Source organism: Kribbella sp. NPDC050124, from assembly GCF_044460355.1.
GTDB lineage: Bacteria > Actinomycetota > Actinomycetes > Propionibacteriales > Kribbellaceae > Kribbella.
Map to the genome: position 1 here is coordinate 55,688 of NZ_JBITJU010000010.1, position 110,482 is coordinate 166,169.

The 110,482-nt window shown below is 68.4% G+C and carries 120 protein-coding genes (2 of these 120 cut by a window edge); 62 read left to right on the top strand and 58 right to left on the bottom strand.

Features of this window, described 5'->3' with window-relative positions; all coding sequences use genetic code 11:
- The 3 genes from ACIBL3_RS23180 to ACIBL3_RS23190 form a co-directional block, all read right to left on the bottom strand.
- Nucleotides 1-192, bottom strand: the start of a protein-coding gene (locus ACIBL3_RS23180) for a hypothetical protein (protein WP_396355602.1). 402 nt of this gene lie to the left of the window's left edge; the window shows 192 of its 594 coding nt (coding positions 1-192); the start codon lies at nt 190-192; its stop codon lies beyond the left edge, outside the window.
- Between the two features lie 157 nt (nt 193-349).
- Entirely contained in the window at nt 350-1,954 is a 1,605-nt protein-coding gene (locus tag ACIBL3_RS23185; protein ID WP_396355603.1) for a DHA2 family efflux MFS transporter permease subunit, read from the bottom strand.
- The gene (locus tag ACIBL3_RS23190; protein WP_396355604.1) at nt 1,951-2,559 is read right to left on the bottom strand and encodes a MarR family winged helix-turn-helix transcriptional regulator; all 609 of its coding nucleotides are present in this window, start codon (nt 2,557-2,559) and stop codon (nt 1,951-1,953) included. The genes ACIBL3_RS23185 and ACIBL3_RS23190 overlap by 4 nt, the downstream gene beginning before the upstream one ends.
- A 155-nt stretch (nt 2,560-2,714) precedes the next feature.
- Between ACIBL3_RS23190 and ACIBL3_RS23195 the strand changes: the two genes are divergently transcribed.
- The 8 genes from ACIBL3_RS23195 to ACIBL3_RS23230 all read left to right on the top strand — a co-directional run bounded on the left by ACIBL3_RS23195 (nt 2,715) and on the right by ACIBL3_RS23230 (nt 9,923).
- The gene (locus tag ACIBL3_RS23195) at nt 2,715-3,443 is read left to right on the top strand and encodes an SDR family oxidoreductase (RefSeq protein WP_396355605.1); all 729 of its coding nucleotides are present in this window, start codon (nt 2,715-2,717) and stop codon (nt 3,441-3,443) included.
- Nucleotides 3,444-3,495: 52 nt separating this feature from the next.
- Nucleotides 3,496-4,443 carry an ABC transporter ATP-binding protein gene (locus ACIBL3_RS23200; protein ID WP_396355606.1) on the top strand — a complete coding sequence of 316 codons (948 nt, stop codon included), beginning with the start codon at nt 3,496-3,498 and terminating at the stop codon, nt 4,441-4,443.
- On the top strand, nt 4,443-5,225 hold the full coding sequence (locus tag ACIBL3_RS23205) for an ABC transporter permease (RefSeq protein ID WP_396355607.1): 783 nt from the start codon (nt 4,443-4,445) through the stop codon (nt 5,223-5,225). Before ACIBL3_RS23200 ends, ACIBL3_RS23205 begins: the two co-directional genes overlap by 1 nt.
- Nucleotides 5,225-6,028: an ABC transporter permease gene (locus ACIBL3_RS23210; RefSeq protein ID WP_396355608.1), complete on the top strand. Its 804-nt coding sequence runs from the start codon at nt 5,225-5,227 to the stop codon at nt 6,026-6,028. Before ACIBL3_RS23205 ends, ACIBL3_RS23210 begins: the two co-directional genes overlap by 1 nt.
- 69 nt (nt 6,029-6,097) lie before the next feature.
- Nucleotides 6,098-6,838 carry a hypothetical protein gene (locus ACIBL3_RS23215; RefSeq protein WP_396355609.1) on the top strand — a complete coding sequence of 247 codons (741 nt, stop codon included), beginning with the start codon at nt 6,098-6,100 and terminating at the stop codon, nt 6,836-6,838.
- Between the two features lie 63 nt (nt 6,839-6,901).
- Nucleotides 6,902-8,245, top strand: coding sequence for an extracellular solute-binding protein (locus ACIBL3_RS23220; protein ID WP_396355610.1), 1,344 nt, complete (start codon nt 6,902-6,904; stop codon nt 8,243-8,245).
- Nucleotides 8,242-9,120 (top strand): carbohydrate ABC transporter permease, encoded by an 879-nt coding sequence (locus tag ACIBL3_RS23225; RefSeq protein WP_396355611.1) that lies wholly within the window; start codon nt 8,242-8,244, stop codon nt 9,118-9,120. Before ACIBL3_RS23220 ends, ACIBL3_RS23225 begins: the two co-directional genes overlap by 4 nt.
- Nucleotides 9,117-9,923 (top strand): carbohydrate ABC transporter permease, encoded by an 807-nt coding sequence (locus ACIBL3_RS23230; RefSeq protein ID WP_396355612.1) that lies wholly within the window; start codon nt 9,117-9,119, stop codon nt 9,921-9,923. Before ACIBL3_RS23225 ends, ACIBL3_RS23230 begins: the two co-directional genes overlap by 4 nt.
- On the opposite strand, the gene ACIBL3_RS23235 is transcribed toward ACIBL3_RS23230, so the two are convergent.
- Complete coding sequence (locus ACIBL3_RS23235) at nt 9,924-10,364, bottom strand: MarR family winged helix-turn-helix transcriptional regulator (protein WP_396355613.1); 441 nt, start codon at nt 10,362-10,364, stop codon at nt 9,924-9,926.
- 88 nt (nt 10,365-10,452) lie between these two features.
- Between ACIBL3_RS23235 and ACIBL3_RS23240 the strand changes: the two genes are divergently transcribed.
- Both ACIBL3_RS23240 and ACIBL3_RS23245 read left to right on the top strand, forming a co-directional pair.
- On the top strand, nt 10,453-11,952 hold the full coding sequence (locus ACIBL3_RS23240) for an MFS transporter (RefSeq protein ID WP_396355614.1): 1,500 nt from the start codon (nt 10,453-10,455) through the stop codon (nt 11,950-11,952).
- Nucleotides 11,953-12,077: 125 nt separating this feature from the next.
- Complete coding sequence (locus ACIBL3_RS23245) at nt 12,078-13,184, top strand: hypothetical protein (RefSeq protein ID WP_396355615.1); 1,107 nt, start codon at nt 12,078-12,080, stop codon at nt 13,182-13,184.
- Here ACIBL3_RS23245 and ACIBL3_RS23250 read toward each other — a convergent pair.
- Nucleotides 13,181-14,461, bottom strand: coding sequence for an MFS transporter (locus tag ACIBL3_RS23250; protein WP_396355616.1), 1,281 nt, complete (start codon nt 14,459-14,461; stop codon nt 13,181-13,183). The genes ACIBL3_RS23245 and ACIBL3_RS23250 overlap by 4 nt on opposite strands.
- A gap of 161 nt (nt 14,462-14,622) precedes the next feature.
- Between ACIBL3_RS23250 and ACIBL3_RS23255 the strand changes: the two genes are divergently transcribed.
- From ACIBL3_RS23255 to ACIBL3_RS23275, 5 genes are all read left to right on the top strand, one after another.
- Nucleotides 14,623-15,600 (top strand): ATP-binding cassette domain-containing protein, encoded by a 978-nt coding sequence (locus tag ACIBL3_RS23255; RefSeq protein WP_396355617.1) that lies wholly within the window; start codon nt 14,623-14,625, stop codon nt 15,598-15,600.
- Complete coding sequence (locus tag ACIBL3_RS23260; protein ID WP_396355618.1) at nt 15,597-16,436, top strand: ABC transporter permease; 840 nt, start codon at nt 15,597-15,599, stop codon at nt 16,434-16,436. The genes ACIBL3_RS23255 and ACIBL3_RS23260 overlap by 4 nt, the downstream gene beginning before the upstream one ends.
- 94 nt (nt 16,437-16,530) lie before the next feature.
- Nucleotides 16,531-17,145 carry a TetR/AcrR family transcriptional regulator gene (locus ACIBL3_RS23265; protein ID WP_396355619.1) on the top strand — a complete coding sequence of 205 codons (615 nt, stop codon included), beginning with the start codon at nt 16,531-16,533 and terminating at the stop codon, nt 17,143-17,145.
- Complete coding sequence (locus ACIBL3_RS23270; RefSeq protein WP_396355620.1) at nt 17,142-17,576, top strand: VOC family protein; 435 nt, start codon at nt 17,142-17,144, stop codon at nt 17,574-17,576. Before ACIBL3_RS23265 ends, ACIBL3_RS23270 begins: the two co-directional genes overlap by 4 nt.
- 215 nt (nt 17,577-17,791) lie before the next feature.
- Entirely contained in the window at nt 17,792-18,613 is an 822-nt protein-coding gene (locus tag ACIBL3_RS23275; protein WP_396355621.1) for a DUF6299 family protein, read from the top strand.
- Nucleotides 18,614-18,701: 88 nt separating this feature from the next.
- Here the strand turns inward: ACIBL3_RS23275 and greA are convergent, their stop codons facing one another.
- Nucleotides 18,702-19,214 carry a transcription elongation factor GreA gene (gene greA, locus ACIBL3_RS23280; protein ID WP_132324853.1) on the bottom strand — a complete coding sequence of 171 codons (513 nt, stop codon included), beginning with the start codon at nt 19,212-19,214 and terminating at the stop codon, nt 18,702-18,704.
- Between the two features lie 291 nt (nt 19,215-19,505).
- Between greA and ACIBL3_RS23285 the strand changes: the two genes are divergently transcribed.
- Entirely contained in the window at nt 19,506-20,852 is a 1,347-nt protein-coding gene (locus ACIBL3_RS23285) for a hypothetical protein (protein WP_396355622.1), read from the top strand.
- Between the two features lie 127 nt (nt 20,853-20,979).
- Here the strand turns inward: ACIBL3_RS23285 and ACIBL3_RS23290 are convergent, their stop codons facing one another.
- On the bottom strand, nt 20,980-21,402 hold the full coding sequence (locus ACIBL3_RS23290) for a DUF4307 domain-containing protein (protein ID WP_396355844.1): 423 nt from the start codon (nt 21,400-21,402) through the stop codon (nt 20,980-20,982).
- A 99-nt stretch (nt 21,403-21,501) separates the two neighbouring features.
- Between ACIBL3_RS23290 and mca the strand changes: the two genes are divergently transcribed.
- From mca to ACIBL3_RS23305, 3 genes are all read left to right on the top strand, one after another.
- On the top strand, nt 21,502-22,365 hold the full coding sequence (gene mca, locus ACIBL3_RS23295; RefSeq protein ID WP_396355623.1) for a mycothiol conjugate amidase Mca: 864 nt from the start codon (nt 21,502-21,504) through the stop codon (nt 22,363-22,365).
- Nucleotides 22,366-22,396: 31 nt separating this feature from the next.
- Entirely contained in the window at nt 22,397-22,726 is a 330-nt protein-coding gene (locus ACIBL3_RS23300) for a hypothetical protein (protein WP_396355624.1), read from the top strand.
- A gap of 126 nt (nt 22,727-22,852) precedes the next feature.
- Entirely contained in the window at nt 22,853-23,878 is a 1,026-nt protein-coding gene (locus ACIBL3_RS23305; RefSeq protein WP_396355625.1) for a copper resistance D family protein, read from the top strand.
- On the opposite strand, the gene ACIBL3_RS23310 is transcribed toward ACIBL3_RS23305, so the two are convergent.
- From ACIBL3_RS23310 to ACIBL3_RS23325, 4 genes are all read right to left on the bottom strand, one after another.
- Nucleotides 23,864-25,222 (bottom strand): dipeptidase, encoded by a 1,359-nt coding sequence (locus tag ACIBL3_RS23310; RefSeq protein ID WP_396355626.1) that lies wholly within the window; start codon nt 25,220-25,222, stop codon nt 23,864-23,866. The genes ACIBL3_RS23305 and ACIBL3_RS23310 overlap by 15 nt on opposite strands.
- A gap of 6 nt (nt 25,223-25,228) precedes the next feature.
- On the bottom strand, nt 25,229-25,672 hold the full coding sequence (locus ACIBL3_RS23315; protein WP_396355627.1) for a hypothetical protein: 444 nt from the start codon (nt 25,670-25,672) through the stop codon (nt 25,229-25,231).
- On the bottom strand, nt 25,669-27,132 hold the full coding sequence (locus ACIBL3_RS23320) for an APC family permease (protein ID WP_396355628.1): 1,464 nt from the start codon (nt 27,130-27,132) through the stop codon (nt 25,669-25,671). Before ACIBL3_RS23320 ends, ACIBL3_RS23315 begins: the two co-directional genes overlap by 4 nt.
- A 166-nt stretch (nt 27,133-27,298) precedes the next feature.
- Nucleotides 27,299-28,435 carry a M24 family metallopeptidase gene (locus tag ACIBL3_RS23325; RefSeq protein ID WP_396355629.1) on the bottom strand — a complete coding sequence of 379 codons (1,137 nt, stop codon included), beginning with the start codon at nt 28,433-28,435 and terminating at the stop codon, nt 27,299-27,301.
- A gap of 124 nt (nt 28,436-28,559) precedes the next feature.
- Here ACIBL3_RS23325 and ACIBL3_RS23330 point away from each other — a divergent pair, with 124 nt between their 5' ends.
- From ACIBL3_RS23330 to ACIBL3_RS23340, 3 genes are all read left to right on the top strand, one after another.
- The gene (locus ACIBL3_RS23330; protein ID WP_396355630.1) at nt 28,560-30,527 is read left to right on the top strand and encodes a thioredoxin domain-containing protein; all 1,968 of its coding nucleotides are present in this window, start codon (nt 28,560-28,562) and stop codon (nt 30,525-30,527) included.
- A gap of 222 nt (nt 30,528-30,749) precedes the next feature.
- The gene (locus tag ACIBL3_RS23335) at nt 30,750-32,825 is read left to right on the top strand and encodes a M4 family metallopeptidase (RefSeq protein ID WP_396355631.1); all 2,076 of its coding nucleotides are present in this window, start codon (nt 30,750-30,752) and stop codon (nt 32,823-32,825) included.
- Nucleotides 32,826-32,921: 96 nt separating this feature from the next.
- Nucleotides 32,922-34,337: a M20/M25/M40 family metallo-hydrolase gene (locus tag ACIBL3_RS23340; protein ID WP_396355632.1), complete on the top strand. Its 1,416-nt coding sequence runs from the start codon at nt 32,922-32,924 to the stop codon at nt 34,335-34,337.
- Here the strand turns inward: ACIBL3_RS23340 and ACIBL3_RS23345 are convergent, their stop codons facing one another.
- The 3 genes from ACIBL3_RS23345 to ACIBL3_RS23355 all read right to left on the bottom strand — a co-directional run bounded on the left by ACIBL3_RS23345 (nt 34,338) and on the right by ACIBL3_RS23355 (nt 36,889).
- On the bottom strand, nt 34,338-34,829 hold the full coding sequence (locus ACIBL3_RS23345) for a hypothetical protein (RefSeq protein ID WP_396355633.1): 492 nt from the start codon (nt 34,827-34,829) through the stop codon (nt 34,338-34,340).
- Between the two features lie 89 nt (nt 34,830-34,918).
- Nucleotides 34,919-36,106: a phosphotransferase gene (locus ACIBL3_RS23350; protein ID WP_396355634.1), complete on the bottom strand. Its 1,188-nt coding sequence runs from the start codon at nt 36,104-36,106 to the stop codon at nt 34,919-34,921.
- 87 nt (nt 36,107-36,193) lie between these two features.
- Nucleotides 36,194-36,889, bottom strand: coding sequence for a hemolysin III family protein (locus ACIBL3_RS23355; RefSeq protein WP_396355635.1), 696 nt, complete (start codon nt 36,887-36,889; stop codon nt 36,194-36,196).
- A gap of 259 nt (nt 36,890-37,148) precedes the next feature.
- Here ACIBL3_RS23355 and ACIBL3_RS23360 point away from each other — a divergent pair, with 259 nt between their 5' ends.
- The 9 genes from ACIBL3_RS23360 (at nt 37,149) to ACIBL3_RS23400 (ending at nt 45,771) form a co-directional block, all read left to right on the top strand.
- Entirely contained in the window at nt 37,149-37,928 is a 780-nt protein-coding gene (locus ACIBL3_RS23360; protein WP_396355636.1) for an isoprenyl transferase, read from the top strand.
- A 1,429-nt stretch (nt 37,929-39,357) separates the two neighbouring features.
- Entirely contained in the window at nt 39,358-40,692 is a 1,335-nt protein-coding gene (locus tag ACIBL3_RS23365) for a PhoH family protein (RefSeq protein ID WP_396355637.1), read from the top strand.
- A gap of 174 nt (nt 40,693-40,866) precedes the next feature.
- Nucleotides 40,867-41,565 (top strand): hypothetical protein, encoded by a 699-nt coding sequence (locus ACIBL3_RS23370; protein ID WP_396355638.1) that lies wholly within the window; start codon nt 40,867-40,869, stop codon nt 41,563-41,565.
- Between the two features lie 99 nt (nt 41,566-41,664).
- The gene (locus ACIBL3_RS23375; protein WP_396355639.1) at nt 41,665-42,246 is read left to right on the top strand and encodes a dihydrofolate reductase family protein; all 582 of its coding nucleotides are present in this window, start codon (nt 41,665-41,667) and stop codon (nt 42,244-42,246) included.
- 12 nt (nt 42,247-42,258) lie between these two features.
- A complete protein-coding gene (locus tag ACIBL3_RS23380; protein ID WP_396355640.1) occupies nt 42,259-42,909 on the top strand; it encodes a hypothetical protein in 651 nt (216 codons plus the stop codon).
- A 21-nt stretch (nt 42,910-42,930) separates the two neighbouring features.
- On the top strand, nt 42,931-44,334 hold the full coding sequence (locus tag ACIBL3_RS23385) for a class II fumarate hydratase (protein ID WP_396355641.1): 1,404 nt from the start codon (nt 42,931-42,933) through the stop codon (nt 44,332-44,334).
- A gap of 47 nt (nt 44,335-44,381) precedes the next feature.
- Nucleotides 44,382-45,020 (top strand): DUF402 domain-containing protein, encoded by a 639-nt coding sequence (locus tag ACIBL3_RS23390; protein WP_396355642.1) that lies wholly within the window; start codon nt 44,382-44,384, stop codon nt 45,018-45,020.
- A gap of 1 nt (nt 45,021) precedes the next feature.
- On the top strand, nt 45,022-45,555 hold the full coding sequence (locus ACIBL3_RS23395; protein ID WP_396355643.1) for a hypothetical protein: 534 nt from the start codon (nt 45,022-45,024) through the stop codon (nt 45,553-45,555).
- Between the two features lie 57 nt (nt 45,556-45,612).
- Nucleotides 45,613-45,771: a hypothetical protein gene (locus tag ACIBL3_RS23400; RefSeq protein WP_396355644.1), complete on the top strand. Its 159-nt coding sequence runs from the start codon at nt 45,613-45,615 to the stop codon at nt 45,769-45,771.
- Here the strand turns inward: ACIBL3_RS23400 and ACIBL3_RS23405 are convergent.
- From ACIBL3_RS23405 to ACIBL3_RS23415, 3 genes are all read right to left on the bottom strand, one after another.
- A complete protein-coding gene (locus ACIBL3_RS23405) occupies nt 45,768-46,196 on the bottom strand; it encodes a nitroreductase/quinone reductase family protein (protein WP_396355645.1) in 429 nt (142 codons plus the stop codon). The genes ACIBL3_RS23400 and ACIBL3_RS23405 overlap by 4 nt on opposite strands.
- 45 nt (nt 46,197-46,241) lie before the next feature.
- Nucleotides 46,242-47,912 carry a fumarate hydratase gene (locus tag ACIBL3_RS23410; protein ID WP_396355646.1) on the bottom strand — a complete coding sequence of 557 codons (1,671 nt, stop codon included), beginning with the start codon at nt 47,910-47,912 and terminating at the stop codon, nt 46,242-46,244.
- A 94-nt stretch (nt 47,913-48,006) separates the two neighbouring features.
- The gene (locus tag ACIBL3_RS23415) at nt 48,007-48,303 is read right to left on the bottom strand and encodes a hypothetical protein (RefSeq protein ID WP_396355647.1); all 297 of its coding nucleotides are present in this window, start codon (nt 48,301-48,303) and stop codon (nt 48,007-48,009) included.
- A gap of 105 nt (nt 48,304-48,408) precedes the next feature.
- On the opposite strand from ACIBL3_RS23415, the gene ACIBL3_RS23420 reads away from it, so the two are divergent.
- Both ACIBL3_RS23420 and ACIBL3_RS23425 read left to right on the top strand, forming a co-directional pair.
- Nucleotides 48,409-49,095: a DUF1707 domain-containing protein gene (locus ACIBL3_RS23420; protein WP_396355648.1), complete on the top strand. Its 687-nt coding sequence runs from the start codon at nt 48,409-48,411 to the stop codon at nt 49,093-49,095.
- A gap of 26 nt (nt 49,096-49,121) precedes the next feature.
- A complete protein-coding gene (locus ACIBL3_RS23425; RefSeq protein WP_396355649.1) occupies nt 49,122-49,373 on the top strand; it encodes a hypothetical protein in 252 nt (83 codons plus the stop codon).
- Nucleotides 49,374-49,533: 160 nt separating this feature from the next.
- Here the strand turns inward: ACIBL3_RS23425 and ACIBL3_RS23430 are convergent, their stop codons facing one another.
- Both ACIBL3_RS23430 and ACIBL3_RS23435 read right to left on the bottom strand, forming a co-directional pair.
- Complete coding sequence (locus ACIBL3_RS23430; RefSeq protein WP_396355650.1) at nt 49,534-50,058, bottom strand: hypothetical protein; 525 nt, start codon at nt 50,056-50,058, stop codon at nt 49,534-49,536.
- The gene (locus ACIBL3_RS23435; protein ID WP_396355651.1) at nt 50,049-50,519 is read right to left on the bottom strand and encodes a hypothetical protein; all 471 of its coding nucleotides are present in this window, start codon (nt 50,517-50,519) and stop codon (nt 50,049-50,051) included. Before ACIBL3_RS23435 ends, ACIBL3_RS23430 begins: the two co-directional genes overlap by 10 nt.
- Before the next feature lie 61 nt (nt 50,520-50,580).
- Here ACIBL3_RS23435 and ACIBL3_RS23440 point away from each other — a divergent pair, with 61 nt between their 5' ends.
- Nucleotides 50,581-50,862, top strand: a complete 282-nt coding sequence (locus ACIBL3_RS23440) for a hypothetical protein (protein WP_396355652.1) — start codon at nt 50,581-50,583, stop codon at nt 50,860-50,862.
- 46 nt (nt 50,863-50,908) lie between these two features.
- Here the strand turns inward: ACIBL3_RS23440 and ACIBL3_RS23445 are convergent, their stop codons facing one another.
- The gene (locus ACIBL3_RS23445) at nt 50,909-52,246 is read right to left on the bottom strand and encodes a 2-isopropylmalate synthase (RefSeq protein WP_396355653.1); all 1,338 of its coding nucleotides are present in this window, start codon (nt 52,244-52,246) and stop codon (nt 50,909-50,911) included.
- A 59-nt stretch (nt 52,247-52,305) separates the two neighbouring features.
- Here ACIBL3_RS23445 and ACIBL3_RS23450 point away from each other — a divergent pair, with 59 nt between their 5' ends.
- Entirely contained in the window at nt 52,306-52,974 is a 669-nt protein-coding gene (locus tag ACIBL3_RS23450) for a FadR/GntR family transcriptional regulator (RefSeq protein WP_396355654.1), read from the top strand.
- On the opposite strand, the gene ACIBL3_RS23455 is transcribed toward ACIBL3_RS23450, so the two are convergent.
- From ACIBL3_RS23455 to glpX, 3 genes are read right to left on the bottom strand one after another with little or no spacing between them, the layout of a single operon-like run.
- Nucleotides 52,971-53,441 carry a hypothetical protein gene (locus tag ACIBL3_RS23455; protein ID WP_396355655.1) on the bottom strand — a complete coding sequence of 157 codons (471 nt, stop codon included), beginning with the start codon at nt 53,439-53,441 and terminating at the stop codon, nt 52,971-52,973. The genes ACIBL3_RS23450 and ACIBL3_RS23455 overlap by 4 nt on opposite strands.
- The gene (locus tag ACIBL3_RS23460; RefSeq protein ID WP_396355656.1) at nt 53,441-54,385 is read right to left on the bottom strand and encodes a carbohydrate kinase; all 945 of its coding nucleotides are present in this window, start codon (nt 54,383-54,385) and stop codon (nt 53,441-53,443) included. The genes ACIBL3_RS23455 and ACIBL3_RS23460 overlap by 1 nt, the downstream gene beginning before the upstream one ends.
- Nucleotides 54,382-55,416: a class II fructose-bisphosphatase gene (gene glpX, locus ACIBL3_RS23465; RefSeq protein WP_396355657.1), complete on the bottom strand. Its 1,035-nt coding sequence runs from the start codon at nt 55,414-55,416 to the stop codon at nt 54,382-54,384. Before glpX ends, ACIBL3_RS23460 begins: the two co-directional genes overlap by 4 nt.
- 60 nt (nt 55,417-55,476) lie before the next feature.
- On the opposite strand from glpX, the gene ACIBL3_RS23470 reads away from it, so the two are divergent.
- The gene (locus tag ACIBL3_RS23470; RefSeq protein WP_396355658.1) at nt 55,477-56,088 is read left to right on the top strand and encodes a DUF4245 domain-containing protein; all 612 of its coding nucleotides are present in this window, start codon (nt 55,477-55,479) and stop codon (nt 56,086-56,088) included.
- A gap of 145 nt (nt 56,089-56,233) precedes the next feature.
- Nucleotides 56,234-56,914: an NTP transferase domain-containing protein gene (locus ACIBL3_RS23475; RefSeq protein WP_396355659.1), complete on the top strand. Its 681-nt coding sequence runs from the start codon at nt 56,234-56,236 to the stop codon at nt 56,912-56,914.
- Nucleotides 56,915-56,944: 30 nt separating this feature from the next.
- Here the strand turns inward: ACIBL3_RS23475 and ACIBL3_RS23480 are convergent, their stop codons facing one another.
- Nucleotides 56,945-57,265: a DMT family transporter gene (locus tag ACIBL3_RS23480; protein ID WP_396355660.1), complete on the bottom strand. Its 321-nt coding sequence runs from the start codon at nt 57,263-57,265 to the stop codon at nt 56,945-56,947.
- Nucleotides 57,265-57,864 carry a flavodoxin family protein gene (locus tag ACIBL3_RS23485; RefSeq protein WP_396355661.1) on the bottom strand — a complete coding sequence of 200 codons (600 nt, stop codon included), beginning with the start codon at nt 57,862-57,864 and terminating at the stop codon, nt 57,265-57,267. The genes ACIBL3_RS23480 and ACIBL3_RS23485 overlap by 1 nt, the downstream gene beginning before the upstream one ends.
- 38 nt (nt 57,865-57,902) lie before the next feature.
- Between ACIBL3_RS23485 and ACIBL3_RS23490 the strand changes: the two genes are divergently transcribed.
- Genes ACIBL3_RS23490 through ACIBL3_RS23510 form a run of 5 tightly spaced genes read left to right on the top strand, consistent with a single transcriptional unit; the run spans nt 57,903 to nt 62,887 of the window.
- Nucleotides 57,903-58,538 carry a TetR/AcrR family transcriptional regulator gene (locus ACIBL3_RS23490; RefSeq protein ID WP_396355662.1) on the top strand — a complete coding sequence of 212 codons (636 nt, stop codon included), beginning with the start codon at nt 57,903-57,905 and terminating at the stop codon, nt 58,536-58,538.
- Between the two features lie 57 nt (nt 58,539-58,595).
- The gene (locus tag ACIBL3_RS23495) at nt 58,596-59,996 is read left to right on the top strand and encodes an ABC transporter substrate-binding protein (RefSeq protein ID WP_396355663.1); all 1,401 of its coding nucleotides are present in this window, start codon (nt 58,596-58,598) and stop codon (nt 59,994-59,996) included.
- 10 nt (nt 59,997-60,006) lie between these two features.
- Complete coding sequence (locus ACIBL3_RS23500) at nt 60,007-61,077, top strand: ABC transporter ATP-binding protein (protein WP_396355664.1); 1,071 nt, start codon at nt 60,007-60,009, stop codon at nt 61,075-61,077.
- Nucleotides 61,074-62,012: a carbohydrate ABC transporter permease gene (locus ACIBL3_RS23505; RefSeq protein ID WP_396355665.1), complete on the top strand. Its 939-nt coding sequence runs from the start codon at nt 61,074-61,076 to the stop codon at nt 62,010-62,012. Before ACIBL3_RS23500 ends, ACIBL3_RS23505 begins: the two co-directional genes overlap by 4 nt.
- The gene (locus tag ACIBL3_RS23510; protein ID WP_396355666.1) at nt 62,009-62,887 is read left to right on the top strand and encodes a carbohydrate ABC transporter permease; all 879 of its coding nucleotides are present in this window, start codon (nt 62,009-62,011) and stop codon (nt 62,885-62,887) included. The genes ACIBL3_RS23505 and ACIBL3_RS23510 overlap by 4 nt, the downstream gene beginning before the upstream one ends.
- Nucleotides 62,888-62,902: 15 nt before the next feature.
- On the opposite strand, the gene ACIBL3_RS23515 is transcribed toward ACIBL3_RS23510, so the two are convergent.
- The 3 genes from ACIBL3_RS23515 to ACIBL3_RS23525 are packed head-to-tail and all read right to left on the bottom strand — an operon-like array spanning nt 62,903 to nt 64,911.
- Nucleotides 62,903-63,118, bottom strand: a complete 216-nt coding sequence (locus ACIBL3_RS23515; protein WP_396355667.1) for an exodeoxyribonuclease VII small subunit — start codon at nt 63,116-63,118, stop codon at nt 62,903-62,905.
- Entirely contained in the window at nt 63,115-64,335 is a 1,221-nt protein-coding gene (gene xseA, locus ACIBL3_RS23520; RefSeq protein WP_396355668.1) for an exodeoxyribonuclease VII large subunit, read from the bottom strand. The genes ACIBL3_RS23515 and xseA overlap by 4 nt, the downstream gene beginning before the upstream one ends.
- 33 nt (nt 64,336-64,368) lie before the next feature.
- Nucleotides 64,369-64,911: a TetR/AcrR family transcriptional regulator gene (locus ACIBL3_RS23525; protein ID WP_396355669.1), complete on the bottom strand. Its 543-nt coding sequence runs from the start codon at nt 64,909-64,911 to the stop codon at nt 64,369-64,371.
- 235 nt (nt 64,912-65,146) lie between these two features.
- Between ACIBL3_RS23525 and ACIBL3_RS23530 the strand changes: the two genes are divergently transcribed.
- The 3 genes from ACIBL3_RS23530 to ACIBL3_RS23540 all read left to right on the top strand — a co-directional run bounded on the left by ACIBL3_RS23530 (nt 65,147) and on the right by ACIBL3_RS23540 (nt 67,207).
- On the top strand, nt 65,147-65,626 hold the full coding sequence (locus tag ACIBL3_RS23530) for an HAD domain-containing protein (RefSeq protein ID WP_396355670.1): 480 nt from the start codon (nt 65,147-65,149) through the stop codon (nt 65,624-65,626).
- A 70-nt stretch (nt 65,627-65,696) separates the two neighbouring features.
- Complete coding sequence (locus ACIBL3_RS23535) at nt 65,697-66,152, top strand: hypothetical protein (RefSeq protein WP_396355671.1); 456 nt, start codon at nt 65,697-65,699, stop codon at nt 66,150-66,152.
- A 14-nt stretch (nt 66,153-66,166) separates the two neighbouring features.
- Entirely contained in the window at nt 66,167-67,207 is a 1,041-nt protein-coding gene (locus ACIBL3_RS23540; protein WP_396355672.1) for a 4-hydroxy-3-methylbut-2-enyl diphosphate reductase, read from the top strand.
- Here the strand turns inward: ACIBL3_RS23540 and ACIBL3_RS23545 are convergent.
- The 9 genes from ACIBL3_RS23545 to ACIBL3_RS23585 all read right to left on the bottom strand — a co-directional run bounded on the left by ACIBL3_RS23545 (nt 67,200) and on the right by ACIBL3_RS23585 (nt 74,631).
- Nucleotides 67,200-67,979, bottom strand: coding sequence for a hypothetical protein (locus ACIBL3_RS23545; protein WP_396355673.1), 780 nt, complete (start codon nt 67,977-67,979; stop codon nt 67,200-67,202). The genes ACIBL3_RS23540 and ACIBL3_RS23545 overlap by 8 nt on opposite strands.
- Before the next feature lie 2 nt (nt 67,980-67,981).
- Complete coding sequence (locus ACIBL3_RS23550; RefSeq protein WP_396355674.1) at nt 67,982-68,500, bottom strand: SigE family RNA polymerase sigma factor; 519 nt, start codon at nt 68,498-68,500, stop codon at nt 67,982-67,984.
- Between the two features lie 84 nt (nt 68,501-68,584).
- Nucleotides 68,585-69,703 (bottom strand): SRPBCC family protein, encoded by a 1,119-nt coding sequence (locus ACIBL3_RS23555; RefSeq protein WP_396355675.1) that lies wholly within the window; start codon nt 69,701-69,703, stop codon nt 68,585-68,587.
- A gap of 82 nt (nt 69,704-69,785) precedes the next feature.
- A complete protein-coding gene (locus ACIBL3_RS23560; RefSeq protein ID WP_396355676.1) occupies nt 69,786-70,235 on the bottom strand; it encodes an SRPBCC domain-containing protein in 450 nt (149 codons plus the stop codon).
- Complete coding sequence (locus tag ACIBL3_RS23565) at nt 70,232-70,573, bottom strand: ArsR/SmtB family transcription factor (protein ID WP_396355677.1); 342 nt, start codon at nt 70,571-70,573, stop codon at nt 70,232-70,234. Before ACIBL3_RS23565 ends, ACIBL3_RS23560 begins: the two co-directional genes overlap by 4 nt.
- 108 nt (nt 70,574-70,681) lie before the next feature.
- On the bottom strand, nt 70,682-71,872 hold the full coding sequence (locus ACIBL3_RS23570) for a glycoside hydrolase family 64 protein (protein ID WP_396355678.1): 1,191 nt from the start codon (nt 71,870-71,872) through the stop codon (nt 70,682-70,684).
- A 103-nt stretch (nt 71,873-71,975) separates the two neighbouring features.
- Nucleotides 71,976-73,145: a DNA recombination protein RmuC gene (locus tag ACIBL3_RS23575; protein ID WP_396355679.1), complete on the bottom strand. Its 1,170-nt coding sequence runs from the start codon at nt 73,143-73,145 to the stop codon at nt 71,976-71,978.
- A gap of 52 nt (nt 73,146-73,197) precedes the next feature.
- A complete protein-coding gene (locus ACIBL3_RS23580; RefSeq protein ID WP_396355680.1) occupies nt 73,198-73,977 on the bottom strand; it encodes a polysaccharide deacetylase family protein in 780 nt (259 codons plus the stop codon).
- Nucleotides 73,978-74,082: 105 nt separating this feature from the next.
- Nucleotides 74,083-74,631: a DUF817 family protein gene (locus ACIBL3_RS23585; RefSeq protein WP_396355681.1), complete on the bottom strand. Its 549-nt coding sequence runs from the start codon at nt 74,629-74,631 to the stop codon at nt 74,083-74,085.
- 123 nt (nt 74,632-74,754) lie between these two features.
- Between ACIBL3_RS23585 and ACIBL3_RS23590 the strand changes: the two genes are divergently transcribed.
- A complete protein-coding gene (locus tag ACIBL3_RS23590; RefSeq protein WP_396355682.1) occupies nt 74,755-75,285 on the top strand; it encodes a GNAT family N-acetyltransferase in 531 nt (176 codons plus the stop codon).
- A gap of 54 nt (nt 75,286-75,339) precedes the next feature.
- Nucleotides 75,340-76,416 (top strand): redox-regulated ATPase YchF, encoded by a 1,077-nt coding sequence (gene ychF, locus ACIBL3_RS23595; RefSeq protein WP_396355683.1) that lies wholly within the window; start codon nt 75,340-75,342, stop codon nt 76,414-76,416.
- Between the two features lie 490 nt (nt 76,417-76,906).
- Here the strand turns inward: ychF and ACIBL3_RS23600 are convergent, their stop codons facing one another.
- Complete coding sequence (locus ACIBL3_RS23600; protein ID WP_396355684.1) at nt 76,907-77,530, bottom strand: potassium channel family protein; 624 nt, start codon at nt 77,528-77,530, stop codon at nt 76,907-76,909.
- Between the two features lie 80 nt (nt 77,531-77,610).
- Nucleotides 77,611-78,234: a hypothetical protein gene (locus ACIBL3_RS23605; protein WP_396355685.1), complete on the bottom strand. Its 624-nt coding sequence runs from the start codon at nt 78,232-78,234 to the stop codon at nt 77,611-77,613.
- Between the two features lie 1,029 nt (nt 78,235-79,263).
- Here ACIBL3_RS23605 and ACIBL3_RS23610 point away from each other — a divergent pair.
- From ACIBL3_RS23610 to ACIBL3_RS23625, 4 genes are all read left to right on the top strand, one after another.
- On the top strand, nt 79,264-79,422 hold the full coding sequence (locus tag ACIBL3_RS23610) for a hypothetical protein (RefSeq protein WP_396355686.1): 159 nt from the start codon (nt 79,264-79,266) through the stop codon (nt 79,420-79,422).
- A gap of 106 nt (nt 79,423-79,528) precedes the next feature.
- Nucleotides 79,529-79,657 (top strand): hypothetical protein, encoded by a 129-nt coding sequence (locus ACIBL3_RS23615; RefSeq protein WP_396355687.1) that lies wholly within the window; start codon nt 79,529-79,531, stop codon nt 79,655-79,657.
- 143 nt (nt 79,658-79,800) lie between these two features.
- Nucleotides 79,801-80,961, top strand: coding sequence for a phosphotransferase (locus ACIBL3_RS23620; RefSeq protein WP_396355688.1), 1,161 nt, complete (start codon nt 79,801-79,803; stop codon nt 80,959-80,961).
- 51 nt (nt 80,962-81,012) lie between these two features.
- Complete coding sequence (locus ACIBL3_RS23625) at nt 81,013-81,738, top strand: class I SAM-dependent methyltransferase (protein WP_396355689.1); 726 nt, start codon at nt 81,013-81,015, stop codon at nt 81,736-81,738.
- Here the strand turns inward: ACIBL3_RS23625 and ACIBL3_RS23630 are convergent.
- From ACIBL3_RS23630 to ACIBL3_RS23665, 8 genes are all read right to left on the bottom strand, one after another.
- Nucleotides 81,722-82,612 (bottom strand): aminoglycoside phosphotransferase family protein, encoded by an 891-nt coding sequence (locus ACIBL3_RS23630; RefSeq protein WP_396355845.1) that lies wholly within the window; start codon nt 82,610-82,612, stop codon nt 81,722-81,724. The genes ACIBL3_RS23625 and ACIBL3_RS23630 overlap by 17 nt on opposite strands.
- Nucleotides 82,613-82,659: 47 nt before the next feature.
- Nucleotides 82,660-83,340 carry a hypothetical protein gene (locus tag ACIBL3_RS23635; protein ID WP_396355690.1) on the bottom strand — a complete coding sequence of 227 codons (681 nt, stop codon included), beginning with the start codon at nt 83,338-83,340 and terminating at the stop codon, nt 82,660-82,662.
- On the bottom strand, nt 83,337-83,966 hold the full coding sequence (locus tag ACIBL3_RS23640; RefSeq protein WP_396355691.1) for a LysE family translocator: 630 nt from the start codon (nt 83,964-83,966) through the stop codon (nt 83,337-83,339). Before ACIBL3_RS23640 ends, ACIBL3_RS23635 begins: the two co-directional genes overlap by 4 nt.
- Before the next feature lie 164 nt (nt 83,967-84,130).
- Nucleotides 84,131-84,307: a DUF5302 domain-containing protein gene (locus ACIBL3_RS23645; RefSeq protein WP_396355692.1), complete on the bottom strand. Its 177-nt coding sequence runs from the start codon at nt 84,305-84,307 to the stop codon at nt 84,131-84,133.
- 87 nt (nt 84,308-84,394) lie between these two features.
- Nucleotides 84,395-84,817, bottom strand: coding sequence for an SRPBCC domain-containing protein (locus ACIBL3_RS23650; RefSeq protein ID WP_396355693.1), 423 nt, complete (start codon nt 84,815-84,817; stop codon nt 84,395-84,397).
- Entirely contained in the window at nt 84,807-85,124 is a 318-nt protein-coding gene (locus ACIBL3_RS23655) for an ArsR/SmtB family transcription factor (RefSeq protein WP_396355694.1), read from the bottom strand. Before ACIBL3_RS23655 ends, ACIBL3_RS23650 begins: the two co-directional genes overlap by 11 nt.
- Nucleotides 85,125-85,163: 39 nt before the next feature.
- Entirely contained in the window at nt 85,164-87,257 is a 2,094-nt protein-coding gene (locus tag ACIBL3_RS23660; protein WP_396355695.1) for an alpha/beta fold hydrolase, read from the bottom strand.
- Between the two features lie 26 nt (nt 87,258-87,283).
- The gene (locus ACIBL3_RS23665) at nt 87,284-88,342 is read right to left on the bottom strand and encodes a class I SAM-dependent methyltransferase (RefSeq protein ID WP_396355696.1); all 1,059 of its coding nucleotides are present in this window, start codon (nt 88,340-88,342) and stop codon (nt 87,284-87,286) included.
- A 93-nt stretch (nt 88,343-88,435) separates the two neighbouring features.
- Between ACIBL3_RS23665 and ACIBL3_RS23670 the strand changes: the two genes are divergently transcribed.
- Together ACIBL3_RS23670 and ACIBL3_RS23675 are read left to right on the top strand one after the other, a co-directional pair.
- Nucleotides 88,436-91,126 carry a LuxR C-terminal-related transcriptional regulator gene (locus ACIBL3_RS23670; protein ID WP_396355697.1) on the top strand — a complete coding sequence of 897 codons (2,691 nt, stop codon included), beginning with the start codon at nt 88,436-88,438 and terminating at the stop codon, nt 91,124-91,126.
- A gap of 64 nt (nt 91,127-91,190) precedes the next feature.
- On the top strand, nt 91,191-91,820 hold the full coding sequence (locus ACIBL3_RS23675) for a DedA family protein (protein ID WP_396355698.1): 630 nt from the start codon (nt 91,191-91,193) through the stop codon (nt 91,818-91,820).
- Here ACIBL3_RS23675 and ACIBL3_RS23680 read toward each other — a convergent pair.
- On the bottom strand, nt 91,807-93,030 hold the full coding sequence (locus tag ACIBL3_RS23680; RefSeq protein WP_396355699.1) for an aminotransferase class V-fold PLP-dependent enzyme: 1,224 nt from the start codon (nt 93,028-93,030) through the stop codon (nt 91,807-91,809). The genes ACIBL3_RS23675 and ACIBL3_RS23680 overlap by 14 nt on opposite strands.
- Here ACIBL3_RS23680 and ACIBL3_RS23685 point away from each other — a divergent pair.
- A complete protein-coding gene (locus tag ACIBL3_RS23685; RefSeq protein ID WP_396355700.1) occupies nt 93,029-94,408 on the top strand; it encodes a PLP-dependent aminotransferase family protein in 1,380 nt (459 codons plus the stop codon). The two genes, ACIBL3_RS23680 and ACIBL3_RS23685, sit on opposite strands and share 2 nt — an antisense overlap.
- A gap of 117 nt (nt 94,409-94,525) precedes the next feature.
- Here ACIBL3_RS23685 and ACIBL3_RS23690 read toward each other — a convergent pair whose 3' ends face one another.
- Nucleotides 94,526-95,350 (bottom strand): acyltransferase domain-containing protein, encoded by an 825-nt coding sequence (locus ACIBL3_RS23690; protein WP_396355701.1) that lies wholly within the window; start codon nt 95,348-95,350, stop codon nt 94,526-94,528.
- Nucleotides 95,351-95,385: 35 nt separating this feature from the next.
- On the bottom strand, nt 95,386-95,550 hold the full coding sequence (locus ACIBL3_RS23695) for a hypothetical protein (protein WP_396355702.1): 165 nt from the start codon (nt 95,548-95,550) through the stop codon (nt 95,386-95,388).
- An 11-nt stretch (nt 95,551-95,561) separates the two neighbouring features.
- On the opposite strand from ACIBL3_RS23695, the gene ACIBL3_RS23700 reads away from it, so the two are divergent.
- Both ACIBL3_RS23700 and ACIBL3_RS23705 read left to right on the top strand, forming a co-directional pair.
- Complete coding sequence (locus ACIBL3_RS23700) at nt 95,562-96,404, top strand: helix-turn-helix domain-containing protein (protein WP_396355703.1); 843 nt, start codon at nt 95,562-95,564, stop codon at nt 96,402-96,404.
- A 33-nt stretch (nt 96,405-96,437) separates the two neighbouring features.
- Entirely contained in the window at nt 96,438-96,791 is a 354-nt protein-coding gene (locus tag ACIBL3_RS23705; RefSeq protein WP_396355704.1) for a VOC family protein, read from the top strand.
- A gap of 2 nt (nt 96,792-96,793) precedes the next feature.
- On the opposite strand, the gene ACIBL3_RS23710 is transcribed toward ACIBL3_RS23705, so the two are convergent.
- The 8 genes from ACIBL3_RS23710 to ACIBL3_RS23745 all read right to left on the bottom strand — a co-directional run bounded on the left by ACIBL3_RS23710 (nt 96,794) and on the right by ACIBL3_RS23745 (nt 105,160).
- Nucleotides 96,794-97,081 carry a 4a-hydroxytetrahydrobiopterin dehydratase gene (locus ACIBL3_RS23710; protein WP_396355705.1) on the bottom strand — a complete coding sequence of 96 codons (288 nt, stop codon included), beginning with the start codon at nt 97,079-97,081 and terminating at the stop codon, nt 96,794-96,796.
- 10 nt (nt 97,082-97,091) lie between these two features.
- Complete coding sequence (locus ACIBL3_RS23715) at nt 97,092-98,474, bottom strand: MFS transporter (protein ID WP_396355706.1); 1,383 nt, start codon at nt 98,472-98,474, stop codon at nt 97,092-97,094.
- 55 nt (nt 98,475-98,529) lie between these two features.
- Nucleotides 98,530-100,506 (bottom strand): ABC1 kinase family protein, encoded by a 1,977-nt coding sequence (locus ACIBL3_RS23720; RefSeq protein WP_396355707.1) that lies wholly within the window; start codon nt 100,504-100,506, stop codon nt 98,530-98,532.
- Between the two features lie 152 nt (nt 100,507-100,658).
- Entirely contained in the window at nt 100,659-101,411 is a 753-nt protein-coding gene (locus ACIBL3_RS23725) for a succinate dehydrogenase/fumarate reductase iron-sulfur subunit (RefSeq protein ID WP_396355708.1), read from the bottom strand.
- Nucleotides 101,408-103,300: a fumarate reductase/succinate dehydrogenase flavoprotein subunit gene (locus tag ACIBL3_RS23730; protein ID WP_396355709.1), complete on the bottom strand. Its 1,893-nt coding sequence runs from the start codon at nt 103,298-103,300 to the stop codon at nt 101,408-101,410. Before ACIBL3_RS23730 ends, ACIBL3_RS23725 begins: the two co-directional genes overlap by 4 nt.
- Nucleotides 103,301-103,317: 17 nt before the next feature.
- The gene (locus ACIBL3_RS23735; protein WP_396355710.1) at nt 103,318-104,118 is read right to left on the bottom strand and encodes a hypothetical protein; all 801 of its coding nucleotides are present in this window, start codon (nt 104,116-104,118) and stop codon (nt 103,318-103,320) included.
- Nucleotides 104,118-104,426, bottom strand: coding sequence for a hypothetical protein (locus ACIBL3_RS23740; RefSeq protein ID WP_396355711.1), 309 nt, complete (start codon nt 104,424-104,426; stop codon nt 104,118-104,120). The genes ACIBL3_RS23735 and ACIBL3_RS23740 overlap by 1 nt, the downstream gene beginning before the upstream one ends.
- 107 nt (nt 104,427-104,533) lie before the next feature.
- The gene (locus ACIBL3_RS23745; protein ID WP_396355712.1) at nt 104,534-105,160 is read right to left on the bottom strand and encodes a hypothetical protein; all 627 of its coding nucleotides are present in this window, start codon (nt 105,158-105,160) and stop codon (nt 104,534-104,536) included.
- A gap of 52 nt (nt 105,161-105,212) precedes the next feature.
- Between ACIBL3_RS23745 and ACIBL3_RS23750 the strand changes: the two genes are divergently transcribed.
- The 6 genes from ACIBL3_RS23750 to ACIBL3_RS23775 all read left to right on the top strand — a co-directional run.
- A complete protein-coding gene (locus ACIBL3_RS23750; protein ID WP_396355713.1) occupies nt 105,213-105,593 on the top strand; it encodes a (deoxy)nucleoside triphosphate pyrophosphohydrolase in 381 nt (126 codons plus the stop codon).
- 179 nt (nt 105,594-105,772) lie between these two features.
- Nucleotides 105,773-106,819 carry an ABC transporter permease gene (locus ACIBL3_RS23755; protein ID WP_396355714.1) on the top strand — a complete coding sequence of 349 codons (1,047 nt, stop codon included), beginning with the start codon at nt 105,773-105,775 and terminating at the stop codon, nt 106,817-106,819.
- 3 nt (nt 106,820-106,822) lie between these two features.
- Nucleotides 106,823-107,827 (top strand): ABC transporter permease, encoded by a 1,005-nt coding sequence (locus tag ACIBL3_RS23760; protein WP_396355715.1) that lies wholly within the window; start codon nt 106,823-106,825, stop codon nt 107,825-107,827.
- A 19-nt stretch (nt 107,828-107,846) separates the two neighbouring features.
- Nucleotides 107,847-108,917 (top strand): ABC transporter ATP-binding protein, encoded by a 1,071-nt coding sequence (locus ACIBL3_RS23765; protein WP_396355716.1) that lies wholly within the window; start codon nt 107,847-107,849, stop codon nt 108,915-108,917.
- 16 nt (nt 108,918-108,933) lie between these two features.
- Nucleotides 108,934-109,977: an ABC transporter ATP-binding protein gene (locus tag ACIBL3_RS23770; RefSeq protein ID WP_396355717.1), complete on the top strand. Its 1,044-nt coding sequence runs from the start codon at nt 108,934-108,936 to the stop codon at nt 109,975-109,977.
- 340 nt (nt 109,978-110,317) lie between these two features.
- Nucleotides 110,318-110,482 carry the 5' portion of an ABC transporter substrate-binding protein gene (locus tag ACIBL3_RS23775; RefSeq protein ID WP_396355718.1) on the top strand. 1,386 nt of this gene lie beyond the right edge of the window, so only the first 165 of its 1,551 coding nucleotides appear in the window; its start codon is at nt 110,318-110,320; its stop codon lies beyond the right edge, outside the window.

Here is a 110,482-nt window from a genome sequence, read left to right on the forward strand (position 1 = left end):
GATGACGGTCTTGCGGTCGATCGGCCACGGTTTCCAGCCGGTCGCGGACTTGACCCGGCGGATCAGCTTCCGCACCGGGACCCCGCCGGTCGCGCCCAGGTGCGGGCCGGCGACCCGCCGCCAGTCGCGGACCTCGGCCAGGTCGGCCATCGCGCGGTCGTCGTCGTCCAACGGCCGGTCGAGTGTTTTCATCCCCAGACGGTTCCTGTCTACGCGGCACTCTGCCAGGGCAACCTAGGGCTCTGCGGGGTCATGGACGGTGTTTGTCTCACACCGCAGAACGCGTCGGTTCAGAACGCGAAGTGCCCCACCGGTTTCCCGGTGGGGCACTTCGTTCATATGGCCGCCGTCAGTGCATCGCGGCGGCTGCGGAACTCTCCACGGACTCGTCCGGCTTGGCGCCGTCGGAGCGGCCGGCCAGCCGCTGCTCCGGGGTGATGACCGCGATGATCAGCGCGATCGCCAGGAACGGCAGGGAGACCAGGAAGACGTCGTCCATCGCCTGGACCAGACCCTGCAGGGCCCAGCCCTTCATCGGCGGCTGCAGGGCGTGCAGCGCGTCGACGCTGTTCGCCGCCTTGGCCAGCCCGTCGACCATGGACTGCGTCGCGTGCGGGACGATGTCGGTCAGGTGCTCCTTCAGGCGGCTGGTGAGCACCGCGCCGTACACCGCCGTGCCGATCGCGCCACCCATCGAGCGGAAGAACGTCATCGTCGAGGTCGCGCTGCCCATGTGCTGCCGGGGCACGCTGTTCTGCGCCGCGGTCACGGTGATCTGCATCGACAGGCCCAGACCGGCGCCCATCACGAACATGTAGATCGCGAGCTGCCAGTACGGCGTGGTCATGCTCAGCGTGGACAGCAGCACCATCGCGCCGCCGACCAGCACCGCGGAGATGATCGGGAAGGCCTTGTAGCGGCCGTTCTTGCTCATCAGCTGGCCGCTCGGGATCGACGCGGAGAAGATACCGACGATCATCGGCAGCAGCGCCAGGCCGGACCGGGTCGGTGACATGTCCTTGACCGCCTGCAGGTACAGCGGCAGGAAGATCAGCGCACCGAACATCGCGAACCCGAGCAGGAACGCGTACCCGGCGTACCCCGAGAAGATCCGGCCCTTGAACAGGTCCATCGGGATGATCGGCTCGGACACCTTCAGCTCGACGAAGACGAACGCGACGGCGAGGACGACGGCGGCGGCCAGCAGGGCGATCGTGGTGGTGTCGCCCCAGCCGTAGGTCGGACCGCTCCACGAGATCGCCAGCAGCAGCGTGGTGACCGCGCCGGTGATCACGGCGGCGCCGAGGTAGTCGATCTTGTGCGACCGCCTCACGTGCGGCAGCTTCAGCACGGCGGCGACGATGCCCAGGGCAACCAGGCCGATCGGCAGGTTGATCCAGAAGATCCAGCGCCAGCCCGGGCCGTCGGTGAGCAGGCCGCCGAGCAGCGGGCCGGCCACCGAGGACAGGCCGAAGACGGCGCCGAAGTAGCCCATGTACTTGCCGCGCTCGCGCGGCGGGATCACGTCGCCGATGGTGGCGAAGGCCAGCGACATCAGACCGCCGGCGCCCAGACCCTGGACGGCCCGGAAGCCGATCAGCATCTCGATGTTCTGCGCCAGCGCGGACAGCACCGAGCCGGCCAGGAAGGTGACGATCGCCGCGATGAACAGCGGGCGGCGGCCGTAGAGGTCGGAGATCTTGCCCCACAGCGGAGTGGAGGCGGTCGAGGTCAGCAGGTACGCCGTGACCACCCAGGACAGCTTGTCCAGGCTGTTGAACTCGCTGACGATCTGCGGCAGCGCGGTCCCGACGATGCTCTGGTCGAGCGCGGCCAGGAACATGCCTGCCATCAGGCCGCCGAGGACGACCAGGATCTGCTTGTGGGACAGGTACTGCGGGCTATCGGGAACAGGCGCGGCGCCGCCGGCGGTGGCGGGCTCGGTGGTGCTCATCTGGTGCTCTCCAGGTTCTTGTCGGTGTGCTCGCGGGCGGCGCCCGTGCTTTCGGTGCTCGGGCCGCCGGGCGCGACGTCTTCGGTACGGCGCTCGGGCCGCAGGCGTGGTGCGACCGCGGCCCAGCCCTTGTCGGCCCAGGTGCGGTTGTCGGCGCCGGTGTCGGCGACGCTCGCGACCCCGTCGGCGAACCGGGTCATCAGCCGCTCGAACGTCAGTACGTCGTCCTCGGACCAGCCCTCCATCGCAGCGCTGAGCAGCTCCATCCGGCGCCGGGCGCCGGCCTCCCACTGCTCGATGCCCTGCTCGGTCAGCTCGACCCGGAACGCGCGGCCGTCATCCGGGTCGGGGGAGCGGCGGACCAGCCCGAGCTGCTCCAGCGCCCGGACGTGCCGGCTCGTGGTGGAGGCGTCGAGCTCCATCCGGCTCGCCAGGTCGGACAAGCGCAGGGCGCCACTGCAGCGCAGCACGAACAGGACCACGTGGGCGCTGTGGTCGAGCGTGTCGCCGGGCTGCTTGCCCTTCAGCCGCCGGCCGATCCGGGTGAACGCGTGCAGCACACCCTCGATCGGGGTCTGCGGAGAGTACGCGTCGTTTACTTGCATGCTGCAAGCATATACATGCTTGCGTGATGCATGCAAATGAGTTTCCACGGTTCCTGACTGAGTCGCCACTCATTTGCTTTCCGTCGTCGACTGGTCGCAGATCGCAGTGGAGGAGAATCTGCGGACATGTACTCGACGGCGGAAAGGTGGATTTTGTGACGCAGGCGGCGGTGGTGACCGGTGGCGGTTCGGGGCTCGGCCGGGAAATGGCGCTCGCGCTCGCGGCTGCCGGGTTCGAGGTGATCATCACGGGGCGGACCGAGGCGAAGCTCGAGGAAACTGCCGCGATGGCAGCCGGGCGGGTGGTGCCTGCGGTTGTGGATGTTGCCAACGGTGCGGCTGTGCGGGGGTTCTTCGGTGAGCTCGAGCGCGTCGACGTACTGGTGAACAACGCGGGGACGGGAGCGCCGGCGGCGGCTGTGCAGGATGTCAGCGAGGAGGACTGGCGGCGGGTGGTGGACACCAACCTGACCGGGTCGTTCCTGTGTGCGCAGGCGGCGTTCGCCCTGATGCTGCGGCAGGACCCCAAAGGTGGCCGGATCATCAACAACGGGTCGATCTCGGCGCACGTGCCGCGGCCGCTCGGGATCGCCTACACCGCCAGCAAGCACGCGATCAGCGGTCTGACCAAGGGCCTCGAGCTGGAAGGTCGCGCGCACGGGATCACCGCCTGCCAGATCGACATCGGCAACGCCGCCACCCAGATGACCGCGCGGATGGAGCAGGGCGTGCTGCAGGCGGACGGGTCGGTCGCGGCCGAGCCGACGTTCGACCCGAAGGTGGTCGCGGACTTCGTGGTCCGGATCGCGCAGTTGCCGACGTCGGTCGCCGTGCCGACGCTCACCGTGATGGCCGCCGGGATGCCGTACGTCGGGCGCGGCTGATTGCGCCCAAAACAACAAGAAACTGTCGGGAAGCGGGTCTAGGGTCAAGGGCGTGAGTGAGCAGCAGGAGTCCCTGGTCCACGTCCGCGGGCTGCGGAAGTCGTACGGCGACTTCGAGGCGGTGCGCGGGATCGACCTGGACGTGTGGCACGGCGAGGCGTTCGGTTTCCTCGGGCCGAACGGCGCGGGCAAGTCGTCGACGATGCGGATGATCGGCGCGGTCTCGCCGACCAGCGGCGGCACGCTGCGGATCCTCGGCATGGACCCGGCGACCGAGGGCCCGTCGATCCGGGCCCGGCTGGGCGTCTGCCCGCAGGACGACACCCTCGACACCGAGCTGACGGTCCGGGAGAACCTGGTCATCTACGGGCGGTACTTCGGTCTCAGCCGGGCCGAGTGCCGCTTGCGGGCCGACGAGCTGCTCGAGTTCGTTGCGCTGACCGACAAGGCGAAGGTCAAGGTCGACGAGCTCTCCGGCGGGATGAAGCGGCGGCTGACGATCGCCCGGTCGCTGGTCAGCAAGCCGGACCTGCTGCTCCTCGACGAGCCGACCACCGGTCTCGACCCGCAGGCCCGGCACCTGCTCTGGGACAAGCTGTTCCGGCTGAAGCAGGCCGGCGTGACGCTGATCATCACCACGCACTACATGGACGAGGCCGAGCAGCTGTGCGACCGGCTGGTCGTGATGGACGGCGGCCTGATCGCGGCCGAGGGGTCGCCGGCGCAGCTGATCCGCGACTACTCGACCCGCGAGGTGACCGAGCTGCGCTTCGGCCCGGAGGTGATGCAGTCCGATCACGATGCGCTGGCCGAGAAGGTGGAGGACCTGGCCGAGCGCATCGAGGTGCTGCCGGACCGCCTGCTTCTCTACACCGACGACGGTGAGCGCGCGGTCGCCGCCGTACACGAGCGTGGCCTTGAGCCCGCGGCGGTGCTGGTACGGCGCTCCACCCTGGAGGACGTGTTCCTCCGGTTGACCGGCCGGACGCTGGTGGACTGATGGCGCTCGCCTTGGAGAACGGGCGACGCCAGTTCGACTACTGGCTGACCGTCTACAAACGCACGTGGAAGGGCACGCTGGTCAGCAGCTTCCTGCTGCCGCTGCTCTACCTGGCCGCGATGGGCATCGGGCTCGGGTCCTTCGTGGACAGCAACGGGACCGGCGCGCTCGGTGGCGTCACCTACCTGCAGTACATCGCGCCCGGGCTGCTGGCTGCGACCGGGCTGCAGATCGCGGTCGGCGAGGCGACGTACCCGGTGATGAGCGGGCTGAAGTGGCAGAAGTTCTACCACTCGATGATCGCGACGCCGTTGCGGCCGGCGGACGTCGTCTACGGGCAGCTCACGTTCATCGCGTTCCGGGTGACCAGCACCTGCCTGGTGTTCCTGCTGGTGATCGCCGCATTCGGTGGGCTGAAGTCGCCGCTGGGGTTGCTCGGTCTGCCGGTTGCGGTGCTCGTCGGGATGGCGGCTGCCGCTCCGGTGGCGGCGTACGCGACCAAGCTGGAGAACGACGCGGGCTTCGCGATGATCTTCCGGTTCGGCGTGGTCCCGGCGTTCCTGTTCTCCGGCGCGTTCTTCCCGGTGTCGCAGCTGCCCGACTGGATCGAGTGGCTCGCCTACGTCAGCCCGTTGTGGCACGGCGTCGAGCTGTGCCGCGACCTGAGTCTGGGCACGGTCGATCCGTGGATGGCGCTGCTCAACGTCGGCTACCTGCTGGCCTGGTTCGTGACCGGCACGTGGCTCGCCGTCCGCGGCTTCACCCGCAAGCTGGTCGGCTGATGGCGACGCTCACAGCCCGGGTCGTCCCGGTGCCGCTGCGGCTCGGTGGCGGGCGGCACATCGTGGAGCGCAACTTCGTGATGTACCGCCGGTCCTGGATCGTGTTCCTGTCCGGCTTCTTCGAGCCGGTGTTCTACCTGCTGTCGATCGGCATCGGGGTCGCGCAACTGGTAGGCGACTTCACCCTGTCGGACGGCACCACGATCGGGTACGCCGCCTTCGTCGCGCCGGCGATGCTGGCCAGTTCGGCGATGAACGGCGCGGTCTTCGACTCGACGTACAACATCTTCTTCCGGATGAAGTACGCCAAGCTCTACGACTCGATGCTGGCGACCCCGCTGCGGCCGTGGGACGTCGCGACCGGTGAGGTGACCTGGGCGCTGCTCCGGGGCGCCTGCTACTCGGCGATGTTCATCCTGGTCATGCTCGGGATGGGCCTGGTGTCGTCGTGGTGGGCGCTGCTCGCGCTGCCGGCGTCGGTGCTGATCGGGTTCGCGTTCGCCGGCGCCGGGATGGCGCTGACCACGTTCATGCGCAGCTGGCAGGACTTCGAGTTCGTCCAGCTGGCGATCATCCCGATGTTCCTGTTCTCGGCCACCTTCTACCCGGTCGAGACCTACCCGCCCGCCATCCGCTGGCTGGTCGAGATCACCCCGCTCTACCAGGGTGTGGTCCTCGAGCGAGCCTTCACCACCGGCACCGTCAGCTGGTCCCTGCTCCTCAACGCCCTCTACCTGACCGCCATGGGCACCCTCGGCATGTACATCGCCTCCCGCCGCCTGGGCAAACTGCTGCTCAAGTAGCGACTCACGCACGGTGACGATTCGGAACCGGTGTGTTTATGTCGGCGTCGGATTGGCATGATCCGGCGGGTGAGGAATCCGATGGGGGTGTTGCGACGGCGGGCCGAGTTGAAGGCGCCGCGGGAGCGGTTGCCGGGTGGGCGGCGGCGGTGGATCAGGTCGTCGATGGATTGGCTGGTCAGTGAATTCGGACGTGAGGTCCTGCTCCGGCCGATCGTGGTGCCGTCGGAGCTGATCCAAGCCGGGTACGACGGCGGGGTCGCTGCGGCAGAGGAGTTGTGCGCGCGAGTCGCCGAGCGGATGGATCTGCCGGCGGGACAGTGCGCGCTCAGCTTCGGGCTCGTCGCGGACGGCGTACGGCGACCGGCGTACCGGGGAGTGGTGAAGGAGCAGTCGGGCCGGTGGATCCGCGGTGCCGAGCGCAACGAGATCCAGCTCGCGCCCGGGCTGGCCGCCGACCCGGTTGCGCTGGTCGCGATCTTCGCCCACGAAGCCGGTCATGAATTGCTGCTCGGCGGCGGCCGGATCTCGTTCCTGCACCGCCCCGACCACGAGCCGCTGACCGACTTGCTCACCGTCTTCTACGGACTCGGGATCTTCACCGCCAATGCGGCGTACGAACGTCGTCCCAGGCCGAACGGTCGCGGCAAGCAACCGGTGGCCCGCGGCTACCTGCGCGAGCAGGCGCTGTCCGAGGCGCTCGCCTACTACGCCCGCCTTCGCGGCGAGCGTCACCCGACCTGGGACCGGCACCTGGACCCGCCCGTACGCCGGGTCATGCGCAACCACCTCGCGGTTCTCCACAAATGATCCGCGCGTAAGCGGTTGCCGCCGTAGGGTGAAGAGCATCACGCTGAACATGAGGAGCTCGAGGTGTTGAAGACGATCATCGCCGCCTCCGCGGCTTTGTTGCTCACGGCTACCGCCTGTACGCCGGGATCCGACAGCCCGAGCGGGAGCACCAGCGCGCCGAGCGCGGTGAAGACGGACGCCGCCGCGCTCGGCGAGGTCCAGCTGACGGTCTGGGACCAGGAGGTCCGCGGCGGTCAGGCGGCCCAGATGGCCGAGCTGGTCAAGCAGTTCCAGGCGAAGTACCCGAACATCAAGATCAACCGGGTCTCCCGCTCGTTCGACGACCTGAAGACGACGTTGCGGCTGGCGCTGTCCGGCAACAACGCGCCGGACGTCGTGCAGGCGAACAACGGCCGCTCGGACATGGGCGAGTTCGTCAAGGCCGGTCAGCTCCTGCCGCTGGACGAGTGGTCGAAGGCCTACAACTGGGGCAGCCGGTACCCGGACTCGGTGCTGCAGTACTCGCGCTACTCCGCCGACGGCAAGACGTTCGGCGAGGGCAACCTGTACGGGCTGCCGCAGGTCGGTGAGGTGGTCGGGCTCTACTACAACAAGGAGAAGCTGACCAAGCTCGGCGTCCAGCCGCCGAAGACGTGGGCCGAGTTCGAGGACGCGTTGGCCAAGGCGAAGGCGGCTGGTGAGGTGCCGATGCAGTTCGGCAACCTGGACAAGTGGCCGGCCATCCATGTGTTCGGCACCGTGCAGGACCACTTCACGCCGGCCGACCAGATCACCACGCTCGCGTTCGGCCGTCCGGGCGCGTCCTGGAACACGCCGGAGAACACCAAGGCCGCCGAGGGCCTGGTGTCGTGGGTGGACAAGGGCTACTTCAACCAGGGCTTCAACGGACAGGGGTACGACCCGGCCTGGCAGGACTTCGGCAAGGGCAACGGGGTGTTCCTGATCGCCGGCACCTGGCTGCAGGCCGACCTGCAGAAGGCGCTCGGCGACAAGGTCGGCTTCATGCTGCCGCCGGGTGAGTCGGCCGACGCCAAGCCGGTGGTGACCGGTGGCACCGGTCTGCCATTCGCGATCACCAACAAGGCGAAGAACGCCGACGCGGCCGCGGCGTACATCAACTTCATCACCAGCCCGGACGCGATGAAGGTGCTCACCAGCACCGGCAACCTGCCGATCGCCGACACCTCGGCCCAGCAGGCGCCGCCCGGTCTCGCGAGCGATATCTTCAGCAGCTTCGGTACGGCGGTCAGCAAAGAGGCCATGGTTCCGTACTTGGACTACGCGACGCCGACCATGTACGACACCATCGGCGCAGCGCTGCAGGACCTGCTGGCGAAGAAGGCGACCCCGCAGCAGTTCCTGACCACGCTGGAGACCGACTACAGCAAGTTCGCCGGGAAGTGAGTTCACCCCCTGGGGAGCCGCGCCGGATCGGGTACCTCTACCTGCTGCCGGCGCTGCTCGTGTACGGCGCGTTCCTGCTCTACCCGTTGGCCCGTTCGGTGCATTTGTCGCTGTTCGAGTGGGACGGGATCACGCTCGGGAAGTTCGTTGGCCTGAGCAACTACGCGGACGTGGTCCGGGACGCCGGGCTGCGGGCCGCGTTCGGGCACGCGCTGGTGCTGATCGTGTTCTACGCGCTGCTTCCGGTGCTGATCGGGCTGGCGCTGGCCTCGGTGCTGCAGCGGGCCAAGGTTCGCGGGCTGGGGTTCTTCCGCACCATCGTGTTCCTGCCGCAGGTGGTCGCGATGGTCGTGGTGGCCGTTGCGTGGCGGCACATCTACGCTCCTGACGGCCCGCTGAACGACGTACTGCGGGCCGTCGGGCTGGACGAGGTCGCGCGGGGCTGGCTGGGGGACTACACGTTCGCCCTGCCGGCGGTTGGCGTGATCGGGACGTGGTTCGAGACCGGGCTGGTGACAGTGTTGTTGCTCGCCGGGATGTCGCGGATTCCCCGGGAGCGGTACGAGGCCGCGCGGCTGGACGGCGCCGGTCCGGTGTCGGAGTTCTTCGCGGTGGTGCTGCCCGCGGTCCGCGGCGAGATCGCGGTCGCGACGACGCTGACGGTGATCGCCGCGCTGCGGACCTTCGACCTCGTCTACATCACCACGAGCGGCGGCCCCGGGAACTCGACCAGCGTCCCGTCGTACGAGGTCTACCACCGGGCGTTCGAGCTCGGTCAGGTCGGTTCGGCGGCGGCGATCGGGGTGTGCCTGACGATCCTGATCTTCGTGATCACGCTGGGGGTCAACCGGCTGGCGGATCGGAGTACGGCGTGAGGGCCTCGGCAGGCGAGCGGATCGGCAACTACGCCCTGCTGACCGTCTTCGGGTTGTTCGCGCTCGGCCCGATCGTGACCATCCTGGCGGCCGCGCTCGGACCGGACGACGCGGGCGGCGGGTCGAGTGGGTTCGCGAACTTCGGCAAGGCCTGGGAGATCGGGCACTTCGGCACCTACCTGCGGATGAGCGTCGCGGTGTCGGTGACGGTCGTGGTGACCAGTGTGCTGCTGTCGATCCTGAGCGGGTACGCGTTCGGCACGATGCGGTTCCGCGGGGCGGGCGTGCTGTTCTACCTGTTCCTGATCGGGATCATGATGCCGACCGAGGCGATCGTCGTACCGCTGTACTTCGACCTGCGCTCGCTCGGCCTGACCGACACCTTCTGGGCGGTCGCGTTACCGCAGGTCGCCCAGTCCGTTGCCTTCGGCACCTTCTGGATGCGGGCGTACTTCCGGTCCGCGTCCCGGTCGATGGTGGAGGCCGCGCGGCTGGACGGCGCCGGTCACTGGCGGACGCTGTGGCAGGTGCTGGTGCCGCCGGCCCGGCCCGCGCTGGTGACGCTGATCGTGCTGGTGTTCATGTGGACGTGGAACGAGTTCCTGATCCCGTTGGTGATGGTCACGAGCGAGTCGCTGCGTACGGCGCCCCTCGGCCTGGCCTTCTTCTCCGGCCAGTACACGTCCGGCTTCACCTTGCTGGCAGCCGGAGCCGTGATCGTCGGTACGCCGGTCGTCCTGGTCTACGCCTTCCTCCAGCGCCACTTCATCGCGGGCATGCTGGAAGGCGCCGTACGGGAATGATCAGAGCGGCTGGCAGCTCTTGACCAGCGGGGCGTGCAGGCGCTCGGCGAGCACCCGGCGCTGGGTCGGCTGCGCCTCGGTCTGACGGAGCAGGCCCTCGTCGGTGAGCCGGACGTTGACGGCCCGGCGGTCCTCGGGGCACATGTGCCGCTCGAGGAGCCCGGCCGTCTCCAGCCGGCCGATCACGCGGGACAGCGCGCTCTGGCTCAGGTGCACGGACTTGGCGATCGTGGCCACCTTGGCCGAGTGCTCCGGCAGCTCGGCGAGCCGCTCGAGCACCTCGTACTCACTCATGCCCAGCGAGTGGTCGGTCTGCAGCGCCCGGTCGAGGGCGCAGGTCAGGTCGGCGTGGCGGGCCAGCAGCTCGCGCCACTCCCTGACATCAGCGCTGACATCGGCGCGGGTCTCACCAGGACCTGCGCTGACCTTCGTGGCGGTCATGGAGGCGACGTTATCATGCATGCGCAATCTATGCAAGCGCATTTAATGCCTAGACATTAGATGCATGTGCATGGAATAGTCTCCCCTCGTGACACAGACAACGCACACCACATCGCCGGCTCGCATGACCTGGGACGCGCGCCTCTGGGGCGCCCTCCTGGTGGTCTGCGGCGTGATCTTCCTCGACGGCCTGGACGTGTCCATGGTCGGTATGTCCCTGCCGTCCATCGGCGCCGACCTGGGCGTCTCGCTCTCTTCCCTGCAATGGGTGGTCACCGGCTACGTGCTCGGGTACGGCGGCCTGCTGCTGCTCGGTGGCCGTACCGCCGACCTGCTCGGCCGCCGCCGGGTGTTCCTGATCGCGCTGGGCGTGTTCGCCGCGGTCTCGATGCTGAGCTCGCTCGCCACCAGCCCCGAACTGCTCATCGCCGCGCGGTTCGTGAAGGGTGTCGCCGCCGCGTTCACCGCCCCGGCCGCCCTGTCCATCATCACCACGACCTTCCACGAGGGCCCGGACCGCAACCGTGCCCTGAGCATCTTCACCACCTGCGCCGCCAGCGGCTTCTCGATGGGCCTGATCCTGGGCGGTGCGCTGACCGAGGTCGGCTGGCGCTGGACCTTCCTGATGCCCGGACCGATCGCCCTGATCGTGCTGCTGTTCGCGATCAAGCTGATCCCGAACAGCCCGCGCGACAACGCCGCCGGCGGGTACGACATCCCCGGCGCGATCACCGTCACGGCCGGCATGCTGTCGCTGGTCTATGCGGTCGTCGGTGCCGAGCACGCCGGCTGGGTCTCGGTGCAGACCATCGGGATGTTCGCGCTGGCCGTCGTGCTGCTGGCCGGGTTCGTCGCGATCGAGCTCCGGTCGAAGCACCCGCTGGTCCGGCTCGGCATCCTGCGCAACGCCTCGCTGCGGCGGGCGAACCTGGCCATCCTGACCGTGTTCGGCTCGTACGTCGCGTTCCAGTTGATCGGCACCCTCTACCTGCAGAACCTGCTCGGCTGGTCGTCGTTCGAGACCGCGCTGGCGTTCCTGCCCGCTGGTCTGCTGGTGGCCACACTGTCGCCGAACGCGGGCAAGCTGGCCGACCGGATCGGCACCGCTCCGATGATCATCGGCGCGATGGTGCTGTTCGTCGCCGGGTATGCGCTGTCGCTGCGGATCGGCCCGGAGTCGGCGTACTTCGCGACCGTGTTTCCCACCATCATGCTGATCGGCCTCGGGTTCGCGATCGGGTTCCCGGCGCTGAACATCCAGGCGGTGTCGGGTGTCCCCGATCACGAGCAGGGACTGGCGTCCGGGCTGTTCAACACAGCCAGCCAAGTCGGCGGCGCGGTGGTCCTCGCGATTGTGACCGCGGTGATCAGCAGCCAGTCGGTCGGCGTGACCACGCCGGCCGGGATGCTGTCGGCGTACAAGCCGGGTCTGGCCGTCGTGACCGGTATCTCCGCGCTCGGTCTGCTGATCGCGCTGACCGGTCTGCGCGGGCTGCGGGCTCGCCGGGGGGCTGAGGCTGCGGAGGCGGCTGAACTGGCCGCCGTACAGAACGAACTGGCCGAGGAGGAGATGACCCCGGCCGCGTGACAACAACCAGCCCGTGCGGGCTGTTTGGAGATATGGAGCAGTGCGGGTCACTCAGGTGGCCCGCACTGCTGTATTCGGGGCGATCCCCGATTGGTTTCGACCCGGCGGGGTGCTGGACTGTCTGTATGAGCAACGAGAGCGACTACGACCGGCGGGTCAAGGACATCCTCGACCGGGTCGCCAAGGGCCACCTGTCCACCGCGGAGGGCGCCACGCTGATCGCCGCCCTCAAGCCGACCTTGGGCGAGGCCGGCGACTCGAGCGCGCCTGCCGGGGGCCCGGTCGCGCAAGAGCCGGTTGTCGACGACACCGAGGAGGTCGCCGGGGACAAGACCGGCTGGCCGGCTGCGGACGACCTCGCGTCGCCGTCGGTCTGGGCGGACGCCGTGGACTCACCGGATGCCGCCGTACCCGAGGACGCTCCGACCGGCCGCCACACGGCCGAGCCTGCTGCCGAACCAGTTGCCGAGCCTGTTGCTGAGCCTGTTGCGCAGCAGAACGGTGCGCAGGAGAGCGTGGTCGACGAAGCCCCCGCCGAGGCTGTGTCCGAGGCTGAGTCCGGGGCTGAGGACGTCGAGGAGGAGCACAGCAACGTGCCGATGCCGGCCGGGGTGCAGCGGGTGACGGTGCGGGCGATCGGCCGCCGCGTGCGGCTGATCGGCGAGCCGGCGGTCACCGGGGTCGCGGTGGACGGGCCGCACGTGATCAAGCGGGACGGCGACACCCTCGCGATCAGCAGTGAGGGCGACATGGGCGTCTCGATCGACGGGTTCAGCATGCTGCGCAACCCGACCGACCTGAAGTCGCACGTGAACGGCCTGGCCAAGGAGCTGTCCATCCGGGTCAACCCCGCGCTGCAGGTCGAAGTCGAGGTCACCGGCGGCAGTGTCAACGCCGAGCGCCTGCCCGGCCTGACCCGAGTTCGCGTCACCGCCGGTACGGCGAAGGTCGCGGACGTCGACGGGCCGATCGATCTGCTGGTCCAGGCGGGCTCGGCCAACCTGGACGCCCAGATCACCAAGGGCCGGTCCCGGGTCCGGGTCGAGTCCGGCGCCGCGAACGTGAACCTACGCCGCGGATCGGACGTCCGCGTGCACACCGAGTCCCAGCTCGGCCGGGTCGCCTGGACGGGCGCCGTCACCGGCCAGTCCAAGGACGTCGAGATCGGCCGCGGCCGCGCCGCCCTGGACGTCGAGGTCCTGGTCGGCACAGCCCAAATCGCCTCCGACTAGTCGTTTCGAGCGCCAGGCAGATGCTGTGGGTCTGCCTGGCGTTGGTCTGTCGCTGGGACCGTGCGGAAGGTGCGGAACGGTGAGAAGACCAGGAATGCCGTGCCGGCGAGGGTTGCCAGGCCTGCGGTCCACAGGGTGGCTCGGAGTCCGAACGCCGTACCGAGTGCGCCGCCGAGCAGGCTGCCGAGTGGCATGGCGCCCCAGCTCACGAAGCTCATGGTGGCGCTGACGCGTCCCTGCAGCTCCGGCGGGCACACGCGCTGCCGGGTGCTGACCTGCAGGATGTAGCTGACGATGATGCAGAACCCGGCCAGCAGCATGGCCAGCACGTACCAGCTCACCTGCCAGCCCGTGCCTGTCAGTGCCTGCAGGGTGAAGGCGACGCCGATGCCGATCGACGACACGAGCAGTGTGCGCGCATCGCCGTACCGGTTGCTGATCTTCTCTGTCACTGCGGACGCGACGATGGCGCCGACCAGGCCGATCATGCTCAGTACGCCGATCGTGCTCGGCTGCAGGTGGAGCTCACGGACCAGGAACACGATCATCACCGCGCCGGCGGCAGCCTGGAACAGCATGGTGGTCGCCGTGTTCAGCGCGATCGGCCGCAGCAGGGGATGCCCGAACACATAGCGCATGCCCTCGGCGATCTCCCGGCGCAGGTTCGGCTTCTCCGGCTTGGCCGGCTGCTGCTCCGGCGTACGGATCGAGCGGAGCCAGATCGCTGACCACAGGAAGCTCAGCGCGTCCACGCCGATCGTCACGGCGGCACTGAGCCACTGGACGAGCACACCGCCGGCGCCTGCGCCCAGCACTGCGGCGACGGAGTGGTTGGCGGCCAGCTTGGCGTTGCCGGGCAGCAGCTGCTCTGGTTCCAGCAGTCGCGGCGGGTAGGAGCTGTGTGCCACGTCGAACAGCACTGTCAGGACGCCAGTGAGCACGAGTACGACGTACAGCTGAGTCAGAGTCAGTACGCCGAACAGCGCGGCGACTGGGATCGAGCCGAAGAGCACTGCGCGACCCAGGTCGGCGACCACGAGCACTGGGAGACAACGGACCCGGTCCACCCACGCGCCGGCGAACAGACCGAGCACCAGCCAGGCTGCGGTCTCGCAGGTCCGGAGCAGCGAGACCTGGAAGGTGGTCGCGTCCAGGGTGATCACGGCGAGCAGCGGGATCGCGATCATGCTCAGCCGGGTACCGAGCTGGCTGAGCAGGTCGGCGATCCAGAGGCGGCGGAAGTCGGGGTGGCTGAGGATGCTCCGGCTGGACGTCATACCCGGACGGTAAGGGCATAGTTGAGCGATGTCGACTCAACTATCAACAAAGTTGAGTCCTCTCGACTCAAGTTTCTGCTCAGGGATAAAGGTGTCGAAAACTGTCGGCGCCCTCGGCCAGGATGGTGGCCTGCGTCACATCCAGAAGGGGGACGTGCGGAATGGCAGCAATCGAGGCGACCGGCCTCGTGAAGACATTCAGGTCCAGGAAGAACACGGTGAAGGCACTCGACGGCATCGACCTCGACGTGCCGGAGGGGAGTGTGCTCGGCCTGCTCGGGCCCAACGGCGCGGGCAAGACCACCACGGTCCGGATCCTCACCACCTTGATGGCGCCGGACGAGGGATCGGCCCGGGTGCTCGGGCACGACGTGGTCAAGGACGCCGACACGGTCCGCTCACTGGTCGGCCTGTCCGGTCAGTACGCCGCCGTCGACGAGCTGCTCACCGGCCGGGAGAACCTGTGGATGTTCGGCCGGCTGTACCGGCTGAGCAGCCGGCAGGCGAAGCAGCGGGCCGAGGAGCTGCTCGAGATCTTCGACCTGACCGAGGCGGCGGACCGGATCCTGAAGACCTACTCCGGCGGCATGCGGCGCCGGCTGGACCTCGCCGGTTCGCTGATCGCGCATCCCAAGGTGCTGTTCCTCGACGAGCCGACCACCGGTCTCGACCCGCGATCGCGGCTCGACCTGTGGCAGATCATCCGGGACCGGGTCAGCGAAGGCGTCACGATCCTGCTCACCACGCAGTACCTGGAGGAGGCCGACGAGCTCGCGGACAGCATCGCCGTGGTCGACCATGGCTCGGTGATCGCCCGCGGTACGGCGGATGCGCTCAAGGCGAAGGTGGGCGGCGAGCGGATCGAGGTCGTGGTCCACGATCCGGAGGAGACCTACCGGGCGCTCGAGCTGCTCACCACCGCACTCGAGGTCACTGACCTGGACTCGACCTCGATGGACAAGCACAACCGGCGGATCACCGTGCCGGCGCCGGGCGGCTCCAGTTCGCTGGTCGACGTGATCCGCACCCTCGACGGAGCCGGCATCCGGATCGCCGACATCGGGCTGCGGCGGCCGACGCTGGACGATGTCTTCCTCACCCTGACCGGGCACGAGGCCGAAGAGAAGGAGAAGGTGTGAGTACGTCGGAGCGCCCGGAGAAGGTGAGTTCGGCCGGCCGGGCGTTGACGGATGCCGGGGTGCTGGCGTGGCGGAGCCTGAAGCGGATCCCGCGGACGCCGGACATGCTGATCTACGCGACCATCCAGCCGATCATGTTCGTGCTGCTGTTCGCCTACGTGTTCGGCAACGCGATCCCGATCCCGGGATTCCCGGGCGCGCAGGCGTACCGGGAGTTCCTGATGGCCGGGATCTTCGCCCAGACGATGGCGTTCGCGGTGGCCTCGGCGAGCGTCGGTCTGGCCGACGACATGTCGAAGGGATTGATCGACCGGTTCCGGTCGCTGCCGATGGCGCGCTCCGGGGTGATCTCCGGCCGAGTGATCGGCGACCTGGTGTTCAACGCGTTCGTGATGGTCGTGATGGTGATCTGCGGGTTCATCGTCGGGTGGCGCTGGCACAACGGCTTCGGCAACGCGCTGGCCGCGTTCGGGATCCTGCTGCTGTTCGCGTTCGCGATGCTGTGGGTCGGTGCGCTGATCGGTCTGTCGGTCGGCACGCCGGAGGTGGCGGCCTCGGCGGGCCTGATCTGGCTGTTCCCGCTGACCTTCCTGTCCAACGCCTTCGTCCCGACGCCGAACCTGCCCGGTGGCCTGCAACCGGTCGCGGAGTGGAACCCGATCTCCTCGATCGTCGCCGCCTGTCGGCACCTGTTCGGCAACCCGTCCCCGTTCGCCAGCCCGGACGGCTTCCCGGCGCAGCACCCGGTGTGGCTGTCGCTGATCTGGTGCGCGCTGATCATCGGGATCTTCGCACCCCTCGCCGTACGCAAGTACCGGAGCGCAACGAGTCACTGAGTTCCTTTGGCGGCGGCCGGACAGCCTTGTCCGGCCGCCGTCGCACGTCCTGAGCCGTTGACAAGATTTATACGGCGTACAAATACTTCGAACTGTGTTAAAGAAACCGGCGGCGAACTGGCGGGAGGCGCGGCGGGAGAACGCCCGGGCCGCGGTGCTCACCGCCGCCTGGGAGCTGGTCGGCGAGGATGGGCTGGCCGCGCTGTCGCTGCGGGAGCTGGCGAAGCGGGCCGGCATCACCACGCCGACGGTGTACGCGTACTTCGAGTCCAAGAACGCCATCCTGGACGCGATGTTCGCCCAGGCGGCCCAGGACTTCGTCGACCAGAAGGCCGCGCTACCGGTGACGGACGATCCGCAGCAGGATCTGCTGGCCGATGTCCGGATGTTCATTGCCTTCGGCGTCTCCGACGTACCGCGCTATCAGCTGTTGCTCCAGCACGCGGTGCCCGGGTTCACGCCGTCGGCGGAGTCCTATGGGTTGGCGGTCAGGGCGCTCGGCGCCACCCGCGAGCTCCTCGCACGCAACGGCGTGCACGATCCGCGACACCTCGACATCTGGACGGCGGTGACGACCGGTCTGGTCGACCAGCAGGTCGCCAACGACCCCGGCGGCGACCGGTGGACCCGTCTCGCCGAAGACGTCACCAGGATGTTCCTCGCCCAGTTCGCTCGCGGGGACGCCAGTGAAGCAAGGGGGAAACCATGACCAGCGTGACCCAGCCCAGACTGCACCACCTCGCCCTGACCGTGACTGACCTGGACGCCAGCGTCCAGTGGTACGGCGAAGTGTTCGGGGTACGACCGGTGCTCGACGTACCGCACGAAGGCGGGGTCGGCCGGATCCTGGCCGACGAGAGCCGTCAGCTGATGATCGCCCTGCACCACCACGACACCAACGACGGCGGACTGTGCCAGGAGACCGTCACCGGCCTCGACCACGCCGGTTTCGCCGTCCCGACCCGCGCCGACCTCGAGCAGTGGCAGGACCACCTCGAGGCCCACGGCGTCGTCCGCGCCGACACCGCCGACAAACCCCTCACCCAGTCACCAATCGCCGACGAACCCTACGCCTCCGTCCTCGTCTTCCGAGACCAGGACAACATCCAACTAGAGCTCTTCGCCCCCACCCAGCACTGAATGAAACCCCTGGCCCGGGCACTCGCTTACTGGGTTCGTCGATGCGTCAATACAAGTAGAGCGGTGCCCCAGCGGACGCAGGCCTGCTGGGTGGGGGATGCCGGCGCCGCTCCGGGCCGGGGAGGGATCGAGGTCTGCCGGGCGGCGGCCGCCGGGGACAGCGTCCAGTCGCGGGCGCGCGGCTTGCGTCCGCGAGCATCCTCAAGGGGGGAACCATGAGACACCTTCGCAGCGCGGCTCTGGCCGCGCTCGTGCTCGGCACCCTGATCACGTCAGCGGGCACAGCGCTCGCAGCTCCGCCGGGCAACGACACGTACAGCGGCCGCACCGTGGTCGGGGCTGCCATCCCGTTCACCGACAGCCTCGACACCACCGAGGCGACCGCCGACAGCGACGACCTCAGCACCGACTTCTGTGGAACACCCGCGCCCATCCCGACGAATAACAGCGTCTGGTACGAGATCACGCCGACCGCAGACGGCATGCTCGGGGCCGATATGTCTCAGTCGACTTACTCGGCCGCCGCGATCGTGGCGACCGGCAGCCCGGGGAACTGGAGCCTTGTGGTCTGCGGTTTCAATGGGCTGACGTGGACGGCAACCGCTGGAACGACGTACACGTTGCTGGTCTTCGACGCCCTGTTCGAGGGCGGGGGTGGGACGCTCAACCTCACGATCGACGTGGTTCCGCCGCCACCCACGGTGGACATCACCGTGAACCCGATCGCAACCTTCAACAGCCAGACCGGTTCGGCGACAGTGAGCGGGACCGCGACCTGCACCGGCGAGCCGGGCTCCGGGTTCGTGACGACCACCCTGACCCAGCAGGCCGGGCGGTTCATCGTGCGCGGCAGCGGCTTCTCTCCCGACTTTCAGTGCGACGGCACGACACGGTCATGGAGCTTGGAGGTCCCGCCGGACGGCAGCAAGTTCGCCGGGGGCAAGGCGGAAAGTGTCACGAACGCGTTCGTCTGCGGATCCTTCGGGTGTGGATTCGACTCCGAGGAGCGCACCATCCAGCTACGCGGTCGCGCGTAGGAACCTGCCTACCAGACCGCCCCCACCCGGCGGTGAGTGAGAAGCGCCCCGGTGGTTGTCCACCGGGGCGCTTCGGAGCTTGGTGGGGTTAGCCGGTGAAGGGTTCGGCGGCGACGATCTCGACGGTCACGTCCTTGCCGTTCGGGGCCTCGTAGGTGGCCTTGTCGCCCTTCTTCTTCCCCAGGATCGCGGATCCCAGCGGGGACTGCGGCGAGTAGACGTCGATGTCGACCGACGCGTCCAGGGCGAGCAGTTCGCGGGAGCCGAGCAGGAACGTCTCGACGTCGTCGTCACCGGCGAACTTGATCGAGACCTTCATCCCCGGCCCGATCTTGGCGCCGGCCTTCGGGGTCTCGCCGACCCGGGCCCGCCGCAGCATGTCCTCCAGCTGCCGGATCCGCGCCTCGATCTTGCCCTGCTCGTCCTTGGCGGCGTGGTAGCCGCCGTTCTCCTTGAGGTCGCCCTCGTCCCTGGCCTCGCTGATGCGCTGAGTGATCTCGGCACGGGCCGGGCCCTTGAGATGCTCGAGCTCGGACTTCAGCTGGTCGTAACCGTCCTGCGTCAGCCAGACAACGCTGTCCTCTTCGATCCGCTGCGTCACGGGCTGCTCCTTGTGTCGGTGGGATGGGCAGAAATGCTTCTGGCCGCCGTCGTCGACGGCGACCAATCCACTGAGCGTAGCAAGTTACGGCGCGGAACCCCACAGGTCTTTGCCGCCGCAAACGCCGGGAAATCGCTTGCCAATTGGTCTATCCCACATCGTGAACACTTCCGGCGGCAACCGATTGCCGTCAGCCCCGACTTTCGCCTCTGACCTGGGCGTTTTCCCCAGGTACGTCGTAGTCTTTGCCGGCCTGGCCGCATCCGGCGGACAGATTGGTGGGGGACGGAGATGGATGTGGAGCCGGTCGGCGTCGAGTCAGTGACCCGGAAGCGGGGGCGGGGGCCGCTGCTGTGGATCGCGGGCGTTGTCGTACTTGCGGTCGTGGCGGCTGCGGTGATCTGGGGTGTGATGGGCCGGCAGTCCGCCGGTGGCGAGGCCAGTGCGGTAGCTGGCACGCCGACCGTGACAACGTCCGAACCGTCGGACGAGGAACGGATGCTGGCCGGCATCGACGCGATCCTGAAAGCACGAGCGTCGGCGGTGCTCTCCGGCCGACTGCCGCAGTACCTCCAGGCTGTCGACCCGAAGAACCGCAAGCTGCGTCAGAGTCACCAGCAGGTGTTCGCCAACCTGCGGATAATCGGCCTTCGTCACCTCAGCTTCCAGCGGGACGCCAGATGGGCTCCGGAGCCGCGGGCGCAGCACGGCCCGAGCGCCCGGACAGTCCGTGTCCTCATGCTGGTGCAGATCGCCGGCATCGACTCGTCTCCGCGCGCGGTCTCGCTGGGCCACACCTTCGCCGAACGCGGCGGCCAGTGGCTGTTGGTGGCCGATGACGACCTTGGCATCGAGAGTGAACTCAGCGGCGGCTACCGCGAACCCTGGGACCTCGGCGCTATAGCGGTCGCCCGGAAGCCCGGCGTACTGGTCATCGTCCCGGCGGCCGAACGCCGAAACGGTGAACGGCTGGCGAGAGAGTCACAAGCGGCCATGCCGGGGGTGCGTTCCGTCACCCGGCGCGCACCGGCGGGGATTCTGGTGATTGCGCTGGCCGACCGTAAGTCGATGGATCCTGGGTGGCGGACCGGTGGCCATCCTGCTGCTGGCGTCGCCGCGCACAACTACGGCCCGGCGAATCCGGAGGCGACCGAGTTCAAGGTCACCGGGAGCCGCGTGGTGATCAACCCCGACGAACGCCGCGAGGCCGACCGGTTGCTGCTCGCCCACGAGTTCACGCACGCGGCGATGGCGTCGCTCGGGAACGGCGCGCCGACCTGGCTGGTGGAAGGCTACGCAGAGTACGGCGAGCTACGACTCGCCGAGCGGAGCGGCTACCGGCGAGGGGTCGACGCTCACCGTCGCGAGTTGCTGCGCGAGGAGATACCCCAGCTCGCGGTCCTCCCGATCGACGGCGTTTTCCACGGCGAGTACGACGAGAACAGCTACGGGGTGAGCTGGATCATCGTCGAGTACCTGGTGGAGAAGTACAGCCTGGCCACCGTCAACGCCTTGTATGCCGACCTCGCTCGCGGCGACGACGATCCCGCCGTACGCGAGCAGGTGATTCGGAAGCACCTGAAGGTCAGCGAGGCGGCGCTGGTTGCGGCGCTCAAGAAGTACGACGGTCCCGCCTGACGGGCTCGCCGTACGTCGGGGGATGTCTGAGGAACTGGTGGCCTTGAACAGGAAATAACGTGTTCACGGCCACGGGCTCGCCGACACGGCCCGGTTTGTGGCCCGTTCGGGGTGCGGCGACCGAGGGTCAGTGGGGGCGGGGGTTGCCGGGGGTGGTGCAGCCGATGAGGACGACCGAGGTGGCTGCGCGTTGGGTGGTCAGGGTGGCTGGGAGGGTCTGCTTGCGGGGGGAGTCGGCGGGGACCGTGACGGTGAGCTCGCCGACGATGGAGAAGTCGGCGGCCTTGGCTTGCAGGCGGCAGGTGGCTTCCGTCGACTCGGTGCGGTCCACCTGAATCGTCGCCTTCGCCGAGGTCGGCGAGATGATCTCGAACCCGAGCAGGCGCGACGTCACCGGCGGGGTGGACTGCACGAACGCCGCCCAAACCAGCCAGGTCAGCCCGGCGGCGGCGATCACTGCAGCCACACCGATAATCACCGGCTTCCGCGAGCGACCACTCCGTCCATACCTCGCGTTCAGATCTTCGGTGCCGTCTTGGTCTGAGTTCAGCGGCGGACCCGGCGTGGGCTTGCTGGGAGTTGCGTCGGTCACGGGTTATCCAGGGGTCGGTCGTGGGGGTGGGGTGGGGTTGGAGGACCATTGTGTCTTGTGAGTGGAGAGCTTCGGTTGCTGCATGTGCATGCCCACCCTGATGACGAGTCGAGCAAGGGGGCCGCTTCGACGGCTCGGTACGTGGCCGAGGGCGTGGAGGTCCTGGTCGCCACGTGTACCGGTGGCGAACGTGGATCGATCCTGAATCCGAAGATGGACCGCCCGGAGGTGCTCGAGAACATCACCGAGATCCGCCGGCAGGAGATGGACGCGGCCCGGGCGATCCTGGGCATCCGGCAGGAGTGGCTGGGCTGGGTCGACTCCGGCTTCCCGGAGGGTGACCCGCTGCCGCCGCTGCCGGAGGGCTGCTTCGCCGCGCGCAAGGTGGAGGACGCGGCCGCGCCGCTGGTGAAGCTGATCCGCGAGTTCCGCCCGCAGGTCGTCACGACGTACGACGAGAACGGCGGCTACCCACATCCCGACCACGTGATGTGCCACCAGATCAGCGTCGCCGCGTTCGAGGCGGCCGGCGACCAGGACGCCTACCCGGAGCTCGGCGAGCCGTGGCAGCCGCTGAAGCTGTACTACCACCACACGTTCCACTACGAGCGGATGAAGGCGCTGCACGACGGCATGCTCGCGCGCGGCCTGGAGTCGCCGTACGCCGAACGCCTGAAGGACTGGAAGCCGGACCCGGAGAACGAGCGCCGGATCACCACCCGGGTCGAGTGCGCGCAGTACTTCGCCGTCCGGGACCAGGCCCTGCTCGCGCACGCCACCCAGATCGACCCGGACGGCGCGTGGTTCGCCGTACCGCTGGAAGTCCACCAGGAGGCGTGGCCCACCGAGGACTACGAGCTGGCGCGGAGCCTGATCGACTCCGAACTGCCTGAGAATGACCTGTTCGCGGGGCTGCGCTGACGGCGGGCCAGGACAGTGAGAGACTGGTGGCGTGACAGCGATGACTTTCCTTCCGGCGGCCGAGATCGATCCGAACTCGGTGCGCCCCGGCTGGGTCGCGCTGCTGATCGTGCTCGCGCTCGGTGCCGCCACGGCGCTGCTGGTGCGCAACATGGGCAAGCAGTTGAAGAAGATCGACTTCGACGGCGATTTTGCGCGCGACCGAGCACCGTCCGACGTCCCAGCGAGTACGGACAGCTCAGCGGCCCCGGCTGGCGATGCCGAGCCGAAGGCGACGGACGCCCCGACGACGCCTGAGCCGGAGCCCAAGGCAACCAAGCCGCCGACGGAGCGTGACAGCAAGGCGCACTCCCAGCACTGAGCCTGGGTTGATTCTGCGCTGAGTTTGCACCGGACCATCACGAGATGGTGTCGGACTGGGCAGCCCACCTTCGGCTGACCCTATAGTGACTCGCGTGCTGAATCGTGCCGATGGCGTGGACGCCTGGTGACCGGGACCCGCGCCGCCCGGCACCGCATGCCCGGACGGCTGCTCCTGGGTGGCGCGAGCGCGGTGCTGGTTGCCTCGTTGGCAATGGTCGTGGCGCTCTTCGCGGCCGGCAGTGAACCGCGGGACATCGGCGGGATCGGCGGTCCTGGACAGCTCGTCAACTGGCTGCTTCCGTTGCTGCGAATGATCTCCACGCTCGCGACCGTCGGCTGCGCGGGTGCTCTGCTGGCGGCCGTCGTACTGCTCCGGGTCGATGGCGGCCCGCTGGGTGTGCAGGGCCGTCGGGCCGTGCGGGACGCCAGCAACTCGGCGATCATCTGGGCGGCCTGTGCGTTCGCCGGCGCGATCGTCACCGCCGCGATCCTGCTCGACACCCCGGTCGACCTGCTCCGGCTCCGGCTGGACGACGCGCTCGGCATCCCGGAGGTCAAATCACTGCTGATCACCGGCATTCTCGTGGTGGCGCTGGCGGTCGGCATCCGCCGCGTCCAGACCTCGTCGGCGGCCGGTCTCGGCGTGGTCGTCGCGATCACGGCGCTCATCCCGACGGCGGTCACGGCGTACCCACGCAACGAGTCGTACGTCGTCATCGCCGGAGCAGCCCTGGTCATCCACGTCATCGCCGCGACGAGTTGGATCGGCGGCCTCGCGGCTCTGGTTCGCTACGGGCGAGCCAGCCGCGGGGGACTCCCGCTTGTCCTCCAGCGGTTCAACCAAGTGGCGTTGATCTCGTCGATCGCCGTACTCCTGAGCGGCCTGCTCAGCGGCGCCGGCCGGCTCGCGGCGAAGGGCGGCGGCTGGGAGTCGGTGCCCGACGCCCTCACCGAGGACTCGTACGGCGCCCTGCTGCTCGCGAAGGTCGCCGCGTTCCTGATCCTGGTCGTCGCCGCCGGCCTGCAACGCAGCCGAGCCCGCGGCAACCTCCTTGAAGGCGGCCGCGGGTTCTGGCAGGTCGTCGGCTTCGAACTCGTGATCATGGCCCTCACCCTGGGCCTGTCGGTGGCCCTGTCACAGACCATCTGAGGCTGCAGCGCTCGCGTAGCGCTGTAGGAACAGGGCTTCGGTCAGTGCCATCGCCGCGATCTCATCTGGATGCACGCTTTCGTTCGGCGCATGGATGAGGGCCGCGGGTTCCTCCACACCCATGAGGATCAACTCGGCTCCGGGGAAGGTGTCCGCGAACACGTTGCACAGCGGAATGGAACCGCCTTGGCCCAGCGTGGTCATCGGCGTTCCGTACGCCTCCTGCATCGCCGAACCCATGGCCCGGTAGGCCGGCCCGTCGGTCTCGGCCTTGAAGGGGGCTCCTTCCGCCTCGATCCGGGTGCCGACGTGGACACCCAAGGGCGCGACCGCCTGCAGGTGGTCGATCAGGCTGGTCGCAGCCTGGTCCGGGTTTACGCCCGGCGGTATCCGCAGGTTCAGTCGCGCTGCCGTCTTCGGCACGATGGCTGCCGCCGACCCGACGACCGGTGGGCAGTCGATGCCCAGGATGGTCACCGCCGGACGTGCCCACAGCATGTCCGAGACGCTGCCGCTGCCCGCCAAGGAGACGCCGTCCATCACCATCGCGTCGCGGCGGAACTGGTCGGACGGATAGGGCTCGCCCGACCAGGTCTGGGTGGCGTCGAGCCCCTTGACCGTGGTGTTGCCTTGCTCGTCGCGCAGACTGGCCAGCATCGCGACCAAGGCCGCGAGCGCGTCCGGTGCGGCGCCACCGAACATGCCGGAGTGCAGTTCGGAGCCGAGCGCTTCGACCGTCACCACGATGTTCACCATTCCGCGCAGACTCACCGTGGCCGCGGGCCGGCCGACGGCCGCGTTGCCGGTGTCGCAGACCAGGATTGCGTCCGCGCGCAGCAGCTCGGGGTGCTCCGGCACGAAAGCTTCGAGACCGCCGGTCCCTTGCTCCTCCGACCCTTCGACCACGAGCTTCAGGTTCACCGGCACCTCGTCGCCGAGCGCGCGAAGCGCGGCGAGGTGCGCGACGATGTTGCCTTTGCAGTCGGCGGTCCCGCGGCCGTACCAGCGGCCGTTCTGCTCGGTCAGCTCGAACGGCGGCGTGCGCCAGGCAGCCTCGTCGAGTGGCGGCTGGACGTCGTAGTGGGCGTACAGCAGCACCGTCGGAGCGCTGGGATCCGGGCCCGGCCGGGACCCGACGACGGCGCGACTGCCGTCGGCTGTCTCGTGCAGGGCCGCGTCGGAGAATCCCAGCTCCTTGAACTTGTCCAGCACCCAGGTCGCGGCGCGCTCGCACTCCTCGGGCGGGAACTGGCGGGGATCAGCCACGGACTTGATCGCGACGAGGTCGGTGAGCTCGGCCCGAGCCTGCGGCATCAGCTCCGCGATCCGGGTGCGCAGGTCCATCTCCACTCACCCCGCGACGTCGTCGGTCTTGAGGTCGTTGACGAACTCCTGGAACTCCTGCAGCTCCTCCGGACAGTAGATCTCGATGATCAGCAGCTGGCCCTGGACGACCCGGCTGTCCGCGATCACGGGCCGCATCCCCGGCCCGGCCGCGCCGTTGGACAGCAGCGACAGCAGGATTCCCTTGCTGAGCGCGTCGTTCGGGTTGCTGCAGGTGGCGCCGCCGTGGGTGCCGAGCACGTGCACGACCTGGTCGCGCGTCGGAGTCCGAGCTCCCTTGGCCTCGAGTTCTGAGATGAGTTGGTCGGCCTTCTGCTCGGCCTCCCGGGTGTACTTCGACGAGCTGTAGGTGAACAGCCCGATGATCAGCAGAATCACGAGGACCACTGCGACGACGATGTAGATCGTCTTGCGTTCGCGGCCGGACTGGGTCTCCACCGGGGTGCTCATGACTCCGCCGCCTCGGTAGGCTCCGGCTGCTTCCAGCTCGGCTTCCGCAGCTTCAGGAACAGGTACGGCACCAGCAGGCCGAGACCGAGCGCACCGCCGCCGACGATCAGCAGGTAAACGAAGGTGTTACCGGACTCGAACTGCGACGGCGGGATGAAGCCGACCAGCAGTGCGGCGAGCGAGGCGGCGAAGCCCACGCCGCACATCCCGACGAGCATGGGCGCTCGGTAACCCCGCGGGTGGTCGGGCTGCTTGCGCCGCAACTGAATCGCGGCGAGGAACATCAGCAGGTACATGATCAGGTACACCTGGGTGGTGATCACCGAGAAGATCCAGTACGCGCTCGAGACATCGGGGATGAAGGCGTAGCCCAGCGCGATCACGGTGGTGATCAGGCCCTGGACGACCAGGATGTTCTGCTGCACGCCGTTCTTGTTGAGCTTCTGCAGGTACGGCGGCAGGTAGCCTTCCTGGCGCGAGATCAGCAGCAGGCCCTTGGACGGACCGGCCAGCCAGGTGAGCATGCCGCCCAGGGACGCGGTGACCAGCATGATGCCGACGATCGGCGTCAGCCACTGCCAGCCGAAGTTCGCGAAGACCGCGTCGAAGGCCTGCATCACACCGGCGGTCAGGGACAGCTCCTCGGCGGGGACGATCCAGCTGATCGCGAGCGCGGGCAGGATGAAGATCGCCAGCACGAGACCCATCGCGAGGAAGATCGCCTTGGGGAACTCCTTCGGCGGGTTCCGCAGCGACGACACGTGCACCGCGTTCATCTCCATGCCGGAGTAGGACAGGAAGTTGTTCACGATCAGCACGAGGCTCGCCAGCCCGGCCCAGGCCGGGAAGATGTTGTCGGCGGTCATCGGAGCAGCCGACGGGTTGCCCTGGCCGAGGAACACGATGCCGAGGGTGACCAGGACGGTGCCCGGGATCAGGGTTCCGATGATGAGGCCGCCACTGGCCAGGCCGGCCACGCCCTTCGTACCGCGAGAGGAGATCCAGACGCCGGTCCAGTAGGTGACCATGATCACCGCCGCGGTCCAGACACCGCTGCTGGCCAGCTCGGGGTTGAAGACGTACGCGAGGGTGCTCGCGACGAACCCGAGCAGGCTCGGGTAGTAGAAGATCGTCATCGCGAACTGGCACCAGACCGCCAGGAAGCCCAGCGGTTTCGACAGGCCCTCCGAGACCCAGCGGTAGACGCCGCCGGTCCACCCGGACGCCAGTTCGGCGGACACGAGCGAGGTCGGCAGCAGGAACACGAGTGCCGGGAGCAAGTACAGGAAGACGCAAGCCAGGCCGTAGACGGCCATGGTCGGGGCGGCTCGCAGGCTGGCGACGGAGCTTGTGGTCATCATCGCCAGAGCGACCCAGGAGATCCACGTGGTGGCGGGGACCTTGGCTTTGGCGGTTGCGGCCACCGCGGGCGGCTCGACGGGAACGTCCGCCGAACTCATCGCAACCACGCTCGAAGTGACAGAAGACCAACCATCATCGTCCCCCTTTGGTCACGATGCAGCGGTGGTAGTGGTGACAGGCTAGGAATCAGCGGTCACGGGCGGTTCATCCGCAGCGGATGAGAATGAGACGGGCTGTCTCACTCGCGACCAGTCCAACCGCCTGCTACTCGACGACGCGGAGGTGGTGGTCGGTGTTGTTGAACCGTTGTCCGGCGTTCTGGGTGACCGTGACGATGTCCTCGATCCGGACCCCGAAGCGGCCGGCCAAGTAGATCCCGGGCTCGATGGAGAAGCACATGCCGGGCTCGAGCGGCTGCTCCTCACCCTCGATCATGTACGGCGGCTCGTGCGTCGTCACGCCGATCCCGTGGCCGGTGCGGTGGATGAACTGGTCGCCGTACCCGGCATCGGTGATGACGGCCCGGGCCGCGCGGTCGATGTCCTGGCACGGCACACCCGGCTGGACGGCCTCGAATCCGGCCTGCTGTGCCGCCCTGACGATGTCGTGCACCTTCTGCACCTCGTCGCTCGGCTCGCCGACGCAGACCGTCCGCGTCGTGTCGGACCCGTACCCGTTCATCAGGCCGCCGAAGTCGAGCACGACCGCGTCACCGGGCTGGATCACGCGTTCGCCGGCCTCGTGGTGCGGGTTGGCGCCGTTGGGACCGGAACCGACCACGGTGAAGTCGACCTGTTCGTGGCCGAACTCGCGCAGCAGCCGGGCCAGGTCGGCCGCGACCTCGCTCTCGCGCCGGCCCGCGAAGCGGAGCTTGACGATCTCCTGGTACGTCGAGTCGGCCGCCTGGCCGGCCTGGGCCAGCCGGCCCAGTTCGTTGGCGTCCTTGACCGCACGCATCATCGGCATGGCCTGGCTCAACGCGTGGTACGTCGTCGCCGGTCGCGCCCGCTGCAGCCCGAGCAGGTGCATGGCCCAGGCAGAGTCCGAGATCCCGAAAGAGCCATCGACCTTCAGCAGGCTTCCGGTCAGTGGGTACGGATCGGATCCGTCGGTCCAGTCGATCATGGTGAGGGCGCCCGCGCCTTCGGCCGCCTCCGCGTCGGGCCGCTCGAGCGTCGGCACCACCAGCGTGGGTTCGCGGTCGGCGGACAGCACCAGCATCGTGAGCCGTTCGGTGATGGCCGTCGGCTGATAGCCGGTCAGCCACACCAGATCCGGTCCGGGTGCGACGATCACGCCACTGAGCCCCGCCCCGACGGCGTCGTCCACCACTCGAGTCATGCGTGCGGCGTAGTCGTCCCGGCTGAAGGGGATGGCTGTCCGCTCTGTGGCCGTCGTCATCTCGCCACCTCCGGACATCCACGCTAGGACCGCCGATCCGGGCCGGACTCATCCGGAAGGGGTGAAACCGCGGTCCACCCGGGGTGCGGGCGCCAGGCCGGGCCGGATGTGCTGTAGTTGGGAGATGAATCGCTTGGCGAACGCGACATCGCCGTATCTCCTGCAGCACAAGGACAATCCGGTCGCCTGGCGGGAGTGGTCGGCGGCCGCGTTCGCGGAGGCGCGGGAGCGGGACGTGCCGGTGTTCCTGTCGGTCGGGTACTCGGCTTGTCACTGGTGTCACGTGATGGCACACGAGTCGTTCGAGGACGACGCGACGGCGGCGTACCTGAACGAGCACTTCGTCAGCATCAAGGTGGATCGCGAGGAGCGTCCGGACGTGGACGCGATCTACATGTCCGCCACGGTGGCGATGACCGGGCACGGCGGGTGGCCGATGTCGGTGTTCCTGACCCCGGACGCCGAGCCGTTCTTCTGCGGCACCTACTTCCCGGGCGAGCCACGCAGCGGTATGGCGTCCTTCCGCCAGGTGCTCGAGTCACTCGTCGACGCGTGGCGGACCAAGCGCGACCAGATCGACGGGATCGGCCGGCGCGTGGTCGAGCAGCTCGGCGCCCAGCAGCACCAGCCGGGCGAGGCGATCGACCTCGACCGGGCCGCCGCGTTGCTGCAGGTCGACTTCGATCCGGTGGACGCCGGGTTCGGCTCCGCGCCCAAGTTCCCGCCGTCGATGGTGCTCGACTTCCTGCTGCGCCACCACCGCCGCACCGGCTCCGGGGATGCGCTCGCGATGGTGGCGCAGACGTGCGACCGGATGGCCCGCGGCGGCATGTACGACCAGCTCGCCGGTGGGTTCGCGCGGTACTCCGTCGACGGGCAGTGGGTCGTGCCGCACTTCGAGAAGATGCTGTACGACAACGCGCTGCTGCTCGACGTCTATACGCACTGGTGGACGATCAGCGCCGACCCGCTGGCCCGCCGGATCGTCGAGGAGACCGCCGACTTCCTGCTCGCCGAGCTCCGCACCGCCGAAGGCGGCTTCGCCTCGGCGCTGGACGCGGATACGGAGGGGGAGGAGGGCAAGTACTACGTCTGGGCGCCGGAGCAACTCCACGACGCCCTGACCGCCGACGACGCGAAGTGGGTCATCGACCTCTGCGACGTCACCGGCACCTTCGAGCACGGCTCCTCGGTCCTTCAACTCCGCCAGGACCCGGACGACTCGGACCGCTGGCAGCGCATCCGCGCAACCCTCCGCGAGGCACGCCGCACGCGCACATACCCGGGCCGCGACGACAAGGTGGTTGCCGCCTGGAACGGTCTCGCCATCACCGCGCTCGCCCGCGCCGGCGTCGTCTTCGACAAGCCCGAGTACGTCGAAGCGGCAACAAACGCGGCCAGATTGGTCCGGGACGTCCACCTCGACGAGAGCGGGCGACTGCACCGGACCTCGCGGGACGACGTCCGCGGCACCGCCCACGGTGTTCTCGAGGACTATGCGGCGTACGCCCAAGCCTGTCTCACTTTGTTGGGTGTCACCGGCGACGTGACGTGGTTCGACACTGCAAAGGGCCTGCTCGACCGGACCCTCGAGCAATTCGTTGCTGATGCCTCCTACTACGACACCGCGGCCGACGCCGAGGAACTGGTCTGGCGTCCGCAGGACCCGACCGACAACGCCAGTCCCTCCGGCGTGAGCCTCGCCGCCGAAGCCTTCACGACCCTCGCCAGCCTGACCGGATCAGTCCGGTACGAGACTGCCGCCGAGCAGGCTCTGAGCGCCTCCGCGACGATCGCCGACCGCGCACCCCGGTTCGCCGGCCGGGCCCTCGCGGTCGCCGAGACGATTGCCTCCGGCCCCCTCGAGATCGCGATCACCGGCCGGTCCGCCGACCTGCTCCGGACCGCGCTGATCACCGCGCCCTGGGGTACGGCGATCGTCCACGGCGACCCCGGTCTCGCCGTACCGCTGATGGACGGCCGTGGCCTGATCGACGGCAAGCCGGCCGCGTACGTGTGTCAGAAGTTCACCTGCCGGCTGCCGATCGTGTTGCCGGAAGACCTTCGCCGGGAGTTGACCCCCGCGCACTGACAACGAGGGCAGTGCGGGTTTTCCCTGCGGTTTCGGGGGAATCCCTTGACTCCTGCCGTTGTGGGGACGAGAGTCCTCCCTCAGTCGGATGTAACAGATCTCGCATGTCCTGACACGCAGTGTCACAGCTGAGTAGTGGCACTGTTGCGCCAGCATCCGGCGTCCCCAACTGAATTCGGTCGCTGCGCCCAAACAGCGACCACACCGTGAGGAGATGTTGTCTTGAAACGACTGACATCAGCAGGGGCGGTGGCCATCGTCGCGGCAGCAGGACTTGCCGGGGCGACGCTCGCCGGCTCACCCGCGGGAGCCGCTGATCGTGCGGCTCCGCTCCCCGCGTCCGGCTTCAACCAGCCGGCCGCAGTTCAGGCCGAACAAGCGCTGACCGCGCAGACGGCCGCAGCCCTCGGACTCGCGAGCGGTGAGGTGCTCAAGGTCCGTGACGTCGTGAAGGACCCGGACGGCACCGAGTACGTCCGCTACGACCGGACCTACAACGGCCTGCCGGTCGTCGGTGGAGACCTGATCGTCAAGCGCAAGGGCGAGACGATCGGCAAGGTGACCTACAACCGCGGCGCGAAGTCCGTCGGGGTCTCGACCAAGCCGACTCTGTCCAAGTCGGCCGCGTTGAGCACCGCCGCGAAGTCCGCCAAGTTCAAGGCCACCGGCAACAAGGGCTCGCTGGTCGTGTTCGTCACCGAGGCCAAGCCGGTCCTCGCCTACGACGTCGTCACCACCGGCGTGAAGGCCGACCAGACCCCGTCGGTGCTGCACTCCTACATCGACGCCAAGACCGGCGCCGTACTGGCGCAGTCCGACGAGATCAAGACCGGCACCGGCAACTCGATGTACTCCGGCACCGTCAGCATCGGCACCTCGGGCAGCTACTCGATGACCGACCCGAGCCGCGGTGGCAACTACACCACCGACCTGAACGGCGCCACCTCCGGCACCGGCACGACGTTCACCGACCCGGACGACACCTGGGGCAACGGCACCACCTCGAGCCGGCAGACCGCCGGCGTCGACGCGCACTACGGCTCGCAGCTGACCTGGGACTACTACAAGAACGTCCACGGCCGCAACGGCATCTTCAACAACGGCCAGGGCGCCCGGTCCCGGGTGCACTACGGCAACGCCTACGTGAACGCGTTCTGGGACGGCTCCCAGATGACGTACGGCGACGGCGCCAGCAACCAGCGTCCGCTGACCAGCATCGACGTCGCCGGTCACGAGATGAGCCACGGTGTCACCGAGGCGACCGCCAACCTGAACTACTTCGGCGACGCGGGCGGCCTGAACGAGTCCACCTCGGACATCTTCGGCACCGCGGTGGAGTTCTCGGCGAACAACTCGTCCGACCCGGGTGACTACCTGGTCGGCGAGAAGATCAACATCAACGGCAACGGCACCCCGCTGCGCTACATGGACAAGCCGTCGAAGGACGGGCGCAGCTACGACTGCTGGAGCAGCTCGGTCGGCGGCGCCGACCCGCACTACTCGTCCGGCCCGCTGAACCACTGGTTCTACCTGGCCTCCGAGGGCACCGGCAGCAAGGTGATCGGCGGCGTGACGCACAGCAGCACCGCCTGCAACGGCGCCACCATCGCCGGTGTCGGCCGCGACGTGGCCGCGAAGGTCTGGTACCGCACGCTGAGCACCAAGCTCAGCTCGGGCAGCACCTACAAGGACGCCCGCGAAGGCGCGATCAACTCGGCCAAGGAGCTGTACGGCGCCGACTCGGCCCAGTGCAAGGGCATCGAGGCCGCGTTCAACGGCATCTCCGTCCCGGCCGGCGCGGCCGCCTGCACCGGTGGCACCGAGCCGCCGCCCACCGGCAGCAACCTGCTGCTGAACCCGGGCTTCGAGTCCGGCGCGGTGAACTGGACCGGCACCTCCGGCCCGATCACCAACAACACCGGCCGTCCGGCGCGCACCGGCAGCTGGAAGCTGTGGCTGGGTGGCAACGGCTTCACCTCGACCGAGAACATCTCGCAGTCCGTCGCCATCCCGGCGTCGGCGACCAGCGCGACGCTCTCGTTCTGGATCCGGATCGACACCGCCGAGACCACCACCTCGACGGTGTACGACACCGCCAGGATCCAGATCGTCGACGGTTCGACCACGACGACGCTGGCGACGTACTCGAACCTGAACAAGAACACCACCTACACGCAGAAGACCTTCAACGTGACCGCGTACAAGGGCAAGACGGTCTCGGTGAAGTTCCTGATGAACGAGGACTCGTCGCTGCAGACCAGCTTCGTGGTCGACGACACTTCGCTCACCGCGGGCTGATCCGCCTTCGGTGACACCCGTCCGGGGCGCGCGGCCTCCGCCCAGGCTCGCGCGCCCCGGATTCTTCTTTGATTGAGGCCAAAGGAGATCGCCCCCATGCGAAAGTCCCTGTACTACGGCGCCGGCACCGCGGTGCTGGCCGCCGCGGTGCTTGCCCCCGGCAACGTCGCCGGCGCGGTCGAGTCCCCCGACATCTCGGTCACCAACACCAAGGCGCACCTCGACCAGTTCCAGTCGATCGCCACGAACAACGGCGGCAACCGCTACACCGGCCGCCCGGGTTACAAAGCTTCCGCCGACTGGGTGAAGGCCAAGCTCGACGCGGCCGGCTACAGCACCACCCTGCAGTCGTTCTCGACCTCGGCCGGCACGTCGTACAACGTGATCGCCGAGTGGCCGCACGGCGACGCGAACCACGTCGTGATGACCGGCTCGCACCTGGACTCGGTCAGCTCCGGTCCGGGCATCAACGACAACGGCACGGGCAGCGCCGGCGTACTCGAAACCGCCCTCGCTTACGCTGCCAGCGGCCAGACCCCCAGGAACCGGATCAGGTTCGGCTTCTGGGGCGCCGAGGAGCTCGGTCTGCTCGGCTCGAAGTACTACGTCAACAACCTGCCCGCCACCGAGCGGGACAAGATCGAGCTCTACCTGAACTTCGACATGATCGGCTCGCCGAACCCGGGCTACTTCGTGTACGACGACAACCCGGCCGGCGACGGCGCCCGCGACGACCTGGTCGCGTACTTCACCAGCAAGAGCGTGCAGACCGAGTTCATCGACGTCCAGGGCCGGTCCGACCACGCGGCGTTCCGGTCGCTCGGCATCCCGACCGCAGGCACGTTCTCCGGCGCCGAGGGGACGAAGACGTCCGCCCAGGCGGCGAAGTGGGGCGGTACGGCGGGGCAGGCGTTCGACCCGTGCTACCACCGGTCCTGCGACACCATCAACAATCTGAACCTGACCTCGCTGGACCGGCAGATCGACGCCATCGGCCACATGGTCTGGAACTACGCCCAGAAGGACTACAGCGGAGGCCCGCCACCGACCGGTGCCAACCTGCTGCAGAACCCGGGCTTCGAGTCCGGCGCGGTGAACTGGACCGGCACCACCGGCGTGATCACCAACAACACCGGGCGTCCGGCGCACACCGGCAGCTGGAAAGCATGGCTGCAGGGCAACGGCCGGACCACCACTGAGAACCTCGGCCAATCGGTGACGATCCCGGCGTCGGCGACGGCCGCGTCGCTGTCGCTGTGGATCCGGATCGACACCGCGGAGACGACCAGTTCCACCGTTTACGACACGGTCAAGGTGCAGGTGGTCGACGGATCCACGACCACCACGCTGGCGACGTACTCGAACCTGAACAAGAGCACGTCGTACGTCCAGAAGACCCTGAACGTCCTTGCCTACAAGGGAAAGACGGTCACGGTCCGGTTCCTCGGACAGGAGGACTCCTCCCTGCAGACCAGCTTCGTCATCGACGACGTGGCAGTCACCGTGAGCTGATCAGATCGGCTTGCAGAGCTTGCCCGGTGGGATGGCGGCTTCGGTGAGCAGCGTGCTCACCGGGGCCGCCAGCGGCTTCACCTTCGGCTCCTCGAGCCGGGCGGTCTTCCCGTTGGCGGTGACCGCGAGGATCATGTCGTCGGGGTAGCGGACGGTCGGCTTGACCACCGGGAGGCTCGCCCAGTCGACCTGCTCGGCGGCCGTGGTGATCTGCGTCAGCAGGGCCTTGTCCAGCTGACAACGGACTGTTTCCTTGCCGCGGGCGCTCACCGTCGCGACACCGTCCGTGTCGATCACCACCTTGTCGTCGAACCCGGCGAAGCCGCCGGTCCTGGTGACGACGAGGGGCAGAGCGGTACCGACTGGCGTCGACTGGGTCACAGTCGGCAGCGTCGGGGCGGGCGGGCTGGACGGGGTACCGCCCGCGCCGCCGTCGGACTCGTTCCCGCAGCCGGCCAGGACGAGTCCGGCGACGGCACCGACTGTGGCCACTCCTGCGTATCTGCTGAGGTTCCTCACGCACCATGGATACCCGTAGCCGGCGCGTTCGTTGCAGCTGTGACACGACTGAGATGTGGTCGTTAGACCACCGTGGAGACCAGGTCCACCAGTGACCTCGTCAGCATCACCCGCTCCTCGAACATCGCCTGCGTGACCTCGTCACCCGGTTTGGTGATCGCCTCCAGCGGGAGCGCGGTGAACGTCGCCCGGGCGAGCAGCGACCCCAGGTAGCCGTACAGCACCTGCTCCTCGGTCACCGCCATCCCGTCCTCGGCGAGACCCGCCATGAACGCCTTGAGGATCGTCTTGTGCACGATCGGCAGCGCGTCGGGCGCCAGTTCACCCGCGTGCGCGAGCCCGACCAGCAGTTGCCCGAGATCGAACCCGACCGCCTGCGGACAGTCGAACCCCCAGTCGATCACCACGAACTCGTCCGGTTTCCCCTGCGGGACCAGGAGATTCTGCGGGCTCGCGTCCCCGTGCTGGTAACACTGCGGCAGCGCGTCCAGAGCATCCAGTACGGCGGGCAGCCGCGCACCCAGGTCGAGCAGATCGTCACGCAGCCGGTGGTCACCGAGATGGCACACCGCCGCGGCGAGCAACGGATGACGCCAGGTCTCCGGGTCGGCCAGCGCCGGCAGCGCGCTCATCATCACCCGACCGTTGGTGTAGTAGCGCAGTGCATAGCCGGGCCGGTTGAAGTCGCCGCCGCGGGGGAGCAGCGGCTCGACGAGATGCGGCTGGCGACGGGCCGACAGCCGCCCGAGCAGGTACGCCGCGCGCTCGAACCGCTCCAGCGGCCAAGGACCGGGCTCCTGGATGACGTTCTCCATCCACAGGGTGCCGCGGTCGTCGTCGTACACGTCGATCCGGTAGGCCTTGGGCAGGCGCATTCCGGTGGGCAGCAGGTCGGCGACGCCGCCGCGGTGGACGGCGATCTCCAGCTGCCAGGGCAGGTTCTGGATGAAGATCTCCCGGAACTGCTCGGGTACGACCTCCAGGAACGGCCAGTGCCGGACCGACTGGAGCTTCTTCACGAAGCAGGACCAGCCGACGTCGTACGTCTGCGGTGCGCCGGTCGGCAGGGACGCCGTACCGAAGACGCGCAGCAGCGCCTCGGTGCTCGGCGTCCCGATCGGGTAGTCGACCGGCTCGACCCGGACGTCGCCGGGGTCGGCTTCCGGGTGTCCGGTGATGGTCCGGACCAGAGCGGTGAAATCGTCCCGGGCCAGCGCGTCGCGGCCGAGTGGTTCCAGTGCGGTGATCATTCGTGTCCCCCCAAACGATGGCTACTTGCCCATCGTGCGGGAGGATCTTCAGCCAGTCTTCAGGGCTGGCACGGAGAGGCCCTGAAATCAGCCCGCTTGGTACGTCGCGATGCTCACGGCGACGTAGTGGCAGACGAACGCGGCCACCGTGAAGGCGTGGAAGATCTCGTGGAAGCCGAACCACAGCGGCGACGGGTTCGGCCGCTTGGTGCCGTAGACGACCGCACCGATCGAGTACAGCCCGCCACCGACCGCGATCAGGGTGACCACCGCGGCGCCGCCGAAGTGGTAGAAGTCGCCCATCCAGAAGATCGCCACCCAGCCCAGCGCCAGGTAGATCGGAGTGTAGAGCCAGCGTGGTGCGTGCACCCAGAAGATCCGGAACAGGATGCCGAGCAGCGCGCCGGCCCAGACCATGCTGAGCAGCAGCACCCGGTCCTTGCCGTGCAGCAGCATCATGCCGAGCGGGGTGTAGGTGCCGGCGATCAGCAGGAAGATGTTGCTGTGGTCGAGCCGGCGCAGGATCGCCTCACCGGTCGGTCCCCAGTAGAACCGGTGGTACAGCGCGGAGATGCCGAACAGCAGCATCGCGCCCATCGTGTAGACCGCCGCCGCCCAGCGGGCGCCCGCGTCCGGGGCCAGGCAGATCAGCACGATGCCGGCGGCGGTGGCGAGCGGGAAGGTGCCGGCGTGCAGCCAGCCGCGGAGCTTGGGTTTGAGCGGTCCGAGCCGCCCGGAGAGCGTATGACCGAGTTCCCGGGGCTGGGTGCTGCTAGCGGTCATCGCCGTCCTTTCGAGGGGTGCCGGGCGGTTCTGTACCTACGCAACCGTAACCTACGCAACCGTAAGTTCACTGGTCCATAAGGATGAAATGTAGGCGAGATCACGGGCCCGCACACCTCCCCTCGCGTGTCCGACGCACGAACTCTCGCGAAAGTTCGGCGAGTCCGCGAGTTGGCTGTGAGCGCGCTGGAGCCCTCTCAGCGACGGCGATTCTGGGCTAGCGTTGTGACCGAGAGTCTTCGAGGAGAGCAACCTGCCCATGCGGACACCTGGCAAGCAGAAGCTGCGCGACGCCCTGTACACACTGTACGAGCGTCGGGTCCGCCGGTCCCTGTCGCCGGACCGGATCCCGCGGCACATCGGCGTCATCATCGACGGCAACCGGCGCTGGGCCCGGGCGGCCGGCGACCCGGTGTCGCGCGGTCACGAGGCCGGGGCGAACAAGATCACCGAGTTCCTGGACTGGTGTGACGACGTCGGCGTCAAGGTGGTCACGGTCTGGATGCTGTCCACCGACAACCTGAGCCGCCCGGCCGACGAGCTGGAGCCGCTGCTGCGGATCATCGAGCAGACGGTCGAGGAGCTCACCTCGATCGGCCGCTGGCGGATCCACCCGGTCGGCGCGCTCGACCTGTTGCCCGGCGCCACCGCCGAGGCGCTCAAGGCGGCCGAGGCGGACACCCAGGGCGTCGACGGCATGCTGGTCAACGTCGCGGTCGGGTACGGCGGCCGCCGCGAGCTCGCCGACGCGGTCCGCTCGCTGCTGCTCGAGGAGGCCGCGAAGGGCATCTCGATCGAGGAGCTCGCCGAGCGCGTCGACGTCGAGCACATCGCCCGGCACCTGTACACCAAGGGCCAGCCCGATCCGGACCTGGTCATCCGGACGTCGGGTGAGCAGCGGCTGGGTGGGTTCCTGCTGTGGCAGAGCGCGCTGAGCGAGTTCTACTTCTGCGAGGCGCTGTGGCCGGACTTCCGGCACGTCGACTTCCTGCGGGCGATCCGGAGCTACGCACAGCGGGAGCGTCGCTTCGGGACGTGACCCCGCGTCCACAGCGGCGGCACTCCGTACGGCGTCGCAGGTAGTAGGCGTAGGTCGCCGTACCCAGCCCTGCTCCCCAGAGCACCCACAGGACGCCGGGGAGGTTCACCGCCCAGGCATCCGCGTATGTCGGGAGCTGGGCGTTCATCAGGCCCGCCGGGATCAGTACGACGGCCACGAGCGACGCGGGGATGATCGCCAGCAGTGGTGGCACCCGCTTGCCCGCCTTGAACCAGATCCAGCGCGGGTAGATCTCGCCCCAGGGTCGGACCAGGCCGTGGGTGAGGATGCTGCCGGTGATGCCCATCAACGCCAGCCCGAGGCCCATCTCCAGCATCCCGGGAGTGTCGGCCATCATCTGGTGGAACTCGTCGGGGATGCCCAGCGGCCAGCCGAAGTACCAGGCCACTCGGGTGAACTCGTAGGGCAGGTTCGCCACCACCGAGACGGCGACCGCCCAGCGGCCCCAGCGAAGGGCGGACTCGGGTGTCGTCCAGGACTTGGCGGCGTGGTCGCTGCGTCCGCAGGAGACGCAGGCGTCCCGGCTGCGGCGGTGGTACGCGATCGCGGTCGCCGCCCAGAGCAGACCGCCGACGAACAGGATCACCAGGTTCAGCCGGTGCCAGTAGAGGACGTCGCCAAGATCCTGCGGACCCGGTACGCCGGTGAACGCGAACACCACGAGGGCAGGGGACAGCGCGAGGAGCGCGATCAGCGTGTAGTCGGGGATCACCAGGGCGAGGCCGACCGCGAGGACGCCCGCGATCGTCTGCAGCACCCGACCGCGGGCCCGCCGCCTGGTCATCACCAGCGCGAGTACGGCGCCGCCCAGCCCGATCACCGCCATGATCGGGGCCACGACGTCAGCCAATGACCCTTCCAGGATCGAGCCGGTCGCCCGGTTATCGGCCACCTTCGCGAACGGGTACGCCGCTCCGCCGAGTGACCAGTAGACACCCAGCACGCCGTACGCGAAGGACCACACCGCGGTCGCATATCCGGTCAGTTCCGGCCAGTGTTTACGCATGCCGTCAGCGTCGTCCGGACGGCGCCGGACCGGATCACTCCGGAGGGTGATCGGGCTCCCCCGTGTGGGTGGGCAAAGGTGTAACACGCCGTTAACCCCGCGGACGGGCGTGTCGGGCTGCGCCGTTTGGACGGCAGATCTACCCTCCTAAGTGACGGTCGGAGGGGAAGCCGGCTGTCCGGGAGGCCCGATCAGCTTGAGAGTCGTTCGCCAGCCGGTTGCCCCATGAGGGGCAGAACGGAGTGCCCGAGACCCCAGGTCTCGATCTCACTGGTTCCCGTTGTCGCTCGTGCGGCGCAGCGGACGGGGTCTGCACCAGACCCCGGGGCCAGCTCCCGGTCCATCACCTAACCACTGGTGGGCCGGGCGTGGTGCACGTCGCGGCCCGAGAGGACGTGCGACATGGCTGCCACCCACGCCAAGGCGTCAAGTACCTCATCCACACCGGCCCAGCGCACCTTCGTGCTGGACACCTCGGTGCTGCTGTCCGACCCGCACGCGATGATGCGGTTCGACGAGCACGAGGTGGTCGTCCCGGTGGTCGTCGTCACCGAATTGGAGGGCAAACGGCATCACCCGGAACTCGGCTACTTCGCGCGCACCGCGCTGCGGCTGCTGGACGAGCTCCGGATCCTGCACGGACGTCTGGACGCGCCCCTGCCAGTGGGGGAGAAGGGTGGAACCCTCCGGGTCGAGCTGAACCACACCGACCCCGAGAGCCTGCCGGCCGGCTTCCGGCTCGGCGACAACGACAGCCGGATCCTGGCCGTGGCCTGCAACTTCAAGGCCGAGGGCAAGGACGTCACGCTGGTCTCGAAGGACCTGCCGATGCGGGTCAAGGCGTCGGCCTGCGGCCTGATGGCCGAGGAGTACCGCGCCGAGCTGACGCTGGAGTCCGGCTGGACCGGGATGAGCGAGCTCGAGGTCGGCACCCAGGACGTGGACGACCTGTACGAGAACAGCGTGCTGGAGCTGCCGCAGGCCGGTGAGTTCCCGACGCACACCGGGCTGGTGCTGCTGTCCGAGCGGGGCAGCGCGCTCGGCCGGGTGATGCCGGACAAGCGGATCCGGCTGGTCCGCGGCGACCGGGAGGCGTTCGGGATCCGTGGGCGCTCGGCCGAGCAGCGGGTCGCGCTCGACCTACTGCTGGACCCGGACGTCGGGATCATCTCGCTCGGTGGCCGCGCCGGCACCGGCAAGTCGGCGCTTGCGCTCTGCGCCGGGCTGGAGTCGGTGATGGAACGCCGCCAGCACAAGAAGGTCGTGGTGTTCCGGCCGCTGTTCGCGGTCGGCGGCCAGGAGCTCGGCTACCTGCCCGGCACCGAGTCCGAGAAGATGCAGCCCTGGGCCCAGGCCGTGTACGACACGCTCGGCGCGCTGACCAGCGGTGATGTGATCGACGAGGTGATCGACCGCGGCATGCTCGAGGTGCTGCCGCTGACCCACATCCGCGGCCGCTCGCTGCACGACGCGTTCGTGATCGTGGACGAGGCGCAGTCGCTGGAGCGCAACGTGCTGCTGACCGTGCTGTCCCGGGTCGGCGCGAACTCGCGAGTGGTGCTCACTCACGACGTCGCCCAGCGGGACAACCTGCGGGTCGGCCGGCACGACGGCGTGGTCGCGGTGGTCGAGCAGTTGAAGGGCCACCCGCTGTTCGCGCACGTGACGCTGACCCGCTCCGAGCGGTCCCCGATCGCCGCCCTGGTCACGGAGATGCTGGACGACCTGCAGCTGTAAGGAGCATTTCTACTGTTTGGTAATAGGAATCTGTAAAGCGAAGGTAAGACTTCGGTGCGGTCGCCAGCAGGCGGCCGCACCGCTGTTTGTGACCTGCTTGTGATCACGGTCCGTTTAGTCCAGAGTATGTTCCTGTTGCCAGCCGACGGGGGTCGGGTTTTCTCGGAAGGACAGATGAAAGCGAAGCGCTCCGTCGCGGCTCTCTCAGTGACAGGGATCGCCGTCGTCTCCGTTGTCGCCGGTATCGACCTCTTCAGCTCCCCCGGGAGCAGCCAGGCCGCAGAGCAGGTGTCCGGACGCGCCGAGATGGCCGTCCTGAACAGCGAGCGGGCCCGCGCGGCCACGACGCCGTCCGCCAAGCCGCAGAGCGCCGAGGAGCAGGCGCAGGAAGTCTCCAAGCTGCGCAACCAGCTCGAGGCCGTCGAGCAGGCCCGGAAGCTGGCACAGGACCAGGCCGACGCCAAGCAGGCCGCCAAGAACGCGGCCATGAAGCGGTACGAGGCGCTGCAGAAGACCAGCCAGAACTCGCGCGAGGAGCGCGCCAGCCGGGACGCCGAGCGCAAGAAGTACGAGGGCACGCCCAAGGAGGTTGCGCGCAACCTGCTGTCCGACCACGGCTGGAGCGACAGCCAGTTCAGCTGTCTCGAGAAGCTGTGGAACAAGGAGTCGCGCTGGCAGGTCGACGCCGACAACCCGACGTCCAGCGCGTACGGCATTCCGCAGGCACTGCCCGGTAACCGGATGGCGGCGTACGGCTCCGACTGGCGGACCAACCCGATCACCCAGATCAAGTGGGGCCTCGACTACATCGACAACCGCTACGGCTCCCCCTGCTCCGCCTGGGCGCACTCCCAGTCCAAGGGCTGGTACTGACGGTTTTCCGTGCTGCTTCCGTGGTGAGCACGGAAGCGCCGACGGCGAGGTACACGGCAGGCTTCGAGGTAGGCAAACCACCTCTTCGAAGGAGTCATCATGGCACTCGTCATCTCGGGCATCTCGATGTCGCTGGACGGCTTCGTGACCGGCCCTGACGTCACCCGCGAACAGCAGCTCGGCGCCGGCGGCGACGTCCTGCACCGCTGGCTGTGGGAGCCGGCGCCTGAGGACACCGAGGTCCTCGACGGCATGGTCGCCAACGTCGGCGCGATCCTGATGGGCCGGCGCTCCTACGACCTGGCCGAGGGCGACGGCGGCTGGGGCGACGGCGGTCCCGCCGGGCAGATCCCGTGCTTCGTCGTCACTCATCAGGCCCCGGCTCCGGGGACGGTCCGGGCGCCGAAGGTGTTCACGTTCGTCACCGACGGGATCGAGTCGGCGGTCGAGCAGGCGAAGAAGGCGGCGGGCGACAAGGTCGTCGGCGTACACGGCGCGAGCACTGCCCAACAGTGCCTCGCCGCCGGGCTGCTCGATGAGATCCAGCTGCATCTGGTCCCTGTGCTGCTCGAGTCGGGGACCCGGCTGTTCGACAACATCGGCCGGCAGTTCCAGTTGGAGCGGACCGCCGTCGTACCCAGCGCGAACGTCACCCATCTGCGGTACAAGGTTCAGTACTGAGAAGATGACCGCGTGCCGGAGATCGCGCGGGGGAGCAGTGAACGGGGTGAGCTCGTCCTCCGTCGAAGGGACGACGACGGGGCGCTGGAGCTTCGCGTGAACGGCGTCTTCGTGATGGACGACGTGGAGACCTCCAGCGAGGAGCTCCTGGCGTCCGCGGCCTTGGCTTCGGTACGGCGTCCTGAGCGGGTGCTCGTGGGCGGTCTGGGGCTCGGCTACACCGTGCGTGCGCTGCTGGCCGACCCACGGCTCGGCCAGGTAGTGGTCGCCGAGATCGAGCCCGAGTTGGCCTCGTGGATGCGGTCCGGCCTGGTGCCGTCGGTGCTGGACGATCCACGGGTGGGCGTGGTGGTCGGCGACGTACGGGACGTGGTGGCCGAGGCGCAGGACGCTTCGCTGGACGCGATTCTGCTGGATGTGGACAACGGTCCGGACTTCCTTGTCTACAACGAGAACTCGGTCATCTACGCCTCGCCGTTCGTCACCACGTGCCGGTCGAAGCTCCGGGCGGGCGGAGTGCTGACCGTCTGGTCGTCGTCCGAGTCTGCTGCGTTGCAGGAAGTTGTCGCGTCAGTTTTCGGTGCGTGTGACGTGACCCCGGTCCCGGTGCGGCTGCAGGGCCGGGCCGAGGCCTACTACGTCTACCAGGGCTGCCGACAGTGACCGGCGACGTACGCTGCAGGTATGGGTGACAACGTGGAGTTCCGGATCGAGCACGACACGATGGGCGAGGTCAAGGTGCCTCGGGACGCGTTGTGGCGGGCGCAGACCCAGCGTGCGGTGGAGAACTTCCCGATCTCCGGCCGGCCGCTGGAGCCGGCCCTCGTGCACGCGCTCGCCCAGATCAAGGCCTCGGCCGCGGTCGTGAACGCCGAGCTCGGCGTCGTCGACCAGGCGCAGGCCGACGCGATCGTGGCCGCCGCGGACAAAGTGGCCGCGGGGGAGTACGACGCGGAGTTCCCGATCGACGTGTTCCAGACCGGATCCGGGACGTCGACGAACATGAACACCAACGAGGTGCTCGCCACCCTCGCCTCCCGCGCGCTCGGCGCCGAGGTGCACCCGAACGACCACGTCAACGCCTCCCAGTCCAGCAACGACACCTTCCCGTCCGCGATCCACGTCGCCGCGACCGCCGGTGTCGTCCAGGACCTGCTGCCGGCGCTCGAGCACCTGGTGGAATCGCTGTCCCGGAAGGGATCCGAGTTCGCCGAGGTGGTGAAGTCCGGCCGTACGCACCTGATGGACGCGACGCCGGTGACGCTCGGCCAGGAGTTCGACGGCTACGCCCAGCAGATCCGGCGCGGCGCGGACCGGGTCCGCGCGACCCTGCCGCGGGTGACCGAGCTGCCGCTCGGCGGTACGGCGGTCGGCACCGGGATCAACACGCCTCCGGGGTTCGCGGCGAAGGTGATCACCGAGCTGAACCGGCGGACCGGTCTGGAGTTGCGCGAAGCCGAGGACCACTTCGAGGCGCAGGGCGCGCGGGACGGGCTGGTCGAGCTGTCCGGGCAGCTGAAGACGATCGCGGTCAGCCTGACCAAGATCTGCAACGACCTGCGCTGGATGGGCTCCGGCCCGCGCGCCGGGCTCGGCGAGATCCAGCTGCCCGACCTGCAACCGGGGTCGAGCATCATGCCGGGCAAGGTGAACCCGGTGATCTGCGAGGCGACGCTGATGGTCGCCGCCCAGGTGATCGGCAACGACACCGCGATCACCGTGGCCGGTGCCGGCGGGAACTTCGAGCTGAACGTGATGCTCCCGGTGATCGCCCGCAACCTGCTCGAGTCGATCACCCTGCTGGCGAACTCCTCTCGCCTGCTCGCCGACCGCTGCGTCGACGGCATCACCGCGAACGTCGAGCACGCCCGCGCGCTGGCCGAGTCGTCCCCGTCGATCGTCACCCCGCTGAACCGCTACATCGGCTACGAGAACGCCGCCGCGGTCGCAAAGAAGGCACTGCACGACGGCAAGACGATCCGTGAGGTCGTGATCGAGAACGGTCATGTCGAGAAGGGTGACCTCACCGAGGAGCAGTTGGACGCGGCCCTCGACGTACTGTCGATGACCAGGCCGGCCCAACAGTGAGTACGGCGGCGGCGCCTGAGCCGGGGCGCTTCTGGGAGCCGGGCACGGTGATCGAGTGGGTCTACCAGGGGACCGGGCGGCACGAGGACAAGCCGAACGTCCGGCCGATGACCGTCGTACGCGACGACGCCGACGGGCTGGTCGCCTGGCTCGCGCCCGGGACACCGCTGATCAAGCCGGTGCTGATCGACGGCCGGGAGACCCGGTACGCCGGTCCGGTCGCGATGTTCACCGAGGAGCGGGTGCTGAAGCTCGACGTCTGGCGCGGCACCGGGATCCTCAAGGTGCTTCCGCCCGGCAAGCCGTGGTCGGTGTGGCACTTCTGGGCCGACGACGGCACGTTCCGCGGGTGGTACGTGAACCTCGAGGCGGCGCACGTGCGGGATGCCGCGGGTCGCCGTACCAGCACGGTCGACCATGTCCTCGACCTGTGGATCCAGCCGGACCGCACGATCGAGTGGAAGGACGAGGACGAGCTGGAAGGCGCGGTCACCGCGGGCCGCTTCACCGCCGCCGAGGCGGAAGCCATCATCGCCGATGCCCACGCCGCCGTCCGCGAAATCGAAGCCTGGGGCCTACCCTTCTCCGACGGCTGGCAGTCCTGGCACCCACCCACCAACTGGCGCCTCCCCACCGCCCCCACCAACCACCAACCAACCCTGATCGCCGAAGAACTCCACAGCTGACATGCCCCGAGCCCTCCTGCTCACCGGCGGCGGTGGAGTCGGCAAAACCACCATCGCCCAGGCGATCGGCGCCCTCCTCACCGCCCGCCGCCACCCCACCGCGGTGCTCGACCTCGACGCCGTGGCGCAATTCGGCCCTCCGGGTCAGCCAGTGCCGGCCATCGCCGGCCGCCCTCTCCACGGCCTCCGGTTCCACGACCAGCTGCGAGTTCGCAACCTTGCTGCGGTATGGACCACCTACCGCGATGCCGGTGCGCGGTTCATGGTCGTCAGCGGACCTGTGGACACCGCCGACCACCGAGCGGCGTACACCTCGGCGTTGCCTGACTGCGACGTACAGGTCGTGCGGTTGGACACACCGCCGGAGCTGATCGCGGAGCGGACTCGGAGCACCCGCGGGCCTGAGTGGGATCTGCAGACTGCGCTGGCTCAGGCAGCGACACATCAGCCGATTCAGGACTTCATCGTGGCGAACGATCGTTTGGCTGGGGAGGTTGCTGTGGAGGTTTTGGTGCGGGTCGGATGGGAGGTCTGAGACAACGGGTGGATCACGAGGGGTTGTCAGTGCCGGGTTGGGTCTTACCGTGGAAACATGTACACGATCGAGCTGCAACCTGAGGAGCTGCGACTACTGCGATCCGCGCTCGGGTCGTACCTGCAGGCCTTCGGCCACAACGAAGCCGATGTCGTCCAGGCCACGAAGACGCTCCTCCTCAAGCTCCCGGATCCGGTGGACGCCAAGGCGGGCTAGGTCTCGACAGGCTCCAGGACGGCGACCGGGATGGTGCGCCTGGCTTTGGTCGCGAACTTCCCGATGCGTGGATCCTCGGCCAGGATGACGTCGGTCCAGACGACCTGACGTTCCTGGCCGGTCAGCTCACGCGGATGCATCGTGTGGTGCTCCGCGCCGATCTGCACGTCCGTGGTCTCGACCGCGCGCAGGTTGCGGAACCAGTCCGGATCCTGGCGTGATCCCGAGCCCGTGCCCCAGACCAGGAGCCCGTCGGGCCGTTCCAGGTACCGCACGCAGGTCGACCGCGGTACGCCGGTCCGGCGGCCGGGCGTGGTCAGCATCAGGACATGCACGTCCTTGCTACCACTCGCCAGCCGCCCGTCCAGCGTCCGGTACATCCACACGCCGATCCGGTTCCCGATCCGCAGCATCCGCCGGCTCATGCCCACCACCCCCATCCCGAGGGTGCTGCGCTCACCACCTGGCGGTCAAGACCGCGGACGCACCGTGAGCGGTACCGGCTTCTTCGTGTCGGTGAAGAAGTCGTTGCCCTTGTCATCCACCACGACGAACGCGGGGAAGTCCTCGACCTCGATCTTCCACACCGCCTCCATGCCGAGCTCGGCGTACTCGATCACGTCGACGGACTTGATGCAGTCCTGCGCCAGCCGCGCCGCCGGCCCGCCGATCGAGCCCAGGTAGAACCCGCCGTGCGCCTTGCACGCGTCCGTCACCTTCTTCGACCGGTTGCCCTTCGCAAGCATCACGAACGATCCACCGGCCGCCTGGAACTGGTCGACGTACGCGTCCATCCGCCCCGCCGTGGTCGGCCCGAAGGACCCCGACGCATACCCCTCCGGCGTCTTCGCCGGGCCCGCGTAGTACACCGCGTGGTCGCGCAGGTACTGCGGCATCGGCTCGCCCGCGTCCAGCCGCTCCTTGATCTTCGCGTGCGCGATGTCGCGCGCGACGACCAGCGGGCCGTTCAGCGACAGCCGGGTCTTGACCGGCAGCTTCGACAGCTCGGCGCGGATCTCGCTCATCGGCCGGTTCAGGTCGATCCGGACGACGTCCGCCTCCTCGTCCAGGTGCTCGTCGGTGGTGTCCGGCAGGAACCGCGCCGGGTCCCGCTCGAGCTGTTCCAGGAACACGCCCTCCGGGGTGATCTTGGCCAGCGCCTGTCGGTCCGCCGAGCAGGACACCGCGATCGCGACCGGGCAGGACGCGCCGTGCCGCGGCAGCCGGATCACCCGGACGTCGTGGCAGAAGTACTTGCCGCCGAACTGCGCGCCGATCCCGAACTCCTGGGTGAGCTTGAAGACCTCCTCCTCGAGCTCCACGTCCCGGAACCCGTGCCCCAGTGGCGATCCGGTCGCCGGCAGCGTGTCGAGGTAGTGCGCGGACGCGTACTTCGCGGTCTTCAGCGCGTACTCCGCCGAGGTCCCGCCGACGACCACAGCCAAGTGGTACGGCGGGCACGCCGCAGTCCCCAGGGAGCGGATCTTCTCGTCCAGGAACTCCATCATCCGGGACGGGTTCAGCACCGCCTTGGTCTCCTGGAACAGGAACGACTTGTTCGCCGAACCGCCGCCCTTGGCCATGAAGAGGAACTTGTACGCCGGGTCCGCGGTCCCCGGCGTCGAGTACAGCTCGATCTGGGCGGGGAGGTTGGAGCCGGTGTTCTTCTCGTCCCACATGGTCAGGGGCGCCATCTGGGAGTAGCGCAGGTTCAGCTTGGTGTAGGCGTCGTACACGCCGCGGCTGATCCACTCCTCGTCGACCGCGCCGGTCAGCACACCCTCGGACTTCTTGCCCATCACGATCGCGGTGCCGGTGTCCTGGCACATCGGGAGCACGCCGCCGGCCGAGATGTTCGCGTTCTTCAGCAGGTCGAGGGCGACGAACCGGTCGTTGCCGGACGCCTCCGGGTCGTCGATGATCCGGCGCAGCTGCGCGAGGTGCGCCGTACGGAGGTAGTGCGAGATGTCGTGCATCGCCTCGGCGGTCAGCGCCTGCAGCACCTCCGGCTGCACCTGCAGGAAGGTCCGGCCGCCTGCCGTGAACGTGCTCACGCCCTCAGTCGTCAGCAGTCGATACTCCGTGTCGTCGGCACCGAGCGGCAACAAGTCGGAGTAACTGAAGTCGGCGGACACCGGCATACCTCCATCACACGTGGTCTGAGCCCTACCACCCTAATCCGCCCACCCCCACCCCCGCCCGCGACCTCCGTCTCACCGAGAGGTTAGGCAATACTCAGTCCCGCACCGCCCGCCAAGCTCCCGGCAGCTCGCGCCCGAGCGCCAGCCGCTGCCAGGCGCGCTGGTAGTTGTTCCGCTGCGCCGTCCCCGCCGGGACGCGGTTTCGGAGTACGTACGCCACACCGGTGACCCCCACCAGGCCCGCGACGAACAGCACACCCGCGACGACCACTTGCGATCCTCCGGCACCGGTTGCCAGCTGGTTGATCAGCGTCCAGACCACCCCGGCGAGCAGACTCACCCAACTACCCAAATACGCCCCGGCCAGAGGCCGTACCCCACTCCAGTCCATGCCGGACTGTAGCAGCGCGAACCCCCGGACTCAGGGGATGGATCAGGGTTGAATCGGGGAGGTGACCCGGCTGTGGAGGGACCGGTGCGCGCGTAAGGTTTTGTCGTGGCCCAGGATGAGATTCCGCAGCAGAACCGACCGCAGGACGCCGTCCCCGCGCCGGCGCCGATGACTGGTGACGAGCTGGCGATGCGGCGCCGGGTGTCGGACCTGGAGCGCGAGGAGGTCGCCGACGTCCTGCGCGACGCCGCGGGCGAGGGACGGCTGTCGTACGGCGAGCTCGAGGAGCGGCTCGAGACCCTGTACGCGTCCAAGACGTATGGCGAGCTCGTCGAGCTCACCGCCGACCTGCCGAACGGCCCGACCGCGCCGAGTGTGCCGGCGGTCGGCCAGCAGCAGGCGGGTACGACGGTGCACGCCGGGCCGGTGATCAACGCGTTCATGTCGGAGACCAAGCGCACCGGCAACTGGCTCGTCCCGCAGCACCAGGAGGTGAACGCCGTACTCGGCGACATCTCCCTGGACTACACCGAGGCGCAACTGCCGTACGACGACGTGTACATCGAGGTGAAGTCGATCCTCGCCGACGTGAAGATCCGCGTCCCGCAGAACGCGATCGTGCACCTGGACAGCAACCCGATCCTCGGCTCCGTCTCCGAACAACAGTCCGGCCCCGCCGACACCACCCCCGGCGGCCGCCCCACCACCTTCCACATCCGCGGCACCGCGATCCTCGCCGAGATCAAGATCAAACGCGGCCCCCGCCTCAGCAAACGCCTCGGCCTCGCCTGAGCTGTTCGGCGCCCGGGTCCGCGACCATGTTGGACCCGGCTCCCGTGAACGTGCGGGTCAAGCTCGCCGGCCTGTGGATCGCCAGAGTGGTGCTGCCGCCGCGGATCGGCCGGATCGCCAACCTCGTCCTCGCCGTCGGCTACGCGATCACGATCGTCGCCGGCGCGATCGGCGAGTGGACCTACTACCTCCTCGGCAGCGCCCTGGAGATCCTCCTCCTGGCCGCCCTCGCCTACTACGCCTGGACCTGGCCCAAGCCAGTGCCGCATCCAGGCTGAGGTTGTCTCCGCGGCGTTCCCGGCGCCGTCCACCTCGGACTGGGGAGTCCTGCTGGTCGTTTCAGGTGGGCAGGACTCCCCACCCACCCCCCGTACAGGCGGCGGGACAGCTGGATCTCGCCTTGTGCAGCGACGCCCACAATGCCGGCTCGACGCGGCACTAGTCGGCCGCTGGCTGCTCGTCGAACGTGCGCCCGTTCGCGCGGTACTGCTTCAGGACGGTGGTCAGCCAGGCCGCCAGGGCTGGGACGTCCTTGACGTTGTACTGGTTGAGGCGGAGGTCCTTGTCCCAGACGTTGGCCGGGAGTACAGGGACCGCCATGAAGAACTTCGGGCCGGTAGCGAGTCCGATGGTGCCGATGTCTGCCCACGGCATGAAGCGCTTCTTGCCGTAGCGGACGCCTTCGCGATCGACGATCACCATCGGGCGTTGGGTGATCAATTGCCAGGCGGCCATGCTGACGAGGCCGGCGACGCTCGCGAAGCCGATCAGATGGAAGATGAGATCGATGCCGCTCGCGCTGTCTATCTCCGTCAGTGAATTGATCTGAGAGCCGCTGATCAGCAACAGGAAGAGCGCGAACTGGATCAGCACCGGCCGCCGCCGTACCGGAAACACCACCCGCCCGGTCCGCTCGAACTCCTCGGTCCACTCCGCCGGCGACCGCTCACCCATCACTGCCATGGCGCTCCCTTCGCGAGCCGCTCGGCCTCGAGCCACCGGGCGAAGGCCGGAATGTCCCGCACCTGGTCCCGCCCGATGGTGAGCTTCCGGACGCCCGGGTTCGTCGGCAGCAGACTGACCTCGGCGAACCAGTCCTGACGCGGGACCTGGATCGGCGCGATCCCGTTCCACGGCAGGAACTTCCGCCGCCCGTGGCGCACACCTTCGTCGTCGACCGTCACCATCGGACGCTTGGTGACCAGGTGCCAGACACCCGATCCGACCAGAACCACCCAGAGGACAACCATGACTCCGGCCATGATGTCGGCGGGGAAGCTGGGTTCCGGGCGCGTGAAGATCCCGATCCCGATCGGCACCGCCGGCCCGAAGCACCGCAACGCCACGGTCGAGCGCCGGATCGGAAACACCACCTGCCCGGCGCGCCGCAACTCGTCGGACCAGACTTCTGCAGAAGCCCCCACAAGACCCCCAGCCTTAGAAACTCCCCCCGGAGCCTGCTCACTGTAAGGGATAGTACGGAGCATGTCGCGGATCCGCCGAGTGCTCAGTTGGGTGTTCGTCCGCAGCCCTGCGGCCTTCTACCGGTTGGCTGAGCGCGACTCCCTCTGGCTCCCCACCGGACTCCTTGCCGCCGGCGGGGCAGGTGCCGGTGTGGGAGCCCTGGTCGGCTTGCTCGCCGGGAGCCCGGTCTCGGACGCCGCGTTCGTCGGGGCGATGGCCGCCATTCTCGGTTCGATGGTCTGGGTCCTTCTCGCCGTGCTCGCGGTCGGCGTCCGCTGGCTGCTAGGCGCCATACGCCGTTAGGGCTGTCCAGCGGCCGGAAGGGTGGCGGTTGATCCGAGGAGGTCGATCAGCTCGAGCGAGAGAACTCCTCATACAGCGACTTCAACTCCACCGCCGTCGCCTCTCGCCTGGTTGCGTCGGTGTGCCGCTGCACGTGCCGCGCGAACTCGACCTCCTGCTCAGCCGACAACCGCACGCCGTACGACGCCTCCAGCACGTGTGCGATCCCGCCCTTCCCCGACTGGCTGTTCACCCGTACGACGGCCTCGTACCCGCGCCCCACATCGGCCGGATCGATCGGCAGATAAGGCACATCCCAGAACGGATCGTCGCCCGTCCGCCGCGCGAACCCCTTCCGGATCGCGTCCTGATGCGTCCCCGAGAACGCCGTGTAGACCAGCTGCCCGGCGTACGGATGCCGCGGATGGATCGGCATCCGCGTGCACTCCTCCACCACCCGGCGGATCCCGTCGATGTCGGAGAAGTCGATCATCGGGTCCACGCCCTGCGCGTGCAGGTTCAACGCCAACGTGGCGATGTCGACGTTCCCGGTGCGCTCGCCGTTTCCGAAGATGCATCCCTCGACCCGCTGCGCACCCGCAAGTACGGCGAGCTCCGCGCAGGCGATGCCCGTCCCCCGGTCGTTGTGCGGATGCACGGACAGGATGACGCCGTCGCGACGCGGCAGGTTCTTGTGCATGTACTCGATCTGGTCGGCGTACACGTTCGGCGTCGCCGCCTCGACGGTCGCCGGCAGGTTGAGGATCACCGGTCGCTCCGGCGTCGCGTCCCACAGCTTGGTCAGCTGATCGCCCAACTCCAGCACGAAGTCCGGCTCGGTCAGGTTGAACACCTCCGGCGAGAACTGGAACCGCACCGAGTCCCCGGCCAGCCGCAGGATCTGCTCCGCCCCGGCATAGATCAACGACGCCAGTTCGTCCCGAGAGCGACGCAGTACGACGTCCCGCCAGGTCGGAGCCGTGGCCGCGTACATGTGAATGACCACCGGTGACCGCATCCCGGCGACGGACTCGACGGTCCGCTCGATCAACTCCGGCCGGGCCGGCGTGAACACCACGATCGTGACGTCCGGCGGCACCAGGTCGGAGGTCGCGAGCAGCCGGACGAAGTCGAAGTCGGTCTGCGAGGCGGACGGGTAGCCGACCTCGATCTCTTTGTAGCCCATGGCAACCATCAGCTCGAAGAACCGGCGCTTGCGGTCCGGGTCCATCGGGTCGGCCAGGGCCTGGTTGCCGTCCCGCAGGTCGACCGGCACCCAGAGCGGGGCGGTCGTGATCCGGCGGTCCGGCCACTCGCGGTCGACCGGCGCGACCGGCACCTTGGCGAAGATGTCGCGGTAGCGGTGGCTGGGCATCGGGGAGGGTTGCTGGCGGTTCCAGTCCATGCGGCCAACGTACAACTCCTCAGACAAGCTGACAACCTGCGTACCTCTAGACTGGGCCCATGATTCGCCGTCACCCGCTCGCCGAGCAGGCCGCCGAGGAGCTGCTGCAGCGAATCGGCAGCGGCGAGTGGCCGCTCGGCCAGAAGCTGCCCGGAGAGACCACGCTCGCCGCGCAACTGGGGGTCGGCCGGTCGACGATCCGCGAGGCGATCCGGGAGTTGGCCGGCCGCCGGGTGCTGGAGAGCCGGCAGGGTGCGGGCGTGTTCGTGATCGCGCTGCAGGCCACCGAAGACTGGGACAAGGTCCTCCGCAAGGCCGACATCGCCGACCTGATGGAAGTGCGGCTCGCGATCGAGGCGGAGGCCGCGCTGCTGGCCGCGTCCCGTCGTACGCCGGCGGACCTCAAGATGTTCCGCTACACGTTGGCCGACCGGCAGAAGGCGTCGGTGAACGCACCGGACGACTGGTACGTCGAGGCCGACCTGGCCTTCCACCGCGCGGTGATCACCGCGGCGCACAACGCCGTCCTGGCCGAGCTGTTCGACACCCTCGTGCCACGGATCCGGCGGGCGATGATGGACATGCTGAAGCTCGACGAGACACACCGGCACCGCCACGACCAGGCCGCGCACGAGGCGATCGCGGACGCCATCCGCGACAAAGATCCCGAGCGCGCCGCCGACCGCACCAGACAGCACCTCAGCGCCGTCCGCAGCACGGTCAGCTAAGCGCGATGCTCCTCATGGAGTGACCGCAGCCAGGGAGTCAGCGCGCTGAGGTCGGACACGTTGTCCTGCGGGATCGCCAACGGCCGGGCGCGCCGATCGGCCGGGTGGATCTGCACGGTCCGGAGTCCGGGCGGTCCGGTCGGGTCGTCGATGCTGGTGATGCCGGACCAGCGCAGGCTGCGTCCACGCGTGATGCCCTCGGCATCGACCTTGACGACCGGGCGGTTCGTGACCAGCTGCCAGACCGTCAGTCCGGTGCCGTAGACGAACGCGGCCAGCGCGGTCAACCGCAGTACGCCGAGAGCCCCGGAGATGTCGTCGTTGCGCCAGTGGTCGAGGTTCGTCCACGCCGACATCACCATCAGCAGCGCGAACCCGGCCAGCCGGATCGCCAGCCGCCCGCGCCGCGGCGGGAAGACGACGCTGCCTTTGGTCTCGAGCTCAGCGGTCCAGGCATCAGCGGACATCAGGCACCCCAGGTCGCCGTGTGTTCGTCAGCCGTCGGCGGATCCGCGCCGTGCCGCGTGCACGTGATCGCGGCAGCCTTCACCGCGTAGTCCACGACGTCGCGCAGATCCGCGTCCGTCAGGCCGTCCAACCGCTTCGCACCGAGCAGCCCACGCGCGTGCAGACCCGCGATCAGCGCCGCCATGAACGAGTCGCCCGCGCCGACGGTGTCGATGACCTGAATCCGCGGCGCCGTCACCTCGACCCGCGCCTCCCGGGTGACCCCGATCGCGCCGTCCCCACCACGCGTGATCACCACGCACTGGGTCCGGTCGGCGCTCAGCAGCTCCGTCGCGATCTCGTCGACCGACAGCCCGGGCCGCAGGAACTCGCAGTCCTCGTCGCTCAGCTTCACCAGGTCGGACAATGCGGCCAGCTCACGTACGGCGGCCCACGTCGACACCGGGTCCGGAGTGATCGTCGGCCGCGCGTTCGGATCGAGCGTCACCGTGACCGGCTGGTCGGCCATCGACTTCAGGAACGCGTGGATCGCCGCCGCACCCGGCTCCAGCACGGTCGCGATCGACCCGGTGTGAATCGCCGGGCAACCCCGCGACAGCGACAGCGCCGGCGGCTCCCAGGTGATGTCGAACTGGTACGACGCGACCCCCGCCGCGTCGAGCGTCGCGGTCGCCGTACTGGTCCGGAAGCCGGGGTCGACCGAGCCAGGCGCCAGCTGGACGCCGTTCCCGAACAGGTGCGCGCCGAGCTGATCGCCGTACGCGTCGGTCCCGAACCGGGTGACGAGTTCAGTCGGTACGCCGAGGCGCGCGAGACCGACCGCGACGTTGGCAGGCGAGCCACCCGGGGTCGCCTTGGTCTTGCCGTTGCCGTTCCTGGTGCGTCCCGCGCTGCCGACGATGTCCACGAGAGCCTCGCCGACGACGAGGACAGGTGCGCTCATCTGGCGTGCTCGAAGTCGATGGCGGAGTACGCACGGAGCTTGGTCAGCTGGTGCACGCTTTCGATGCTGCGGATCGTGCCGCTGCGCGACCGCATCACCAGCGAGTGGGTGCGCGCGGTGGACCGCCCGTACCGGACGCCGCGCAGCAGTTCGCCGTCGGTGATCCCGGTGGCGACGAAGAAGCAGTCGTCACCGCTGACCAGGTCGTCGGTGCTGAGCACCCGGTCGAGGTCGTGGCCGGCGTCGAGTGCCTTCTGCCGCTCCGCGTCGTCCTTCGGCCACAGCCGGCCCTGGATCAGTCCGCCCAGGCACTTCATCGCACACGCCGCGATGATGCCCTCCGGCGTACCACCGATCCCGAGCAGCATGTCCAGGCCGGTGTCCGGCCGGGCCGCCTCGACCGCGCCGGCCACGTCGCCGTCGCTGATGAACTTGATCCGCGCGCCGGTGGCCCGGATCTGGGTCGCCAGTTCCTCGTGCCGCGGCCGGTCCAGCAGGACGACGGTGACGTCGTCGACCGTGGAGCCCTTCGCCTTGGCCACCCGGCGGATGTTCTCCGCGACCGGGAGCCGGATGTCGACCACCTCGGCCGCCTCCGGGCCGACCACGAGCTTCTCCATGTAGAACACCGCGGACGGGTCGTACATCGAGTTCCGCGCCGACACCGCCATCACCGCGATGCCGTTGGCCATGCCCTTGGCGACCAGCGTGGTCCCGTCGACCGGGTCCACCGCGACGTCACACTCCGGGCCGTCGCCGGAGCCGACCTGCTCGCCGTTGTAGAGCATCGGGGCGTTGTCCTTCTCGCCCTCGCCGATCACCACCGTGCCGTTCATCCCGACCGTGCCGATCAGGGTGCGCATCGCGTTCACCGCCGCACCGTCGGCGCCGTTCTTGTCGCCGCGGCCGACCCAGCGGCCCGCCGCCATCGCCGCGGCCTCGGTGACCCGGACCAGCTCCAGGGCCAGGTTCCGGTCAGGCGCGTCCGCCTCGACCTCGAGATGGGCAGGTGGCGTGGTCGGATCCGTCATGCCACCGGATCGTAGCCAACCGTCTTCGGACCCTCATCGGCGAGATGGGACACTCGTGTCATGAGTTCGACGGGTCAGGGCGCTGCCGGCGAGGCGGAAGCGCGCGAGAAAGCGCGGGCGCGAGCCGAGGAGATCGCTTACCGGGAGCAGAACCGCCGGGACCGGGCCAAGGCCCGCACGTTGAAGAACATGGTCTGGGCACTGCTCGCCTGTTCCGTCGTGGTCGCGTTCCTGATGGTCGTCACCTGGCGGCCCAAGGAGGAGAAGGTCCAGGCCGTCGAGTACACCGCGCAACTCGAGGACGCGAAGAAGGTCGCCCCCTGGGTCCGCGGCCCGGCGCCGATGCCGGACGGCTGGAACGCCACCAGTGTGCGGTTCCGCACTCCCGAGCAGAGCCCGATGACCTGGCACCTCGGCATTGTCACCAACGAGAAGAAATACGTCGGCCTGGAACAGTCCAACGTGACCGGCGGCAAATTCCAGAACGAGGAACTCGGCAAGACCACCGACGACGGTACGGCGACCATCGACGGCGTCACCTGGCAGCGCAAGGTGCTGCAGGAGCGCGAAGGCGAGAACGCCTTGGTGCTGGTCGAGTCCGGCGTCACCACGATCGTGGTCGGAAATGCCGGCTATCCCGCCCTTGAAGCGTTTGCATCGGTGCTGGGCTGAGCATTTCCTGACCACGTTCCGGACGGTCGTTGACACGTCGGGTAGCTGCGGGTTTCTATCGATTCTTCGGCTTGATGTGCTCGGGGAAATCAGCAGAGGGAGCCTGCGGTGATTTCGACAACCCAGGTCCGGGGTTGAGGCGAGCATGTTCGTCACCGGACTCCTGCTCGCCGCGGACGGGTCTGCGCAACTCGGCGTACCCAAGCAACTACTGGCCTACCACGGTGACACGCTGCTCGGGGCGACGCTCGGCACCGCCCGCGAGTGTGGGTTCGACCAGCTGATCGTGACGCTGGGTGCCGGGTCGGACCAGATCCACGACCGGATCGACCTCGACGGCGTCCGGGTGGTCGAGTCCCCGCACGCCGACACCGGCAGTTCCTCGATCGTGCCCGCGATGGAAGCGGTCGACCGCCGTACCGACGGCATCGTGGTGCTGCTCGGCGACCAGCCCGGCGTGACGTCGGCCACGGTGTGGTCGCTGGTCGCCGAGGTCGCCGGTCCGGCCACCCCGATCGGCGTCAGCCGGTACGACAACGGTCGGGGGCACCCGTGCTGGTTCGGGCGGGAGCTGTTCGGCGAGTTGCGCGGGCTGTGCAACGACGCCGAACTGTGGGAGGTGATCGAGCTCGGCCAGTTCCCGGTCACCCAGGTCGATGCCATCGGCAACGTTCCGCCCCGGGTCGACACCTGGGACGACTACCGCCGGCTGGTCTCCGGCGTCAACCCCGCCCACGGCGCCTTCACCCCAGGCGCCTTCGACGACACGCACCCCACGCCCCTCCCCGTCCGAGGCCCCCACCGCCGCCATCGCGCGGCCCCCTGAAGGTGGCCGGCTCAGTTGGCGATCCGCAGGTCAGTCCGCCCCCGCCAACCGCAGTCCGACTACGCCGACGACAATCAGCGCGATGCAGGCCAGGCGGGCCGGGGTGATCGGCTCGCCGAACAGCAGGATGCCGAGTGTGACGACGCCGATCGAGCCCAGGCCGGTCCAGATCGCGTACGCCGTCCCGACCGGAAGGTGATCGAGCGTCTTCGCCAGCAGTACGACGGACGTCACGCCGAAGACCAGCACCCCGACGGTCGGCCAGAGCCGGCTGAACCCTTCGCTCGGCTTCAGGCTGAGCGCGAACGCGATCTCGAACGCCGCCGCGGCGAGCAGAACCAACCACGCCATCAGGCCGCCAGTGCTCCTCTCAGATGCCGCAGCGTCACGGTCGCGACCCGGACGCCGAGCGCCTCCGCGGTCCGCAGGTCCGTGGCCGGCGGCGCCTTCTCGGCCGACAGGTCGGCGTCGGACTGCGCCATCGCGCCGAGCCAGCTGCCGAGCCGGTTGAGGTCCTCGATACTCGCGGTGCTCTCGGCCCAGCCGGGGTAGATGTCCAGGCCGACCCAGATCATCCCGTGCTGGGCGGCGAACACGGCCAGGTCGACCAGGCTGTTCAGCTTGTCGCCCGACATCGCCTTCGAGTTGGTGAATCCGGCGGCGATCTTGTCCCGCCAGGCCAGGTTGTCCGCCCAGGCCCGCACACTCTCCTCGGCGAACTTCTTGAACACCCAGCTCGGGCTGCCCATGTACGTCGGGGCGCCGAAGACGATCGCGTCCGCGGCGGCGAGCCGGGCCCACACGTCCTCGGTCAGCTCGTCGAGCGGGACCAGCTCGGCGACGGCGCCCGGCACCGACTCGGCGCCGGTGGCCACTGCCTCGGCCTGCTTGGCCGTGTGGCCGTACCCGGAGTGATAGGCGATCACGATCCGGGCGGGGGTGTTGGTCATGCTTCCTCCAGAGTCTTTAGCGGACTACAGTCCGTCTTATGAGCGACAGTACCGGACTGCAGTCCGCTTCACAACGAGATCTTCCGGTCGTCGGACAGGCACGCCCGGAACGCGCGGACGCCCGGCGGAACCGGCTGAAGGTGCTGGAGGCAGCGGACCGGCTGTTCACCGAGCACGGCGTGAAGAACGTGTCACTGGATGCGATCGCCGCGGCGGCAGGGGTCGGCAAGGGCACGGTGTTCCGCCGCTTCGGCGACCGGGCCGGCCTGGCGGTCGCCCTGCTCGACGAACGCGAGCACGAGCTCCAGGCCAAGATCCTCAGCGGCCCGCCGCCGTTGGGGCCCGGTGCGCCCGCGGTCGACCGGGTGACGGCGTTCCTGGACGCCTACCTCGAGTTGCTCGACCGGCACATCGAGTTGTTCGTGGACAGCGAGAACGCCTCCGAGGGCGCCCGCTACCGCATCGGCTCCTACCACCTCTGGCACCGCCACCTGGCGCTGCTGATCGAAGAGGCTCGCCCAACCCTCGACGCCGACTACACGGCGCATCTCCTTCTCGCGCCGCTTGCGGCCGATCTTCATCAGGCCTTGCGTACCGGGGGGTTCATCCTCGATCGGATGAAGTCAGGGCTCGCGCAGGCGGTCGAGACCCTCTTGCGACCCTCCAAAAGTTGACCGGACAGGAATTGCGAGAACAGGCTGGGGAGAAGAGTCTCGCGCTGGAGGTTCGCAATGGACGAGCCGACTCGTATCTCTCGCCGGAGCCTGTTGTGGCTGACCGCCGTCGCGGCCGGTGCCGCGGCCTGTGGTGATGCCGGGGACGACGCGGGGCCGCCGGAGGCGACTGTCCCCGCGCCGAGCCCGACCATGACGTCGCCGTCGGCGAAGCTTTCCGGTGACCTGAAGATCCTGCTCTGGAGCCACTTCGTGCCGAGCCACGACGCGTGGTTCGACCCGTTCGCGAAGAACTGGGGCAAGGAGGTCGGCGTCAACGTCACCGTCGACCACATCAACAACACCGAGATCGTGGCCCGGACCGCGGCCGAGATCCAGGCCAAGCAGGGGCACGACCTGATCCAGTACATCGCACCGTTGTCGCAGTTCGAGCCGAGTGTGGTCGACCTCAAGGACGTCGCCCAGGAAGCCCAGCGGCGGCACGGCGAGCAGTTGCCGCTGTGTGTGAAGTCGAGCCAGAACCCGGCCACCGGCAAGCACTACGCCTACTCGCCGGGCTGGGTGCCGGATCCCGGCGACTACCGCAAGAGCCTGTGGGAGTCGGTCGGCCTGGCCGACGGCCCGGCGTCGTGGGACGACCTGCTCCGCGGCGGGGCCGAGATCAAGAAGTCCAAGAGCATCCAGATGGGTGTGGGCATGTCCCAGGAGATCGACTCCAACATGGCCGGCCGGGCCTTGATGTGGTCGTACGGCTCCTCGATCCAGAACGAGGACGAGGAGGTGGTGATCAACTCGCCGGAGACGATCGCTGCCGTCGAGTTCATGCAGCGCCTGTTCAAGGACACGATGACGAACGAGGTCTTCTCCTGGAACCCCGCCTCCAACAACCAGGGACTGATCGCCGGCCAGATGTCCTACATCCTCAACTCGATCTCGGCGTGGCGCACCGCCCAGGAAGCGAATCCGGAAGTTGCCGACGACATCTACTTCACCCCGGCGCTGAAGGGGCCCAAGGTGGGCCTCGCCGCCCAGCACGTGATGTACAACTGGATCGTCCCGAGTCACGCGCGCAACGTCGACGCGGCGAAGGAGTTCCTGCTGCACTACACGGCCAACTGGCCGTCGGCGACGTACCACTCGAAGCTCTACGACCTGCCGGCCTTCCCGAAGCTGGTTCCGCAGCTGAACAGCTGGCTGGACAACGATCCGTTCGGTGCGAAGCCGGCGAACAAGCTGTCCGTGCTGAAGAACGCGATCGACTGGAGCACCAACATCGGTTATCCGGGTCCGGCGAACACCGCCGAGGGCGAGGTCTTCGCGACGTTCGTCATCCCGAACATGTTCGCCAAGGCCGCCCGCGGCGAGCTGAGCCCAGATCAGGCGGTGGCGGAGGCCGAGCGGCAGATCACGCCGATTTTCGACAAGTGGCGGCAGCGTGGTCTGGTCGGCGGAGTGTAGGTGAGATCGCGTGGCTGTCGTCGAGGTCCGTGGTCTGCGCAAGGTTTTCGAGGGTGGTCGGGTGCGTCGCGGCGCTCATCGGCGGGTGAACGCGGTCGACGGCGTGGATCTGGCCACCACCGAGGGCGAGTACCTCGTGCTGCTGGGACCGTCGGGCTGCGGCAAGACCACGCTGCTGCGGACGATCGCGGGCCTCGAGCAACCGACCGACGGCGAGGTCCGGATCGGTGGACACGTCGTGAACGAGCTGCCGCCGCGGGCTCGACGGGTCGCGATGGTGTTCCAGAGCTATGCGCTGTACCCGCACAAGACGGTGCGGGACAACATCGTCTTCCCACTCAAGGCGCAGGGCGCCGACAAGGCGGAGCGGGTCGAGAAGACCGACTGGGCGGCCGATCTGCTCGGCATCGGCCCGCTGCTCGACCGGCGCCCACGTCAGCTGTCCGGCGGTGAGCGGCAGCGGGTCGCGCTGGCCCGGGCCCTGGTCCGGGAGCCGAGTGTGTTCCTGCTCGACGAGCCGCTGTCCAACCTGGATGCGAAGCTGCGGGCGAGCGCGCGTGACGAGCTCAAGCGGTTCCAGCGCCGGGTCCGGACCACGACGATCTACGTCACCCACGACCAGGTCGAGGCGATGGGCCTGGGCGACCGGATCGCGGTCATGTATGCCGGCCGGATCCGGCAGCTCGGCCTGCCGGTCGAGGTTTACGACGACCCGGCCGACACCTTCGTCGCGACCTTCCTCGGGGCGCCGCCGATGAACCTCGTCCCGCGGGACGGTGTCCTGGTCGGCTTCCGGCCGGAACACCTGCTGCCGGAAACGCTCGTCCAAGGGGACGATCGGCTGGTGGTGCCGTTCAAGATCGATCGGGTCGAGCACCTGTCCGGTGATCGGCACCTGTACGGAACGGTCCGCGGCCTGGGCGCCGAGACCCGGGTGATCGCCAGGCTGCCGGCGACCGTGACGTCGGCGGTCGAGCCCGGTCAGGAACATCGGTTCGCAGTCCACGCGGAGCGGCTGCGGTTCTTCGACGCCGACAGCGGGGACCGGACCGACCCCATCTCGGTGCGCAGCGGATCATGACGAAAACGGCCGCCCCGCCCCAACTCGAGGAGCCCGTCGACCTCCGGGTACGGCGACGGCTCGCCGACCGGGACAACGTGCTCGCCTGGGTGTTCCTGCTGCCCTCGGTGGTGTACATCGTCGCGCTCGTCGCGATCCCGTTCTTCCTGGCGATCGCCTTCAGTTTCAGCGATGTGACGGCTGGGGATCCGAGCTTCGACTGGGCCGGACTGGGCAACTACCGGAACGTGTTCGACGATCCGGTCTTCTGGCGGTCGTTGCGGAACACGATCGTGTTCACAGTGGTCTCGATGGCGCTGATCGTCGTACTCGGCAAGGTGCTCGCGAACATCCTGATCGCCGACTTCCGGGGCAAGTGGCTCGTTCGTTTCCTGGTGTTGCTGCCGTGGACCACGCCGGTGGCGTTGTCCACGATCGCCTGGCTGTGGCTGCTCGACTCGGTGTTCTCGCCGATCGACTGGGTGCTGCGGGAGGTCGGGGTGATCGAGTCGAACATGTACTGGCTCGGGAAGCCGAACCTCGCGATCGGGTCGGTCATCCTGGTGCACGTCTGGCGGCTCGTCCCGCTGGCAGCGGTGATCATGATGGCTGGGCTGGTGGCCATCCCGAAGGACGTCCAGGAGGCCGCCTCGGTCGACGGGGCGCGCTTCTGGCGGCGGATGTTCGAGATCACCATCCCGCTGACGATGCCGGTCATCGCGGTGGCCGCGTTGTTCGGGGCGATCCTGACCTTCACCGACATGGCGGTCGTCTACGTGCTGACCCGGGGTGGCCCGACCAACTCGACCCAGGTGCTCGCCAGTTGGGCGTTCTTCCGTGGTATCGAGGGCGGGGACGTCGGCCAGGGCGCGGCGATCGCGTTGTTCCTGTTCCCGTTGCTGCTGGCCGGGGCGATCGCCATCCTCCGGGCCGTACGGCGGATGGACGTCTCATGAAGGCCGCCGAGATCGAGCAGTTGCGGCGGCACGCGCGGCGGCAGCACGTCGCGTCCCGGATCGCCGTGTACCTGCTGGCGATCCTCGCGGCGCTCGGTGCGGCCGGCCCGTTCATCTGGGCCGGGATCACCGCTTTCAAGGAGAATCGGGACCTCTACCGGCGCACCAACAACCCGTTCCTGTTCAACCTGCCTCCGACCACCGAGCACGCCGACTACCTGTTCAACAGCACCGAGTTCCCGACCTTCGTGTGGAACACCCTCTGGGTCGGTCTGCTGGTCACCGTGATCACGCTCGGACTCGGACTCCCCGCGGCGTACAGCCTGGCCCGGCTGGACCGGCCGTGGTCGGGTCCGATGGCGATCGCCATCTTCTTCGTCTACCTGGTGCCGCCGACCTTGCTGTTCCTGTCGCTGTCGCGGGTGGTCGTGGCCGCCGGCCTGCAGGATCGCACCTGGTCGCTGGTGCTCGTGTACCCGACCATCACGATTCCGGTCTCGGTGTGGCTGCTGATGGGCTTCCTGCGGTCGATCCCGAAGGACATCGAGGAACAGGCGATGGTCGACGGCTACAGCCGGCTCGGCGCCTTCGTCCGTACCGTCGTACCGCTGATGTTCCCCGGCGTCGTGGCGGTCGTGGTCTTCGCGTTCACGCTGACCGCCAGTGAGTTCATCTACGCGCTCGCGTTCGTCTCACCGTCCGCCGAGAAGCCGATCAGCACCGGCGTGCCGACCGCGCTGGTGCGCGGCGACGTCTTCTTCTGGCAATCCCTCCAGGCCGCCACCATCCTGGTCGCGGTCCCTATCGCCCTCGTCTTCAACCTCTTCCTGGAACGCTTCATCGCCGGCTTCACCCACGGCGCCGTCAAAGGCTGAGCCGGCGAGCGTGGTTCAGCTGGGTTTTTCCTCGTGGGCGGCTTGGGCTTTGGCCAGGCGTTCGCGGGCGCCGTCGAGCCAGTGCTGGCAGGTGGCGGCGAGTTCTTCGCCGCGTTCCCACAGGGCGAGGGACTCCTCGAGAGTGGTGCCGCCGGCTTCGAGTTTGCGGACCACCTCGACCAGCTCCTCCCGGGCCTGCTCGTAGGAAATCTCCGGTCGGTCGCCGCTCACGTGTTCTCCTCGGACTTGACTTCGACAGCGAATCGGCCGTCGCTGACGCGCGCCTGCAGCAGATCGCCGGGCGCCACCTGCGCCACTTCCCGTACGGCGGTCCCGTCCGCCAACTGCAGCACGGAGTACCCCCGCTCCAACGTCGCCTTCGGGCTGAGCGCCCGTACGCTGGCCAGCCGGTGGGTGATGTCGTCACTCGCCCGATCCAGCCGATGGGTCAACGTACGCCGGTTCCGCTCGAGCAGCGCCGTGATCTCGTCGGACCGCCGCTGCAGATCGGTCACCGGCGCCGCGAGCGCGGGCCGACTGCGAATCGCTGCCAGCGCATGCATCTCCCGCTGCAGCCATCCCGTCATCGCCCGCAGACCGCGCTCCCGCAGCATCCGCACGCCGTCCAGCTCCTCGCGCACATCCGGCACGATCCGCTTCGCCGCATCGGTCGGCGTCGACGCCCGCAGGTCCGCGACCAGGTCGAGCAAGGGCGAGTCGGGCTCGTGGCCGATCGCGCTGACCACCGGCGTCCGCGCCTGGGACACCGCGCGAATCAGCCCCTCGTCCGAGAACGGCAGCAGGTCCTCCAACGACCCACCGCCACGCGCGATCACGATCACCTCGACCGACTCGTCGGCATCGAGCTTCCGCAGCGCGGTCATCACCTCACCCGCCGCCGCAGGCCCCTGCACCGACGCGTACTCCACCCGGAACGCGACCGCCGGCCACCGCCGCTTCGCGTTCTCCAGGACGTCGCGCTCGGCCGCGGAGTCCCGCCCGCAGATCAAGCCGATCGTGTGCGGCAGGAACGGCAGGGCCTTCTTCCGGTACGACGCGAACAAACCTTCCGCGGCAAGGAGTTGCTTCAACCGCTCGATCCGGGCCAGCAGCTCACCGATCCCGACGTGCCGGATCTCGTTGACCGCGAGGGCGAGCGTGCCGCGGCGGGCGAAGAAGTTGGGTTTCGCGTTCACCACCACGCGGGAGCCGTCGGTGACCGGCGGGTCGACCGCCTCGAACACCCGGCGGTTGCAGGTGAACCGCAGCGAGATGTCCGCGTCGGTATCGCGCAGCGTGCCGAACACCGTGGTCGTGCCACGCCCGATCGACACGTCGGTCAGCTGCCCTTCGACCCACACCGCGCCGAGCTGGTTGATCCAGCTGGCAATGCCGTTCGCGATCGTGCGAACGGCTGCAGGCGCATCCGGCGAGGTCTCCAAAGCCACGTCCAGACCCTACGACCCCGCGCCGACAATCCCTCAGCTGGGCGCGGCCAGTTGCCCGATCACCTTCTCGAGCAGGCCGTCGGGGAGTACGCCGGGAAGCGTGAGCTGCTCCAGCATGTAGCCGCCGATGGTCAGGTAGAGCAGCAGCGGGTCGCCGGGGAGGCCGTGCTCGTGGTGCAGGCGGATGTTCTCGTCCAGGTTCTCCCGGACTCGCTTGGCCAGCGCCTCCTGGAGTGCGGGCCGGCGGGTGGCCTCGAGGCGGAGCTCGAGGAGCGCGAGGTAGCCGGCACGGTCCTTGGTCAGCCGCTCCTGCAGCAGCTGAAGCAGGGCGGTCAGGAATTCGGTCGACGGTGGCTGATCCAGATGCTCCGGATCCGCGCCCAGCCGGTCGTGGATCCGCAGCCCAGCCTGCAGCAGCAGGTCGTCGCGGTTGGCGAAGTAGTTCGACGTCGTCCCGTTCGGCACGCTCGCCGCGACGTCGACGGATCGGAAGGTGAGGCCACGGGCGCCGTCAGCCGCGAGCACCTCGATCGCCGCGTCCACCAGCGCGGTCCGCCGTTCCGGATTGGTCCGCATCAGCTTCTCCCCACTCCGAGCATAGTACTCTGCCTGAAGTGGTTTAACCAAGGGAGGCCTGCGCAACTACGTCTTCTCCAGAACCTGACCGAGAGTCCCGACCCGACGGTCGAGTTCGTCTCCACCGACCCGGTCGCCAAGGTCCGCGACCTCAAGCAGGAGGAAGGTCTCGGCATCTGGCTCTGCGGAGGCGGCGTCACCGTCCTCACCTACCGAAAGGCCTGACGTGCGCCCCTTGCTGCTCCTGGATTTCGACGGTCCGCTGAATCCGCATCGTGCACAGGGGATTCCGGCCGGCTACGAGCGGCACGAGATCGTCGAGGGGGACAGGTCGTGGGTGGTGCTGCTGAATCCGCAGCACGGCGCGGAACTCAACGAGCTCTTCGACCTGGTCTGGGCAACCTCGTGGGAACACGGCGCGAACCGCCTGCTGGCACCCCGCCTCGGGCTTCCGACGCTGCCGGTCATCCTGTGGCCGGACCGGCAGCCGGTACGACGGGGGTCGTGGAAGACGCCGTACGTCGCTGAGTGGGTGGGCGACCGCCCGTTCGTCTGGGTGGACGACGAGGTCGGCCCGGACGACCAGGCCAGCCTCGGCGACCGCGGGGTGGTCCATCGCGTCGATGCACGAACTGGGCTCACAGCTGCCGACTTCGTCGCACTTCGCGAGTACGGAAATTCCTTTGCGGAGAAGGGGAAACGCCCGCACCATTGAGTACTGGAAACACCTCCCGGGGGAGCCGTCCGGACAGGGCGGACGGCTCCTCGACGCGAGACAGTTTGCCGTGAGCAACTTCGACCCCGGTGGCTGGTACAAACGTGCGGTGAGCGAGCAGGACGAGTCGAAGCGGCAGGCGATCGCGACCGGCTACGCGCGGCTGTACGGGCCGCTGGCTGTGGTGTCGGTGGTGATCGCGTTTCAGCCGATCCTCAGCGACGACTACGGGACGCTGTGGGAGATGGCCGGGCGACCCGGCGGTGGTCCCGCGGTGATCGGTGTGTTGCTGATGGGTGGGCTGATCTGGCTTCTCGCCGCGGCTGCGCTGCGTCCGGTGGTGAGTACGGGTGTTCCGGCGCTGATCGCCGTACTCTCCGGACTGATTGTGGTGATGCTGCTCACAAAGCCGGGGACCGGGTCGCCGCGGCCGGAGTTGACTTCGTTCGGTGATGCCGCTGTGGCGGTGGCCGTCTGCACGTTCGCGCTGGCGGTTTCGCAGTTTGTCCGGCTCCGGAGGGGCTGACGGGGGCCCGTACCATGGGGGTTGTGACTGCCCAGCCTGAGAAGACGCCCACGACGACCGCGGTGAAGAGCAAGCGGGTGCTGCTTGCGGCGCCGCGCGGGTACTGCGCCGGCGTGGACCGGGCGGTGGTGGCGGTGGAGAAGGCGCTCGACCTGTACGGGCCGCCGGTCTACGTGCGCAAGGAGATCGTGCACAACAAGCACGTCGTGCAGACCCTGCAGGCGCGCGGCGCGATCTTCGTCGACGAGACCGACGAGGTGCCCGAGGGGCAGACGGTGATCTTCTCCGCGCACGGCGTCGCCCCGGTGGTCCACCAGGAGGCGGCCGCGCGGCAGCTGAAGACGATCGACGCGACCTGCCCGCTGGTGACCAAGGTCCACCACGAGGCCAAGCGGTTCGCCGCCACCGACTACGACATCCTGCTGATCGGCCACGAGGGCCACGAGGAGGTCATCGGCACCAGCGGCGAGGCGCCGGACCACGTGCACCTCGTCGACGGCCCCGGCGACGTTCCGAACGTGACGGTCCGCGACCCCGAGAAGGTGGTCTGGCTGTCCCAGACCACGCTGTCCGTCGACGAGACGATGGAGACCGTACGGCGGCTCCGCGAGCGGTTCCCGAAGCTGCAGGACCCGCCCAGTGACGACATCTGCTACGCGACCCAGAACCGCCAGGCCGCGGTCAAGAAGCTGGCCGCGGAAGCCGACCTGATGATCGTGGTCGGCTCCCGCAACTCCTCGAACTCGGTGCGCCTGGTCGAGGTCGCCCTCGAACACGGCGCGAAGGCCGGCTACCTGGTCGACTACGCCGCCGAGATCGACGAGACCTGGCTGGAGGGTGTCGACTCGGTCGGCGTCAGCAGCGGCGCGAGTGTGCCGGAGGTGCTGGTCCGCGACGTCCTGCGCTGGCTGGCCGAGCGCGGGTACGCCGAGGTCCAGGAGGTCACCACGGCCGAGGAGAGCCTGACGTTCGCCCTGCCTCGCGAGCTCCGCAGTGACCTCAAGGCGGCCGGCCTGCCGACCACCGGCACCTCGGATCACGCCTGGACTATTTGATCACCAGCTTGATCGTCTTGCTGGTGTCGAACGGTCCGTCGGCGCCGCAGTACCCCACCGTGTAGCGGAAGGTGTAGGTGCCCGGCTTCGTGTAGGTGTGGGTGTCGATCCGGTAGGTCTCGCGGCCGGTGGTCCGCTTCGTCGCGTTCTCACACGTCACCGCGCCGCCGTCCGAACCGCCCGGAAGCTCACCATCGCCCCACGTGTAGTTCGTGCCGCCGGACAGGTTGAGGAACGACGTGTCGGCGGGAAGTGCCTGTCCCTCCGCAGTGATCGGCCTGATCACCGTGCCCGAGACGGTGACGTCGATGGTGACGGTCCGGCCGCTGATCGTCGGCTTCAGCTTGACGTCGACGTTGATCGGCGGCTGAGCGGGCGGGGTCGTCGTGGTCCTGGTTGCGGTGGTGGTCGCGGTTGACCCCGGCGTGCGCCCGTCCGTGCCCTGCGCCGCGCCCGCAGTGTTCCGCGGTGTCACCGGCGAGGTCTTCGCGGTGGGCGGCGTCACCGTGGGGTCAGCCGTCGGCGGTCCGGTGACGACTGTCGTCGGTGCGCTCGGGGTGTTGCTCACTGGCGGGCTGCTGTTGATGTCGGTCAGGTTGCCGGCGGCAACCGTGACGGCCACTACCGCGGCTGCGGCCAGCGTCACCACGCCGGCGGTACGGCGACGCCGTACCGAACGGACCCGGGCGAACACAGTCTCGCTCGGCACCCCGCTCGGCGGTGGCGGATCGGCGACGAGCTGCTCGAACTTGTGCTTGAGATCGTCGGTCATGGTCAGCCCTCCTTCTGGACCGGGGTGGGAAGTGCGGTGATCAGTGCGTGTTCGCGGAGCTTGGCGAGCCCGCGGGAGACGTTGGACTTCACGGTGCCGACCGAGCAGCCCATGATCTGGGCGATCTCGGCTTCCGGCAGGTCCTCGAAGTACCGCAGCACCAGCGTCGCGCGGGCGCGGCGGGGGAGTGTCGCGAGTGCGCGCAACAGCAGGTCGCGGTCGTCGACTGCGCCGTACTCCTCTCGGCCCTGCGACTCCGGCAGTTGCTCGGTCGGCGTCTCGCCGCGCCACTTCCGCCGCCACCACTGGGTGCTGGTGTTCACCATCACCGTCCGGGTGTAGCTCTCCAACGCACTTCCGCTGCGCAACGTGTTCCGGTGGAACCACACCTTGGTCAGCGAGGTCTGTACCAGATCCTCGGCCAGATGCCACTCCCCGGTCAGCAAGTACCCGAACCGCTGCAGCGCTGTGAACCGCCCGTCCACGAACTCGGCGAACTCGCGGTCCCGTCCTGGATCCATCCCAACCCCTATCTAGTGCAACTCGGTCAGACCTGAGATGCCCCGACCGGGAGCAAAGGTTGAGCGGCTGCGCGAGAAAGAATGTCAGGTGCTGAGTGGCTTCCCCAGGTAGCCGCGGGCGATCATCGTCACCCACTGGTAGACCGCGTCCTCGGCGGGCGCGAGCGGGCCCGGCAGGAAGTGCGGCGACTCGGCTCCGCGCTGCACGGACTCGCACGCCGCCCAGTCCTCGCGATTGGTGACGTCCCAGAAGTCGACGGCGTACGACGGATCACTCACCTCGGCCGGGAAGTACCAGGAACACTCGATCGCCGTCACCCCCGGCGCGCGCGGCTCGAGCCGGTGCGTCATCACGTAGTCGGGATGCAGCGAGATCAACAGGTTCGGGAACAGCCCGAGGTAGTTCACCCGGCGCGGATCCACCCCGGGCAGCGGGACCCCGCCCGACTGCCCGTCGAGCGACATCGTCTCGGCATCCGGCCGCAGGTCCATCAGCCCGCCGACCCACGCGCCCGGCAGGTTCCAGTTGTCGCCCGAGGTCGGCGGCGACACCTTGCACAGCTCGGGGTGGATCAGGGGGCAGTGGTAGCACTCGTGATAGTTCTCGACGATCGTCTTCCAGTTCGACGCCACGTCGTACCGGTGCCGCGCCTTCAGCTCCAGGGCCTCGGGCCGGTACGGCGCCACCAGTTCGGTGATCCCGCCAAGGTGCTCGGCGAACGGTCCCGCCGTACCCGTCGCGTTCACGAACAGCCAGCCATGCCAGACCTCGGCCGGCAACTCGACCAGCTTGTACGGCGTCGCGTCGAACGTCTCGCCCATCCGCGGAGCAGCCTTCACCGAGCCGTCGAGCTCGTAAGACCACCCGTGGTACGGGCAGACCACCGACCGCCGATCGGTCGACTCGTCGCACTGTAGGAGTTCATGCCCCCGATGCCGGCAGGTGTTGGCGAACGCCCGCGGCCGATCGCCGAACGTCAGCACCACTCCGATGTCCCCCACGGTCAGCGCGCGCTGCGTCGTCGTACCAGCAGCCAGTTCGTCCACCCGGCCGAGACAGGTCCAGCTGCCGGCGAAGAAATGGCGCCGTTCCCACGCGAGTACGGCGGGATCCGTGTACGCCTCCTGCGGCAGCATCACCGACTCACCATGCGGCCGCAGTGCAGCCGCCAACCCGCGGGCATCAACCGGAGCATTCACCATCCGCCCACTATCGGCCGAAATCCCACCCCACGTCGACTCGCGGGCGATCCCGCCCACTCCGGTCGGCGGACTGATTCAGCAATCAGCGGGTGCCGGCGACGTACTTGCCGAGGACGTAGTCCCAGCCGGTGTCGTAGCCTGCGCGGGCGCGGACGCCGTCCGGGCGGCGTTCCCAGCCGGTGTGGGTCAGCACGACCTCGGTGCCGTCGGCAACCTCGGTGAACGTGACGGTCACGTGCCCAGCCTCCCGCGGGTCGCTCCCCGGGTGCCAGGTGAAGCTGACGGACTTGGGCGGATCCCAGTCCGACAGCGTGCCCCAGGATCCGACCTCGCCGTCGTCGCCGTACTCGACGATCCGCCCGCCGACGGCGCCCTCCATCCGGATGTCGCGGGCCATGTCCTGCGCGACCGAGTGCGTCACCAGCGGCCACCACTGCGACATCTCGGCCGTGAACACCTCGAACGCCCGCTCCGGCCCAACCGGCACCATGACCTTCTTCACCAACGGCGCGAGCTCTTGCTGGATGTTCATGTCTCCTCCTCGGTACGCCGCCCCTCGGTCCGGCGGATGTGATCGGCGTACGCCTCCAGGGCGTCGCCCCAGAACTGGTCGAGCCAGCCGCGCAGCTCGTCCAGGCCGGTCCGGTCGATGCGGTAGATGTTCCGCGTGCCCCGCGACTCGTGATTCACCAGGCCCACCGCCCCGAGCACCTTCAGATGCTGGGAGATCGCCGGCCGGCTGACCGGGACCCGGTCGGCCAACCCGCCGACCGAGCTCGGTCCACCCTGCCGCAGCGTCTCCAGGATCGCCCGCCGCGTCGGATCCCCCAGGGCATCCAGTACGGCGCCGACCGTTCCGTAAGTCCCCACGAACGGTAAGTTGCCACTAACCATCCGATCCGTCAAGACCTCACGACAGACCACCGCACCGCGACCGGGGCTGCCGGGTGCGGTGCGGTGGCCTGGGGCGGTCTGGGGTCAGTTGAAGGGGTCGAGGGTCAGGTAGGCCTGCTGCGGGTTGCCGTCGTGCACGAGGGACTCGTGGGCGCCGACGTCGTCGAAGGCGAACGCGTAGGCCTTGCCGTCGGCCATCTGGGCGTGGATGTGGCGGGCGTAGTGGTTGGTGACGCCGTCGAGGTAGAAGCCGGCGTTGTTCGGGTCGGGCTGGTTCGGGTTCGTCAGCAGGGTGGAGCGGTTGTAGCCGGCGCACAGGGTGCGGGAGATCGGGCCGCGGACCTGGTCGTTCGGTGCGTCGAGCAACTTGAAGCAGCCGAAGATGCTGGCCGAGTCAGGTTTCTGGAACGACGTGACGACCGCGCCCGAACTGTTGGTGAAGTTCATGACGTTGCCGGAGACGCGGCCGAAGTACTTGATGCTCGGCTGGTCGCCGAACGGCGTGACCGTCAGCGTCTCCGAGCTGTACTTGGACCAGACCCGGTTCACGTAGTCGTCCATCGCGTTCGCCGGGAGCGCGCCGGTCTCCACGCCGTACAGCGGTGACAGCGCACGAAGGACGCTGCCGTTCGGTGCTGTCTGGACCAGGTTGGCCCAGCCGCCGGACTGGCTGCGGAGCGCGTTGAAAACACCGTTGTAGCCGCCGGGCTTCAGGTGGCCGGTCGACTTGCTGGTCCCGTTGGCGAGTTGCACGCCGACGGCGTACGGCGCGGAGAACATGTCGACCTGCGTGCTGTTGATCCACAGACCGGCGTCGTTGAGCGTGTACTCGGACCAGTTGAACAGGATGTTGCGGTTCGGGTCGCTCGGGTTCTGTACGGCGGGCTGCAACAGGCCACCCGTCGTGAGTTTGAAGACGAGCTTCTGGCCGTAGGAGAAGTACACCCGGCCGGAGAACTTCGGCATCCGGATCGTGAGCGACTGCCCGTTCGCCGGACCGGCGATCGAGGCGTCCGGCGCCGGGGTCGGCGGGTTGCCGCCGGCCGGCCAGGCGTGGAAGTTGCCCGCGGCATCGGCCCAGCCTTGCTGCCCGGTGGCCAGGTTGGTGCCCAGGTTGTAGATGTAGACCGGATCCGCGCGGCCCGAGTTGTTGGTGATCTTCAGCGGGATGGTCGCGGGAACGGCCGCCGCCGGACTGTCGTTGGTGGCGGTCAGGACGCCGGCGATACTCGCCGCGGCCACGGCGATCGCCAGCAGGTGATATTTGATGCGCACTGGTCCTCCTCACAGGGGGCGTGTGAGAGCGCTCTCACCGTTTCGCGGGCTCACCACCTCTGTCAATCCCCAACCCGTGTCGGCTTTCCGACAGGCGTTGCGGTCAGCCGGCTTGGGTCGGGGGCCACTTGCGCATCGGGTCGGGGTCTTCCAGTGCCAGGAACTCCGGAGCGGTCAGCGGACGGACGGAGGCCTCGATCGACTCCATCGCGGTCAGCTCTGCCTCGGTGACGTGCAGGTCGCGGAGCTTCCGGGCGGTGATGAAGACCCGGCGCTCGAACGACCCGACCGTGCCGTTGTACGCCTCCACAGCTGACGTCAGCGACCGGCCGACGCGGCTCAGGTGGTCGCCCATCGTGCTGAGGCGCTCGTACAGCTCGCGCCCGAGCTCGAACACCTGTTGCGCGGACTCGGTCAGCGCCGACTGGTTCCACGCGTACGCCGCCGCGCGCAGGGTGGCGATGAGTGTCGTCGGCGTTGCCAGGATCACTCGGCGTTCAGCGCCGTACTCGAGCAGGCTCGGCTCGATGTCGAGCGCCGCGGACAGGAACGACTCGCCGGGCACGAACAGGATGACGAACTCCGGCGACGGCGACAGCCGGGTCCAGTACGCCTTCGACGCCAGTTGATCGACATGCGTGCGCAGGTGCCGGGCGTGAGCGCGCAGCCGGTCCTCCCGGAAGTCGACGTCGTCCGACTCGGCCGCCTCGAGGAATGCGGCCAGCGGAACCTTCGAGTCGACGACCAGGTTCTTGCCCTCGGCAAGCCTCACCACGAGGTCCGGCCGCAGCAGACCGTCCTCGCTGACAGTCGTCGTCTGCTCGGTGAAGTCGCAGTGCGCGACCATGCCGGCCAGCTCGACGGTGCGGCGGAGATGCAGCTCACCCCAGCGTCCTCGCACCTGCGGTTTCCGCAACGCCGTGGACAAGGACGCAGTCTCCCGGCGCAACGCCTCGCCGCTCATCCGCACCTCGTTGACCTGCTGATGAAGTTGGCTCTGCCAAGCCGCGCGACCCTGCTCCAACTGGTTCAGCTGCGCGTGCAGGCGATCCAGCGCCTCCTTGACCACGGCCTGACCGCCCATTTGCTGGCCGACGGTGGTCCGCTCCTGGGTCAGCTCGACGACGCGATCCTCGGCCGCGTCGCGCTCGGCCGTCACCCGCGCGAGTTGGGCGCCATCACGCCCACGGATCCAGAGCACGCCGAAGACAGCCCCGAGGAGCAGCCCCACCACGAGGAACAGCAGCATCAACAACACCGTCGTACCGGTCATGTGACAGATAGTGCCGAAGGCCGCCGACAGTTTCCGCCGATTCGCTCAAAAGTCAGCAGTCCATCGCGGGGAACGAGTAGCCCTGCGCCTTCAGGAGGGGGAGCACCTTGTCCAGAGCGGCGACCGTCTGCGAGCGATCCCCACCGCCGTCGTGCATCAGGACGATGCTGCCTCGGTGCGCGTGCGTCAGGACGTTGTGAACGATCGCCTGCGTGCCCGGCCGGGCCCAGTCGCGCGGATCGACGTCCCACAGCACCTGCGCCATCCCGGCCGCCTTGATGTCGGCACGGACCTTCGCGTTCGTGGCGCCGTACGGCGGGCGGAAGCAGGTCGACCGGGGCCCGTCGAAGATCTCGTGGTGCCGCTTGGCGGCGGACATCGCGGTCAGCTGGGGATGGGTGATCGAGTGGCTGCCGATCGTGTTGCCGGCGGCAAGCACTTGCTCACGCAGTCCCGGGTGGGCCGACTGCATGCTGCCGAGCTCGAAGAACGTCGCGTGGGCGCCGTGCTTGGCCAGCACCTGCAGGATCTTCGGCGTCCAGACCGGGTCCGGGCCGTCGTCGAAGGTGAGGAGCAGCACCTTCTTGTTGCCTGCGGCAATCGCGGCGGTCGGGTTCGGGACCGGCTTGTGCGGCGAGACGGGTGCGTTGACGCTGGGCGTGTTCGTCGGGGTCGCGGTCGGCGTCACGGACGGCGTTGCCGACGGCGACGTCGACGCGACGGCGGGCTTGGGCGGCTGGCCTTTGCCCAGCGCGACGGCGATCAGCGCGCCGACGACGAGCACGGCCAGCGCCGTTGCGGTGGCGACGAACGTGGAGAACCTGCGCGACATGACGCACCCCTTGCAGATCAGGCGGATGTACCCGGTCGCTCCCCCTCAGGAGCCCTCACAGCGCGGCCTCGAGCCGCTGTGCCGGACACTTGAGAAGACGCCCGATCACCTGGTCTGGTTGGCGTTCTCGTGTTGCGGTGAGATCTCAGCTGCGTTGACGTCGGTTGCCCGGGGCGTCGCGACGGTGGCCGGCGTGCCGCGGTGGTAGAGCCTGCCCTCCAACGACTTCACGCTCGCGACCAGGACGAAGCTCATGCTCACCAGCAGCGCCCACGCGCCGAACTTCGCCGGATGCACGAGTCGCCACACGTCGACCTGGTCGGGGTAGTTCCACGCGTCCAGGAAGGTGCCGAAATTCTCCGCCACCCACAGGAAGAACCCGATCAACCCGAACGAGACCGCGAGCGGCATCCGGTACCGCCGTTCGCCGACCGAGTAGAAGACCCACGTACGACGCAGCACCACGAGCAACCCGACCGCGATCGGGATCCGGAGGTCGACGATCCAGTGATGAGTGAAGAAGTTCGCGTAGATCAGCACCGCGAGGACGGTGGTCAGCACTGGCCGGTAGCCGCTCACGCGCAGGTCGAACCGCCGCCAGGCCTGGCAGATGTAGCTGCCTCGAGCCAGCCGAAGCGCAGAAACTGCACGCAAGCGGTCACGAAGCGTGGTCGAGAGGCAGCGCGATCTCCCCAACTGGTCACAGACTGGAGACGTCGCTTGCTCTCGGCTGGTTCGGACGGATACATGGACGGCAAGGGATGGGGAGGTGCCGCGATGGATCCGAAGGTGGTCTACGAGACGGAACGGCTCGTGGTGCGCGACTGGGTGGACACCGACGAAGACCGCGTGTTCGACATCTACCGGCGCTGGGAGGTCTCGCGCTGGCTCGGCGCCGAGCCCCGGGTGATGACAGCCCGCGACGCCGCCGCCCGGGCGATCGAGCGCTGGAACGACCGCAACCAGGACCAGGTGTACGGCGTCTGGGCGGTGGAGGAACGCTCGACGGCCACGGTCGCGGGGACCGTGCTGCTCGTGCCGCTGCCCGATCCGTCCGACGGGACCGAGCACAAGGGCGAGGTCGAGGTGGGCTGGCACCTGCACCCCGACGCCTGGGGCCGCGGCCTGGCGACCGAGGCGGCCCGAGGCGCGATCGCGCACGGGTTCATGGGCGGTCTGGACGAGATCTACGCGGTGGTCCGCCCGGACAACGGCGCGTCCCTGGCGGTCTGCCGGCGCCTCGGCATGCGCTCGCTGGGCCGGACGAGCCGCTGGTACGACGCGGACCTCGAGGCGTACCTGATCTGACCGGCGGGCCGCGGATTGGGGTGCGGCGGGGTTGGCCGCGTACCCTTGACGCCCGTGGCACTCACCATCGGAATCGTCGGGCTCCCCAACGCGGGCAAGTCCACCCTGTTCAACGCACTGACCAAGAACGACGTGCTCGCGGCGAACTACCCGTTCGCGACGATCGAGCCCAACGTCGGCGTGGTCGGCGTACCGGACGCGCGGCTGGGCAAGCTGGCCGAGCTGTTCAGCTCCGCGAAGGTGATCCCCGCCACGGTGCAGTTCGTCGACATCGCCGGGATCGTCCGCGGCGCGTCGGAGGGTGAGGGCCTGGGCAACAAGTTCCTCAGCCACATCCGCGAGTCGGACGCGATCTGCCAGGTCACCCGGGTGTTCCGCGACGACGACGTCACCCACGTCGACGGCAAGGTGTCACCGGCCGACGACATCTCCACCATCCAGACCGAGCTGATCCTGGCCGACCTGCAGACCGTCGAGAAGGCGATCCCGCGGCTGGAGAAGGAAGCCCGGCTGAAGAAGGAGAGCGCCGTCGTGCTCGAGGCGGTCCGGGCAGCGCAGAAGCACCTCGAGGCCGGCACGCCGATCATCGCCACCGACGTGGACCGCGACGCGATCCGCGAGCTGATGCTGATGACGGCCAAGCCGTACCTGTACGTCTTCAACTGTGACGCCGACGAGCTCGCCGACGAGCCGCTGAAGCAGCAGATGCGGGACCTGGTGGCGCCGGCCGAGGCGATCTTCCTGGACGCGAAGTTCGAGGCGGAGCTGGTCGAGCTCGGCGACGAGGACGAGGCCCGCGAGATGCTCGCCGAGATGGGCATCGACGAGCCCGGTCTCGACGTACTCGCCCGGGTCGGCTTCGACACCCTCGGCCTGCAGACGTACCTGACGGCCGGTCCGAAGGAATCCCGCGCCTGGACGATCAAGCGCGGGGCCACCGCCCCCGAGGCCGCCGGTGTCATCCACACCGACTTCCAGCGCGGCTTCATCAAGGCCGAGATCGTCTCCTACGACGACCTCATCGAAGCCGGCTCCATGACCGCCGCCCGTTCCGCCGGCAAGGTCCGCATGGAAGGCAAGGACTACACCATGCAAGACGGCGACGTAGTCGAATTCCGCTTCAACGTGTAATCCGGGCGCGTGTGCTCGGGTCAGAGCCCTGCTGGCCGCCGCCAGCCCGCACCGAGTCAGCCGGAATTGCCAGCGCAGCCGTCAGCTTGCCCTGAGCCGCCGCTCTGGTTCGGTCAGGCCGTTGACTCGGTTCCTCGTGCTGTGTTCGATGGGACGGAGTATGGCGGGACGTACGTGTAATCGTCGGGGCACGTCCCATGCTCGCTCCGGCGACGATCATTCGCAGCAAGAGTGACGACCCGACGTACAGCACCAGCGGCTCGACGACCCACGCGTAGACGCCGGGTCGTGTCGGAGCGGCGTGCTCCACCACCAGGCGGCAGAACGGTCCGGATCCGAACAGGTCATCGGGGTGTTGGATGTCGAGTATCCGTGTCGTCACCGCCCACGTCTTGAATCCCATCTGTCGCAGGTCAGCGTCGGCAGCCATCACGCCCCTCCGCCATGGCCATAGCATTGTTTCAGTCGACGGCTGCCGTCGGTCCCGGCGCTATTTCGGGATCTCTTTACTCTGTTGCTCGACAAACCAACTCGCCAGCGCGGCGGTCACCGTGCCAACCAGGGCGATGCCGCCGAGCATCAGAGCTGCGCCAACGATCCGGCCCTCGCCGGTGGTTGGGAAGTGGTCGCCGTAGCCGACTGTCGTCACGGTGGTGGCAGACCACCAGAGCGCATCTCCAAACGAGGTGATGTTGGCATCGGAGCTACCTCGCTCCGCATCCAGCACGGCCAGCGAGGCCACGAACCCGAGCAGGATCGCGCCAGCGACGACGTACGTCGTCGCCCGACCCCGCAGTGACATCCCGGCATGCTGCATCCTCGCCAGCACCGGGAGCAGCCGGACGAGACGCATCGGGCGCAGCAACGGCAGCACGATCACCGCCAGGTCGACCAGATTTCTCCGGATGAACCGCCGCCGATCCTCCGCAAGACTCACCCTGATGAAGTAGTCGACGCCGAATAGACCCCAGATGGCCCAGCTTGCGACCTCGCAGGCGCGGACCCAGCCAAGAGACAGGCCGGGGTGGAGGATCGGCACGGCGTACACGGCTAGAAACGCAACGGCCGCGCCGTCCAGGATCCAAGCTGTGCGCCGCTCGTAGCTGCTGATCATGTCCTGCGACCTTTCGTCCGCGATTTAATGGGGCGGCGGGTTTCTCCCTTGCGCGTCCGCCGCGCATTGGTAGACGGGGCTTAACTCGCATTCACGCAGACGGCGTAGACATTCACGGTCGAAGCAGACAGCGCGTACTCCATGACCCAGCCGGTCTCGTCAGTCGTGGGATACGAGCCAACGATTGCGAACTGCTCGATCGGGAACACGCCGAGCCCGTTCCAGTGCAGCCAACCGCCTATAGCCTTCTTTCCGGTCGGGCAGAAGGTGGTCGCGGTGAAGCCGGTCAGGCCGTCCTGACGGACTACCACGTAGCCGCTGACCCCGTTCATCCCGGCCGGACCGGTAGGTCCGGTCTGGTTCCAGTTCAGTGCCACGTAGCCGTTGGGGCAGGTCGCCGTGGAGTCAATGGCGATTAGATCGCCGTTGCTGGTCTTCCGGCAGCCGTTGATCGTCCCGTCCGGTGCCGGGATCGAGGCGATCGCAACGGTCCCGATCAGTGCCAATCCGAGGACGATCGCAAGGATCGCCGGGGTACGGCGTACGACTTGTCCGAGGCCCTTATTTGCTGCTGAGTCGCTGATGTCGTGCCCTGCTTCCTGCGGCCGTTGTGGACCACGACGGCCGCTGGGGTCAGCACTTCGATGCGGGATACGTCGCCATCTGCCAGGCGGATCGCCGCTGCGGCTGCTGCTGTCCTTCATCTCGGTCTCCTTCTCCGGTTGTCCTCATTTGTCGAGCATCGCTCGCCCACGTCCAGAGGGGCAATCGGGAAAACGCTCGTTCCCGGCCCGACGGCCTTTCCTGGGAGGTTCTCACCGGCCGTTTGGAGGGTCGCGGCCGAATACAGGTAGGCGGCATGATTTGGTTCATAATTGACGCGGACGCAGGCATCGAATCGGCGAAACGATCCGAGCGGTCACGGGCTGGCAAGGTCTCAGAAACTCACGGCTCGCGCTGCACAGGGTGCCCCTAGCCAATCGTCAATATCAAACGAGCCCGAGCAGGTGACCCGGCCGTCAGTGACGGTGCTCTCAGCGCCATTGGCGCGACCCTGGGGCTTCCTCGGGACTACCTACTTGCTCTCAGAAACAGACGACCGGCTCCTGGTTCTGACCGAAGAGGGACCGGGAGGTCGTCGAATCCGGTTTGACCTCCGAGCTGCCCTCCCCGGGGGGTGGGATTACCAGGACAGTCGGCGGCGGGCTCTACGCTTGATCGCATGAGGGTCGACGGGTCTCGGACAGTGCTGCTGGCCGGTGTGGCCACGCATCGCGCGCTGGTCGACGTCGGGCCTCTCCTCCAGCACATTCGCAGTCGTGTCGAAGAGGCCGGCGACGACTTCACGGTCGACAGGACGCTTCTCGCGACGTCCAGGCGGGTGTTCGCGAGGTTGTCCGCTTCGACGCTGGTGATGAGGCTTGGGCGTCGCGTCTTCGAGGCATACCTGAGAGTCCTCGAGGAGATTCCTGGCGGTCGTCGGGTCGCCGGCGCACTTCGGTGTCTGGTTCGGCCGGTGCTCTACCCGGACTCCCGGGGGGCGCAGGCGGGTGGCCGCGGCGATGGTCTTTGGGGCGCCGCCGTCACGGCTGACCTCCGCGCGTCGGTTGGTGGCTCGGTCTTGCCGGAGTCTTCGTGGGCCGAGTGCTGCTGTCGTTCCCCTTCAACCCCAGGGGGCGGCACTGGCGTAATGCGGAGCCGCCCCCGTCTCCCTGGATCAAGGAGCGAGAGCGGTGTTCGAGTTCGTCGGTGTGGTGTTGGCCGTCTGCCTTGCGCTGGCAGTCGGGTGTGCGTTGTTCGGTGACGAGGAGCACTCCAAGCGGGGGCGGGCGGTTCTTCGCGAGTTGCTGAGAGTGCGCAGGAGCGGTAGCGGTGACGAGGGTGAGAGATGAGCGGCCCGCGGCGGTCTGGGCGGCCGCCTCAGTGTCCGGATGAGGTGCGTGACGTCGTCGTACGGCTGAGCGAGGACGGCTGTCGCTGCGGAAGATCGCGGACTTCATGAACGGAGCCGGCCACCCGACCCCGGCGGGCAAGACCTTCTGGACGCACCAGATGGTTGATGGTCTCCTGGCGACCCGCCACGTCCGCGAGTTGGGCGAGGCCGGGGTGCGTGGTTCCGGCGGCTGAGCGTTGCTTGGGTTGGTGGGGGTCGGGTAGCGTTTGGCGGGCGTGGTTGGGGCTGCGTCGAGACTCGCCGGAAGGCTGGAAGCCACCCTTGGATGGTGGTTTCTCTTGGGGCCTGTGCGAGTCCGGGTCCGGGAGGATCTGTCGTGAGACATTTGCCGGATAACCCGAGTCTGGGGTTCCTGCGGAAGCAGGCGAAAGATCTGCTGGTTGCGCTTCGGGAGTCGGATCCGGGGGCGTCGCTGGCTGAGGCGCAGCGGACGTTGGCGGTCGAGTACGGGCTGCGTGACTGGGCCGCGTTGAAGGTTGAAGCCGAACGGCGGGCCGCTCAGGCGCCCGTCGTATCGGAAGGGCTGGCCGAGGCGTTGGCGGCCGCGTTCGGGTTGGGCCAAGTCACCAACCAAGCAGCGGCGGTTTCGTTCAGTTTGATGGGCCGGTGCTGGTCGATCAGCACCGACCGGGGGCGGTGGCTCGCCATCACCGTGTACCCATGGATCACTGCGGATCAGGCCGAGTTGGGGTCGAAGCTTCGCGATGCGGCGGTGGCCGCCGGGATCGCTGCGCCGACTCCGGTCCGCAGTCCCGAGGGCCGGCTGATCGAGACCGTGCAAGGCGAGAACTGGCGGGTTCATGAGTGGATCGAGGTCGGCCCGTCGCCGGTGAGCCCGACGCCGGCTGCCGTGGCGCGTGGGGTGGGCGAGATCTTCGGCACCCTGCACTCACTGGCCATCCCGAGCGATACACCCCCGCACCCGTACGTCACCTGGCGCCGGCCGGACGCCGAGTGGAAGGAGTTGCTCGACCGAGCCCGTGCCGCCGACAAGCCATGGGCAGGGCGGCTCGCCGACCTGCTCCCGACGTTCCGGGAGTTGCAGACGATCCCGGCCGACGTCACCGGGGAACTCATCCTCTGCAACCAGGTACTGAACCCCGAACACGTCCGCCTGAGCCACAAGAACGAGCTCGTCGTCACCGAGTGGGACTTCGCCGGCTCACTCACGCCGGAGCTCGAAGTCGCCTGGGCGCTCACCCACTGGACCTTCCGTCCGTCGCTCAACCCAACGGCGATCGCGGCGTTCCGCGACGGCTACCTCCACACCGCCGGCCGCTGGCCGGATCTCACCATGGCGTCGTTCGCCACCGCGGTGACCAGTTGGCTGAACTGGACCTACAACACCATCTGCGAAGCCATCGATCCGGGCGATCCCGACCGAGCCCACTTCGCCGAACGCGAGTCCGCCGACCTCCTCGCCCGCCCGATGACCTGCCAGTCGCTGCAGCAGCTGCTGGCGGTTGCCGCTCCATAAGGCTCGCTAAAATGCGTCGCCCGACCCTGGGCTCCGGCCTAGGGTCGGGGGATGGTTGATGCGTTGTTCGGAGTGCCCCGGCTGGCCCGGATCTACGACGCGCTGGATCCGGATCGCGGAGATCTGGAGCACTACGTCGCGATGGTCGGCGAGTTCGGCGCACGACAGGTGCTGGACGTCGGCTGCGGGACGGGCGAACTGGCCTGCTGGCTGGCCGGCCTCGGGATCGACGTCGTGGGAGTCGACCCCGCCGAGGCCTCGCTGGAGGTTGCCAAGGGCAAAGAGTTCGCCGGCCGGGTGCGGTGGATCCACGGCGATGCGACCACGCTGCCGCCGCTCCAGGCCGACCTGGCAGTGATGACGGGGAACGTCGCGCAGGTCTTTCTCACCGACGAGGATTGGGCCTCGACGCTGCGCGGGGTCAACCAAGCGCTAAAGCCGGGCGGGCGATTCGTGTTCGAGACGCGGGATCCTGCAAAGCGGGCCTGGGAGGAGTGGACCCGCGAGCAAACGCACATCGTGAAGGACATTCCCGGGGTCGGCGAGGTCGAACACTGGGGCGACCTCGTCGAGGTGAAGCCGCCGTTCGTGTCGTTCCGCGGCACCTACGTGTTCGCGGCGGACGGCGCGGTGCTGACGTCGAACTCGACCTTGCGCTTCCGGGAGCGGTCGGAGGTGGAGGAGTCGCTGAAGACCGCCGGGTTTGCGGTCGACGACGTACGGGAGGCGCCGGATCGGCCCGGGAAGGAGTTCGTGTTCGTCAGTTCGCGGCGATGAGCAGGGCGCTCAGGGTGTGATGGGCGGTGCGCGACATCACCGGGTTGGTCTCGACGTAGTACCAGAGGCATCCGATGGCCTGCGCGAACGACCAGCCCATGCCGCGGCGCCATTCGTCCTCGTCGCTGCCGAGCCCCGAGCGGAACGCCGCCCGGGCGTCGGCATTCAGGAGGTTCCAGGCCGGCGCGAGGTCCATGGCCGGATCCGCGACGGTGAACGTGCCGACGTCGATGACCCCGGCCAGCCGGCCGTTGGAGGCGAGCAGGTTGCCAGGCATCAGGTCGCGATGTGCCCACACGTCCGGCTCGGTGCGCGGCGTCGTACGCAGGTCCGCCCAGAGCAGAGCGAGCGCGTCGACGTCGATCATCCCGCGGCTGCGCTCCAGACCCTCGGCGACATCTTCGTCGTGAGTTGTGAGTACTCCGCCCCGCCACGAGCCGTTGAACATACGCCCCTCGGTCGGTACGGCGCGCAGCGCACGCACGAACGTGGCCAGATCCTCGGCGAACCCGATCGACCCGGCGACGTCGGCGTCGTACGCGATCGTCCCCGGGAGCCAGGTGTAGACCGCCCAGGGCAGTGGGTACCCCTCGCCGGGCTCGCCGAGCTCGACCGGTTCTGGTGTCGGGTACGGCGAGATCGCGTGCAGCCGACGCGCCGCCTCGGCCTCATCCTCGAGGTCCTTCCGGGTCGCGGCGGGGTCGCCGGGCTGGATCGGGAGCCGCGCGACCAGCCCGTCGCCGATCCGGAACAACGCGTTCACCGTCCCATGCGAGCGCACCGGGCTGACCGGCAGCTCGCTCCACGCCGGGAACTGGGACCGGACAAGCCGCGCCACCAGATCGGTCGTCACGTCAAGCTGTCCAGGATGCATCGGCACGCCCAGCAGTATCGGGGAGTCGCTCACTCGTTGCACATCAATTAGATCAGCAGGGCAGGAGCGACCCGCGCCGAACCGATGCCGCGATCGGGCCTGCCGAGGCGGAAGCGGACCTTGCCCTTCAGCACCGTTCCGGACTCGGCCTGGCCGTCGATCAGCTCTTCACTGGGGAACAGCGTGAAGGTCCAGCGCTCGTTGTGCTCACAGTCAGGCGGCGTCGCGCCACACTGCAACACCCGCGCTCCCCACAGCTGCCGAGTCATCCACTGCCTGGTGTCCTGACCCAGTACGGCGAAGTCCTCAGCGGCCACGACGTCGTTGTAGCTACCCACAGCCGGCCCGTAGCTGCCGACCACGCTCACCACGAGACTCCACGGACGCCTACCGGGCAGCGCGACTCCCGCTGGCAGCCGCTCGTCGAACACGTCCGTCGTCGGCGCACCGACCTGAGCAGCCCGTACGGCTGGATCCACGGGACGCCGCGTGTCGAGCAACTGAGGGTCCGGCACCAGCAGTACGCCGTACTGGACCTCGTCGGCGAAGCGCGCGGAGCGGAAGTGGTCGGTCATTGCCTTGGTTGCTTCCTCCGCCTGTTGCCACTCGGCAGCCGAGAACGTGTCAAGCAGGTACTCGCGGGTGATCGCAGGCAGGCCGCGGTCCGCGACGAGCCTGGTGATCGGTTTGCAGGTGGTCCAGCCGGACGTGAGCAGTTGGTCGATCATTGAGTCGCGAGGGGGCGGGCGCGGTCGGTGGCGAGGCGGATGGCGAAGACGGCCAGGGCGGTGCCGGTGAGGTAGCGGTGGATGCGCATCCAGGTCGGGCGGCGGGACAGGAAGACGGCGACCGAGCCGGCGGTGATCACGAAGACCGCGTTCACGGCGACGCCGACGGCGGTCTGGACCAGGCCGAGGATCATGCTCTGGGTGCCGAGGTGGCCGCGGGACGGGTCGACGAACTGCGGCAGCAGCGAGATGTAGAGGATCGCGATCTTCGGGTTCAGCAGGCAGGTGAGCAGGCCCACGCCGAACAGCTTCCCCGGCCCGTCGGGCTCCAGCTCCTGGGTCGCGAAGGCCGAGCTGCCACCGGGGCGGAAGGCGTTCCAGGCGAGCCAGAGCAGGTACGCCGCCCCCGCGAGCTTCAGCGTCAGGTAGATCTCGGGGACGAGCGCGAACAGCGTCGCCAGCCCCGCGCTCGCGGCCAGCAGATAGACCGTGAAGCCGACGCCGACGCCGGCGAGCGAGATCAGCCCGGCGCGGCGGCCCTGGGCGACCGATCGCGACACCAGGTAGATCATGTTCGGCCCGGGAGTGAGCACCAGGCCGAGCTCGACCAGTGCGATTCCGAGCATTGCCTCACCGCTGACCACCACGAAGTTCCCCTTTCGTCGGCTCGAACCTAACAACCCTCCGCAGCAGTCGGCTGGTATTTTTCCCGTGCTGAGACGGCCCCGGAATGAGTCGAGCCCCGGGCGGCAACCCGGGGCTCAGGCGGATGGATGGACAGTTGGCGGAATCAGCTGCCGGACTTGCGCCGGAATTGGCGCCTCTGCTTGTCGTTGTGCGCCTCGCCGACACCCTCACGGCGCGTCCCGGACCCCGGGTGCGCGCTGTGGTGAGCGTTCTTCTTCTCGAGCGCTTCACGGAACTTCTTCTGCAGATCGTCCGCCGGCTCGCTGGACTTGTCGCTCATACCGTCTCCTTCAAACCGTCAGGCGTACGCACCCACGCTAACCAACTGTGACCCGCACGCGCGACCCGATTAGCGCCGGTGTCCACGTCATCGCACCTGCTGAGCGCTCAATATCCCAGCCAGCCGGTCGAGTTCGGGCTCCCAGCCGAGGCGGTGGTTCGCCGAGTCCTCGTCGGTGGCGAAACCACTGTGCGTGAGCAGCATCCGGGTGCCCTCGGGGACCTCGGACAGCTCGACCTGGACCCGGGTCGCCTCGTCGCTGTCGCCGTCCCACTTCCAGCTGAAGACGAGCCGGTACGGCGGTTCCACCTCGAGGTACGTGCCACGGACGATGTGCGGCCCCATCTCGACCAGGTACTCCCCGCCGACCCGGACGTCGGCCTGAACCTTCAGCACCAGGTCCGGATTCGGGCAGTACCACTGCATCAGCAGCTCCGCCCGGGTCCATGCGTCGTACACCCGCCCAATGGTTGCCGGAAGCACCCGTTCGATCCGGACGTCAGATCCCATCCCCGCCTCCTCGCAACAGCTCTTCCAACCGGTCGACCGTGCTGTTCCAGTACGTCGTGAGGTCGCCGAGCCACTCCTGGACCTCGCCGAACGCCTCCGGACGGATCGTGCACACCACCGTCCGGCCAACTTTCCGCCGAGTCACCAGCCCTGCGTCGACGAGGACGCCGACGTGCTTCGTCATCGCCGGCAGCGTGATCCGGTGCGGCGCGGCGAGCTCGCCCATGGTGGCGTCGCCCCGGCTCAGCCGGGTCACGATCGCCAGCCGGGTCGGGTCCGCGAGCGCCCCGAAGGTCGTCGTCAGCACGCAGACACTTCACCAGATGGTGAAATGTCTGTCAAGCAATCACAGCAGGTCGGCGAGTAGGTGGGCCGCGCGGGCGGCGCCGTTTGAGTCCACTGGGCGGTAGTTGGGGTCGGTGTGGAGGGCTTTGGCGATGGTTTCGGCCAGGTGGGTTGGGTCGGCGGCTTCGGCGTACGTCAGGCGGTGGCCGGCGTTGTAGCGGTCCAGGCGGGCGGCGACGTGGAAGTTCTGCTCGAAGTGGTGCTGCAGCGGGATGTAGATGAACGGCACGCGGGCAGCGGTGAGTTCCATGCAGGTGGTGAGACCGCCCTGGGTGATGGCGAGGTCAGCGGCGGCCAGGTCCCGGTGCAGGTCCGGTAGGTAGCCACGCAGTGTCACGCCAGGCATCGACGGGAACCTGCTGGGGTCGATCCGCGGGCCGGTGACGACCACGAAGTTCAGCTCGGGCACCAAGCGCCGCGCCGCAGGCACCGCGTCGAGGACCCGTCGCAGCAGCGACGATCCGACCCCGGATCCGCCGACGGTCACCACGCAGAGCAGACCGTCGGCGGGATAGCCCAGCGTCGTACGGTCGACTCGTTCGGGCACGAACCCGGTGACGTAGCCGGCGAAGTCGAAGTTGCGCTCGGTCCACTCGCGGATCCCGGGCAGCCCGGGACCGAAGGTGGCGTCGACGATGTCGTCCGGGTCGCCGACGAAGACCGACCGGTCCCGCAGCCGCCCGAACCGGGCGCGGTGATCGATCATCTCGGCGTTGTAGTCCGCGGTCAGCCGGGCTTCCCGGGCTCCGCCGTCCGGCATCGGCAGCCAGCCGACGAAGTCGGTCATCCACGCGTACGCGAACCGCTTGAGCTCCGGGTTCTCGTGCAGGAAGTAGTCCACCTCCCACGCCTCGTCCCCGATCACCAGGTCGTACGGGCGCTCGGCCACGACGTCGGCGAAGGTCATGAAGTTCGCGACCAGGACCTCGTCCATCCGCCGGATCGTCTGGAACGCGTGCAGGTCGTGCTCGCCGGCGTCGTACTCGATGTGCGTGGACTCGTTGCACAGGTACGACGACGCCGGATGGACGGACTCGCCTGCGTCTTCGAGCACGCGCGTCACCGGGTGCTGCGCCAGCCAGTCGATCTGCAGGTCCGGGTGGTGCGTCCGCAGCTCGCGTGCGATCGCCAGGTCCCTGCGGGCGTGGCCGAGTCCGATCGGTGACGACAGGTACAGCGCTCGCTTCGGCCGACTCATCGCACGGACCCACGTACGCCGTACCAGCCGCGGAGCGACCCGATCGACGAAGTCACGCAGCAGCCGGTTGACCATGACCGGGTCGCGGGCATGTGGTGCGTGGCCACCACCCTTGACCGTCACCAGCGAGCCACCGGTCGCCTCGGCGAGCATCACGCCCTCGAGGTGCGGCCGGATGGCGTCCTGCTCGCCATGGATCACCAGCACCGGGCAGGTCACGTTGGTGAGCAGCTCCGGCGGCTGGTGAACCTCCCGGGCAAGCTCGGTGTCCACCAGCCGCTCGGGGCCGATCTCCCCTCCCCAACCCACGCAGTCCTCGATCTGCTTGGTGGAGTGCGGCTCGTTGAACAGCTGCGCGAAGAAGTAGTCGAGGAAGTCGTCGTACCCGCCCTCGACCCAGTGGTACCGGTTGTACTTCGCCCAGCCCTCAGTGGTCTCGTGGCGCTGGTGGAACGTCCACTGCGTCCGCTCCTCCAGCTTCGGCGCCAGCCTGGTCGCCGGACCGATGCACACGATCCCCAGCACGCGGTCCGGCTGCTCCAGCGCCAGCTGCAGCGCCCACGGGCATCCCCGAGAGAACCCGACCAGCACGCAGGACGTGGTCTCGGTCGCATCCAGTACGGCGAGTGCGTCCGCGACGAACTCGGAGTCGCTGTAAGCGTCCGGGCCCACCGGCCGGTCGGAGCGCCCGGAGCCTCGGCCGTCGAAGGTGATCACCCGGTAGCGCCGGGACAGGTAAGGGACCTGCGCCTTCCACATACGGGACGGCACGATCGACCACGTCGGCAACAGCAGCACTGCCGGTCCCTCCGTACCGTGCACGGCGTAGCCGATCGTCACCCCGTCACGCTCCACCGTCCCCTGCAGATCAGGTGTCAGCGCAGGTCTCTGAGTCATCGCTCTGCCCCCTTGCCCTCAATGTCTCAGGGCCGTACCTCGTACACCAGGTTGAACGGCGTCTGCGCGACCGTGCGGAACCTGGTGAAGCCGGCAGCCGTCGTGACGTCCCGGATGCGTGCCGGACCAGCCTGCGTGCCCAGTGCGAGTCCGACTGGCTGGGACAGCGACCCAGGAGTGCACAGCAGGGTCGAGAAGCCGTAGTACGCGCGGCCGACCGGGTTGAGGTTGTCCTCGACCTTGTCGCCGGCCATCGGCTCCACCACCATCCAGGTGCCGTCCGCTGCGAGCGACTCCCGCACGTGGCGGGCAGCGCCGACCGGGTCACCCATGTCGTGCAGTGCGTCGAACGTCGTCACCAGGTCGTACCCGGACCCGCTGAAGCCGTCCGCCGGCGCAGCCTCGAAGCTGATCCGCAGCCCGGCCTCCGCCGCCCGCAGCCGGGCCGTCTCGATGGACTCCTGGTGGTAGTCCGACCCGACGAACTCGGACCGCGGGAAGGCCTCGGCCATCAGGATCGTCGAGGACCCGTGGCCGCAGCCGATGTCCGCCACCTTCGCGCCACGCTCCAGCTTGGCCACCACGCCGTCGAGCGCGGGCAGCCAACTGGTCAGCAGGTTCGCGTTGTACGACGGCCGGAAGAACCGCTCGCACCCGACATGTACGTCGGACGTGTGCTCGTGCCAACCGATGCCCGCACCGCTCCGGGCCGCCTCGATCGTCTCCGTGGTGTGCTGCACAGTGCCGAGCGCGATCTGGAAGAAGCCAGGCAGGTACGCCGGGCTGCTCGGATCCGTCAGCGCCACAGTCTGCTCCGGCGGCAGCGTGTACTCGCCGGTGCTCGGGTCGTACTCGACGTACCCGCCCGCGGCCTGCGCGTTCAGCCACTCCCGTGTGTAGTGCTCGCTGGTGTTGGTGCGCTCGGCCAGCTCTCCTGGTGTCGCCGGTCCGCCGTCGGCGAGTGCCTGGTAGTAGCCGAGCCGGTCGCCCATTACCACCAGCGCCGCGTTCAGTGTCGCCCCCACCTCGTCCACGGCCTGGTAGACCAGCCCCATCAGCTTCTCGCCGTCGATCGCAACAGTCATGTTCTCCGCCCCCTTGCTTGGTCAGTACGGCGAACCTAGGCAAGCCAGCTCGCCCGTCGCATCAGGTGCCCCACCTGGTGCACACTGCGAGACATGCTGATCGGGCGGGAGGCCGAACGCCGGGCGATCGAGCAGCTGGTCGCGGGGGCCCGGGTGGGGGTGGCCGGCGTGCTGCTGGTCACCGGCGAGCCGGGCATCGGGAAGACCGCCCTCCTGGACGAGGCCGCCGGCCTCACCGAGGGTCTCCGCCTGCTCCGGGCACGTGGCACCGAAGCCGAGCAGGACGTGCCCTTCGGAGCCCTCCACCAGCTCCTCCGTCCCGCCCTGACAGACCTCGACCGCATCCCGCGTCCACAGCGGGCGGCGCTCGCTGCTGCGCTGGCCCTCAGTCCCGGCGACAGCACGCCTGACCGGTTCGCGGTCGGTGCCGCGACCCTCAGCCTGATCTGCCGGTACGCCGAGCAGACACCGGTCGCCGTGATCGTCGACGACGCGCACCTGCTCGACCGTCCGTCGGCCGAAGCCCTGCTGTTCGCGGCACGGCGCCTGCTCGCCGACCCGATCATGTTGCTGATCGCCGCCCGGCAGCACGAGTCGCACCCACTCGCAGAGGCCGACCTGCCTGCGCTCCTCCTCGATGGCGTGCCGTTGGCAGCCGCGCAGCAACTCGTGCACGGCCTGCCGGTCGATCTGGTGGCCCAGCTGCATCGGACCGTCGCCGGCAACCCGCTAGCGCTGTTGGAGCTTGCCGGTGAACCTGACGAAATGCGCCGACTGCCTCCTGGTGTGCCCGTGCCTGTCCCGGCCTTGCTCGCGGAGGCCTTCACTACAAGGGCAAACCGGCTCAGCCCTGCTGCACGCACTGCACTACTCGCGGCAGCTGTCGACGACGGTGAGCTAGGGGTGGTGGCAAGGACTTGCAAGGAGTTGGGAGTCGACGTCGGAGCGCTCGCCGAAGCGGAAAGCGCTGCGCTGGTGGCCATTCGCGATGGTCGTGTCGAGTTCCGCCATCCGCTGGTCCGGTCGGCGATCTACACGAGTGCTGACGCGGCGGAGCGCCGTACTGTGCATCGGGCGGTGGCTGCAGCTACGCAGGACGAGGACAAGCGGGCGTGGCATCTGTCCGAGACCGTGCTTGGCTTTGACGACCAGGTGGCGTTCAGGCTCTACGTCGCGGCGGAGCATGCGGCAGGGCGTGGTGCGCACTCGGTCGCGGCCACTGCCTACGAGCGCTCGGCTCGGCTGAGCGACGTACTGGCGGACCGTGCGGCCAGACTGGTCGCTGCAGGTGAGTCCGCTTGGTCCGCGGGCCTCCCCGACTGGGCCGACGCTCTGCTGGACGAAGTACTGGCGCTGCAGCTACCGCCGACGATCAAGCTTCGCGCGCAGGAGGTCCGCGGCGACATCGAGGTCAAGTGCGGTTCACCTGCTCGAGCACGCGACATCCTGCTCGCAGCCGCCGCCGAAAGTCAGGACGAGGCCACGGCCACCGTGCTACTGGCCGATGCGGTCAGCGCGTGCTTCCGGAGCTGTGACACGGCGACGGCGTTGACCGCTGCGGAACAGATCGACCGCCTGCTGCCTGCTGTCGAGCGCCAAGGGCCGCGGATCATCGGCATGCTGGCCAGCGGCGTCGCCAAGATCCTTGCCGGGCAGGGCGGGATCGATCAGATCCGTCAGGCGGTCGACCTGGCTCCATCGGTCGAGCTCGACCGCGACCGGCGGCGGCAGGTGTGGATGTCGATCGCGGCGCTGTTCCTGCGGGAGAGTGGAACTGGCAGGGCTTTGCTGCAGCAGGCGATGCTGGAGCGACGGGACCAGGTTGCTCTGGGTGCGCTGCCGGGTTTGCTGTTCGTGCTGGCCCGCGACGACGCCACCACCGACCGCTGGGCCGACGCTGTCACGTCGTACGACGAAGGAGTCCGGCTGGCGCGGGAGACCGGTCAGACGACCGAGCTGGCGATGAACCTGGCCGGTCTTGCCTGGCTGGCGGCGCACCAGGGCCGGGCAAAGTGCCAGCAGCTTGCGGCGGAGGCGCTGCGTATTTGTACTGAGCGGGAGATCCATCTGGGCACGGTGTGGTCGCTGTTCGCGCTGGGCGACTACGAGCTGGGTCGTGGCGATCCGGCTGCGGCGCTACCGCAGTACGAACGGCTGGTCGACGTACTGACGTCCAACGGGCTCAAGGACCCGGATCTGTCGCCGGCGCCGGAGTTGGTGGAGGTGTACCTGCGGCTGGGGCGGTCCGGTGAGGCAGCAGCGGCGGCGGGGGAGTACGTCGTACAGGCGGAGGCCAAGGGGCAGCCGTGGTCGTTGGCGCGCGCGGCTCGGGTGCTTGGCGTGGTGGAGGAGAGCGAGGAGGCGTTCGAACGGGCGCTGCGGTGGCATACGGAGACGCTGGACGTGTTCGAGCGGGCGAGGACGCAGCTCGCGTACGGCGCCTGGCTCCGGCGCGCACGCAGGCGAGTGGACGCACGGGCGCAGTTGCGGGCCGCTGTTGAAGCGTTTGATCAACTCGGAGCCGCCGGCTGGGCCGACCAGGCGGCCACGGAGCTGAAGGCGACCGGGGAGACCGCGCGACGCCGTGTGCCGAGTACGGCGGACGAGCTGACGCCTCAGGAGCGTCAGATCGCGCTGCTGCTCGCGGACGGGCAGAGTATCCGCGAGGTCGCGGCCCGGTTGTTCCTCAGCCCGAAGACCGTCGAGTACCACCTGCGCAAGGTCTACGCGAAGCTCGGCATCCACTCCCGCACCGAGCTCGTGGACGTGCTGAACAACGGGTGAACCCCCGCTGAATCACATCGATGGGATTGTGGCGGGTTTGGCAATGGATGGCATCCTTGGCCGGGTGACGGAGTTGATGGAGGCGGCGCGAGAGCTGCTCAGTATCGCGATGGCCTCGCATTGGCTGCTGCTCGTGCTGTTCCTGGCGGCCGCGATCGACGCGGTGTTCCCGGTGATCCCGAGCGAGGGTCTGGTGGTCACGGCCGGCATGGCCGCCGCCGCGGGACACCAGAACCTGCTGCTGGTGATCGTGCTGGCGATGCTCGGTTCGGTGATCGGCGAGTCCGTCTGCTACTTCATGGGTCGCGGGTCCGGCCCGGCTCTGCACCGCTGGATGAAGCGCCAGGAACGCAGACAGGCGGCGTACGAGAAGGTGTCCGCCGCGTTGCACTCCCGCGGCGGACTGATCCTCATGACGGTCCGCTACGTCCCCGGCGCGCGCATGGTCGCCACCCTGGCCGCCGGCGCGACCCGTTACTCGTTCAAGAAGTTCTTCGTCTTCACCTTCGCCGGCGTCTCCATCGCCTACACGTACGTCGCTCTGCTCGGCTACCTGGGAGGTGACGCGTTCGCGCACGACTCGCTGAAGGCGCTCGGCTTCAGCCTCAGCCTGGCGTTCCTGATCGGCCTGGTGATCGAGACCTCCCGCCGGATCGCCGTACGGCGCCGCGCCGCCAAGGTCATCGCCGAGTAGCCAGCTCCCCGACCGCGGCGGCGACCAGCTCCACCTCCTCCTTGGTGTTGTAGTAGTGCGGCGACAGCCGCAGGCACCACTGCACGCCCTTGTCGCCGAAGTCGTACTGCGCGAACTCGCGGAAGCTCAGCGCCGAGTTGATCCGCTGCCGGTCCAGCTCCGCCTTGAACGGCGCGCTCTCCCAGCCGTCGATGCTGAACGTCACCAACGCCGCCGGGTCCGGTGCCTGGTCGAGCACAGTCACGCCTGGCAGCGGCCTGAGCCGGTCCCGCAGCACGCCCGCCAGCCGTCGTGACCGGCTGCCACCTGCCTCGATCCCGACCGCACGTGCGTACCGGACCGCCTCCGCGCACCCGAGCAGAGCGGCGTACGGGAACTCCCAGTCCTCGAACCGTGCCGCCGTCCCCACCGGCTGATAGCTGTCGGGACCGTCCCACTGCGCGCCGTACATGTCGATGTACTGCGGCTCGTGGCCCGCACGCAGGACGCGGTCGGACACATAGAGGAAGCCCGTGCCCCGCGGTCCCCGCAGGAACTTGCGCGGTGTCGCGGTCAGGAAGTCGCAACCGATCTCCTGTACGTCGATGGGCAGCTGACCGACCGACTGGCACGCGTCGACCAGGTACAGCAGGTCGAGCTCGCGGCAGTGGCGGCCGATCTCGGCCACCGGCTGGATCAGCCCGGAGTTCGTCGGCACGTGGGTGGCGGCGACCAGCCGTGGCCGGTGCTTGCGCATCAGCTCGGCCATCGCGGCCACGTCGACGCCACCCTCCGGCAGGTCCGGGGCATGCATTACTTCGACGCCACGCCGGCGTCCGAGGGACAGGAAGGCGATCTGGTTCGAGACGAAGTCGTTCCGGGTGGTCAGGATGACGTCGCCCGGCGCGAAGTCGATGGCGGACAGGGCGGTCGAGTAGGCGTGCGTTGCACTACTGGCGAAGGCGATGTTGCCCGGCTCGGCGTTGAGCAGTGCCGCGACCTCGGAGTAGAAGCCGCGGACTGCGGCCTCGCGCTGCGCCGCGGCCTCGTAGCCGCCGATCGTCGCCTCGAGTTCCAGATGCTCCTGGATTGCGGCGAGAACCGGTCGGGGGAGCAGCCCGCAACCGGCGTTGTTGAAGTGCACGACGTGCTCGACGCCGGGGGTGTCGGCCCGCAGCGAGTCCAGTAGCAATTCCTCAGCAGTTGCAGTAGCGCTATTGTTGGCTCTCATGAATGACAGTACCACTTCGGTCAGCGCGTTGGTCGGTGAGCTGCGCCGCACGGTCGCCGGCCTGCGCCCGGGCGATCGAATGCCGGCCAGTCGGGAGCTGATGGCCGAGCACGAGGTCGGGCCGGGGACTGTGTCCCGGGCGATCGCGCGGCTGGTCGCCGAGGGTCTGGTCGTGGCGCGTCCAGGCAGTGGCACGTACGTCGCCCCTCGCCGCCAGGCCGCGAGACCGGCCGATCTGGGGTGGCAGTCGCTCGCGCTGGCCGATCGCACCATCGACACCAGATCGGTTGCCGACGATCTCGGCGTACCGGTGGAGGGGGCGGTGATGCTGGACGGCGGGTACCTGCATCGGTCGCTGCAGCCCGGTAAGGCGATGACTGCGGCGCTGGTGCGGGCGGCTCGGCGGCCCGATGCGTGGGACCGGGCGCCGATCAGCGGTCTCGCGCCGTTGCGGTCGCTGTTCGCAGCCTCGGTGGACGCGACGCCGGAGGACGTCCTGATCACTGCGGGTGGGCAGAACGCGTTGTCGATCGCCTTCAGGGCTCTGGCCGCCCCGGGCAGCCCGGTGTTGGTCGAGTCGCCGACGTACCACGGGGCGCTCGCGGCGGCTCGGAGCGCCGGACTGCGGCCGGTTCCGGTGCCTGTCGACGCGGACGGCGTCCGGCCCGATCTGCTCGCCGAGGCGTTCGAGCAGACCGGTTCACGGGTCTTCTACTGTCAGCCGGCGCACCACAATCCCACCGGTGCGGAGCTCACCGCTGAGCGGCGAGTGCAGGTCCTGGACATTGCCCGGGCGGCGAACGCCTTCGTGATCGAGGACGATGCCTCCCGACTGCTCAGTCACGGGACCAGTACGCCGCGACCGCTGCTGACCGACGATGCGCAGGGCACAGTGGTTTACCTGACGTCGTTGACCAAGCTAACTGCGCCCAGCTTCCGGATCGGTGCGCTGATTGCGCGTGGGCCGGTAGCGGAGCGGCTGCGGGCGAGTCGGCACGTCGATGACTTCTTCGTCGCGCGGCCGCTGCAGGAGGCAGCGGTGGAGCTACTCGGGTCGTCCGGCTGGGATCGGCACCTTCGCGCTTTGGCGCCCGAGCTACGGCGTCGCTGCCGGGTCCTGGCCACTGCGCTCGGTGAGCTGCTGCCCGAGTGGACCGTCGACAGGCTGCCGACGGGTGGGCTGCATCTGTGGGTGCGGTTGCCCTCGGCCGACGATGAGCTGCGGCTGCAGGCGGAGGCGTCGGCTCGGCGAGTGGTTGTCGGTGCTGGTGCTCGGCATTTCGCTGCTGAGCCGCCAGGCGCATACCTGCGGTTGAACTTCGCAGCCGCTGCCAGCGAGGTCGAACTGGTGGAGAGTGTGCAGCGCCTGGCTGCATGACGCGTCTGTCCCGACTTCGCCGCAACCGCGTGTCACTGACCAACAGCCCGACGTCCGCTGTGTCAGTAACATCGAGCTGACTGCGTGGCTCACCAAGTACGGCGTGCCGCGGTCCACCTAGAGGCGCAGGTAGCCGTACGCGCTCTGCCAGGTGCCGCCGGACTTGATCCGCCCGACCACCAGCCGCTGCAACGTGGTGTCCTGCGGCAGCTCGTCCAGCTTGTCGAGACCGTGCGTACGGAAGGTGAAGAAGATCGCGCTGTCCTGGCTGTCGTTCGCTTCCCCGTACGGCGTGAAGCGGCGGCCGAAACGGACCATGTTCGAGTCCGGCGGCAGGTTGTCGAGCAGGTACGGGTCGATCAGCCAGGACCACAGGTTGGCCGTCTTCACCGGGTACTCCGGGAAGTAGCGCGGGAAGAACTCCCGGGCCTGCGCGAGGCTGTCGTCGACGAGCTCGGGCGTCAGCGGACCGGTCTCCGGGATGTGGACGCCGATGATCCACTCACCCGGCTCGGTCCCGGGCACCGGCTTGTCGGCCGGGACCTGGTGCAGCAGGTACTGCAGCCGTCCGAGTGCGTAGAGCTGGCCGGTCCAGTGGATCGTCATCCACCAGTGCGTTTCCAGGCCGTACTCGCCGAAGGTACGGCGATGCACCTTGAGCTGCTGCCCGAGGTCGGCCAGCGAGGCCCAGCTGATGTCGTCCGGGATCCCGCGCTCGGCGTGGAAGCGCCGGATGTCCGGCAACGTGTCGAGGAAGGCCTGGACCGAGTTGCGCGGGTCCTCGGGCATCCGCAGTTGCGGCTCGGCGCCGAGCTTGCCGAGCTCCGCCCGCAGTTGGTCGGCCAGGTCCTTCACGACGGCGGGGTCCGCCTCGAAGGCCTCGGCGGCCGCGCGGTCCTCGTCGCTGAACCCCAGCAGGCGGTACTCCTCGGCAGTTGTCACTCGCCAACGGTATCCGATACCTACGAGTCAGAGACTTACCGCTCCTCGGCCAGACCGAGGTAGAGGATTTTCGGATCCGCCGGGCTGAACGCCAGCGACGGGATACGCCGTGGCGCCCGGCCCAGGCTGTATGAGCGGGCACTGACATCCGAGGCCAGCACTGCCGGTGGCGGACCCACGACATGACGTGAAGCGGTCATATCGTGAGCCCGTGGTCGCCTACCTCCGCGTTCCTCCACCCGACGAGCAGCGAGACGTCGTCGAGCACTACTGGATGGTGGAGTCCGCGGGCTCCAGCGAGGTGCAACGCCAGATCCTGATCCCGAACGGCCGACCGGCCCTCGCGGTCGCGCTGGCAGAACCGGGCCGGCGGCACGACCCGGTGAGCGGTGCCCAGTGGGTCAACGACGCCTCCCTGTTCGGGATCATGACCAGGCCGCACGTCCTCACGCAGTCCGGCCCGTCGAGCTACGCCGGGGTGGAGCTGAAGCCTTGGGGAGTCGCGGCACTCGGCATCTCCGGCGGGCTGGTCGACGGCGTGCTGTCGCTGGACGATTGGCTTGGCCAAGGTACGACGGACAGGTTGGTGCGGGCGCTTCGGCGGCAGGAGTTCGGTGAGGCACGCGCGGTCGAGCTGGCGGCCTTCCTGCAGCCGCAGGTCCGTGCGCTGCGGACGGACCTGGTGAATCGCGCCGTCGGGTTGGTCGACGAGAGTCGTGGTGGACTGCCGGTGGCGACGTTGGCTGCCGAGCTCGGTACGTCGTACTCGACCTTGCATCGTGTGTTCAGTGCGATGACCGGTGTGGGGCCGAAGAAGTTCAGTGAGATCGTGCGGTTCTTCCACTTCGTCGGTGGGCTGCTCGACGGGCCGTCCGGGGCAGCTGCGACGTTGGCGGCGCTGCACGGGTACTACGACCAGGCGCACGCGGCGCGGGATTTCAAGCGGTACACGGGGGTGAGCGCGTCGTCGTTCCGGGAGGTGGCGAACGGGATCGCCGCGCTGATGCATGAGAGATCTGTCCAAGACACCGGCGGGCCGACCGAGACAGGCTGAGTGCACAGACCTCGGACATCGAAGGAGTGCACGGTGGGACGGATCATCCATGTCGAGCTGACCGCTACCGACCTGGATCGGGCGGCGGCCTTCTACGCAACGGCGTTCGGCTGGACGACGGAGGCGTCGCCGTTCGTTGGCGGCTACCTGGTCGCGTCGACCGGGCCGGGCGACGGGATCGACGGCGCGATCATGACGCGGGACTACCAGCAGCAGCCCGCGATTCCGTGGATCGCTGTCGAGGACCTCGACGCTGCGCTGAATGCGGTGGCCGACGGCGGTGGGGCGGTAGCGAGCGACCCGCAGGAGCTTCCCGGGGTCGGGCGGCTCGCGTACGTCCGGGACCCCGACGGCAACCTGCTGGGGGTGCGCCAGCCGGCCGGCTGAGGTCAGCCGGCGGCGGTGTCGATGTGGCGGGCGAGGACGAGGTCGTTGTCCGTGATGCCGCCGGCGTCGTGGCTGCTGACCTTGAAGGTGATGGTGGTCCAGCGGATGTCGATGTCCGGGTGGTGGTTCATCGACTCGGCCAGCTGGGCGACCGTCGCGACCAGGCGGATGCCGTCCAGGAACGTCTCCCGCTTGATGCTGCGGACCAGCGCGTTGTCCGCGAACTTCCACAGCGGCAGGTGGTCGCGGATCGCAGCGTCGATCTGGTCATCGGTCAGCAGTTCAGCCATGCGCCACACTCTAGACCGAATCGGCCCGCCGTACTCGACCCGCGGTCAGCAGGGCGGCGAGGGCGAGCCCGGCGTCGGTGGTGATGATGGCGCCGAACACCCATGGCTGGGGGTCTTCGGCGTTCAGGGCGAGCAAGGTACCGCTGACCGCGAGCGCGGTGGCGATACTCATCGTTGCCGCCATCTGGGCCGAGCTGCTGTTGCGGCCGGAGTTGCCGGCGTCGGACAGGTCGAGCGTGAGCACCGACAGGCTCGACGAGCTGAGACCCATGCCGATGCCCGCGAATCCCCAGCCGATCAAGCCGAACCAGCTGCTCGCATCCGTCCACGCCAGCAGTGAGGTGATCACCAGGCCCACGGTCATGAAGGCAAGGCCCGTCCGAAGTACGTTCACTCGCTGGATGCCGTGGTCCCGACCTTGCAACCAGGACCCGAACGCCCAGCTCGTGCCGGTGATCGAGAGCGTCACGCCCGCCCGCGACGGACTGAAGTGGTGCTGCAACGTGAGCAGGAGCGGCAGATACGCACCCACACCCGCGAACGCCGCACTGCCAAGCCCGCGCACCGCGACCACGGCCGGGAATCCGCGCTGCGCAACGAACGTCCCCTTCGGCATCACGCGTACGGCGGTCAGCCCGAGCACCACCAGCGCCGCCGGGATCGCGATCCCACCGAGCATCGGATGCGCCCCGAGGTGATCACCCGCCAGCGTCATCGAGAACAAGGCCACCGACCCCGCCAAGGCCCACGGCAGAGCAGCCCGCCTGGCCTCCAGCTCGGCCGCATCCTCCGCACTGCGCTCCGGCGCCGGCGCATGAGCAGCTTGCCGCATCGCCGGGCCGAGCAACATCCAACTCGGCACGATCAGCAGCACCGCCCCGAGAAACACCCACCGCCAGCCGAACTGCTCGGTCACCACACCGGTCAGCACCGGGCCGAACAGCGACGGCAGGATCCACATCGCGGCGAACAGCGAGAACATCTTCGGCCGCAGTACGGCGGGCAGCGCGCGAGCGACCAGCACCATCAGGGAGACGTCGAGCAGTCCCTCGGCCAGCCCACTGAGCAATCGGCCCGCGACCACCATTGGCATCGCCGTCGCCGTACCGACCAGCAACTGCGCCAAGGTGAAGGCGATCGCGCCGGTGCGCAGGGTCGGGATCGGGCCGCGCCGGTCGGACCACAGGCCGGCGATCGCAAGCGAGATCAGGAAGCTGGCGTTGGGCGCCGCGTTCGCCAGCCCGAAGCTGCCGAGCGCGTCGAACTCGCGGACCATCGTCGGCAACGCCGTACCGACCGCACGGTTCTCCAGCGCGCTCAGAGTGACCAGGCCGATCACACCGAGCACGAGCGGTAGGTGGCGCCCGCTGAACAGCCGGGGCGGGGGCGTCACGGGTGCGATGGTAGAGGACATGCCGGACATCCTCGAAGCTCAAGCCCGCTTGAAGTCAAGGGCGGCTGCTGTCTGGCAGACGGAAAACCAGGACCAGGACGCGGAGGACCAGGACCACGCAGATCACCAGGAGGTTGTAGGCGAACAGTTGGTAGAGCGTCATCGTCGCCGTGATCTTCGGGCCACCGGGCGTCCCGAGCAGCAGCACCGCCATCAGCCCGGCGGTGGCGCCGAGGACGGCGAGCAACGCCTGGTGGAGCAGGGTGGTGATGTGCCGGCGGTCGCGGTCGTCGGCGAACAACCGGACGTTCAGGCCGAGGCGTCCGCTCTCGGCCGCGGCGGCGATCCGGTCGATACGGCGGGGGAGTCGCCGCAACGTGGGCAACAACGTGGCGAGTTCCTCGGTCGCCGTACGGCGTAACGCGTCCGGCGCCAGGCGGTCCGTCACATGCGCCGCGGCGAACTGTCGGGATGCGGCAACGAGGTCGAAGCCGGGGGAGATCCGCGAGATCGTGCCCTCGATGGTGGCCAGCGCGCGGAACACCGCGGCCACCTCCGGAGGTACGCCGAGATCGTGCGACGTGATGATCTTGAACAGGTCGTTGAACATCGCCGGACCCAGCGCCACACCGGCGGCGAGGTGCCGGGTCATGAACTGGCCGACGGCGCGTTCGAGACTGCGCTCGTCGATGACGTCCGGGCGATAGACGATCTCCAGCAGGGCGTCCGTCGCGGCGACCGGGTCACCGTGGTCGACTGCGAGCAGGAACCGCTGCAGCGCCTCGCGAGTGGCCGGGTCGAGTCGACCGACCGAGCCCAGGTCGAGCATGCCGATCCGGCCGTCCGTCAGCAGCAGGAAGTTGCCGGGATGCGGGTCGGCGTGGAAGACGCCGTCGATCGCGACCTGGCCGAGCAGGCAGTCGAACAGCGTGCGGCCGAGCCTGGCCGGGTTCAGGCCACGGTCGGCGATCGCTGCGGCGGCGTTGCCGAGGCCGATGCCGTCCAGTCGCTGCATCGTCAGCACGCGACGGGTGCAGGCCCGCGGGTACAGCTCGGGAACGACCAGGTCGTTGTTCGAGGCAACCGATCGCCCGGCCGCGACCGTGGTCATGTTGCCGGCCTCGACGGTGAAGTCGAGCTCCTCGCGCATCGCGTCGGCGAACCCGTCGGCCAGCGCGCGGACGCCCATCGCGCGGCCCCAGTCGGTGTTCCGCTCCAGCAGCCGGGCCAGTCGCCGGACGATGTCGAGGTCCCGCTCGACGACCGCGCCGATGCCGGGACGCTGGACCTTGACCACGACATCGTGTCCCTCGGGCAGGCGGGCCTTGTGCACCTGGGCGACACTCGCGGCCGCGAGCGGCTCGGTGTCGAAGTCGGCGTACAACTGGAGCGGTGGTGCGCCGAGCTCGTCGGTGAGGACGGACTCGATGTCCGGCCACGGCGCCGGGGACACCTGGTCCTGCAGGCGGCTCAGCTCGTCGGCGACCGAGGCGGGGATGATGTCGCTGCGGGTGGACAGCACCTGACCGAGCTTGACGAACGTGACACCGGCCTCGTCGAGCGCCAGCCGGAGCGACCTGGCGAGCTCGGCCTGGTTGGCGGCGTTCTCCCGGCCGGGGCGGCGACGGCCGCGGATGTACGGCCCGAGGCCGTGCCGGATCGCGATCCGGAGGATTTGCAGGTAGCGCTTGGTCCGGGCGATCCGGCCGGTCAGGTCACGGCGCAGATCGCGGGCCCGGGGCAACGACCCGGTCGGGACGATGGCCTCGGCGAGGACCAGGAAGATCAGCCCGGACAGCACCGAGCACAGCGTGGTCAGGGCGAACAACGCGAACGCGGCGGCACCCGGCCCCTCGAACGGCGGCGGCCCGACCAGCCCCTGTGCGATCGGGTTGAACAACGCCAGCGTCAGCCCGGCACCCACCGCCAGCCGCACCAGCCCGAAGCGCACGCCCAGCAACCGCTGCGCCACCGGCACGAAGATCACCATGAAGATGACGATGTTGACGAGCCCGAAAACCACCACGTCCATGGCCGGAACCCTAGGCGCTGCGAGGGTTCGGCCGGATCACCCACGCGAGGGAGCAGATGCCTGGCAGGCCACCCAAAAAGGGCGTTTGCCACCCGGAATCCGGGTGGCAAACCCCGCAACTGGTGGGTCAACCCACCAAAGGTGCGCGCGGCTCAGGCTGGGCGGCGGCGGATCTTGTTGCCGAGCCAGACCAGCGGGTCGTACTTGCGGTCGGCGACGCGTTCCTTCATCGGGATCAGCGCGTTGTCGGTGATCTTGATGTGCTCGGGGCACACCTCGGTGCAGCACTTGGTGATGTTGCAGAAGCCCAGTCCGTGTTGCTCCTGCGCCGCGTGCTGGCGGTCGGCGGCGTCGAGCGGGTGCATGTCCAGCTCGGCGATCCGCATCAGGAACCGCGGACCGGAGAAGCTCTCCTTGTTCTCCTCGTGGTCCCGGATCACGTGACAGGTGTCCTGACACAGGAAGCACTCGATGCACTTGCGGAACTCCTGCGAGCGCTCGACGTCGACCTGCTTCATCCGGTACTCGCCGGGCTTCAGGTCCGCCGGCGGGCTGAACGCCGGGACCTCCCGGGCCTTGGTGTAGTTGTACGAGACGTCGGTGACCAGGTCCCGCATCACCGGGAACGTGCGCATCGGCGTGACCGTGACGACCTCGTCCTCTTCGAACGTGTTCATCCGGCACATGCACATCAGCTTCGGCATGCCGTTGATCTCGGCGCTGCAGGAGCCGCACTTGCCGGCCTTGCAGTTCCAGCGGACCGCCAAGTCCGGCGCCTGCGTCGCCTGCAGCCGGTGGATCACGTCGAGGACGACCTCGCCCTCGTTCACCTCGACCTCGTAGTCCTTGAGCTCACCGCCCTCGGAGTCCCCTCGCCAGACGCGGAATTTCCCCTGGTAACTCATGTGGCGGGCAGCTCCTCATCCGTCAGGTACTTCTTCAGTTCGTCGAGCTCGAACAGTTCGAGCAGGTCGTCCCGCATCGGGATCTGCTCCTTCTCGGTCACGTTCACGCCGCCGTCGGCGTCGAGCCCGCAGACCAGCAGCTTCTTGCGCCACTCCGCCGACATGCCCGGGTAGTCGTCGCGGGTGTGGCCGCCGCGCGACTCCTGCCGCTGCAGCGCCGCCTTCGCCACGCACTCCGAGACGGTCAGCATGTTGCGCAGGTCGAGGGCCAGGTGCCAGCCGGGATTGAACTGCCGGTGACCCTCCACCGTCATCTTCGCGATCCGGCCGCGGAACTCGGCCAGCCGGCCGAGCGCCTGCTCCATCTCCTCTTCCTTGCGGATGATGCCGACCAGGTCGTTCATCGACTGCTGCAGTTCCTGGTGGATCGAGTACGGGTTCTCGCCGCCCTCGAGCTCGAACGGCGCCAGCGCCTCGGCGGCGGCCGCGTCGATGTCGTCCTCGGCGATCTTCGGCCGCTCCTGCAGGGAGTCGACGTACATCGCCGCGCCCATGCCGGCCCGGCGGCCGAACACCAGCAGGTCGGACAGCGAGTTGCCACCCAGCCGGTTCGAGCCGTGCATCCCGCCCGCCACCTCACCGGCCGCGAACAGGCCGGGTACGACGGACTGCGCGGTGTCCGGGTCGACCTCGACGCCACCCATCACGTAGTGACAGGTCGGGCCCACCTCCATCGGCTCCGCGGTGATGTCGACGTCCGCGAGCTCCTTGAACTGGTGGTGCATCGACGGCAGCCGGCGGGTGATCTCCTCGGCCGGTAGCCGCGACGACACGTCCAGGAACACCCCGCCGTGCGGCGTGCCGCGGCCGGCCTTCACCTCGGAGTTGATCGCCCGGGCGACCTCGTCCCGCGGCAGCAGCTCCGGTGGGCGCCGGTTGTTGTCCGGGTCCTTGTACCAGCGGTCCGCCTCGTCCTCGGTCTCGGCGTACTGCGCCCGGAACACGTCCGGCACGTACTCGAACATGAACCGCTTGCCCTCGGAGTTCTTCAGCACGCCGCCGTCACCGCGGACCGACTCGGTGACCAGGATGCCCTTCACCGACGGCGGCCAGACCATGCCGGTCGGGTGGAACTGGATGAACTCCATGTTGATCAGCGTCGCGCCGGCCCGCATCGCCAGCGCGTGACCGTCACCGGTGTACTCCCACGAGTTCGACGTCACCTTGAAGGACTTGCCGACGCCGCCGGTGGCCAGCACCACGGCCGGGGCGTCGAACAGGATGAACCGGCCGGACTCGCGCCAGTACCCGAACGCGCCGGAAATGCGTTCGGTGTCGCCGTCTGTGTTGTCGAGGAGCAGCTCGGTGACCGTGCACTCGGCGTAGACCTTGAGGTTGGCCTCGTAGTCGCCGGTCTCCTGGAAGTCCTCCTGCTGCAGCGAGACGATCTTCTGCTGCAGGGTGCGGATCAGCTCCAGGCCGGTGCGGTCGCCGACGTGCGCCAGCCGCGGGTAGGTGTGCCCGCCGAAGTTGCGCTGGCTGATCCGGCCGTCCGGGGTCCGGTCGAACAGGGCGCCGTAAGTCTCCAGCTCCCAGACCCGGTCCGGGGCCTCCTGCGCGTGCAGCTCGGCCATCCGCCAGTTGTTCAGGAACTTGCCGCCGCGCATCGTGTCGCGGTAGTGCACCTGCCAGTTGTCGTTGGAGTTCGCGTTGCCCATGGCGGCCGCGCAGCCGCCCTCGGCCATCACGGTGTGCGCCTTGCCGAACAGCGACTTGCACACGATCGCGGTGCGCTTGCCCTGTTCGCGGGCCTCGATCGCCGCCCGCAGGCCGGCGCCGCCGGCCCCGATCACGACGACGTCGTAGGAGTGTCGTTCGAGCTCAGTCATGACAGAGAAAGTCCGTATCAGTTGAAGAAGCGCAGGTCGGAGAACCAGCCGGCCGACAACGCCATGATGTAGGCGTCGGTCAGGATCACGGTGAACAGCGACGTCATCGCGAAGGTGCCGTGCTTGGGGTTCAGCTTGGACACGAAGGTCCAGTACCGGTAGCGCAACGGGTGCTTGGAGAAGTTCTTCAGCCGGCCGCCGACGATGTGCCGGCAGGCGTGGCAGGACAGCGTGTACAGCCAGAGCATCACCAGGTTCACCCAGATGATGACCGTGCCCAGGCCGATGCCGAAGCCGCCGTCCTTGCCGTGGAAGGCGAGGATGCCGTCGTACACGTTGAGCAGGCCGAAGACCACCGCGCCGTAGAAGAAGTAGCGGTGCAGGTTCAGGGCGACCAGCGGGAACTTGCGCTCACCGGTGTACTTCTTGTGCGGCTCCGGGACCGCGCAGGCGGCCGGCGCGAAGAACAGCGACCGGTAGCCGGCCTTGCGGTAGTAGTAGCAGGTGCCGCGGAAGCCGGCCAGCACCGCGAACGTGATGATGCTGAGCGGCAGGAACACCGGGAACTTGGGGAACCAGGTGCCCAGGTGGCTGGAGCCCTCGACGCAGGAGTCGCTGATGCACGGGGAGTACAGCGGGGTGAGGTAGTGGTAGGCGTCGACCCAGTACCACTGGTTCATGAAGATCCGCACCGTCGCGTAGACGATGAAGAAGCCCAGGATCACCCCGATCCGCAGCGGCGCCAGCCACCAGCGATCGGTTCTGAGAGTTTTCTGCCCGATCTGCGCGCGACCGGGTGCGCTTACCCCAGTGGCCATCAGGGGGCGTGCCGATCCGGCGCGCCGAAGCCTTCGTGTTCCGCGTCGGTCCACATGGACGCGTCATACTCCACGTCGGGAATCTCCTCGAGTTCCTCCGGAACGGGTCCGGGTCTGTGACGGGGGTCGGGAGGGCCGAGCTCGGCCAGGTCGTCGTTCAGCCTGGCCACGTCCGACACCAACCGGCGAATGCCGAGGGTGTCACCGTACTCCTGGCTCAGTTTCCCGACGGCCGCATGCAGCGTCTCGAGCGCGCGGACGACTGCGGCAACGCCGCTGTTGCCCTCACTGTTCAACTCAGGACTCATGCCGACTCCAGTGATGGTTTTGTGGCTGTCAGTATGCGCACACTTTGCCTCCGCCGGGCGCGCGGGGGAAGACCCCTCGGCACGGCGTGTTTCTTGTAAGGCTTACCTCAGTTGCGGAGCGCCGTCGAGTGCAGTAATGGGGTGAATCCGGCCTTCAGGACAACAAGATTCGCCGGTGGCGTGAGTACGGCGACCTCGTGCAGGCCACGTGGCCGGACCGGCTCGCCGTACCCCTCCCAGGACCAGGGTCGCACGTGCTGGTCGAGCACCAGCGCGGGCCGGCCGTCGAACCGGATCATCGCGCCGTCCGGCAGTTCGTCGAGCTCCTGGACGGTGGTGCGCTGCTGCCGGGTGCGCGGGTCGACGCGCTCGAGGTGGAGCTGTGCGTCCATGACGGGGGCGCGGGGCCGCTCGTCGAGACCCCGGCCGACGGCCCAGGCGCCGGCGTACCGAAGGAAGTCCCTGCGGCGGCAGTAATGGCACGGGCGATGGCCGGCCGCGAGGGCGACGGCCTCGTCGAAGAAGAACAGGGCGGTCCACCGGCCCGGCGGCATCGGATCGCGCTGGACGCCCTTCCAATCGAGCACGCAGCAGATCCACGCCTTCGACCGCCAGCGGGTGGTACCGAGTCGGCGGTCCGGGCCGTGCAAGGTGCCGCGGTTGCCCATCAGCAGGCCGCGGCCCGGGTCGGCGACGATCTCCTGGGTCGGCAGGACCCTGTTCTGCAGCGGCACGATCAGATCCTCTCGCGGGCCACCGACAGTTCGTCTGGCACAGTGCGTGTCCGTGACTGAACTGCAGGTGGTGATCGGGGTCGCGGTGATACGGCACGGTCAGGTGCTGGCCGCGTTGCGGTCCGGGCCGGACGGCGGCTGGGAGTTCCCCGGCGGCAAGGTCGAGCCAGGCGAGACCGAGCCTGCCGCGGGGGTCCGGGAGCTGGCCGAGGAACTCGGCGTACGGATCGAAGTGGGGGAGTCGCTCGGCGTCGCCGTACCGATCAACGAAACGTATGTGCTGCGGGTCTACGCGGCCGAACTCGTGGCCGGAATGCCGGTTCCGCACGAGCACGGCGAGCTCCGCTGGGTCGGCGCCGGCGAGCTCGACGGGCTCGACTGGCTGCCGGCCGACCGGCCGTTCCTGCCGGCGGTTCGCAGATTGCTCACCTGATTGCTCAGGTTCTCCGCCTGAACTGCTCAGTTGTCCTACCTGAACAGTCACGATTCGGTGACTAGCGCTCCCGCTGGTTGGCGTCCACACTGCGAGATACGTAGGGTTCCCGGGAACCCCCGGGAGGTCCGGGGGCGGCTGGGGGTGCACTCACAGTTGAAGGGGCGAGGTGACGTTCAATGACGCTGGGGGTGTCGGAGGCGCAGAGCCCGGATGAGGGACTGCCGGCAGATCATCTGGTCGAGACCACCGAGGCGAAGGCGATCGAAGGACGGTCGCTCGGTCAGATCGCGTGGGCACGGCTCAAGCGGGACAAGGTCGCGGTTGCCAGCGCGATCGTGATCCTGCTGATCATCGCGGTGGCGGTGTTCGCACCGTTCATCGTGAAGCTGAACGGGTTCCCACCCGATCAGTTCAACAAGACCAACGCAGCCGGTGATCCGCTGCTGAACACCCGGGACGGGGGTATCCCGATCGGTGGGCTCTGGGGCAGTGGCACCAGCAGCGAGCACTGGCTCGGGGTCGAACCGCAGAACGGCCGGGACGTGTTCTCCCGGCTGGTGTACGGCACCCGCGTGTCGCTGCTGGTCGCGCTCGGCGGCACCATCATCGCGGTCATCCTCGGCACCGTCATCGGCATGGTGTCCGGGTACTTCCACGGCTGGGTCGACACGCTGCTCAGCCGGCTGATGGACATCATGCTGAGCTTCCCGACGCTGCTGTTCATCATGGCGCTGACGCCGGTGATCGCGGACCGCGGGCAGGCGATGTTCGGCATACCGGACGACAACAAGCTCCGAATGGGCGTGCTGATGTTCGTCCTCGGGTTCTTCGGCTGGGCCTATCTGGCCCGAATAGTTCGAGGGCAGACGCTGTCGCTGCGAGAACGGGAGTTCGTCGAGGCGGCCAGGTCGCTCGGTGCCGGCCCGATGTACGTGATCTTCAAGCAGGTGCTGCCGAACCTGCTCCCGACGCTGCTCGTCTACACGACCCTGCTGATCCCGAGCTACATCACCGCCGAGGCGGCGCTGTCGTTCCTGGGTGTCGGGATCAAGGAGCCCACCTCGTCGTGGGGCCGGATGATCTCCGACGCCTCGGACTGGATCGAGAGCAACCCGCTCTACCTGTTCTTCCCGGGGATGGCGCTGTTCATCACCGTGCTGGCGTTCAACCTGCTCGGCGACTCGGTCCGCGACGCTCTCGACCCGCGTGCCGGAAGGGGCTGACCGATGGGCCGCTATCTGATCCGCCGTCTGCTGCAGACGGTGCTGATCCTGTTCGTGATCAGCGCGATCACGTTCTTCCTGTTCTGGGCGACCCCGGCCAACCCGGCGCTGCTCATCTGCGGGAAGAACTGCAACACCGAGACGGTCGCCCAGGTCAACGCGACGTACGGGTTCGACGACCCGCTGATCGTGCAGTACGGCACCTACATGCAGGGGCTGGTCAGCCCGGGCGGTCGCACCATCGGTTCCGAGGGCAGCGAGCGGGCGTGCCCGTGGCCGTGCTTCGGCGAGTCGTACCAGAACGGCATCCCGGTCTGGGACTCGATCTCCGACTCGTTCCCGGCGACCCTCTGGCTGGCCGTGGGAGCCGCCGTCCTCTGGCTCGTGGCGGGCGTGATGCTGGGACTTGTCGCGGCCCTGCGCAAGGGCAAGTTCATCGACAAGCTGAGCGTCGGAATAGCCCTGTTCGGCGTGTCCTTCCCGACCCTGGTGTTCGGGTACCTGCTGCTGTACGTCTTCATCGTCAAGCTGCAGTGGCTGCCGTTCCCGGACACGGCGAACGCGGAGTTGTTCACGGTCGGCCCGGTGAACTGGGCGCAGTTCTACATCCTGCCGTGGATGACGCTGGCGCTGGTGTACGCGGCGCTCTACACCCGGCTCACCCGCGCCAACATGATCGACACCATGAACGAGGACTACATCCGGACCGCCCGGGCCAAGGGCCTCGGTGAGCGGAGCGTGGTCTTCAAGCACGGGCTGCGCGCCGCGCTGACGCCGATCGTGACCATCTTCGGCCTCGACCTCGGCGGTCTGCTCGGCGGCGCCGTGATCACCGAGCAGATCTTCAGCATCACCGGGCTGGGCAAGTTCGCGATCGACTCGGTGCTCGGCAACGACCTGCCCGCGATCATGGGCGTCGTGCTGTTCGCGGCGATCTTCGTCGTACTCGCGAACGTGGTCGTCGACATCCTGTACGCCATCATCGACCCGCGCGTGCGGCTTTCCTGAGCAGGCCGGAGGAGAAGTAGTGACCGAGTCCGTGATCAAGGCCGAGCCGCGCGAGCCCGCCGCCGGCAAGCCGTTCCTGGAGCTCAAGAACCTGCAGGTGCACTTCCCGACCGACGACGGTCTGGTGAAGGCGGTTAACGGCCTGAGCTTCACCCTGGAACGCGGCAAGACGCTGGGAATCGTCGGCGAGTCCGGCTCCGGCAAGAGTGTGTCCAGCCTGGCCATCATGGGCCTGCACAAGGGCAGCCGGGCCAAGGTGAGCGGTGAGATCTGGCTGGACGGCGCCGAGCTGGTATCGATGTCGGTGGAGGAGATCCGCCGGCTGCGGGGCCGTCAGATGTCGATGATCTTCCAGGACCCGCTGTCGGCGATGCACCCGTTCTACAAGGTCGGCGACCAGCTCAGCGAGGCCTACCTGGTGCACAACGACGCCCCGAAGGCGGCGGCCAAGAAGCGGGCCATCGAGCTGCTCGACCGGGTCGGCATCCCGTCCCCGCAGAAGCGGTACGACGACTACCCGCACCAGTTCTCCGGCGGTATGCGGCAGCGCGCGATGATCGCGATGGCGCTGATGTGCGACCCGTCGCTGCTGATCGCCGACGAGCCGACCACCGCGCTGGACGTCACCGTGCAGGCGCAGATCCTGGACCTGATGCTGGATCTGCAGAAGGAGTTCAACTCCGCGATCATCATGATCACCCACGACCTCGGCGTGGTCGCGCAGATGACCCAGGACGTGGTGGTGATGTACGGCGGCCGCGTCGTCGAGGCCGGCAACGTCCGGGACATCTTCTACCGGCCGGAGATGCCCTACACCTGGGGTCTGCTCGGCTCGATCCCGAAGGTGAACCGCAGCGGCGACGCGAGGCTCAAGTCGATTCGCGGTACTCCGCCGTCGCTGATCAACCTGCCCAAGGGCTGCCCGTTCCAGCCGCGCTGCGACTACCAGCAGCACGTCGTGGGGCACTCGTGTGCCAACGAGCTGCCGGAGCTGCTGCAGGTGGACACCAACGGGCACCGGGTCCGCTGCCACATCGACGGCGAGAAGCGGAAGCAGTTGTTCGCCGAGCAGATCAAGCCGAACCTGTGAAGCGCGAGGAGCGATCGTGAGTACGACGACATCGGCGGACGAGGCGTCGGTCGCGGAGTCCAAGCCGGGCGAGCTGCTGCTCGAGACCACCGGTCTGCAGCGGTACTTCCCGGTCACCCGGGGCATCGTCTTCCAGAAGCAGACCGGTGCGGTGAAGGCGGTCGACGGGGTCGATCTGGCCATCCACGCCGGCGAGACGGTGGGCGTGGTCGGTGAGTCCGGATGTGGGAAGACCACTACCGGGCGGCTGGTGACCAGGCTGGACGAGCCCACCGGCGGGACGATCAAGTTCCTCGGCGAGGACATCACCCACCTGAACCGGGCCAAGATGCGGCCGCACCGCCGCGAGATCCAGATGATCTTCCAGGACCCGTTCTCCTCGCTGAACCCGCGGCAGACGGTCGGCGCCATCATCTCGGCGCCGTTCGACATCCAGAAGGTGAAGAGCGAGGGCGGGACGAAGAAGGCCGTCCAGGGCCTGATGGAACGGGTCGGGCTGAACCCGGAGCACTACAACCGCTACCCGCACGAGTTCTCGGGCGGCCAGCGGCAGCGCATCGGCGTCGCCCGGGCCCTGGCCCTGCGGCCCCGGCTGATCGTCTGCGACGAGCCCGTCTCGGCGCTGGACGTGTCGATCCAGGCCCAGATCGTCAACCTGCTGGAGGACCTGCAGGACGAGTTCGGGCTGGCCTACCTGTTCATCGCCCACGACCTGTCGGTGATCCGGCACATCTCGGACCGGGTTGCGGTGATGTACCTGGGCAAGGTGGTGGAGACCGCCGAGCGCGACGAGCTCTACAACCATGCCCGGCACCCGTACACGCACGCCCTGTTGTCGGCGGTCCCCGAAGCCGACCCGGACGCAGCGCTCGACCGCGAGCGCATCCGGCTCACCGGGGACGTGCCGAGCCCTCTCAATCCGCCGTCGGGTTGCCGGTTCCGGACCCGGTGCTGGAAGGCCCAGGAGATCTGCGCCGAGCAGGAACCGCCGCTCGTCCAGATCGGCGCCCCCGGTCACAAAGCGGCCTGTCATTTCCCGGAGGAACGCGATGTGATCTGAGCATTACGGACAGCATTCGTGAGATTGAGGCACGGCACTGAATGGGTCACGATCCGGTCAAACCGGCTGAACTCGATTGCGCCACTTGTGAATACGTGAGTTGATCACCGCGACATTGAGGAAGAGAACTTTCTTCAAGCCGCCGTGACCCGGCGTCGATTGTCATTTACAGGAAGGAACACTGGCCATGGAGCACGTCAAGCGAACCGGGGTGGCGATCGCCGCGGGGTTCGCCCTGACCCTGACGGCAGCAGCCTGCGGCGGGGACGAAGGGGGCAGTAGCACCCCGAGCGGGCAAGACACGGCCGGTGCCAAGGGGGGCACCGTCACCGTTTACCACGTGAACGACGTGGAACACCTCGACCCCGCGCGTAACTTCGTCACCGACTCCCAGATGATCGGCAAGCTGATCACCAGGACGCTGACGGACTACCGGTACGACGCGAAGGCGAAGAAGATCATCCTGGAGAAGGATCTCGCCGAGAGCTACGAGTCCAGCCCGGAC

Excerpts from the sequence above, each read along its gene's own strand:
- ACIBL3_RS23375 (WP_396355639.1), top strand. The coding sequence starts at position 41,665 with ATGGCACTCGTCATCTCGGGCATCTCGATGTCGCTGGACGGCTTCGTG.
- ACIBL3_RS23360 (WP_396355636.1), top strand. The coding sequence starts at position 37,149 with ATGCGGACACCTGGCAAGCAGAAGCTGCGCGACGCCCTGTACACACTG.
- ACIBL3_RS23400 (WP_396355644.1), top strand. The coding sequence starts at position 45,613 with ATGTACACGATCGAGCTGCAACCTGAGGAGCTGCGACTACTGCGATCC.
- ACIBL3_RS23455 (WP_396355655.1), bottom strand. The coding sequence starts at position 53,441 with ATGTCCGCTGATGCCTGGACCGCTGAGCTCGAGACCAAAGGCAGCGTC.
- ACIBL3_RS23590 (WP_396355682.1), top strand. The coding sequence starts at position 74,755 with ATGGATCCGAAGGTGGTCTACGAGACGGAACGGCTCGTGGTGCGCGAC.
- ACIBL3_RS23755 (WP_396355714.1), top strand. The coding sequence starts at position 105,773 with ATGACGCTGGGGGTGTCGGAGGCGCAGAGCCCGGATGAGGGACTGCCG.
- ACIBL3_RS23645 (WP_396355692.1), bottom strand. The coding sequence starts at position 84,307 with ATGAGCGACAAGTCCAGCGAGCCGGCGGACGATCTGCAGAAGAAGTTC.
- ACIBL3_RS23485 (WP_396355661.1), bottom strand. The coding sequence starts at position 57,864 with ATGACCAACACCCCCGCCCGGATCGTGATCGCCTATCACTCCGGGTAC.
- ACIBL3_RS23285 (WP_396355622.1), top strand. The coding sequence starts at position 19,506 with ATGGATGTGGAGCCGGTCGGCGTCGAGTCAGTGACCCGGAAGCGGGGG.
- ACIBL3_RS23460 (WP_396355656.1), bottom strand. The coding sequence starts at position 54,385 with ATGAGCGCACCTGTCCTCGTCGTCGGCGAGGCTCTCGTGGACATCGTC.
- ACIBL3_RS23370 (WP_396355638.1), top strand. The coding sequence starts at position 40,867 with ATGAAAGCGAAGCGCTCCGTCGCGGCTCTCTCAGTGACAGGGATCGCC.
- ACIBL3_RS23425 (WP_396355649.1), top strand. The coding sequence starts at position 49,122 with ATGTTGGACCCGGCTCCCGTGAACGTGCGGGTCAAGCTCGCCGGCCTG.
- ACIBL3_RS23355 (WP_396355635.1), bottom strand. The coding sequence starts at position 36,889 with ATGACCGCTAGCAGCACCCAGCCCCGGGAACTCGGTCATACGCTCTCC.
- ACIBL3_RS23625 (WP_396355689.1), top strand. The coding sequence starts at position 81,013 with ATGGTTGATGCGTTGTTCGGAGTGCCCCGGCTGGCCCGGATCTACGAC.
- ACIBL3_RS23720 (WP_396355707.1), bottom strand. The coding sequence starts at position 100,506 with ATGGACGTGGTGGTTTTCGGGCTCGTCAACATCGTCATCTTCATGGTG.
- ACIBL3_RS23385 (WP_396355641.1), top strand. The coding sequence starts at position 42,931 with ATGGGTGACAACGTGGAGTTCCGGATCGAGCACGACACGATGGGCGAG.
- ACIBL3_RS23410 (WP_396355646.1), bottom strand. The coding sequence starts at position 47,912 with ATGCCGGTGTCCGCCGACTTCAGTTACTCCGACTTGTTGCCGCTCGGT.
- ACIBL3_RS23740 (WP_396355711.1), bottom strand. The coding sequence starts at position 104,426 with ATGAGTCCTGAGTTGAACAGTGAGGGCAACAGCGGCGTTGCCGCAGTC.
- ACIBL3_RS23190 (WP_396355604.1), bottom strand. The coding sequence starts at position 2,559 with ATGCAAGTAAACGACGCGTACTCTCCGCAGACCCCGATCGAGGGTGTG.
- ACIBL3_RS23445 (WP_396355653.1), bottom strand. The coding sequence starts at position 52,246 with ATGGACTGGAACCGCCAGCAACCCTCCCCGATGCCCAGCCACCGCTAC.
- ACIBL3_RS23340 (WP_396355632.1), top strand. The coding sequence starts at position 32,922 with ATGCGAAAGTCCCTGTACTACGGCGCCGGCACCGCGGTGCTGGCCGCC.
- ACIBL3_RS23235 (WP_396355613.1), bottom strand. The coding sequence starts at position 10,364 with ATGACCGCCACGAAGGTCAGCGCAGGTCCTGGTGAGACCCGCGCCGAT.
- ACIBL3_RS23275 (WP_396355621.1), top strand. The coding sequence starts at position 17,792 with ATGAGACACCTTCGCAGCGCGGCTCTGGCCGCGCTCGTGCTCGGCACC.
- ACIBL3_RS23600 (WP_396355684.1), bottom strand. The coding sequence starts at position 77,530 with ATGATCAGCAGCTACGAGCGGCGCACAGCTTGGATCCTGGACGGCGCG.
- ACIBL3_RS23415 (WP_396355647.1), bottom strand. The coding sequence starts at position 48,303 with ATGGACTGGAGTGGGGTACGGCCTCTGGCCGGGGCGTATTTGGGTAGT.
- ACIBL3_RS23680 (WP_396355699.1), bottom strand. The coding sequence starts at position 93,030 with ATGAGAGCCAACAATAGCGCTACTGCAACTGCTGAGGAATTGCTACTG.
- ACIBL3_RS23560 (WP_396355676.1), bottom strand. The coding sequence starts at position 70,235 with ATGAACATCCAGCAAGAGCTCGCGCCGTTGGTGAAGAAGGTCATGGTG.
- ACIBL3_RS23650 (WP_396355693.1), bottom strand. The coding sequence starts at position 84,817 with ATGGGATCTGACGTCCGGATCGAACGGGTGCTTCCGGCAACCATTGGG.
- ACIBL3_RS23635 (WP_396355690.1), bottom strand. The coding sequence starts at position 83,340 with ATGATCGACCAACTGCTCACGTCCGGCTGGACCACCTGCAAACCGATC.
- ACIBL3_RS23320 (WP_396355628.1), bottom strand. The coding sequence starts at position 27,132 with ATGAGTTCGGCGGACGTTCCCGTCGAGCCGCCCGCGGTGGCCGCAACC.
- ACIBL3_RS23430 (WP_396355650.1), bottom strand. The coding sequence starts at position 50,058 with ATGGCAGTGATGGGTGAGCGGTCGCCGGCGGAGTGGACCGAGGAGTTC.
- ACIBL3_RS23270 (WP_396355620.1), top strand. The coding sequence starts at position 17,142 with ATGACCAGCGTGACCCAGCCCAGACTGCACCACCTCGCCCTGACCGTG.
- ACIBL3_RS23330 (WP_396355630.1), top strand. The coding sequence starts at position 28,560 with ATGAATCGCTTGGCGAACGCGACATCGCCGTATCTCCTGCAGCACAAG.
- ACIBL3_RS23725 (WP_396355708.1), bottom strand. The coding sequence starts at position 101,411 with ATGAGTTACCAGGGGAAATTCCGCGTCTGGCGAGGGGACTCCGAGGGC.
- ACIBL3_RS23730 (WP_396355709.1), bottom strand. The coding sequence starts at position 103,300 with ATGACTGAGCTCGAACGACACTCCTACGACGTCGTCGTGATCGGGGCC.
- ACIBL3_RS23735 (WP_396355710.1), bottom strand. The coding sequence starts at position 104,118 with ATGGCCACTGGGGTAAGCGCACCCGGTCGCGCGCAGATCGGGCAGAAA.
- ACIBL3_RS23575 (WP_396355679.1), bottom strand. The coding sequence starts at position 73,145 with ATGACCGGTACGACGGTGTTGTTGATGCTGCTGTTCCTCGTGGTGGGG.
- ACIBL3_RS23545 (WP_396355673.1), bottom strand. The coding sequence starts at position 67,979 with ATGACCGACGATCTCAAGCACAAGTTCGAGCAGCTCGTCGCCGATCCG.
- ACIBL3_RS23325 (WP_396355629.1), bottom strand. The coding sequence starts at position 28,435 with ATGACGACGGCCACAGAGCGGACAGCCATCCCCTTCAGCCGGGACGAC.
- ACIBL3_RS23405 (WP_396355645.1), bottom strand. The coding sequence starts at position 46,196 with ATGAGCCGGCGGATGCTGCGGATCGGGAACCGGATCGGCGTGTGGATG.
- ACIBL3_RS23255 (WP_396355617.1), top strand. The coding sequence starts at position 14,623 with ATGGCAGCAATCGAGGCGACCGGCCTCGTGAAGACATTCAGGTCCAGG.
- ACIBL3_RS23665 (WP_396355696.1), bottom strand. The coding sequence starts at position 88,342 with ATGACTGTTGCGATCGACGGCGAGAAGCTGATGGGGCTGGTCTACCAG.
- ACIBL3_RS23470 (WP_396355658.1), top strand. The coding sequence starts at position 55,477 with ATGAGTTCGACGGGTCAGGGCGCTGCCGGCGAGGCGGAAGCGCGCGAG.
- ACIBL3_RS23660 (WP_396355695.1), bottom strand. The coding sequence starts at position 87,257 with ATGACTCAGAGACCTGCGCTGACACCTGATCTGCAGGGGACGGTGGAG.
- ACIBL3_RS23475 (WP_396355659.1), top strand. The coding sequence starts at position 56,234 with ATGTTCGTCACCGGACTCCTGCTCGCCGCGGACGGGTCTGCGCAACTC.
- ACIBL3_RS23685 (WP_396355700.1), top strand. The coding sequence starts at position 93,029 with ATGAATGACAGTACCACTTCGGTCAGCGCGTTGGTCGGTGAGCTGCGC.
- ACIBL3_RS23525 (WP_396355669.1), bottom strand. The coding sequence starts at position 64,911 with ATGCGGACCAATCCGGAACGGCGGACCGCGCTGGTGGACGCGGCGATC.
- ACIBL3_RS23505 (WP_396355665.1), top strand. The coding sequence starts at position 61,074 with ATGACGAAAACGGCCGCCCCGCCCCAACTCGAGGAGCCCGTCGACCTC.
- ACIBL3_RS23580 (WP_396355680.1), bottom strand. The coding sequence starts at position 73,977 with ATGTCGCGCAGGTTCTCCACGTTCGTCGCCACCGCAACGGCGCTGGCC.
- ACIBL3_RS23760 (WP_396355715.1), top strand. The coding sequence starts at position 106,823 with ATGGGCCGCTATCTGATCCGCCGTCTGCTGCAGACGGTGCTGATCCTG.
- ACIBL3_RS23550 (WP_396355674.1), bottom strand. The coding sequence starts at position 68,500 with ATGGATCCAGGACGGGACCGCGAGTTCGCCGAGTTCGTGGACGGGCGG.
- ACIBL3_RS23480 (WP_396355660.1), bottom strand. The coding sequence starts at position 57,265 with ATGGCGTGGTTGGTTCTGCTCGCCGCGGCGGCGTTCGAGATCGCGTTC.
- ACIBL3_RS23695 (WP_396355702.1), bottom strand. The coding sequence starts at position 95,550 with ATGACCGCTTCACGTCATGTCGTGGGTCCGCCACCGGCAGTGCTGGCC.
- ACIBL3_RS23395 (WP_396355643.1), top strand. The coding sequence starts at position 45,022 with ATGCCCCGAGCCCTCCTGCTCACCGGCGGCGGTGGAGTCGGCAAAACC.
- ACIBL3_RS23605 (WP_396355685.1), bottom strand. The coding sequence starts at position 78,234 with ATGAAGGACAGCAGCAGCCGCAGCGGCGATCCGCCTGGCAGATGGCGA.
- ACIBL3_RS23670 (WP_396355697.1), top strand. The coding sequence starts at position 88,436 with ATGCTGATCGGGCGGGAGGCCGAACGCCGGGCGATCGAGCAGCTGGTC.
- ACIBL3_RS23250 (WP_396355616.1), bottom strand. The coding sequence starts at position 14,461 with ATGACGTCCAGCCGGAGCATCCTCAGCCACCCCGACTTCCGCCGCCTC.
- ACIBL3_RS23205 (WP_396355607.1), top strand. The coding sequence starts at position 4,443 with ATGGCGCTCGCCTTGGAGAACGGGCGACGCCAGTTCGACTACTGGCTG.
- ACIBL3_RS23315 (WP_396355627.1), bottom strand. The coding sequence starts at position 25,672 with ATGAGCACCCCGGTGGAGACCCAGTCCGGCCGCGAACGCAAGACGATC.
- ACIBL3_RS23350 (WP_396355634.1), bottom strand. The coding sequence starts at position 36,106 with ATGATCACCGCACTGGAACCACTCGGCCGCGACGCGCTGGCCCGGGAC.
- ACIBL3_RS23615 (WP_396355687.1), top strand. The coding sequence starts at position 79,529 with ATGAACGGAGCCGGCCACCCGACCCCGGCGGGCAAGACCTTCTGGACG.
- ACIBL3_RS23310 (WP_396355626.1), bottom strand. The coding sequence starts at position 25,222 with ATGGACCTGCGCACCCGGATCGCGGAGCTGATGCCGCAGGCTCGGGCC.
- ACIBL3_RS23210 (WP_396355608.1), top strand. The coding sequence starts at position 5,225 with ATGGCGACGCTCACAGCCCGGGTCGTCCCGGTGCCGCTGCGGCTCGGT.
- ACIBL3_RS23555 (WP_396355675.1), bottom strand. The coding sequence starts at position 69,703 with ATGGTGAATGCTCCGGTTGATGCCCGCGGGTTGGCGGCTGCACTGCGG.
- ACIBL3_RS23640 (WP_396355691.1), bottom strand. The coding sequence starts at position 83,966 with ATGCTCGGAATCGCACTGGTCGAGCTCGGCCTGGTGCTCACTCCCGGG.
- ACIBL3_RS23440 (WP_396355652.1), top strand. The coding sequence starts at position 50,581 with ATGTCGCGGATCCGCCGAGTGCTCAGTTGGGTGTTCGTCCGCAGCCCT.
- ACIBL3_RS23710 (WP_396355705.1), bottom strand. The coding sequence starts at position 97,081 with ATGGCTGAACTGCTGACCGATGACCAGATCGACGCTGCGATCCGCGAC.
- ACIBL3_RS23630 (WP_396355845.1), bottom strand. The coding sequence starts at position 82,612 with ATGCATCCTGGACAGCTTGACGTGACGACCGATCTGGTGGCGCGGCTT.
- ACIBL3_RS23450 (WP_396355654.1), top strand. The coding sequence starts at position 52,306 with ATGATTCGCCGTCACCCGCTCGCCGAGCAGGCCGCCGAGGAGCTGCTG.
- ACIBL3_RS23245 (WP_396355615.1), top strand. The coding sequence starts at position 12,078 with ATGAGCAACGAGAGCGACTACGACCGGCGGGTCAAGGACATCCTCGAC.
- ACIBL3_RS23185 (WP_396355603.1), bottom strand. The coding sequence starts at position 1,954 with ATGAGCACCACCGAGCCCGCCACCGCCGGCGGCGCCGCGCCTGTTCCC.
- ACIBL3_RS23490 (WP_396355662.1), top strand. The coding sequence starts at position 57,903 with ATGAGCGACAGTACCGGACTGCAGTCCGCTTCACAACGAGATCTTCCG.
- ACIBL3_RS23540 (WP_396355672.1), top strand. The coding sequence starts at position 66,167 with ATGGGGGTTGTGACTGCCCAGCCTGAGAAGACGCCCACGACGACCGCG.
- ACIBL3_RS23495 (WP_396355663.1), top strand. The coding sequence starts at position 58,596 with ATGGACGAGCCGACTCGTATCTCTCGCCGGAGCCTGTTGTGGCTGACC.
- glpX (WP_396355657.1), bottom strand. The coding sequence starts at position 55,416 with ATGACGGATCCGACCACGCCACCTGCCCATCTCGAGGTCGAGGCGGAC.
- ACIBL3_RS23510 (WP_396355666.1), top strand. The coding sequence starts at position 62,009 with ATGAAGGCCGCCGAGATCGAGCAGTTGCGGCGGCACGCGCGGCGGCAG.
- ACIBL3_RS23365 (WP_396355637.1), top strand. The coding sequence starts at position 39,358 with ATGGCTGCCACCCACGCCAAGGCGTCAAGTACCTCATCCACACCGGCC.